The sequence below is a fragment of the Nocardioides sp. SYSU D00065 genome, from assembly GCF_017916425.1.
In the GTDB taxonomy this organism is placed as follows: Bacteria; Actinomycetota; Actinomycetes; order Propionibacteriales; family Nocardioidaceae; genus Nocardioides.
Genome location: NZ_JAFMSX010000002.1, coordinates 56,413 through 168,648 on the forward strand (window position 1 = coordinate 56,413; position 112,236 = coordinate 168,648).

Sequence of the window (112,236 nt, forward strand, 5' to 3'; positions counted from 1 at the left end):
GGGCTACACCGGCACGACCCCGGCGGTGGAGTACCGGATCACCGACGACAACGGCGCCACCGACACCGCTGAGCTCACGGTGACCGTGCGACCTGGTCCGCAGGCCCAGCCCGACGCCGAGACCACGCCGCACGACACCAACGTCGCGGTGCCGCCGCTCGCCAACGACGTCCCCGGCCCGCGGGTCGACGGGACCCCCGGCAGCTGGGACGTCCCGACGGTCGTCTTCACCTCGCCGAACGCCACCAACGGCGGACGCACGCTGGTCGTGCCCGGCGAGGGCGTCTACACGATCGACCCGGCGACCGGCGCGATCACCTTCGACCCCGAGCCGGGGTTCACGGGACGCGCCACCCCCGTGGAGTACGCGGTGACCGACAGCAACGGCAACACGGTCCGCTCGACGGTCACGATCACCGTGGACCCCCCGGTGGACGAGGACCCCGCGTTCGACCTCGTGCTGAACAAGCGTGCGGTCGGCGGGACCCAGGTCAAGGTGGGCGACACCGTGCGCTACAAGCTCACGGTCCGCAACAAGGGCACGGAGGCCGCTCCTGGGCCGATCACGCTGACCGACCCGCTGCCGCGAGGACTCGAGCTGGTCTCGGCCACGGGCAAGGGCTGGACGTGCAAGGTCCGCAAGGGCTCGGACACCGTCAAGTGTGTGCTCCGCAAGGGTCTGGGCGCGCACCGCAAGGCGTCGCCGGTGATCGTGGTCGCCGAGGCGACCAGGACCGCCGTCGGCCGGGTCGTGAACGTCGCCGACGTCCGCGTCGCCGGGGAGTCCGTCCGGTCGAACAACAAGGGCAAGGCGGCCATCACCGTGGTCCCCGCCCAGCTGCCCGCGACCGGGTTCCGCCTGCGGTCCCCGGGGATGTGATGCAGTGACACTCGCAGGACGGCTCCACGGGTCCCTCCGTTCCGTCCTCGTCCACGGGGTCGTGCTGGGCGTCGCGCTTGCGGCGTCCGGTGCGGCCCCGTGGGTCGCGCCGGCGCACGCGTCGGCTCGCGAGGACGGCTCGGCCTGCGCACACGTCGACCACGAGTTCCGGCCGACGACGCTCGCCGTCGACGGCCTGGTCGAGCCGACCCGGGTCCTGGCCCTCGGGCAGGACCGGCACGGGGTTCCGAAGCCGCCGCCGCTCACCGAGCGCGGCAAGTGGCAGTTCGCGTGGGACAAGGCGGTCGGGGTGAGTCCAGGCGGCAGCAGTGGGGTCGTGCGACTGACCGCCCACACCTACCCGCGTGCCGGGTCGCGTCCGCCGGCACTGGGCAACCTGCTGCTCGATCGGCTGCGCGTCGGCGCCGTGCTCGAGGTCTCGGGCGCGTCGGGCGAGCGGCTGTGCTACCGGGTCACCCGCCGCCAGCAGGTCCGGGCCAGCGGGTCGCTCTCGGGCTACTACGACACCACCGGGCCGTCGCGCCTGGCGATCCTGGTGTGCTCGGGCGTGCGCCGTGGCCCGGGAGACTGGAGCCACCGCACGATCTGGTACGCCGAGCCGGCGCGGCCCGGCTCCGAGGGCGCGTGACGTCGCGGCGCGGTTCTGCGAAGGTGGTCCCCGACCTCCCCTCGCACGGCCGGTCCGGCACCGTCTCCGCGCGTCACGGCGGCCCCCTCCGGGGCTGAGTCCACCGACCGGAAGAAGCACATGCGCCACCGAAGGCACGCTCGCACCACGCTCCTGCGAACCGCAGCGGCACTCCTGCTGTCGAGCCTCGTGACCGTGCCGTCGGGCGCCTCCAACGGCGCCGCGGCGCCCGCGGCACCACGGGCCGCCGCGGCCCCCGTTCCCGCGTCGGCACCCGTTCCCGCGTCGGCCCCCGTTCCCGCGTCGGCGTCCGCAGCCGCGGACGCGGAGGGCTGCGGGTACGCCACGACCGGGCGCTTCGCCGACTCCATCTGCTGGCTCGACATGGCCGGCTACGACGACCGGGCGGCGCGCACGCCCGAGGGCCACCCGATGACGGCGTCCCTCCCGGGCGGCTACACGATCAGCTACACCATCAGGACCCAGCGGGTGTCCGGCCGGGCCGACGCGGCGATCGAGGCGCGGGCCACGCCCATCGAGACGAGGTTCGCCTTCGCGACCGAGGGCTACGCCGGTATCCCGGGGCGTCCTTCGCTGTACAGCTTCAGCGGGGCCAACGTGGGCCTCGACGTCACCCTCGACGACATCACGGTCCGCGACGCGTCCGGGGCGCGGCTGTCCTCCTACGCCTTCGTCGCCACCGACACCGAGGACAACGTCGCCGCTGCCGGGGAGTCCCTCCGGTGGACCTCGGACAAGTCGCTCGAGCTGCTCGACGTGCTGTACGACCGCGGCTCGAAGGGCTGCAAGCCGGCCGCGATGACCGGTCTCGGCACCACCTCGGTGTCCTGCACAGGCGCCGGCGGCGCGAGCACGCTGGCGGAGAAGTCGACGTCCGTGCTGGTCTCGGCCGACGCTCCGAGCACGTTCTCGCTGCGATGGCTCACCAACGCCCGATCCGGCATCGCCTTCGGCGTCCAGACCTCCTCGGTCGAGGTGGTCAAGGTGGTGGACGGGCGCGTGCGCGCCGACGACTCCTTCGACGTGTCGGTCGCGTCGCCCTCCGGCGCGGTCATGGGCAGCGCGAGCACGGGGACGTCTGACCGGGCGAGCACCGGTCCCGTCGTCGTGGCCGGTGGGGGCGAGGGCGCGTCCGTCACCCTGACCGATGCGGTCACCCCCGGGTCGGGAGCCGCGCTCGACGACTACACGCACACCTGGGCATGCACGCGCAACGGGCTGGCGGACCCCGACCTGCCCTCCGGCGAGGCCACCTCCGTCGTGGTCGACACCGAGGCGACCGACCAGGTGGTGTGCACGGTCACCAACCGCTCGCGCTACACCGACCGCGGCGACGCGCCCGCGTCCTACGGAGCCGGAGCCGACGGCGCGGTGCACCGGCTGACGCTGCACGACCCCGCTGCTCGGACGTCGGCGCTCATGCTCGGCTCCCGCGTCGACCACGACGCCGAGGAGCTCGCCGGGCCCGACGCGGACGGCGACGACCTCGACGGCACGGACGACGAGGACGCCCTCGACGCCATGTCCCTGCAGCCGGGGGCGACGGGTGCGCAGGTCGACGTCCCGCTGCGCAACGACACCGGTCAGCCGGCCACGCTCCATGGGTGGATCGACGCCGACGCCGACGGCGTCTTCCAGGCGGACGAGGTCGCCAGCGCCGCCGTGCCGGACGGCGCGACCAGCGCCCGGCTGACCTGGACCGGACTGGCGCCGCTCGCCGACGGCGCGGCCCCGGTCGTCCGGCTCCGCCTCACGTCCGCGACGCTCGTGGACGACCCGGCGACGGCGGTCGACGAGCGCTCGCGCGGCGCGGCGCCGGACGGGGAGGTCGAGGACCACCGGGTCACCGCCGGCGTCCGGCCACCCACCTCGTGCACCGACCCGTTCGTCGAGTCCTTCGGCACCGGCACCGGCTACGGACCGCCGCTGCCGGCCGGGCAGACGACGTACCTCCACCGGACCGCCGGGACCGTCACCGACGGGGAGTACGCCCTGCTCTCCCGCCTGGGCACCGCCCAGGGGAACTGGTGGCACACCCTGGAGAACCACACTCCCGGGGACGCCGACGGCCGGATGATGGTCGTCAACGCGGCATTCGAGCCCGGACGCTTCTTCAGCAAGACCTTCGTCGGGCTGACCCCCGGCACCCGCTACGACTTCTCGGCCTGGATCGTCAACGCGCTGAACCGCACCGTGGGCATCCAGCCCAACGTCACCTTCCGCGTCGTGGACCCGCGCACCGGCGCCACGCTCGCGGAGACCTCGACCGGCGCCTTGCCCTCCACGACGACGCCGGTGTGGCGCCGGTTCGCGCTGGGCTTCACCGCCACCCAGGCGACCGCCCGTCTGGAGCTGGTCAACAACGCGCGCGGTGGCAGCGGCAACGACCTCGCCCTCGACGACATCGCGCTGGAAGCCGTGTGCGAGTACGGCGACGCCCCGGACAGCTACGGCACGCGGCGAGCCTCCGACGGTCCGGTGCACGCCCGCGGCGGACCGCGCCTGGGCGACGCGGTGGACTACGAGGGCGACGGACAGCCGAGCGGCTCGGCCGACGGCGACGACGTGGCCGGCACCGACGACGAGGACGCACTGGCCGCGCCGATCGTCGCGCGGGCCGGACAGCCGACCCGGGTGGAGGTCTCCGCCACCAACGACACGGCCGTGCCCGTGACGCTGGCGGGCTGGCTCGACGCCGACCGCGACGGCACCTTCTCGCCGGACGAGCGCGCCACGGTCGAGGTGCCCGCCTCGTCGGGGACGGCGACGTACGCGCTGACGTTCCCGGCTCCCACCGCTGCCGGCGGCACGTACGCACGGCTGCGCATCTTCCCCGAGGTCGTGGCCGACCCCCTGCCCACCGGGCCGGCCGCCGGCGGAGAGGTGGAGGACCACCCCGTCGAGGTGCGCACGCCGCGACTCACCGTGGACAAGACGTCGACGGCGACCGCGCGGACCCGCCCGGGCGACACGGTGACCTACACGGTGACGCTGCGCAACACCGGCACCGGCGACCACAGCGCCGCCGACCCGGCCCGGCTCGTCGACGACCTCACGGCGGTGTTGGACGACGGCGAGCTCGTCGGCGAGGCGACCGTGGAGGTGGGCGGCCGACCGGGACCGCCGGCGGTCCGGGACGGGTCCCGACTGGTCTGGTCGGGCCCGCTGGCGGCCGGCGAGTCGGCGGTCGTCACCTACGCGGTGCGGCTCGCGGGGGGCGGTGACGGCGTCGTCACGAACACCGCGTTCGTCCCGGGCGGACCCGGTCCGGCGCCCACCCCGGCGTGTGACGCCGGCGGCGCGGTGCCGTGCGACTCGGTGTCCTTCGAGCTTCCCCGGCTGGAGGTGGGCAAGGCCGCCGACCGCACCAGCCTGCCCAGGGTCGGCGACCCCGTGACGTACACGATCACCGTCCGCAACCCCGGCCCGGGGGACTGGACGGACGCCGTCCCGGCCACGGTCTCCGACGACCTGTCCGACGTGCTCGACGACGCCCGCCTCGTCCCCGGAACGCTGAGCGCGACCCGCGGCGAGGCCGACGTCGACGGCGCCGTCCTACGCTGGAGCGGCGCGCTGCCCGCCGGCGCGAGCGCGACCATCCACTACACGGTCCGCTACACCGGGGAGGGCGACCACGACGTCGACAACCGCGCCTGCGTGCCAGCCGCGAGCGCGGCGCCCGGGAGTGCTGCCTGCGCCGCCGTCGCCGTGCCCGGGTCGGGCCTGCGCCAGGCCAAGAGCGTCGACCCCGCGTCCGGTACGCCGGTCACGGCAGGGCAGGTGCTCACCTACACGCTCGCCTTCACCAACGTCGGCGGGGCGCCGGCAGCGGTCGACACGAGCGACGACCTCGTCGACGTCCTGGACGACGCCGTGCTCGAGGGCACGCCGAGCGCCGACCCGGGACTCACCGCCGAGGTCGTCGGTGACCGGATCGCGGTCGCCGGCGCGGTGCCGGTGGGGGAGACGCTGCGGGTGGTCTACCGGGTGCGCGTGCGCCCCCACGAGCGACAGGGCGACCACGTGCTCACCAACGTGCTGGCCTGCCCGTCCGGCAACCCCGGGGACTGCGAGCCGGCCACGACGGTGAACCCGGTGCGCCACCTCAGCGTCGCCAAGGCGGTGGCCACCGACGCGACGCCGGACACCGGCGACCGGGTCGACTACACCGTCACGATCACCAACGACGGTGGTGCCGACGCCGGCCCGGACGCCCCGGCGGTGGCGGTCGACGACCTCTCCGCCGTGCTGGACGACGCCGTGCTCGTCGGTGCGCCCAGCGCCACCTCGGGCGAGGCCGTCCTCAGCGGTGACCGGCTGACGTGGACCGGCGCCCTCACCGCCGGGAGCAGCGCGACGGTGACCTACAGCGTGCGGATCACCAACCGCGGCGACCACCGGCTCGTCAACGCCGTCGCGGTCCCCGGTTGCGCGGACCCGGCCTGCTCGGCCAGCGTCGTCACCGCACTGCCCCACGTGGTCCCCCGCAAGGTCGTCGACCCGCCGAACGGGACGTCCGTACAGCCGGGGGACACCCTCACCTACGTGCTGTCCTGGACCAACGACGGCGCGGCCGGCGGACGGATCGACGCCGTCGACGACCTGTCGGACGTGCTCGACGACGCGGACCTGTCCCGGCCGCCGTCCAGCGCACAGCCCGGCATCTCGGCCGTGCTCACCGGCGACCGGCTCCGGGTCACGGGGACCGTTGGACCCGGAGAGCGGGTCAGCGTCAGCTACCAGGTCAGGGTGCACGGGCGCGACGGCGGCGACCGCGAGCTCGCCAACGTGCTGCGCCCGGACGTCCCCCAGGTGACCTGCGGCGGTGAAGGCGCTTGCGCGCCCGTCGACCCGCCGACCACCTCCAACCGCGTCGCCGAGCTCGTGGACTGGAAGAGCGCGGACCCGGCGTCGGGGTCCTCGGTCCAGCCCGGTCGGCTGGTGACCTACACGCTGCACTTCCACAGCGGCGGTGTTGTCCCCGTCTCCGTCGATCGCATCGACGACCTCTCCGGCGTGCTGGACGACGCGAGACTCGTCGGCCGACCGCGCACGAGCAGCGACGACCTGGTCGTCACCGGACCGGACGACGGCCGGTTGCGGGTCGTCGGCACCCTCGCGCCAGGGGCGCGCGAACGCGTCCGCTACACCGTCCGGGTGCTCGACCGGGACCAGGCGACCGGTGACGGCGACCTGACGAACCACCTGCTCGACCCGGGCGACACGGTTCCCGCGCACTGCCGGCCGAGCTCCTCCACCCGTCCCGACTGCACCAGCAACCCGCGCTCTCGCGTCAGCGTGGTGAAGACGGCCGACCCCGCCGACGGCACCGCGGTCGCGCCGGGTGACGTCCTCACCTACACCGTCACCCTGCGCAACGAGGCACGCGAGGGGTCCGCCGGCGCGGAGCGCGTCGAGCTGGTCGACCGGCTCGCCGACGTCCTCGACGACGCCGAGCTCGTCTCGGGTCCCCGGTCCGACAACGACTCGGTCCGGGCCGACCGCGCTGGAGCCACGATCCGGGTCACCGGCCGTCTCGAGCCGGGCGAGGTCGCCCGCATCACCTACGCGGTGCGGGTGACGGGTGGCGGCGACGACCGCATCGGCAACGCGGTCGCCGTGGCCGGGGTCGAGGCGATCGACTGCAGCGCCGACTCGCCCCAGTGCACGCGGCACCCCGTCGCCGGATCAGGCGGGCCCGGGGGCGACCCGGACGGTCCGGACGCGACCGGCGTGCTTCCCGACACCGGCAGCCCGCTCGCTTCGTGGATGCCGGGGCTGGCAGGCGGCCTGCTGCTGCTGGGCGCGGTCCTGGTGGGTCTGGCCAGGAGGCGTCGCACCGCCTGAGGACCGCGACCCGCACGCCGCACGTCGGACCGACGACCAACGCGCCCGTGGCGGTGGCGCCGCTCGACGCTCACCCGGTCGCGGCGATCGCCTCCCACACCAGCTCCGCGCGGTCGTGTCCACCGAGCTGCCTGGTCACGTACGCGGCGCCGTACCCGGCGGCCGGCTCGCCCCAGGCCGAGCACCCGCCGGCCCCGCCCATGCCGAGCTCGACGCGACCGTCCTCGTCGCTGACCTGGAAGCCCAGGGTCCAGGTGACGGACCGGTCCAGCACGAGGTCGTGGCCGGAGGCCGCGGGCTCGACATAGGCCCGCCACAGGTCGCGGCCCAACCGGCTCGCGACGAAGCCGTCGGGCCGGACCACGTCGTCGTAGAAGAACGCCAGGGCACGCGCCGTGGCGTGGAGCGCGACGGCGGGGAACGACGTGCGCCGGAAGCGGTCGGAGTTCAGCACCGCCGGGTCCAGCAGCCCGTCGGGCCGGCCGAGCGCCGGGCCCCAGCGAGGATCGCTCAAGTATCCCGAGCTCCAGGTCCCGGGCGGCTCGACCATCGTCGCGACCCGGGGCAGGTCGTCGTCCTCGACCCGCAGGTGGAGGTCCCAGCCGCCGGCTCGAGCCAGCCGGGCGAAGCGGTCGGCCAGCGGCTCGCCGGTGGCCCTGCGGAGGACCTCGTCGAGCAGGTGGCCGTAGGTGAGGGCGTGCTCGGCCACGCCGCCGCCGGGCGGGTGCGCCGGCACGGCCGCGGCCAGCAGCTCCACCAGCGCCTCGCGGTCGTCGTACGCGACGTCGAGCGCCGCCTCCGGGAACGCCGGAAGTCCGGCCTGGTGCGAGAGCAGGTGCCGCATCGTCGTGTCCTGCTTGCCCGCCTGGGCGTAGGCGGGCCACAGCGAGGCGACCCTCTGGTCGAGGCCGAGGTGACCCTCGGCCACCGCGTCCAGGAACGCCAGGGCGGCGAACGGCTTGGCGACGGAGTACGTCATGGCCAAGGTGTCGGACGTCCAGGGCCGGGCGCCGTCCTGCGTGCCTGCGGCGTGGTCGACCTCCAGGACGCCGTTGCGGACGACCGCGACAGCCGCCCCCGCCTCCCGGCCGGCGGCCACGAGGCGGTCCAGCACCTCGGCGGGATGCGATGTCACGCTGCCCACCCTAGGTGGGACCTCGACCGCCGTGGGGGACCGGCGTGGCGTACCGGCGGTCGCCAAGGCGTGGCACGCGACGATCCTCGACATCCCCGAGGACTGACGACGCTCCGGCGGTCCTCACGTCTGCGAGCGATACCACCGGTGGATGTCCTGTTGCGTCTCGGTATCGACGTCGTGGCCCCCGCCTTCCTATGCTGCGATGGTGCAGCACGTGCTGGTGGTCGAGGACGACGAGGACCTCGCAGTCCCGTTGGCCCACCTCTTCGAGGCGGCGGGGTTCGAGGCCTCCGTCGTCGCGCGCGGTGAGGACGCCATCACCCACGTCGGGGACGTCGACACCGACATGGTCATCCTCGACCTCGTGCTGCCGGACATGGACGGCGTCGAGGTCTGCGGCACCCTGCGCGAGAGCGGGTTCAGCGGCGGCCTGATCATGGTGACCGCCCGCGGCGACGAGCTCGACGTCGTGGCCGGGCTCGATGCCGGCGCCGACGACTACCTCGCCAAGCCCGTCTCGGTCGCCGAGCTGCAGTCCCGGGTCCGCTCGGTGCTGCGCCGGATCCACCGCTCGTACGACCGCCCGCCGGGGAGCACGCCCGGCACGCCGTCGCTCGAGATCACCGAGCACCAGATCACCTACGGCGGGCGCGAGGTCGTGACCAGCGGCCGCGAGTACGACGTCCTGGCCCTGCTGGTCGCCCACCGCGGTCAGGTCGTGACCCGCGAACGGTTCATGGACGAGGTGTGGGGCAGCGACTGGTCGGGGTCACCGATGGTGCTGCCCAGCGCCATCGCGCGCATCCGCGAGCGGCTCGCGACGGCCGGCGCGCCGGAGCGCATCGAGAACGTCCGGGGGATCGGCTTCCGGCTCGCGTCTCGCTGATCCGCGCCCGCCCCGGACGTCATACGGACGGGGCAGGCGTCGGCCCCCTCCGTATGACGTCCGGGGGACGTCCTCCGTCAGCGCGCGGGGGCGGGGAGCCTGCGCTGCAGCCACGTCGTGCTGATGTCGCGGTCCCACTTGCGCGCGTAGTCGACGAACGTGCCCACCACCTCGAAGCCGTGCTTGCGGTGGAAGGCGAGGGAGGCGTCGTTGGGCAGCGCGACGCCGGCGAGCCAGGTGCGCGTGCCGTGCGCGGCGGAGCGCGCGAGGAGCTCGCGGTAGAGGGCGGAGCCCACGCCGGCAGCCGTACGGCCGGGGGCGAGGTAGACCGACATCTCGACGGTGCCGTCGAAGGCCGGCTTGGGTCGGTAGCGCAGGGTCGCGGCGTACCCCAGCACCTCGCCGTCCCGTACGGCGACCACCAGCTGGTGGGCCGTGGCCTCGTCGAACTGCGTCAACCAGTCGTCGAGGTCGGCCCGGCTCGGCGGCACCGTGTCGAAGGCCGAGTGCGTGTGCAGCACGTAGTGCGTGCGGATGCGCACCAGGGCTGCGACGTCCTCGTGGCTGGCGTGGCGCACCACGAGGCCCGTCACCGAGCCCGGGCGGCCCGGGGCGTCGCCACCCCGGGCCGCTGCGTGCTCACCCGAGGGCAACGGCCATCTCGTTGGGCACGTGGTCGAGCTCGACCGACGCCGTCACCTCGCCGGTCGTCAGGTCGACGGCGTGGACCTGCTGCGAGGCCGGCTCGACGACGTAGGCCGTGCCGTCGTGCACGGTCAGGGCGGGGTGGGGGTTCTGCCACTCCTCGGGCCCCTCCCACGGGTCGACGACGGGGAAGTCGTCGGTGACCTCACCAGTGGCGGGGTCGAGCACGTGGATCGCCCCGTCCGTCCCCAGGACGTACGCCAGGTCCTCGGGGCCGCGGACCACCCCGCGCCAGGTGTACTCGACACCCTCGGGCAGGGTCACCGGCTCCAGCGTGCCGGCCTCGGTGTCGATGAGGGCGACGGTGTCGAGGAGGTAGCCCTCGGAGTCCGGGTCGGAGTTGTAGTCGCCGACGACGATCGGGCTCGTCTCCGAGACGTAGGCGTTGCCCATCCGGCCGAACTCGTCGGGCGCCTGGAGCTTCTCGAAGGCGCCGTCGCGGTAGAGCAGGGCGCCGTCCTCGCAGCCGAAAACGACGACCTCGCCCGCCGCGGTCCCCTCGCCGTGGATCCCGGGGCACTGGTCGTTGCTCGCGACCTCGGTCCAGTCGTCGCCGTCCGGCTCCAGCGCGACCGCGCCGGACCGGGACTCCTCGTCGCCCTCGGTGGTGACGAGGGTGCCGTCCTCGAGCACGATGGAGACGCCGTGGTGCGGCTCCGGTGCCGTGTACGTCGTGCCTTCGGGCAGCTCGCCGTCGGCCGCGGCCAGGGCGTCGGTCTCGAAGACCGTCGTCTTGCCGGTGCCGTCGTCGAAGAGGACCGTGTTGCCGCCGTGGCGCACCACGTGCCCAGCGGCCTCGGCCTCGAAGACCGAGTCGGTCAGCTCCGGGGCCTCGGTGTCGAGCACCTGGAAGCCCTTGCTGGTCGTCACGAGGACGTGTCGGCCGTCCCCAGCCGCGTTGAGCCGGGTGAACTCCTCGGACTCGAACTCGTCGACGACCTCGAGGGACTCGCCGTCGAGGACCGCGACGCCCCCTTCGTACGACACCGCGAGGCGGGTGCCGATCGAGGTCTGCGCGGCGGTCGAGGTCGCGGGCGGGTCCGCCGGCTCGTCCTCGGAGCCGCAGGCGGTGAGGGCGAGCGCCAGGACGGCGAGCGACGCGGTGCCGCGCAGCCCTCGGGTGTGTCGGTGTGCCATGGTGTTCCTCTCGGTGACGGGCCTCATGCGGAGAGCCCTGATGTGATGCGCTCGGTGTTGGCGCGCTGCATGTCGAGGTACGTCTCCGCGCCCTCGCCGGGGCCGGTGAGGGACTCGGTGAAGAGCTCCACCACCTGCACGTCGACGCCCGCCTCGTCGGCGAGCACCTGCACGAGGCGGTCCGGCTGGGAGGACTCCGCGAAGATCGTCGGCACGCCGGCGTCCTCGATGGCGCCGGCGAGGTCGTCGAGGTCGGCGGCGCTGGGGGAGGCGAGCGTCGTCCCGCCCGGCACCACGGCCCCGACGACGCGGAAGTCGAAGCGGTCGGCCAGGTAGCCGAACACGTGGTGGTTCGTCACCAGGCTGCGCCGCTCGTCGGGGATGCCGGCGAACGCCCGCGCCATCTCCGCGTCCAGCTCCTCCAGCTCCGAGCGGTAGTCGGCGGTGCGCTGCTCGAGCTCGTCGGCGTCGAGGCCCTCGACGTCGCCGAGCGCGGCCGCGAGGCCGTCGACGACGTCCAGCATCCGCGCCGGGTCGGTCCAGAAGTGCGGGTCGGGCGCGCCGCCCTCGACGCCCTCCTCGGCGGAGTACTCGAGGACGTCGACGTGGTCGCCGGCCACGAACATCTTCCTGCCGTCGTCCGCTGCTGCGTCGAGGTGGCGCTGGAGACCCTCCTCGAGCCCCAGGCCGTTGGAGACGACCAGGTCGGCGCTGCGGAGCAGCGCTGCCTCCTGCGCGGAGATCTCGAAGGAGTGGGGGTCCGCGTTCGGACGCATCAGCACGGTGACGTCGGCCTGCTCGCCGACCACGGCCCGGACGACGTCCCCGAGGATGTTGGTGGTGACCACGACGTCCGGCCGCCCGTCGTCGCTGCCCGCCGAGCAGCCCGCGGAGCCGGCCGTGGCGAGGGCGACGACCGCTGCGGCGAGGGTCCGGCGTACGCGCCTCATCGGCCCGTCTCCGCGAAGAAGGCGGGTGCCGGGGTCGTGCGGAGGGTACGCGCCACGCGGGCCGAGTCGGCGTAGTCGACCTCCAGCACCACGCCCTCGGCAGGCGCGTTGACGTAGGCGCGCTCCTGGTCGACGACGAGGTCCACCCCGGCGAGGGACCCGGAGTCGCGCACGGTGCGGGCGAGCACCGGGGCGCTGGCGCCGAGCTGCTCGCCGGAGTCCGCGGCGTACACCCGCACCCGACCGCGCCGGTCGAGCGCGACGACGTGGCCCTCGTCGTCGTCGGAGGCGGAGACCCGCAGCAGCGGCACGCCCGCGTCGTGCAGCTGCCAGGTGCGCTCGCGCGTGTCGAGCAGCCAGTACGAGGTGGGCCCGGCGAGGGCAGCGACGGTGGGGCGCGCCTTGCGCGCACTGAACGCGGTGGCCGGTGGGGCGTCGGTCCCGCGGGGGTAGGGGATGCGCTCGACCTCGACCCGGTCGTCCTGCTCGGTCCACAGCAGGGCGCCGTCCGCGCACCCGACGACCAGGCCCACGGCGGTGGTGATGGTGCCGGCGGCATCGGCGCACCGCTCACGGCTGCCCTCCACCGGCTCGCCGGACCCGTCCACGCGCTCGACCGCCCGCACGACGCCGCGCTCGTCGGGCACCGTCACGACGGCTCCGCCCGCGAAGGGCGCGACCAGGCCGCGGTGAGGCGGCGACTGGAGACGGAACGACTCGCGCAGCTCGCCGTCGGCCAGCGCCTCGTTGTCGAGCAGCACCATCTCCCCGGACCCCGCGAAGTACACGCCGGTGCCCCCGGCGGTCGACAACGGTCCGGTCGAGACCGTGGCTCGTCCCCGGCCCGGCACCGTGCCCGGCGAGCGCGGCTCGGCGCGGTAGTAGTGGAAGTGGTCGCCGTGGTCCCACGTCCACGCGCCGCTGTCGAGGACGGCGAGCCCGTCGTCGACCGTGGCGAGGACGTATCGGCCGTCCGTGGTCAGGGCGGAGGGCGGCGCGATGCGGTCGAGCGGACGGGACTCCTCGCTCAGCAGGTCGAGGAGGCCCGTCTCGCCGTCGGCGCCGACCGTGACCAGGTGCAGCTGCGGCTCGGCGACCTCCCGTGCGCCCTCGACGGCGCCGTGGTCGTCGTCAGCGCTGGCGGCGGGGACGTCGGCGCTGTCCTCGTCCGAGGACGTCGGGCCGCGGTCCGCGGCGCACGCGGAGGCGAGGAGGAGGACGGGCACCGCGAGAGCGGCGCGGAGGTGCACGGACATGGCTTCCTGTCAGGTCGAAGTCGGGGGTCGGGGGGCGATCAGCGGGCGTCGGAGGTCGCGCGGGCGCGTACGGCGGTGCGGGGCGCGGGGGCGTCGTACGCGAGGTGCGGGTCGCGGGCGCGCACCAGGTGGTCGTGCGCGAGGCGCGTCGCGGCGGAGAGCGCCGCGACCATGACCGCGCTGTAGGCGATGGACGAGCCGGCGGCCGTGCCCGCGTGCCACGAGACGAGGAGTCCGGCCACCACGGCGAGCACGCCGAGCGCGGCCGCGAGGGCCATCGTGCTGGGGATCCGGCGGGTCCACTGTCCGGCGGCGACCGCCGGTGCCAGCAGCAGTCCCATCACCAGCAGCGAGCCCACCGCCTGGTAGGAGGCGACGACGGCGAGCGTGACGAGGCCGACGAGCACGACCTGCGCGAGGGCCGGGCGCAGCCCGAGGGTCTGCGCCACCCGGCGGTCGAACGCCGCTGCGACGAAGGCACGGTGGAAGGACGCCGCGAGTGCGAGGGTCACCACCAGCGCGACGGCGAGCATCACGATGTCCGGGGTGCGGATCGCCAGCACGTCGCCGAAGAGCATGACCGTCGCGTCGGTGGCGAAGCTGCCGGAGTGCGACACGATGATGACGCCGAGCGACAGCATGGCGACGAAGAGCAGCCCGATCGCCGTGTCGTAGGACAGCCGGCCGCGGCGGTGCAGCGCGCCGATGGTCGCGCTCATCAGCACGGCACTGGCCGCACCGCCGAGCATCACCGGCAGACCCAGCAGCGTGGCGATCGCGACCCCGGGCAGCATCCCGTGCCCGATCGCCTCGCCGAGGAAGGCCATGCCGCGGATGACCACCCAGGTGCCCACCACGCCGCAGATCACCGCGACCAGGGCGCCGCCCAGCAGCGCACGCTGCACGAAGTCGACGCCGAAGGGCTCGGTCAGCACGCTCATGGCGACCGACCCTAGATGATGATGAGAACGGTTACCAACTTGCTATCTTGTGGCCATGACCACCCCGGAGCACCCCGTGTCCGCCCGCGCCCTCTGCTTCGCCCACGACGGGCGCGACGTGCTCCACGACGTCTCCGCGGAGCTGCCGCGAGGCACCGTCACGGCGATCGTGGGACCCAACGGCGCCGGCAAGTCGACGCTGCTCGAGCTGCTCGCGGGGGTACGCCGCCCGCGCGCCGGTACCGTTCATCGTCGCGGCACCACGGCCCTCGTCGTCCAGCGTCCGCAGGTGTCGGACAACCTGCCCGTGACGGTGGCCGACGTCGTGGCGATGGGGACCTGGAGTCGCCGGCGCCCGCGCGCTGACGTACGCCGCGCGGTGGCGGAGGCGATCGACCGCGTCGGACTCAGTGGGCTCGCCCACCGCCGGCTCACCGAGCTCTCGGGTGGTCAGCGCCAGCGCGCGCTGCTGGGCCAGGGGATCGTGCAGGGCTGCGACGTGCTCCTGCTCGACGAGGCGGCGGCCGGGCTCGACGCCGAGAGCCGGGAGGCGGTGCGTCGCATCCTCGCGGCCGAGGCGGGCCAGCGGGGCGCTGCCGTGGCGTGCGTGACGCACGACGAGCAGAGCATCGCCGCCGCGGACCGGGTCATCCGGCTCGAGGAGGGGCGCCTGGTGGGCTGAGCCCGCGGGCCCCCGACCGCCTTGGGTAGCATCGCCCGGCGTCGGCCGAGCCGACGTGTACGACCCCAGGTGGCCCCGATCCGGTGAGGTGGTGCGAGGCATGGGCGGCGCCCACGGCCGGCGGCGCGCGGAGCCGGTGACGCGCGCGGCACGTCGTGCCGCGCTGGCGGTGATCGTCCCGTTCGGGCTGGTCACCCTGGTGGCGATGCTCTGGCTGTGGCCCCAGGACACCCCGTCCGTGGAGGGGGTGTCGGCTCAGCAGGTCGAGGGCACCATCGACTCGATCCAGCGCGAGCAGTGCGCCGAGGAGCTGTCCGACGACGTGAACGGGTGCGGCACCGCCCAGGTGCGGCTCACGGCCGGAGCTGACGACGGCGAGACGGTCGAGGTCGCCCTGCCCAACGGCACCGGGGCCCCCGAGGTCGCGGAGGGCGACCACGTCGTGCTGATCAGCAGCAGCACCCCGGACGGGCAGGTCCACTCGATCGTCGACCACCAACGCGCGGCCGGGCTGTGGCTGCTCGCGGTGGCGTTCGTCCTGGCGCTGGTGGCCTTCGGGCGGTGGCGCGGGGTCACCGCACTTGCCGGGCTCGGCCTGACGTTCCTCGTGCTGGTGGCGTTCGTCGTGCCGGCCATCCTCGACGGCCGGCCGCCACTGCTGGTCGCGGTGGTCGGTTCCGCGGCCATCATGCTGTCCGTCCTCTACCTGACCCACGGTCTGGCCATGTCCACCACGGTGGCGGTGCTCGGCACGCTCGTCAGCCTGGCCCTGACCGGCGTGCTGTCGGCCGTCGCGGTCGCCGGCCTGCACCTGACCGGGGTCACCGACGACCTGTCGGCGGCCGTCGGCACCACCCAGCAGGTCAACACCCAGGGCCTGCTCCTCGCCGGGATCGTCATCGGCTCCCTCGGCGTGCTCGACGACGTCACGGTGACGCAGGCCGTCACGGTGACGGAGGTGGCGCACGCGAACCCCCGCTACGGGGCGCTGCAGCTCTACCGGGCCGCGAGCCGCGTCGGCCGCTCCCACATCGCCTCGGTGGTCAACACGATCATCCTGGCCTACGCCGGCTCGTCGCTTCCGCTGCTGATCCTCATCGTGGCGAGCAGCGACCCGCTCGGAGGCGTGCTCACCGACCAGGTCATCGCCCAGGAGCTCGTGCGCAGCGCGGTGGCCACCCTCGGCCTGGTCGCCGCCGTTCCGGTGACCACCGGCCTCGCGGCGCTGGCCGCCGCTCGGGAGCGGTCGACCGGCTCCGCGTGAGCCCCCCGCCCGGTCCGCCCCCGCCCGGTCCGGTGCCACCCGGTGCGGTGCTGCCTCAGCGGTACTGGTTCTTCGGCGCCTCGACGAGCTCGAGCTGCTCGACCGCCAGCTCCGGCGGCGTCCGGCCGTCGGCGCCGGTGCCGGCGACGTAGGTGCCCACGACCTCGACCCACTGGTCGACGGGCGGCGCCTCGACGCCGCTGGCCGTCACCCGCATGACCGTGGCGTCGGCGGCGCAGCAGTTCATGCCGAACTGCGTGACGTACCACCCGTCGCCGGGGCCCTTGCTCACGAAACCGGTCAGCTCGATCCGCCGTCCCTCGAGGGTGTCGCCGCCGTAGAAGGCGCGCATCACCAGATCGTCCATCAGCAGCGGCACGGGGTCGCCCTCGGGCAGGTCGGGCAGCACGACCTCGGAGCTGGGCTCCGTCGGCAGCGCCGCGGTCTGGGCGCGCTCGGCGAAGTGCGCGCCGAGCGCCGGGGGCGCGATCAGGAAGAAGACGAGCGAGGGGACGAAGAGCAGCCACGCCGCCCGGGGCACGTGCGAGCCCTCGGAGTGGTCGTCGGCCGGCGCGTCGTCCTGGCTCCACAGGTCCACCAGGGCCAGGACGACCAGGAGGACGCCGCAGGCGATGAGCGGCCAGCGCATCCAGGAGTTCACGTAGCGCAGGTAGGTGTCGCCGACGGCCATCCGCACGAGCACGGCGCCGGTGACGGTCAGCAGCAGGGTCTGCGTTCCACGGGTCACAGCAGCCACCATCCCATGCCGCAGGCGGAGAGTACGGCGACGACGAGCACCAGCGGGACGAAGCGGACCGCGAAGGCGCCGCCGAACTGGCCGGACTCCATCGACGCCAGCTTCACGTCCATGGCCGGCCCGACCACCATGAAGACCAGCTTGGCCGTGTCGGAGAAGGCGCTCAGGCTCGCCGCCACGAAGGCGTCGGCCTCCGAGCAGAGGGCGACGACGAAGGCGAACAGCGCCATCGACACCACGGCCAGAAGCGCGTTGCCGGCGACGCTGTCGATGATCTCGCGCGGCACGAAGGTGTTGATCGCGGCGGCGATCATCGCGCCCAGCACGAGGAACCCGGCGGCATGGATGAAGTCGTGGCGGACGCTGCCGAGGAAGGCCCGCGCCGCGCCCTCACCGTGGTCGTGCGAGCGCTGCCGGTGGAGCAGGGGGACCCGGCCGGCGAAGCGGAGCCACAGCCAGCCGACGGCGACGGCGGTGACCAGGGAGGCCAGGAAGCGGGCGAGCACCACCTCGGGACGCCCGGGGAACGCGACCGCTGTCGAGACCAGCACGACCGGGTTCACGGCCGGCGCGGCCAGCAGGAAGGTCAGGGCCACGGACGGCGCCACGCCGCGGCGCATCAGGCTGCTGGCCACGGGCACCGAGGCGCACTCGCACCCCGGCAGGGCCACCCCCGCCAAACCCGCCACGGGCACGCCCAGGGTGGGGTTGGCGGGCACCAGGCGCCGCAGGGCCCGTTCGGAGAGCAGGGTGGCGATGACCGCTGCCAGGAGCACGCCGCCCACCAGGAACGGGACGGACTGCACGACGATGGCCACGAAGATCGTGCTCCACGTCGCGACGGCCGGGTGGTCCAGACGTGGCACCAGCCACTGCTGCGACAGCAGCAGCGCTGCCAGGACCGCGAGCACGACGTAGATCTGCAGACCGGCCCGGCCGGAGGCGCGCGCGTCCTCGGGGGCGGGGCGGGTCTCCGGACGGGTGCGCGCGGTCATGACGGGCCCCGGGACGTGTCGCTCACGGACGCGACGATAATCGATCTCGTTCTCGTCGGCGAGGATCGTTCACAGCGAGCCCGTCGCCGGCCGTCGCTCGAACGCTGACGAGGAGGGGGTGTCAGGCCTGCTGGCAGACGGGACAGAGGCCGAAAAGCTCGAGGCTGTGGCTGACGTCGGTGAAGCCGTGCTCGCGCGACACCGACTGCGTCCAGCGCTCCACCGCGGGGCCGGCGATCTCGACCGTGCGTCCGCACTGGCGGCAGACCAGGTGGTGGTGGTGCTCGGTGCTGCACCGGCGGTAGATCGCCTCGCCGGAGTGGTTGAGGACGTCGACGTCGCCGGCCTCCGCCATCGAGCTGAGAGTGCGGTAGACCGTCGCGATGCCCATGGCCTCGCCGCGCTCGCGCAGGATCTCGTGGATCTCCTGCGCGCTGTGGAAGTCGTCGCTCTCGTTGAGGAGCGCGGCCAGGGCGCGGCGCTGCCGGGTCGACCGCTGCGGAGCGGCGGACCGCTGCTCTGTCGCGCTCACGACAACCACTCCCTCGCGCTCGGCCGGTGACGTCACCCAGCGGCTGCGGGGACCCACCGAGCCTAGCCGAGAGGGGGCAACGCCCGGAGCACGCGGGCGCCCGGGACGGGCGCGCCGTCCGTTCGTCCGCAGGACATCTCGCGCACAGCACCGCGGCGCTGCGCCGGACCATCCGGCGCGGTAGACAAGGACGGTGACGCCGCCCCCAGCCCGCCGCGCCCCCTGGATCCTGCCGGCCGTCCTCGCCACGGCGCTGCTGGTGCTGAGCATCGCCGTGGCCGTGGAGTGGTCGCCACTGATGCGACTCGACCGCTGGGTCGCCGGCCGCGCCTTCGAGGCGACCAGTGGCCACGACGGACGCATCGCGGTGTGGACCGCGATCACGGACGGGGCCGCGCCCCATCCCGTGCGGCTGGCGCTGCTCGTCGCCGCGGTGCTCGCGCTCGTACGCCGGCGGGTCGACCTCGCCGTGTGGCTGGCGGCGCTGTCGTTCGTGGAGGGCGTCGTCGCGCCGGCGTCCAAGCACGTCCTCGACCGGCCCCGGCCGTCGTGGGCCGAGCCCGTCGTCGAGCTGTCCTCGCTGTCCTATCCCTCCGGCCACGCGACGGCCGCGGCAACAGCGGCGGTTGCCCTGGTGCTCGTCGTGCGTCACCGCGCGGCCGCCTGCGCAGCGCTGGTGCTCGCCGTGTCGGTGGCCGCGAGCCGGGTCTTCCTGGGCGTGCACTACCTCAGCGACGTGGTCGCCGGGTCGCTCCTCGGCTCCCTGCTCGCCGTGTCGACGTACGCCGTGCTCCCGCTCCTGCGCCGGGTGCTGCCGACCGACCCGAGGTCCGACGTCGTCGGCACCGCAGACCGGTCGAACGGCACCTGAGTGGGAGGTCGCGGCGCTGCGGGAGTTCCTAGCGTGCCGGGATGGACACCACCCGCCGCTCCGCCCGCCTCGTCGCCGCCCTGCTCGTGCTGACGCTCACCCTGCTCGCCTGCCGGGCGGCCGAGCGGGACCCCGCGACCCCTCGTCCTGCCGCGAGCCCTGGGACGGGCCCTCCGGCCGACCCCGGGATCGACCCGTCCGTGGCCGGTCTCGACCCCGAGCTGCGCGCCGCGGTCAGGGCGGCCACGCGCGACGCCGAGCGGGACGGGGTCCGGCTGGTCGTCACCAGCGGCTGGCGCAGCCGGGCGCACCAGGAGCGGCTCTTCGCCGAGGCGGTGGAGTCCTACGGCAGCGAGGAGGAGGCGCGGCGCTGGGTGGCGCTGCCGGACGAGTCGGCCCACGTCACGGGGGACGCGGTCGACATCGGCCCGACGGACGGCGCGTACTGGCTCGGCCAGCACGGAGCGGCGTACGGGCTGTGCCAGACCTACGCCAACGAGCCGTGGCACTTCGAGCTGCTCACCGCACCCGGCGGCACGTGTCCCGAGATGCTGCCGGACGGGTCCAGCGCGCGCTGACCCCCGGCCGGCCGCACCGGCGCTCGGCAGGCGCCCACTTCGCCCGAGATGTCACGATGAAGGGCATGCAGCCCACCCAGCGTCGTTCCTCCTGGCAGCAGGCTGCGGTGGTGACCGGCGCGTTCGTGCTCCTGCTGTGGGCCCTGGAGATCTTCGACGCCGCGTCCGGCCATCCGCTCGACGCGTACGGCGTCCGGCCCCGCTCGGAGGACGGACTCGTCGGCATCGCGCTCGCGCCGCTGCTGCACTTCGGCTTCGACCACCTCGTCGGCAACACCGTCCCGGTGCTCGTCCTCGGCTTCCTCGCGCTCGCCACCGGGATCGCGCGCGGCGTCGCGGCGACCGCGATCATCTGGGTGGTCGGCGGTCTCGGCGTGTGGCTCTTCGCCCAGCCCGGCAGCAACCACGCGGGTGCCTCGGTGCTGATCTTCGGGTGGATCGTCTACCTCGTCGTCCGCGGCTTCCTCAACCGCAGCTCGACCGAGATCCTCATCGGCGTCGCCGTCTTCCTGCTCTACAGCGGGGCGCTGCTGGGCGTGCTGCCCGGCCAGCCCAAGGTGTCGTGGCAGGGCCACCTGTTCGGCGCGATCGGCGGCTTCGTCGCGGCTCGACTGCTCACCACGCGCCGCGCCGAGGCCAGCGTCACGTACTGAGCGGAGACGGGACCGGCGGGCGACACCGCCGGCCCGGCTACTCGGGCAGCGAGCCCGAGCGCTTCACCAGTGGCCGGGTCGCCGGCCCTTCCAGCACCTCACCGTCCGGACTGAACCGCGAGCCGTGGAGCGGGCAGTCCCACGTCTGCTCCGCGTCGTTCCACTTCAGCAGCCCGCCGAGGTGCGTGCAGACGCCGATGATCCCGCACGTGTTGGCCTGGGCCGGCCCCGCGGTGCCGGGCAGTCGCTCGCGCAGGGTGCGCGCCGCACCCGCCACCTGGGCCGCACCGACGCCGAGGTTGATGCGAGCCACCTCCGCCGCCGCAGAGGGGGAGGTGCTGCGATCGCTGAGCACCTGGGCCCAGGGCGGAGGCTCGCCCAGGATGGTCGCGGAGATGGTGCGCGCAGCCGCCACGGCGTTGGTCATGCCCCACTTCTCGTAGCCGCTGGCGACGTGGATGCGACCACCGCTGCGCGGCATGGGGCCGACGAAGGGGACCCCATCGGGGCTGCTGTAGTCCTGCGCGGACCAGTGGTGGGTCTCGGCGGTGCTCGGATACCACGTCGCGGCCCACGAGCGCAGCGCCTCGAGGTGCGCGACGTGGCGCTCGGTGCGCCCGACGACGTGACCGGCTCCGCCGACCAGCAGCCTGCCGCCCGGGGCGTCGCGCACCGAGCGGGCGTCCGGCCCGGCCGAGAGGTACATGCCGCCCACCGGGTCGGCGCCGTCGAGGGCCAGGACGTAGGAGCGCTGCGGCTCCAGCTTGGCGAAGTAGAGACCGCGATCGAGGATCGGCATGCCGGTGGCCAGGACCAGGTGGTCGGCCTCGAGCGTCTCGCCACCGTCCAGCCGGACCGCCGGTGGCACGTCCGTGGACGCCGAGCGCATGCGGTGGCCCTGGTGCAGCGTCCCGCCGTGGTGGCGCAGCTGTGCCGCCAGCGCCCCGAGCACCTCCATGGCGTCGAGCTGCGCCTGGTCGGCGAGCACGGTCGCCCCGACATGGGGGAACGGCACGTCGAGCTGGTCGCGCCACTGCACCGGCAGTCCGCGTGCGGCGGCCTCCAGGTGCTCCTGCTGCACCGCGTCCAGCTCGTCGTCGTGGGCGGCGTACGTCACCGCCGCGCGCCGCTGGTAGCCCACGCCGTGGGCGTCGCAGAAGCGCAGCAGCCACTCCCGGCCCTCGAGGTTGGCGTCCACGTAGGCAGCGGCGACCGCCTCGGACCGGTGGCGACGGATCCGCGACAGCCGGGTCCCCTGCAGGAGCGAGACCTTGCCGGTCGTCCGTCCGGTCGTGACGGCCCCGGCCGCGCGAGCCTCGACGCACGCGACCCGCAACCCGGCCCGGGCGAGCAACAGGCTGGTGGTGAGCCCTGTGAGGCCGGCGCCGACGACGAGGACGTCGAGGTGCTTCCGCGGGTCGGGCAGGGGGTCGTCCGCCAGCCGCGGCGCGCCGTCCAGCCAGAGCGAGATCACGCGCACCCCTCGCGCCGGGCCGACGCCACGGTGCCCGACCCGGCCTCGCGGTCGAGCGCCGACTCGTCGGATGGGCTCATCTGCTGTCCTCGGGTGGCAGGGGCGGCGGTGCGCGACGTCCGTACCCGCCCCCGCCCGTTTCAGTAGCCGTCAGGAACCGCAGTAATTCGTTTGGAACCGGGCGTATGCACGACGCGACAGGGGGTACTTGACGGTCGGCAAGGTCTGTCGGACCCACGCCACCACCCACGAGGCCCGCCGAGGACCTTCTCCCGTACGCCGTGTGAGGGGTCCCCGACGGGCCTTGTGCATGACCGTACCTCGCGGGAACGTGCCTGCGCCGTCGGGGCCGACGCCTCAGTCCGTGCGCAGCGGACCGTCCGCGAGCCGCTGGAGCAGCTCGCGCGGACCGTCGTAGACCCAGGACGCGCCCGCCGAGCGCAGCTGTTCGGCGGTCACGCCGCCGCTGCGCAGGCCGATGCTCGGCACGCCGGCAGCCGCGGCGGATCGGGCGTCCCACACGGCATCGCCGACGGCGATCGCGGGACCACCGCCGCCCTTGCCCACAGCCGTCTCGATCAGGTCGGGAGCCGGCTTGGTCGGCACCTCGTCCGAGCCCGTGACCATCGCCTCGAGGTGTTGTCGCACGTCGAGCAGCTCGAGCATCTCCTCGACGAGCTCGGTCTCCGACGACGAGGCGAGCACGACTCGGTGGCCGTGTCGCGCCAGCGCGTCGACGAGCTCCGAGGCGCCGTCGAGGGGGCACACCGTGCGCAGCGTCGCCTGGAAGTACTTGTCGTGCAGCGCCCGGACGTCGCCGCCCACGGCCGCCTCGGCCGGATCGCCGGCCACGTGCGCCACGAGCCGGTCGCTGCCCATCCCGATCGCCTCGTGGACCCGGACGGCACTGGTGTGCAGGCCGACGTCGTGGAAGGCCGCCTGCCACGCGACGACGTGCTGGTAGACGGAGTCCACCAGGGTGCCGTCGAGGTCCAGGACGACGACGGGGGGCGGTGACTGCTCGGAGGACACGCAGGTTCGTACCCTCACCCGCCCGGGTGCATGCGCGCAGCGACCGCCCGGTCGGGTGTGGTGGGGGGCTGGGGGCAGGAGCACCATCGAGGCTGCGAGGAACGGCCGCGGACATCGAGAGGATCGCATGGAGCTGCTGCCGCAGAGCCGAGAGGCCCTGGACGAGTACGTCACGCCGACCGTGGACGACGTCGAGGGGCTGCTGCGCGTGATCGAGGGGTGGGCCGTGCGCGCCGTCCCCGACTGCGTGGCGCTCAGCGTGACGCTGCTCGACGAGGACCTGACCTTCACGCTCGTCGAGCCGTCGAGCCGCGAGCAGCACGAGCAGCGGGGATCGGGCCGCGCCGGCGACCCCGGCAGGCGCGCCGAGGCGCTCGACGAGGACCGGTGGGCGGAGATGGCCCGCGAGGGCGCCTTCGGGGGGATCGCCAGCACCGTCTCGCTGCCGGTGGTCGAGGAGGGCCGCGCGGTCCTGACGATCGACCTCTACGCCTCGACCGCCCACGCCTTCCACGACCGCCTCGACGGCCTGGTCGAGGCGCTGGGAGCGTGGCAGGCCGGGGCGGTCACCAACGCCGACCTCGGCTTCGAGACCCGCCGCCGGGCCGAGGCCGCGCCCCAGCGACTGCGCGAGCAGCGGCTCCAGGACGTCGCCGTCGGCCTGGTCGCTGCACGCGTCGGGCTCACCACCGACGACGCCCTCCTGCGGCTGCGCGAGGCGGCCGAATGCGCCGGCATCAGCGAGGCACAGGCCGCCCACGCGGCGCAGGTGCTGCTCGGCTGAGTCCCGCGAGTGCGCTGCGGACGTCCCGTATGCGCCCCGCCCTTCGGGGTACTTGCGGGCATGGACCGACCCACCGCCGCCCCCGGCCACCGCCACGTCAAGGTCGCGTTGATGGAGGAGAGCGAGCTTGTCGTGCACGGCCTGCGAGCAATGCTCGAGCCGCACGCGGCACTGGTCTCCGTCGTGCCCCACCGCCCCGACGGCCCCGCGCCCCTGTGCGACCTGACCCTCTACGAGCCGCACCGCCGCACGGCCGGCGTACGCCCGGCGCCGCAGCGCTTCCCGACGCGCATGGTCGCCTTCGGCTGGGACTGCAGCCCGGAGGCGGTCTCGACCGAGATGTCGCGTGGCGCTGCCGGCTTCGTCAGCAAGTGGCTGCCGAGCCGTCGTCTGGTCTGGAACCTGCTGCAGATCGCCGACGGCCGGGTCGTGGTCGACGCCTGGACCGGCCAGGCCGACGCGCAGCCGGCACCGGCGGAGAAGTGGCCGCTGACCCAGCGCGAGACCGAGGTGCTCTCGATGATCGCCGCCGGTCGGGCCAACCGCGAGATCGCCGAGGAGACCAACCTCAGCATCAACTCGGTGAAGTCCTACATCCGCGGCGCCTACGCCAAGATCGAGGTCACCTCCCGCTCGCAGGCGGTCCTGTGGGCCATCCAGCACGGGCTGCTGGTCTCCGGCGACGCCGACGTGTCGGGGCCGCGGGTGAGCACGGCCCCCTCCGGCCCGCGTACGGCGCCGTCCGGCCTCCGCACGACCCCGGCCGGCGTGCGCACGCCCCCGGGCGGCGTGCGTACGGCGCCGTCCGGCCTGCGCGCGACGGGCTCGATCCCCGCTCCCCGCGCGGCGACGCCCGCCGGCCGGCCGTGACCCGCTTCGGCTACTTCCTCTCCTGCGAGGAGTACTCGCCGGAGCAGCTGCTGGACCAGGCTCGTCTCGCGGAGCGTGCCGGCTTCGACAGCCTGTGGATCAGCGACCACTTCCATCCCTGGAACAACGCGCAGGGCCAGTCGCCGTTCGTGTGGTCGATGATCGGCGCCGTCGCGCAGGTCTGCGACCTGCCGGTGACGACGGCGGTCACCTGTCCGACCGTGCGGGTCCACCCGGCGATCGTCGCCCAGGCGGCCGCCACCTCCGCGGTGCTGCTCGGCGAGGGCCGCTTCACCCTCGGCGTCGGCACCGGCGAGGCGCTCAACGAGCACGTCCTCGGTGACGCGTGGCCGCGCACCGACGTCCGGCTCGAGATGCTCGAGGAGGCCGTCGACGTCATCCGGCAGCTGTGGACCGGCGAGGTCGTCTCGCACGAGGGTCGTCACTACGTCGTCGACACCGCGCGGATCTACACGCTGCCCGACGAGCCGCCGCCCATCTACATGAGCGCGTTCGGCCCGAAGGCGCTCGACGTCGCCTGCCGGATCGCCGACGGCTTCGTCACCACCCAGCCCGACGCTGACGGCGTGCGGACCTTCCGCGCCGCCAAGGGTGCCGACGCCCCGACCCAGGCCGGGTTCAAGGTGGCGTGGGGACCGACGCGCGAGGAGGCGATCGACCGGGCCTTCGAGCTGTGGCCCAACGCCGGTGTCCCGGGCGAGCTCGCCCAGGTGCTGCCCAGCCCCCAGCACTTCGAGCAGGTCAGCGAGCTGGTGACGCGCGAGAAGTTCGCCGAGAACGGCGCGTTCGGTCCCGACGTCGCCGAGCACGTCGAGGCCTACGCGCCCTTCGTGGACGCCGGCTTCAGCGAGGTCTACGTCGCCAACATGGGTCCCCACTACGCCGACATGCTCGCCGCCTACGGCTCCGACGTGCTGCCCGAGCTGCGCCGGCGCGGCTGAGCCCTCACTCGTTGGGCTCGACGCCCTCGCTCACGGCGGGCGTCGCCTCGTGCCCCTCGCGACCGTGGGTACGGCGCAGCTCCTTCATCTCCGCCTCGAAGACGTGGCGCCGGCCCTCGAGGAGCTCGTCGAGGGCCCGCTGGTGCAGACCCTTGGCGCGGGCGTAGAAGCCGTCGTCGTAGGCCTCGACCATCTGGAACGACCACATGCCCGGCAGCGGGTTGCCGCCCAGCACGTCGCGGTCCAGGGCGTCGGCGATCTCGCCGTGCCCCGCCTCGCGCATCAGCTGCGTGGCCTCCTCCATCGTCCGCTCCGCACTGCCCATCAGCCGGTGGAAGGCGTACATGTGGCCACGGGCGTCCTCGATGTGGTCGAGCGCGGCGGACAGCTTGCCCACCGCCTCGACGGTCTCGTCGCTGACTCCTTCGGGCCGCCGGTGCTCGGCGTCGCGCTGGTCGGTCATGGCAGGAGGCTCACAGGTCCGGGAGCGGCGCGCCACATGCAAAAGGGCGGTGTGCGCGTTCGGCGCTGCTAGCCCTCCACGCCGGTGGAGTCGTGAGGCTCGCCCACAGGCTTGCTCTGCGGGGAGCCGCGCTGGCGCAGGTAGATGGCCAGGACGGCCAGCGTGCCCACGGCGAGGAACTCGCTCTGCCAGTTCTGCAGCGTCCTGGCCCAGAAGTCCGCGGCGCGAAGGTACTCCGACCACGCGAGCGGGTCGCGCAGCTGCTGGAGCCGTTCCTCGTTGAACGCGGCCCACCCGGCGACGGACTGGACGAACCACGACATCAAGAAGATGGCCCCCATGACCGCCGCGAGGGAGGAGGAGTAGAGGCGCGTGCGCCAGCCGCCCACCTTGGCCCAGGCGGGGGAGCCCGGCTCGGCGAAACGGCCGATCTTCTGGTCCTCGTCGGACTCCCGGCCGGCCTTGTCGAGCTCCTTGGACTCCGGCGAGCCCTTCTGCAGAAGCCACACCGTCGCCATCAGGTAGACCCAGAACTGCAGGAACTCGCTCTGCCAGTTCTCGGCGACGTCGACGGCGAAGTCGGACGAGGAGACATAGCCGGCCCACGGCACCGCGTCGAGGTGCTCGGCCACCTGTCGGTCGTTGAACTGGAGCCAACCGGCGACGGACTGGCCGGCCAGGCTGAGCAGGAACAGCGCGCCGAAGAAGAGGCTGAGCGCGTTGTGCCGGACGAAGCCGCGCCTCACGAGTGCCTCAGCGCCAGCGCGAGCAGGACGGCGAGGCCCAGGCAGACCACGGCCAGGTAGGCGACGAACATCGTGCGCATCACGGCATCGCGATGCTGCAGTCGTAGGGCCGGTCGGCGACGGGCGTGCAGGCGGCCGCGACGACCAGCCAGCGCCCGTCGAAGCGCGAGAGGAACACCCGGTCGCGTCCGACGACCGCCTGCGCCATCGAGTCGAAGACCTCGACCCTGCCTTCCTCCGCGCCCTCCTCCGGGTCCCCACCCTGGCCCAGGTCCTCCTCGAGGATCGCGCGCTCGCACGGCCGACCGCTGGTCTGCTCCAGCTCGGAGCGGGTCGCGGGCGCGAGCAGGGCGCAGGCGGCCGTCCCGTCGGAGTCGCGGGCGGCGGCCAGCAGCTGACGGGCAGCCGACAGCGCGGCGTCGTCCTGGGCGCCGGCGCAGCCCGCGAGCACGAGGGCGCAGCCGGCGCCGGCCAGCGCAGCCCACCGGGCGCGTCGAGTCATGCCCGAGTCCTACCACGGCTCCGACGCGTCCTCTGTGGTCCGCGCGGGGTGTGTCGGCGGCGTCGCGCGCCGGTCAGCCGGCGTCGGCGCCTCGCAGCGTGCGGACGAGCTCGTCCAGCGCGAGTGCTGTCGCCTCGGCGACCACCTCGGGGGGCTCGCCGGGCAGGAGCGCCTCCACCGACCGGGTCCCCTCGCGGGTGGCCACCGCCAGGTGCACCGTCCCGGCGGGACGGTCCTCCTGGGGCCCGGGCCCGCCGACGCCGGTGATGCCGAGCGCCACGTCGGCCTCGAGCAGCCGGCGTACCCCCTCGGCCATCTCCCGGGCGCACGAGTCGGTGACGACTGGGCCGGGCGTCACGCCCAGCACCCGGAACTTCACGTCCTCGTCGTAGGCCACCACCCCGCCGCGGTACCACTCCGAGGCGGCCTCACCGCGTCCCAGCATCGACGAGATGCGTCCCGCGGTGAGGGACTCCGCGACCGCGATCCGGGCGCCCTGCTCCTGAGCCAGGTGCGCGACCAGCTCGGCGCGGTCCTCCTCCGTGCTCGGGTCCGTCGACGGTGTCGTGTGAGTCATGCGGCAACCTCCTCGTGGACGCCCACGTTACCCAGGGCGGTCCTCCCCATACGGCCGTCGGCCGCACGCATGCTCAGGGGCGCGCGAGGGCACTGGCGGGCCATGACGACCCTTGGCACGGACCGAGCCGGCCTGGCCGTGGTGACTGGAGCATCCACGGGCATCGGCCGCGCCTTCGCGCACCTGCTGGCGGACGAGGGCTACGACCTCGTGCTCGCCGCCGACGAGCCGGCGATCCACACGGTGGCCCAGGAGCTGCAGGCCGCCGGGCGCAGCGTCGTCGCGCTCGAGGTCGACCTCGCCACCCGCGAGGGTGTCGAGCAGCTCCACGAGGCGGTGGCGGTCCACCCCTCGCCGGTGCGCGTCGGCATCCTCAACGCCGGCATCGGCGTGCACGGACGCCTCGACGAGGCCCCCCTCGACGACCAGCTCCGGCTCGTCGACCTCAACGTCCGCTCCACGGTCCACCTGTGCGTGCTGCTGGCCCGCGACATGGTCGCCCAGCAGGAGGGACGGCTGCTGCTGGTGTCCTCCATCGCGGCGGCCGGGCCCGGCCCCGGCCACGCGGCGTACGCCGCCTCCAAGGCATTCGTGCACTCCTATGCCGAGGCCGCCCGCCACGAGCTGGCCGACACCGGCGTCACGGTGACCTCGCTCATGCCGGGTCCGACCGACACCGACTTCTTCGACCGGGCCGACATGGAGGACACCCGCATCGGCCAGGGCCCCAAGGACTCGCCCGAGGAGGTGGCCCGCGACGGCTGGGAGGCGCTGGTAGCCGGGCGCGACCACGTCGTGGCAGGCTCGAGGCTCAACAACGTGGCCGCAGCGGGCGCACACCTGACGCCCGACCCGATCGCCGCGAAGCTCGCGGCGCGACAGACCGAGGAGGTCACCGGAACATGAAGGCCGTCACCTGGCAGGGAAAGCAGGACATGCAGGTCGTCGAGGTCCCCGACCCCGTCATCGAGGAGCGCACCGACGTCGTTGTCGAGATCACCTCGACCGGGCTCTGTGGCTCCGACCTGCACCTCTACGACCCGCTGTCGCCCTTCATGTCGCCCGGGGACATCGTCGGCCACGAGCCCATGGGCATCGTCCGCGAGGTCGGTTCGGCCGTGACGACGCTGCAGGCCGGCGACCGGGTCGTGGTGCCGTTCAACATCAGTTGCGGCACGTGCTGGATGTGCACCCGCGGGCTCTACAGCCAGTGCGAGACCACCCAGAACCGCGACACCGGCACCGGCGCGAGCCTGTTCGGCTACAGCAAGCTCTACGGCCGGGTCCCGGGCGGACAGGCCGAGCTGCTCCGCGTGCCGTTCGGCGACACCCTGCCCATCAAGGTGCCGGACGGCCCGCCGGACGACCGGTTCCTCTACCTCTCCGACGTGCTGCCCACCGCGTGGCAGGCGGTGGAGTACGCCGACGTCGAGGACGGCGGCACGCTCCTGGTCGTCGGCGCGGGGCCGATCGGCGACATGGCCGCCCGCATCGGACTGCACCGTGGGCTGCGCGTCATCGTCGTCGACTCCGTGCGCGAGCGGCTCGCCCGCGTCCACGCGCGCGGCGCCGAGACGATCGACCACACCGAGGTCGACGGCGTCGGCGACACCGTGCGCGAGCTGACCGACGGGCGCGGCGCGGACGCGGTGATCGACGCCGTGGGCATGGAGGCACACGGCTCGCCGGTCGCCGAGACCGCCCAGAAGGCACTCGGCCTGCTGCCCAAGAAGGTGCAGGAGAAGGTGATGCTCAACGTGGGCTCGGACCGCCTGGCCGCGTTGCTGAGCGCCATCGACGCCGTCCGCCGGGGCGGCACCATCAGCATCTCGGGCGTCTACGGCGCGCCGACCGACCCGCTGCCGATGTTCGAGCTGTTCGACAAGCAGGTGCAGCTGCGGATGGGCCAGGCCAACGTCCACCGCTGGAGCGACGACATCCTCGCGCTGCTGCAGCAGGAGGAGGACGTCCTCGGCGTCGAGTCGTTCGCCACCCACCACCTGCCGCTCGAGGACGCGCCCGAGGCCTACCGTCAGTTCCGCGACAAGGAGGACGGCATGGTCAAGGTGGTGTTCACTCCGTGAGGCTGCCCAAGCCGCGCGGCGTGCTGAGCGAGTGGGTGGTGTCCCGGCTCGCCGACGCGCGCCCGAGCGCCGCCGCCGCCCCCGCTGCCGACGCGTGGGACGACGAGTCGTTGGCGCTGTGGACGCTGCACGAGCTGTCGTACCGCGGATTCGAGGACGCCGACGAGCGCGCCGAGTGGGACCCCGAAGTCCTGCACGTCCGGCACCGGCTCGAGACCGCCCTGGAGGAGCGGCTGCGCTCGCGCTGGGAGCAGGCGGGGCCGGTGTCGGTCGGGGTGCCGTCGGAGGTCCCGTCCGCGCTCGAGGCGCTGGTCGCCGAGGACGACGGGCCCTCGCTCGCCGACCACGTACGCCGTCGCGCCGACCGCGACCAGGTGCTGGAGCTGCTGCGCCAGCGCTCGGTCTACCACCTCAAGGAGTCCGACCCGGTCGCCTGGGTCGTCCCGCGGCTCCCGGTGCGGGCCAAGGCCGCGCTGATGGAGCTGCAGTACGACGAGTACGGTGACGGCGACCCCAACCGGCTGCACTCCCACCTCTTCGCGCGCGGCCTGGACGCGATCGGCTTGCGGTCGGAGTACGGCGCCTACGTCGACGACGCACTGCCCGAGACCCTCGAGATGAACAACGCCGTGTCGCTGTTCGGGCTGCACCGGCGGCTGCGCGGTGCGGCGATGGGACACCTGGCCGCGTTCGAGATGACCAGCTCCCTGCCCTCGCGCAAGATGGTGCAGGGCCTGGAGCGCCTCGACCTCGGCGGTCCGATGGCGGCCTACTACGACGAGCACGTCGAGGCGGACGCGATCCACGAGCACCTCGCGGCTCGCGACATCTGCGGCACCCTGGCCGAGGACGAGCCGGAGCAGGCGGACGAGATCCTGTTCGGCGCCTTCACCTGCCTCGACCTCGAGACGCGCTTCGCCACCGTCCTGCTCGCCAGCTGGGAGGCGTAGGCGTGCCGGAGCGTGACTACGACCACCCCGACGTGGTGATCTGCCCCGACGGACCCCTGCTCCTGCGCAACGCCACGTCGGTGCAGGACGCAGACGGTGTGGTGCATGACGTACGCCGTCCGGTCGTCGCGCTGTGCCGGTGCGAGAAGTCGAGCCGCCTGCCCTGGTGCGACGGGACGCACAAGGTCATCCCGCGCGGCTGACGCGCCGGGGCTGTCTGGGCTGGCGCGGGCTCGGGTCCGGGCGGTGGCTGAGCCACATCGGGCGGGCGGTGGATGTGGCTGGCGCACCGCTGGCGGGGGCGTACGGCGGTGCGCTCCCTGGGCGGTGGCTGAGCCACATGGTGCGGGCGGTGGATGTGGCTGGCGCACCGCTGGGGGTCGTACGGCGGTGCGCTCCCTGGGCGGTGGCTGAGCCACATGGTGCGGGCGGTGGATGTGGCTGGCGCACCGCTGGCGGGGGTCGTACGGCGGTGCGCTCCCGGGGCGGTGGCTGAGCCACATGGTGCGGGCGGTGGATGTGGCTGGCGCACCGCTGGCGGGGGTCGTACGGGGGTGCGCTCCCGGGGCGGTGGCTGAGCCACATCGCGCGGGCGGCGGATGTGGCTGACTCACCGCTCCCCGACCCGCCGAGCCGTCCGCCGGACCGCGGACCCGTCAGCCGTACGCCGCCCCCGCCGCACGACGACACGGCGAGACGCAGGAAGGACCCCGTCAGCCCACCCGGTCGATCCGGGCCAGCACGCCGCGCGCCTCCTGGCGCACCTCGATCATGGCGAGCCGACCGTCCGCGAAGCACGGCTCGGCCCGGAGCACGTCGGTCTGCTCGCGGGTGCCGACCTGCAGCACCGCCGAGCCGCCGGGCGACAGATGGTCGGCGATGACGGCCAGACAGGCTCGCGCCACGTCGAGCCCGTCGTCCCCGCCGTCGATGGCGGTGAGCGGGTCCTCGGGATAGCGGCCGGTCTCCTCTCGGGGCACCCACGGCGGGTCGGCGATGACGACCGGGAACTGCTCGTCGGGGCGCAGGGCCTCCTCCAACCGGGACTCGCGGACCTCGACCCGCTCGGCCATCCCGGCCGCTTGAGCGTTGGCGCGGGCGTAGTCGCACGCGACGGCGCTGGCGTCGACGCACACGAGCCGGCGCTCGGAGGCCGCCACCGCGAGCAGGCCGATGTGGCCCGCGCCGGCGCACAGCTCGAGGACCGGCCCGTCCGCCGCGGTGGCGATCAGGTCGGCAGCCCACCGCGACTGGGCCGCGGTCCACTCCCGCGGTCGCAGGACCCGGTCGTCGAAGGCGATGGTCAGGGAACCGAAGTCGATGCGTTCGGTCACGGTCACGGGGCGGCTCCTCGTCGCAGGCCGGTCAGACCGGTCAGGCGGGACGGGCGCAGCCGGGCGGTGCGATCCTGCCAGATCGCCGCGCGCGCGGCGTTGGCGCCTGCAGCCCCGTGCACGCCGCCCCCCGGGTGCGCCGATGCCGAGGCGAGGAACAGCCCCGGGACCCCGGTGGCGGCCCGCCCTCGCATGGCCGGCACCGGGCGGAAGACGAGCTCCTGGTGCAGCTGGGAGGTACCCCCGTTGACCGCGCCGCCGATCAGGTTGGCGTTGCGCTCCTCGAGCTCGTGCGGACCCAGCACCCGCCGGGCCTGCACGAGGTCGCCGAAGCCGGGCGCCACCGCCTCGATCCTGGCCTGCATCCGGTCGGCGAACCGCTCGCTCTCGTCGTGGTCCCACCGGCCGGTGATGCCGTCGGGTCCCGCGTCGCGACGGGTCATGCCCGGCTGGGGCACGTGCGTGTAGGCCCAGAAGGACTCGGTGCCCGCGGGGGAGCGGGTCGGGTCGCTGGCGGTCATCTGGCCGGTCAGGAGGAACGGCCGGTCCGGCACCACGCCCGACGACACCTGAGCCAGCGTCTGGGTCATCTCCTCCACCGACGCGGCGACGTGCACGGTGCCGGGCACCTTGGCGGGGCGGTTGGTCCACGGGATGGGGCCAGACAGCGCCCAGTCCACCTTGACGGTCCCCGGGTCGAGCTCGAAGTCGCGCATCCCGCGCACGAGGCGCGGCGGCAGCTCCTCCTCCGGCACCAGCCCGCCGAAGAGGTGCGTGGCGGAGACGTCGGCCAGCACCGCGCGGGCGGCGTACGCGTCGCCGTCGCGGGTGCGTACGCCGCGCACGCGCCCGTCGCGCACGTCGATGGCCGTGACCTCCGCGTTCGTCTCCAGCCGGCCACCCAGGCTGGTGAAGCGGCGGACCAGGGCGTCGGTGAGGGACTGGGCGCCTCCGCGCGGGACCGGGAAGCCGACGCTCTGGCCGAGCATGGTCATCAGCACGCCGAAGACACCGGAGCCCGGCGAGGCGAGCGGGAAGTCGGCGTGCCCGGCGTTGCCCGCCAGGAGCAGCGCGGCGGCCGGCCCCTCGAAGAGCTCACGACCGAGCGAGGCCACGGGTGTGGCCAGCCGCCGGACGGTGTCGAGGCCCCCCGCTCGGGCCAGCGCGGGCAGCAGGCGGGCACCGGCGCGCACCGGGGGGAAGGGTGAGATGAGCGCGTCGACCATGGCGGGGCCGATGCGGTCCCAGGTGCGGCACAGCTCGAGCCAGACGTCGCCGTCGCCGGGCTGGAGCGCATCGAGTCCCGCGGCGGTGTCGTGTCGGTCGCGGTGCAGCAGCGCCCACTGACCGTCGCCGAACGGGTGCCCGAGCACTGCGGGGGCGTGCTCCCAGGCCAGTCCGTGCTCCTCCAGGCGCAGCGACGCGATCGTCCGGGAGGCGAGCGCCAGGGGGTAGAACGCGCTGAAGGTGTCGTGCACGAAGTCGGGGTGCACCTCGCGGTCGCTGCGGACCGCCCCGCCCGGCGTGGGCTGGGCCTCGAGCAGGAGCACGTCCCACCCGGCGTCGGCGAGGAGGTTGGCGCCGACCAGGCCGTTGGGGCCTGCGCCCACGACCACTGCGTCGTAGGTTCCTCCGGCCCGGGCGGTCACTTCGTCCGGCCCTCCACCACGAAGGCCAGGCGCCGCAGCGTTTCCACGTTGCGGGCGTGCAGCTGCACGTCTCGCAGCGGCTTGGGCACCAGCGTGCCCGGCCCGGCCGTGGCGTCCTCGGTGATGGTCACGACGGTCGAGTCGCCCTCGGGCCGCAGGGAGATGTCGACGTGCGCCTGCCCGGCCGGCCAGCCGCGGGCCAGCAGCAGCAGGCGGCGCCGCTCCTCCATCTCAAGCACCTCGGTGGTGTCGTCGATGAGCAGCGGCCAGGTGCCGACGCTGTGGTGGAGCATGGACCCGACGGCCGGCCACGCCTCGTCGACGTCGCGCATCCGTGACGCGCCGACGACGAAGAGCGGGTAGAGCCAGCCGTCGGACAGGACCTCCCACACCCGCTCGGGGCTGGCGGCGATCGTTCGACTCGTCGTGCTCATGCTGTCTCCTTCGGTGTCGTGTCGGGCGGGACGCACCGGACCCAGTCGTCCCCCTGTGCGTCCTGCCGGCGGCGGACCAGGCCCCGTGCCTCGAACGCCTCCAGCCATCCGCTCATGGGCCAGTGCCCCCATCGGTCGCGGAACAGTCGGCCGTTGCGCAGGATGTCGTCGAGGTGCTCGACCGGCGGGCTGCTGACGGCGTGGTGCTGGTGGTAGGCGCGGGCGCCACCGACCCAGCCCAGCCCGACCCCCGCGGCGAGCGCCGTGCGGGCGAGGTCGGTGTCCTCGCCGCCGTAGCCGACGTAGTCCTCGCAGAAGCCGCCGATGCGCCCCCAGGCGTCCCGGTCCACGGCGAAGGACAGGGACCAGAACAGGTCGGGGTCGGCGTCGAGCACCAGCTCGCCCGGGGCTGGGCACGGACGTGCCGGGTGCGGGTCGTCCCAGTCCGCCAGGGCCCACGGGTCCTCGGGGTAGCCGCTCGGCGGCGGCGGGGGCAGGTAGGTGACCGGTCCCGACCAGATCCGCTCGGGACGTGCGGCCACGACCTCGGCGTACGACGACACCAGCTCGGCGCCGGCGAGGCAGTCGACGTCGAGCAGCACGACGACGTCGGCGCCGTCGTCGATGGCCGTGCGGACGCCGAGGTTGCGGGCGGCGGCGAGCGGCAGCGCCCCGCCGGGTGCTCGCTCCACGGACACGACGGTGCGCTCGAGGGCGCCGACCCGCTGCTCGCGGATCTCGGCGTCGTCCATGGCGACCACGAGGTAGCGGTCGGGGAGCGCGGTCCCGCGTGCGAGGGAGCGGTGCTGCGCCGCAAGGTGGTCGTGGCGGCCGTGGGCGATGCTGACGACGGCGACGTGGGTCATCTTGCACCGCCCCGCGTGCGTCTGCGGGTCTCCAGGACGACGTCGGCGAACCGGTCGGCGGCGCGGCCGTCGCACCACGCGGTCCATCCGTCGGGGTCGAGGGAGGAGGCGCGCTCCAGGACCTGCGACCACTCCTGCCCGGGCCACGTCCGGCAGACCACGGCGGGCCAGCCGGTGGCGAGCTCCTCGGCGGTGGTGAGCTGCTCGAGGTGCGGACGGTCCTGGGGCAGGACGACGGCCGGGCGCCGGGCGGCCGCGGTCTCGGCGAGGGCGTTCTGGCCGGCGTGGGTGACGACGACATCGGCGTCGGCCAGGACCGACGACGGGTCCTCGACCCACGTGCTGCGGTCGGCGCCGAGGATGCGCCAGCGCCAGTCCGGTGTGGCCGCGCGGGCGGCGGCCACGTCGGCGGCCGAGATGTCGTGTCCGCCCGAGCCGAGCATGAGCACGACCGTACGCCGCTCGCCGCCGGCCCGCTCGGCACGCAACTGCAGCACGGGGTGGCGCGAGAGCGCACCGACCGGGACGAGCCGGCTGCGGATCTCGTCAGGAAGCCCCGGCGTCATGCCGGTCGCCGCCTCGGGCCAGAACCCCACCAGCGCCTCCGCGACCCCGAGGCCCAACCGGTGGACGGCGTCGTCGCGCCGGCCCGGCAGCACGACCGCCACGGCCGGGATCCCGTGGAGGCGGGTGAGCAGCAGCACCTCGACCGACACGTCGACCACGACCAGGTCGGGCCGCGCCGCGTCGATCCAGGCGGAGATCGCGGCCGCCCGGGCGCGTGTCCCGTCGTGCAGGAGGGGGGCCCAGTGCAGGTGACCGCGGGCCGTCACCTCGCGCGGCGACCCGTCGTCGTCGCGCGGCAGTCGGACCCAGTCCCCGGCCCACCCCGCGGGCCGGGGCAGGGACGACAGCCCGGTGACCGAGACGCCCTCGCTCGCCAGGCGCTCGGCGAGCACGTGGGCGCGGTGTCGGTGCCCGCTGCCGACGTGGTGGACGTAGTAGCCGACCACGCCGGTCATGCCGCGCCCGTCATGCCACGCCCGTCATGCCACGCCCGTCATGCCGCGTCGTCCCGCCGGCCGATCTCGTCGTAGAGGCGGAGGTAGCCCTCGACCATGGCGTCGGCGCTGCACGTCGCCTCGGCGTGGGCCCGCACCTCGCCGCGGTCGAAGGTTGCTGCGGTGAGGACGGCGGCCGCCAGCGCCTCGACGTCACCGGGAGGCGTCAGCACGCCGGCCTGCGGCGCCACCACCTGGCTCAGCCCGCCGCGCGCGAAGGTCGCGACCGGCGTGCCGCTGGCCATCGCCTCGGCGGCGACCAGGCCGTAGGGCTCGTCCCACATGGGCGTCACCACCGCCACGGACGCCGCGCGCAGCAGCGCCGACAGCTCCGACCCGGCCAGGTGTCCGACGTAGCGCGCTCCGTCGCCGAGGCGCGGGACGACCTCGCGGGCGTGGTACGACGGGTCCTGGACCGGTCCGGCCAGCACGAGGGGTACGCCCGCGGCACGACAGGCGTCGATGGCCAGGTGCGGTGCCTTCTCCTCCACGATGCGTCCCGACCAGACCGCCGGGCCGCCGCCGTCGCCGACGGGCCACTGGCGCAGGTCCAGCCCGTTGAGGACGACGTCGCTGTCGACGACGTGGCGCCAGGCGCGCGAGGTCCACTCGCTGACCGAGACGAAGCGCGGCGGCTCGGGGCAGAGCGCGAGCGCCGACTCGAGCATCGGCAGCGGCGGCGTGTGCAGCGTGGTCAGCATCGGCACCTCGACGGCGGGCGCCATCGCGACCGGGAGGTGGTGCAGGCTGTTGTTGTGGACGACGTCGTAGTCCTCGGGTCCACTCCGCGCCAGCGACAGCATCAGGTCGAGGTAGGCGTGGTGCTCGGCCAGCCACCCGGGGCCGGGGGCGAAGCGGTCCTCCATCGCGGCCGGACTGGGGTCGAGGCTGGCGAGCGGCAGGAGCCGCACCGGCAGGGACGTGTCCGACCCGGGCCCGGCGAACAGGGTCACCTCGTGCCCGCGCTCGGCCAGTCCACGCGCCATCGTCCCCGTCATCGACTCCAGGCCGCCGGCGAAGGGCTCACGGATGGGGAAGCGGCTCGAGGCGATGAGGCAGACCCTCACCGCCCGCCTCCGAGGAGGGAGGCGTAGAGGCGGGCGTGCGCGGCCGCGACGGCGGCGCGCTGGCGCCGTCGGTCCTCCACGCTCGGGCCGGGCGCGACCTGGCCGGCGTGGGCCGCGCGGACGGCCGCCGCGAGGCTGTCGGCGTCGAAGCCCTGCTCGTCGTGGCGGTAGCCAAGGACCGGCGCCTGGTCGGCGAAGTAGCCGCACGAGGGGGCGATGACCGCCGTACCCAGGTCTCGGCAGGCCTCGAGCCAGCCGCTGTGCGTGCCGAAGCGGTACGGCAGCACCGACACGTCGAGCGAGGACAGGTAGGCCCAGAGGCCGTCGTCGTCGAGGTAGTCGTGGATCCGGAGGTCGACCTCGCCCCGCCTCGCGTGCTCGCGCAGCGCCTCGGCGAGCGCGGCGTCGTACCTCGCGCCGTCGGGGAGGAGCACGTCGCGGTGGCCGTTGACCTGGAGCACCGCTCCGGGCAGCTCGCGGACAGTGTCGACCAGGATGGGAAGCAGCGGGTGGGGGTGCATGCCGGCGCGCAGGCTCTTGACGTGCATGCCGACGCGGAACTCGCGCGCTCGCGATCCGCGGCGTCGTACGTCGCGCATGGAGGACACACGGCGCATCAGGTCCAACGGCACGACGTGCGGGTGCGGCAGCACGAGCGCCTCGCGACCCCACCGCTCGCGGATCTCCGCGGCGGCGCCGCGGGTCAGCGTGATGAGCGCATCGGCGGCGGGCACGAGGACGTCGAGCTGGCGGTCGTGGGCCTCGCGGTCGGGGTGGTGCGGGTTGCGCAGGTCGTGGACGGTGAAGACCAGCGGCGTGCCCTTGCGGCGCAGCGCCTCGACGAGGGCCTCGAGGTCGGCGACGCTGCGGGAGTCGAACCCGAAGTGCACGTGGAAGACGTCGAAGTCGTTCGCCGCCACCCAGTCCGGGTCCAGCATCACCGGCGGCCACCACCGCTGGGTGGCCGCCGCGCCGCCGCCGGGGTCGGGGTCGGGCAGGCGGTGCGGGCCAGCGCCGGTCTCCGGGGACAGGTGGCGCACGTAGACGTGGTTCGCGGGGACGGAGGCGATGACGGGTCCCGCGCTGCGCCGACGGGGCAGTGGCAGGGCAGGGGGCACACTGGTGATCGCGTCGGAGGTCACGGCCCGTAGTACCCCGGATCCGCCCGCGCATGCGCGCCGAGGCCGGATCGACCGCGTGGTGGTGTCGCGTTGAACCTCGGGAGGTCGGTTGGATAACTTTTGTCCCGGCTCCAGAACACGGGTCTCAGTGCGTTGTCCCCGAGGATGTGCATGTCGTCGCACGACTCCCTGGCCGTGTTCGCGGCCCTGTCCGCCCAGCTGCAGCGCCAACCGGACGAGACCCTGGCCACGCGCTCGATCGTCACGAGAGTGCACGACCTGGTTCCCGAGGCGGACTGGGTGAGCCTCACCGTGCGCACCTCGCGAGGCCACCGGACCCTGGCGAGCAGCGATCCGGTGGCCGAGGAGGCCGACGCCCTCCAGCACGTCCTGGGTGAGGGGCCGTGCCTGAGCGTCGCCGACGCCGGCTGGCTGCGCAGCGGCGACATTCGCGCCGACTCCCGCTGGCCGGTCTGGCGCGGCCCGGCCGACGAGCTCGGGCTCCGGTCGTTGCTCGCGGTGGCCGTCGCCGAGAACGACGAGCCGCTGGGGGCGCTCACCCTCTACAGCGGCACGTCGGGCGGCTTCGCGGAGCGCGACGTCGTCGACGTGGTCGTGGCGTACGCCGTGCTCGCCGGCGCGGCCCTGTCGTCGGTGCGCCGGGCGAGCACCCTGCAGGCCGCGGTGAGCTCGCGGCACGTGATCGGCATGGCACAGGGCATCGCGATGGAGCGCTACGGGATCGACCGGCACCAGAGCTTCGAGCTGCTGCGCCGGCTCTCCTCGACCACGAACGTCAAGCTGCGCGACGTGGCCGCGGAGATCGTGGAGACGCGTTCCATCCCTCACGAGCGCTCCGGGCAGGACAGCGACGACTGACGTCGTCAGGCAGTCAGGTGCCCGTCGTCCAGGACGCCCTGGGCGACCTCGCCGATCTTCGTCCGGCGGCTGCGAGCCGCCGCCCGCAGGGCGTTGAAGGCGGCCACGGCGTCGGTGGAGTCCCGGGACATCAAGAACCCCACGGCACGCTCGATGACGACGCGGTAGTCCAGCGCGTACTGGAGCTGGCGCGCGAGCTCGCCGGCCGTGTGGGCCTGCAGTGCAGCGGCCATGGTCGTGGCGATGACCTCCGCGTAGCGGGCCAGGGCCGCGCACTCGCTGTCGTCCCAGTCGTGGCGGTGGTCGCGATAGACGTCCAGGGTGCCGACCGGGATGCCGCCGAGCCGGACCGGCACGCCCAGCACGGCGCGTACGGGCTGCGCGGCGACGGCGCGAGCCAGCTCCGGCCAGCGCTCGGCGTCGGCGCGCAGGTCGCTGGTCGTGACCACCCGTGAGTCGACGAACGCCTCGGTGCAGGGCCCCTGGCCGGTCGCCGCCTCCGCCGTCTCCAGTGCCCGGCCGACGTCGTCACTGGCCACGACGTAGCGCAGCATGTCCTGGTCCTCGGCGACGAGCAGGCCTGCGCCGCTGACCCCGAAGAGGTCGACGCAGGCGGTCACGACCTGCCGGAGGGCCTCGACGACGGTGGAGTGGTTGCCGGAGGCTGCGAGCCGGCGCAGGCTCTCGGCGAGGGCGGCGTCGTCGATGCTCATGGAGCGGCATCCTCCTCCGTCTCCGGCCGCGTCGGCCACCCGGATGCGGGCAGGTGCTCGCGGAGGACGTCGAGGAGGCCGAGCTCGGCAGCGTCGGCGGACCCGTCATGGGTGGCGACGAGCACGCGAGCGACCGTGCGCACCTTGGTGTTGCTGTTGTGGGAGACGCGCAGGAGCAGCCGCCAGGCCTGGTCGGTGCTGCAGCCGAACCGCGCCGAGATCAGGCCGATGGCGATCCCGATGTCGCGTTGCGACGGCAGCGCCTCCTGCAGCTGCGCGATCTGGTCACGCAGTGACTCGGCGCTCGACGCGGAGCCGCGTGAAGACATGGGTGTCCCAGACATCCGTCACCTCTCAATGACGCGAGTCCGCGGACACAGGGCGGCTTGCGGTGGATGGCACAGGACTCTACAGACCTTGCCCGGATCCACCCGTGGGGGTGGATCGTGCCGATGTGGGCTATCGTCGACTCGGCTCCAGCCAACGGGTCACCGTACTCACCTCCGGCAGGTGCGCTGTGCCGCAAACCCGTGCTCGGCGCGGTTCGCCCGACGCCTTCGACTTCGAGGGGGTCGGCGATGCTGCGCGTGACTGGCTCGACGCCGCCTACGGGACCCCGCTGCGCCTGAGCGGGAGGATGGGCACGGTGCGGCACAGCCGTGCCGACCACGGCGACGTCGCCATCGACCACCTCAGGTTCGACGCCCCGGTCGGCTTCGACTCCGACGCCATGCCGTTCCTCGTGGTCGTCGACGTCCTCAGCGGCTCCATCGAGTACGAGCGCGCCGGGGTGACCGACCGCGGGCACGACGGCGCCACGGTCCTTGCCGCCGGGTGGGACATGCCCTTCGCCGGCCGAGGCGACGGCTACGCGGTGCGCAACACCAGCATCACGGCGCAGGTGGTGATGGCGGCCGTCGCGGACGTCGCCCCCGACCACCCGTGGGAGCACATCTCCTTCGACTCCTACGTTCCCCGCTCGCCGGCCGCGGGAGCGCGGTGGCGGGCCACCGTCGACCAGCTGGGCGCGAGCTTCCCGGGCGCCGAGGCGCCGCTCGCCCGCTCGGCGGCCTCGCGCCTGCTCGGGCACACGCTGCTGGACACGTTCCCCAACAACGTCCTGCGCGACCAGCGCCCCGCCGAGTGGCGCCGCGACTCCCGCGACGCCAGTCCGTCCACCGTGCGACGGGCGCAGCGCATCATCGAGGCACGCGCCCACGAGGACCTGACGCTGGCCGCGCTCGCGCGCGAGTGCCGGGTCAGCCCGCGAGCACTGCAGTACGCCTTCCGGCGGCACCTGGCCTGCACCCCCATGGCGTACCTGCGACGCGTGCGCCTCGACCTCGTCCGGCAGGCGCTGCGCGACGGCTCGTCGCCGTCCGTCAGCGACGCTGCGGCGCGCTTCGGCTTCTTCAACCCAGGCCGCCTGGCGGCCGAGTACCGGCGTGTCTTCGACGAGAACCCTGGACAAACTTTGTCTCGTGTCACCTCCTGAGGGAGGTGCCGCTTCGCTTTGCGGCTGTTGACTCCTGCCGAGTTCGTGGCACATTGGGAAAGTCGACTTGCTGGAGACCACGGCGAGCGCCACCCCCCACTCGGAAGGAAGCGATCACGTGGTCACCGTGTCGATCGTCCCCGACCAACCCGTCCTCACCCACGCTGTGCCCCCTGCCGACGGCAAGGAGCGCTCCCGTCGCACCGGCGCGATCGTCGCCGACCTGCGCGACGCCGAACCCGGCACCCTGAGGCGCCGAGCCCTCACCGACCGGCTCATCGAGACCAACGCCGGGGTCGCCCGGTCGATGGCGGCCCGCTACCGCAACCGAGGCATCGACCTCGCCGACCTCGAGCAGGTCGCGCTCCTCGGTCTCACGAAGGCCGCCCAACGCTTCGACCCCGACGCAGGTCATGACTTCCTGTCCTTCGCCGTGCCGACCGTGCGCGGGGAGCTGCGCCGCCACTTCCGCGACTCCGGCTGGATGATCCGACCCCCTCGGCGCGTGCAGGACCTCCAGGCCCGCATCGCCAACGCCCAGGAGGAGCTCGAGTCGCAGCTCGGCCGCTCGCCGCGCCCGACCGAGGTCGCCGCCCACCTCGGGGAGGAGCTGGACGACGTCGTCGAGGCTCTGGCGGCCGACGGGTGCTTCACGCCCACCTCGCTCGACGCGAACATCGGCGACGGCACGTCGTCGCTGGGCGACCTGATCGGCTACGACGACCGGTCGATGCGGGCTGCCGAGGCTCGGATCGTCCTCGAGCCCGTCATCCGGATGCTGTCCGAACGGGACCGGCGCATCGTGCAGCTGCGCTTCTACGAGGAGCGCACGCAGCAGGAGATCGCCGAGGACGTCGGGCTCACCCAGGCGCAGGTGTCCCGGGTGCTGAGCCGCATCCTCGACGAGCTGCGCACCCTCCTCGCGGGAGCCGTCACGGCGGCCTGAGCCGCGTCGGGCATGCTGAACGCATGCGTTTCACCGAGCACGAGCTGACCCTCGCCGTGACCGCCGCCGCCAAGGTGGTGGCGGCCGGCAGGGTCGGCCGCCGCGCGAAGGGCGAGGCGGCGTGGGAGGCGATGAGCAAGATCGAGCGCTACCACCTGCTCGAGGCGGTCGGCGGCCAGGTGCTGCCCGTGCTCCTGGCGCTGCCCGACGTCGAGGTGCCGGCCGGCACGCGGCCGACGTTCAGCGACCAGCAGATCGCCACGGCCGTGGAGGAGACCCTGGGCGAGAGCGGGGTGGGCCGGTTGCGGCAGAAGGTCGCCGTGGCCGCCCGCGTCACCCTCGTGCGTACGGCACTGGCGCAGCTGCCCGTGCGCCAGGACCCCGACGCCCTGCAGGTGCCGGACTCGCTCTGATCCGCGCTCCGGGCAGATCCTGAGGATGGCGCTCAGGTTCGGTGCGTACCGTCGATGAGGATGACCACGACACGTACCCACCGCACCCGCACCGCTCTCGTCCTCGCGACCGCCGCCCTGCTCACCCTCTCGGCCTGCGGAGGCGGCGGCGACTCCGGCAGCGCCGACGACGCGCCCGCGAAGAGCGAGTCGTCGCAGGCCGACGCCGCCGGCTCTGACCTCACCGGCATCCCGGACGTCGTCGCCGAGGTCAACGGCGAGGCGGTGACCAAGGACGAGTTCGCCCCGCTCTACGAGGCGCAGCTCGAGCAGGCCGCCTCGCAGGCCGAGATGGGCGGCGCCGAGCCCGACGAGGAGGCGCTGCAGAAGCAGACCGTCGACAACCTCGTCGACACCGAGCTGCTCACCCAGGAGGCGGACTCGCGCGGCATCGAGGTCAGCGACGAGGACGTCGACGCCGAGCTCGACGCGCTGGCCCAGCAGAACGGGATGGAGTCTGCGGACGCCTTCCTCGAGGCGATCGCCCAGCAGGGCGTCACCGAGGAGCAGGCGCGCTCGCAGGTCCAGACCCAGGTGATGGTCGAGGAGCTCGTCGCCGACGAAAACGGACCGTTCGAGCCGACCGAGAAGGACCTGCGCAAGATCTACGCGCAGGCCAAGCAGCAGCAGGCGACGCAGGGCGGCCAGGAGCTGCCCGCCTTCGAGGACGTTCGTGACCAGATCGAGGAGCAGGCGCGGGCGCAGGAGGTCGGCCAGGCCGCCGGGACGCTCCTGACGGGGCTGCGCAAGGACGCGGACATCACCATCCATCTCTGAGCCGGCCTTTTCCTGGTTCGGCCTGGGGGCGCTCGCCTGTCCATCAAGGGATGTCGGTGAACAGGCACTTCCCCGGGCGAACTCGGCGAGGGAAGTGCCCATTCAGCGACGTACCGTGATGAAGCTGAGGCGCGTGGGGCCTGCTCGACGGGCCCCGGCTGTCCATCAAGGGATGTCGGCGAACAGGCACTTCCTCAGGCGAACTCCGCGAGGGAAGTGCCCATCCAGCGACGTACCGTGATGAAGCCGGGGCGCGTGGGACCAAGGGCGCCGGGCCAGGCTCAGACGTTGCGCCGGTACTGCCCGCCCACCTCGAAGAACGCCTCGGTCACCTGCTGCAGCGAGCAGACGCGGGCGGCGTCCATGAGCACCGCGAAGACGTTCTCGCCCAGGACGGCTGCGTCCTTGAGCCGGGCCAGCGCCTCCTGCGCCTCGGCGGCGTGCGCCGCCTGGAACGACCGGACCCGCTCGAGCTGCGACGACTTCTCCTCCTCGGTCGCCCGCGCCAGCTCGATCTCCTGCGGCTGCGCGTCGGCGGCCGACTCCTTGACGAACGTGTTCACGCCGATGATCGGCAGCGAGCCGTCGTGCTTGCGGTGCTCGTAGAGCATCGACTCGTCCTGGATCCGGCCCCGCTGGTAGCCGGTCTCCATCGCCCCCAGCACGCCGCCGCGCTCGTTGATCCGGTCGAACTCCTCCAGCACGGCCGCCTCCACCAGGTCGGTGAGGTCGTCGACGATGTACGAGCCCTGGAGCGGGTTCTCGTTCATCGCCAGGCCCCACTCGCGGTTGATGATGAGCTGGATGGCCAGCGCGCGGCGCACGGAGTCCTCGGTCGGGGTCGTGACCGCCTCGTCGTAGGCGTTGGTGTGCAGGCTGTTGGCGTTGTCGTAGATCGCGATGAGCGCCTGCAGCGTGGTGCGGATGTCGTTGAAGTCCATCTCCTGCGCGTGCAGCGACCGACCGCTGGTCTGGACGTGGTACTTCAGCTTCTGCGAGCGCTCCGAGGCGCCGTACTTCTCCCGCATCGTCACCGCCCAGATGCGGCGCGCGACCCGGCCGAGCACGGTGTACTCGGGGTCCATGCCGTTGGAGAAGAAGAACGACAGGTTGGGCGCGAAGTCGTCGATCGCCATGCCGCGCGCGAGGTACGCCTCGACGTAGGTGAAGCCGTTGGCGAGCGTGAACGCGAGCTGGCTGATGGGGTTCGCCCCGGCCTCGGCGATGTGGTAGCCGGAGATGGACACCGAGTAGAAGTTGCGCACGCCGTGGGCGATGAACCACTCCTGGATGTCGGCCATCATCCGCAGGCTGAACTCGGTGGAGAACAGGCACGTGTTCTGGCCCTGGTCCTCCTTGAGGATGTCGGCCTGCACGGTGCCGCGGACGTTGGCGAGGGCGTACGCCGCCAGCTGGGCGCGCTCGTCGTCGTCGGGCTCGCGGCCCTCCCGCTCGCGGAAGGCGTCGACCTGCTGGTCGATGGCGGTGTTGAGGAAGAACGCCAGCACGGTGGGCGCCGGCCCGTTGATCGTCATGCTGACCGAGGTCGTGGGCGCGACCAGGTCGAAGCCGTCGTACAGCGCCTTCATGTCGTCGAGCGTCGCGACGGAGACGCCCGAGGTGCCGACCTTGCCGTAGACGTCGGGCCGTGGGTCGGGGTCGCGGCCGTAGAGGGTGACGGAGTCGAACGCGGTGGAGAGGCGGGTCGCGGGCTGGCCCGCGGAGAGGATCTTGAACCGGCGGTTGGTGCGCGCCGGGTCGCCCTCGCCGGCGAACATCCGCGCGGGGTCCTCGTTGTCGCGCTTGAACGGGAAGACGCCGGCGGTGAAGGGGAAGTAGCCGGGCAGGTTCTCGTTGCGCCAGAAGCGGACGAGCTCGCCGTGGTCAGTGAAGCGCGGCAGGGCCACGCGCGGGATCTTGTTGCCGCTCAGGGACTCGCGGGTGAGGCGGGTGGTGATCTCCTTGTCGCGCACCTTCACCACCTGCTCGTCGCCGGAGTAGGACTCCACCACCGCGGGCCAGCTCGCGATCTGGTCGGCGACCTCCTGCGGCACGTCCTTGCGGGCCGACTCCAGGAGCGCCCGGAGGCCGGCGTCGTCCTCGAGCTCGGCGGCGACGGCCTCGATGCGCTGCAGCCGGCGGGCGGCCTCGACGAGCCGCTCGGTCTGCTCGTGGTAGCCGCGCACGGTCTCGGTGATCTCGGAGAGGTAGCGCACGCGCTCGGCGGGAACGACCTGCCGGATGCCGGAGGAGTGGCGTACGTCGACCACGGGCAGCGTGCCCTGGCTCACCGGCAGGCCGGCGGCGGCGAGCTCCCCGCGTAGGTGCTGGTAGAGCGCGGTGACGCCGTCGTCGTTGAACGTCGCCGCGCTGGTGCCGAACACCGGCATGTCGTGCGGCTGCTTGCCGAACGCCTCCCGGTTGCGCACCAGCTGGCGCCCGACGTCGCGCAGCGCGTCCTTGGCGCCGCGCCGCTCGAACTTGTTGATCGCCACCGTGTCGGCGAAGTCGAGCATGTCGATCTTCTCCAGCTGCGAGGCGGCGCCGAACTCCGGCGTCATGACGTAGAGCGAGTGGTCGACGAGGGGCACGATGCCGGCGTCGCCCTGGCCGATGCCGGGGGTCTCGACGATCACCAGGTCGTTGCCGGCGGCCTTGAGGACGTCGATGACGTCGGCGAGGTGGTCGGGCACCTCGTGCGCGCCCCGGGTGGCCAGGGAGCGGAAGAAGACCCGGTCGCCGTCGAGGGAGTTGGCGCGGATCCGGTCGCCGAGCAGCGCGCCGCCGCCCTTGCGCCGGGTGGGGTCGACGGCGACCACCGCGATGCGCAGCTTGTCCTGCTGGTCGGTGCGGAAGCGGCGTACGACCTCGTCGGTGAGCGAGGACTTGCCCGAGCCACCGGTGCCGGTGATGCCCAGCACGGGCACGACACGGCGTCCGGCGGCGGCCCGCACCTCGGCGAGCAGCGCCTCGTCGAGCCGGCCGCCCTCGGCTCCGGTGATGGCGCGGGCGACCGCGAACCGGTCGCCGGAGAGCACCTGCTCGGCCGTGACCTGCCGGTCGGCCCACAGGTCGACGTCGCAGTCGGCGACGACGGAGTTGATCATCCCGACCAGGCCCATCCGCTGGCCGTCCTCGGGGGAGAAGATGGTGACCCCCGACTCGCGCAGGCGGGCGATCTCGGAGGGCACGATCACGCCGCCGCCGCCGCCAACGACCCGCACGTGAGCGGCCCCGGCCGCCCGCAGCGACTCGACGAGGTACTCGAAGTACTCCACGTGCCCGCCCTGGTAGGACGAGACGGCGACGCCCTGGACGTCCTCCTCCAGCGCGGCGTCGACGACCTCCTGCACCGAGCGGTTGTGCCCGAGGTGGATCACCTCGCACCCCTGGCTCATCAGGATGCGCCGCATGATGTTGATCGAGGCGTCGTGGCCGTCGAACAGGCTCGAGGCGGTGACGAGCCGCACCGGGTTCGACGGGACGTGCAGAGCGGGACGGGCGAGGTCGGCCATGTGGCGATAGTAGGACTTCCTACTAACTTCCCGCGACTATCGGGCCCGACCCTGGCTATCTAGGGACGAAATGGGGGTGTGGCCGGCTCGGGACCTACCAGAACGTCCCTAGATAGCCGCCGCGGCGGCGTGGGGCGGGACGGGCGGCGCGGGGCGGGGCGGGGCGGCGCGGGGCGGGCGCGGGCGGCAGCGAAGGCGGGCGCTCAGAGCCGGTCGCCGAGGCCGGTGCGCAGCGCGGTCAGCAGGTCGGTCAGCCCGCGCACCTCGCCACCGGGCAGCCCGGGCACCGCGAACACCTCGTCGTTGAGCGCGGCGGTCGCCTCCTCCACCGCGTCGCGCCCGGCATCGGTGAGGACCGCGCGCACCACCCGCTTGTCCTCGTCGCTGCGTACGCGCTCGACGTACCCCTGGGCGACGAGCCGGTCGACGGCACTGGTGACGCTGGTCGGGTGCACCTGCAGCAGTGAGCCCAGTCGTGACATCGGCATCGCCGACCTGCGGGCGAACGACAACAGCCGCAGCACCTCGTAGCGGGCGAACGTCAGCCCGCGCGGGCGGAGCACGGCGTCGATCCGCTCCATCAGCAGCTGCTGCGCGCGCACGACGGAGGTCACCATCGCCATGCCGTCGGCGGCCTGCGCCCAGCCGTGCGCCACCCACTGGCGGTGTGCTTCACGGATCGGGTCGCGCGTCATGGCTGGAGGTTAGCCAGCCAGCGCCGAGAGCATCGCGTGCGCCTCGACCATGGCCGGCCCGTACCAGGTCAGCAGCCGTCCCGACACGAGCCGGGTGGGCGTGGTGGCGAACGCCTCGGGGCCGTCGTCGGCGGTGAAGACGTAGGGCTCGTCCGGAAGCAGCACGAGGTCCGCGCCCGCGCCGTCGATCTCCTCGACGGGCACGGCCGGGTAGCGGCCCTCGCGGCCGCCGAGGACGTTGACGAGGCCGGCGCGGGCGAGGAGGTCGTGGGTGTAGGTCTGCGCCCCGACGACCATCCACGGGTCCCGCCAGATCGGCACGGCCACGGCCAGCCGCCGCGGGGCGGGCGGTGACCACAGGACGCGTGCCTCGACCAGCCACCCCGGGTCGATGATGCCGAGGCCCTCCGCGAAGAGGCGCGACATCGAGTCGAGCGACTGCGGCACCGTCTCGATCCGGGTCACCCAGACGCTCACGCCGGCCTCGCGCAGGCGGCGTACGTCGAGCTCGCGGTTCTCCTCCTGGTTGGCCACGACGAGGTCGGGGCGCAGCCGTCGGATCGCGGCGAGGTCGGGGTTCTTGGTGCCCCGGACCCGGCTCACGTCGAGGTCCCGCGGGTGGGTGCACCAGTCGGTCGCCCCGACGAGCCGGTCCGGGACCGAGGCGGCCAGCGCCTCGGTCAGCGACGGGACCAGCGAGACCACGCGCCGAGCCGCCCCGGCGAGGGGGACGTCGGCTCCGAGGTCGTCACGCACCACGGCGCGAGCCTAGGGGTCGCGGGCGCCGGCCCGGATCTTCGGGGTGAGGGGCGGTTGGTGCGTCCGGGCCGGCGTGGTGGAGTTCTCCCCATGGGTAAGCACGCCGCCCTCCCGGGCCTGCCGATCGATGGCGCGGAGCGTCCCCCGGCACAGGGGTGGACCTTCCCCGTGCACAGTCCCGCCACCGGGGAGCTGCTCTGGGACGTGCCCGACGCCGGCACCGACGACGTGGAGGTGGCGGTCGAGGCGGCGTGGCGAGCGGTGCACGCGACCGGCTGGAGCACCGACCCCGGGCTGCGCCTCGACGGCGTGCGCCGCTTCCAGGAGGCGCTGGCGGACGCCGCCGACGAGCTGACCACGCTCCTCGCCGCCGAGACCGGCGTGCCGGTCGCCCTCCGCGACGCACACGTCGACGCGCCGATCGCCGAGCTGCGCGGCAGCCACGAGGACGGACAGCCGGGCGTGACCGTCCTCGTCACCCCCGCGACGGCGCCGCTGTCGGTCGCCCTGCCCGAGATCGGCCGCGTGCTGAGCGCCGGCGGGGCGGTCGTGCTCAAGCCGGCGCCCGAGACGGCGAGCGCCGCCCTCGCGGTGGGCCGCCTCGCCTTGGACTTCCTGCCCCGCGGCGTGCTCAACGTCGTCACCACCCGGGACGTGGACGTCGCCATCGCCCTCACCCTCGACCGCCGCGTCGACGAGGTGTCCTTCACCGGCTCCGCGGTCGCCGGGGAGCGCGTCCGTGTGGCCGCGGCGGGCGCCGGCAAGCGCGTACGCCTCGACGTCGGCGCCCCGGTGCAGCTGCACGCCACCGACGACGACCGGCTCGAGGCGGTCGTCGCCGAGGCCGCCGCCGCCGTCGCGGCGAACGCCGGCCAGGGGTGCCGGCTGCCGAGCAGCGTGGTCGTGCCGATCGACCGCTACCCCGACGCGCTCCGTGCCGCGATGGCCGCGATGGAGGACGTCGTCGTCGGTGACCCGCTCGACGCCCCGACGTGGTGCGGGCCCCTGCGCTCGCGTGTCGCCCGTGACCGCGTGCTGCGCTACCTCTCGCTGGCGCGGGCCGAGGGCGGTGACGTCGTCCTGGGCGGGCACGTGCTCGACCGGGACGGCTGGTGGCTGGCGCCGACGGTCATCGGCGGGCTGGACCGCGAGTCGCGGGTGGTGCGCGAGGAGGTGCTCGGCCCCGTCCTCACGGTCGTGGCCGAGTCATCGGGACATGCCTGATGCCGTCCTCGTCGAACTCCGGCCCGGCCACCTCGAAGCCCCACCCCGCGTAGAACCCGGCGAGCGGCGCCTGCGCGTCGAGCCGCACCTCGCGGCTGCCGCACAGGGTCAGCGCCTCGTCCATCATCAGTCCCGCGAGCCCGCGCCCGCGCGCCGACGGGGCGACCACCACCCGGCCGATGCGCGACCACTCGCCGTCGTCGAGCACGCGCAGGGTGCCGACCACCTGCTCGTCCTCGAGCAGCACGACGTGGCGGGTCGCCTCCTCCAGGTCGCGCCCGTCCAGGTCCGGGTAGGGGCAGTCCTGCTCGACGACGAACACCTCCTGACGCAGCCGCCACACGTCGTACGCCGTCCGCGGGGCGAGGTCGTCGAAGCCGGCGATCAACACCTTCACCGGACGAACTCCACGACGCGGGCGAAGGCGCGCGCGGCCTCCGGCGTGGCGGGCAGCAGCCCGTAGACGTGGATGAGGTCCGCCTCCTCGACCGCGGTGAGGTCCCAGCCGGCGTCCGCCGCGCGTCGGGCCAGCAACCGGCAGCCGGGATGCAGCAGGTCGCGGGTGCCGTAGAGCATGAGGGCGCGCGGCAGGCCGGCGAGGTCCGCCAGGGCAGGTGAGACCTCGGGGCGCGACAGGTCCTCCGGCGTGCCTGCCCACCAGCCGGCGTACGCCTCCAGCTTGCCGATGAAAAGCCACGGGTCGATCGCGTCGGCCGCGCGCGTCTCCGGCGTGGAGGTCGTGAGGTCCACCCACGGCGCGTGCAGGACGAGGTGCGAGGCGGCCGGCAGCCCCCGGTCGCGCATCGACAGCGCCGTCGCGAGCGCCAGCCCCCCTCCCGCGGAGTCCCCGGCGAGCACCGCTCCTCCGTCCGCACCGGCACAGTGCGCCGCGTCCGCGACGATCGCGTCGTGGGAGTCGGCCCAGGTGTGCTCCGGCGCGAGCGGGTAGTCGGGGAGCACGACCCGCGCACCCAGGGCGTCGGCCAGGCGGGTGGCGTAGCGGACGTGGAAGGTGTCGATCGGTGCCATGAACGCGCCGCCGTGGACGTAGTACAGGGTGCGGTGCACCCGCCGACTCCTCGGCGTGAGGACGTAGGAGGGGAACCCGATGTCGGTCACCGACACCTCCCACCGCCTCGCGAACCCCGGGGTCGCGCGCGTGGGCAGGGTGCGGTCGAGGGTGCGGTGCCACGCCTCGACCCGGGCTCGCTCCGCCGGTTCCGAGTCGAGCTCGCGCGCCCGGCGCAGCCGGGGGATCGCCAGGGCGAGGAGCTCGTGACGCAGGCTGGGCATGCGCGGCAGCCTACGGGCGTGCGAGTAGGGTGGGCGCCGAAGACAGGGGAGCACGTGCAGGCGTGCTGAGAGTGCGGACCAGCCGCAGACCCTACGAACCTGATCCGGTTAGCACCGGCGATAGGGAGTCCACATGATGCATGCACCCGTCCGCGCTGCCCTGGCGGCGAGCACCGCCGTCCTCGTGCTGAGCGGCTGCAGCCTCGCCGGTGGCGGTGAGCCCTCGGAGCCGGCCACCTCGGCGGGCGAGGGCGAGGGCGAGGGCGGAGGCACGGTCGTCCTGGCCACCCATGAGTCCTTCCACCTGCCCAAGAAGCTGGTGCGGGCCTTCGAGGAGGACTCCGGCTACACCCTCGAGGTGCGCGCGGCCGGCGACGCCGGGACGCTCGCGACGAAGCTCAGCCTCACCGCCGACAACCCGATCGCGGACGCCGCGTTCGGCATCGACAACACCTTCGCCTCGCGGCCGCTGGGCGAGGGCGTCTTCGCGCCGTTCGCGCCGACGACCGCCCCGCCGGAGGAGTACGCCCTCGCCGACGGCGGCGACCGGCTCGTCCCCGTCGACACCGCCAGCGTCTGCGTCAACGTCGACACGGCGTGGTTCGAGCAGGAGGGCCTGGAGCCGCCGCGCACGCTCGACGACCTCACCGACCCGGCGTACGCCGACCTGCTGGTGGTGCCGGGGGCGTCGACGAGCAGCCCGGGCATGGCGTTCTTCCTCGCCACCGTCGCCGAGCACGGCGACGACTGGCCGGACTACTGGACCGACCTGCTCGCCAACGGCGCCAAGGTCGTCGACGGCTGGGAGGACGCCTACTACGGCGACTTCACCGCCGCCTCGGACAACGGCACCCGGCCGGTCGTCGTCTCCTACGACTCCTCGCCGGCGTTCACCGTGAGCGGCGACCGGTCCACCACGGCGGCGCTGCTCGACACCTGCTTCCGCCAGGTCGAGTACGTCGGCGTGCTCGAGGGCGCCGACAACCCCGCGGGCGCCGAGGCGCTCGTCGACTGGCTGCTGTCCGAGGAGGTGCAGAGCGCGCTGCCGGAGTCGATGTACGTCTATCCCGTCATGCCCGGCGCCACCGTCCCCACCGACTGGGCCGACTTCGCCCCGCAGCCCACCGACCCCTACGAGGTCGCGCCCGAGGAGATCGCCGCGAACCGCGAGCAGTGGCTGACCGAGTGGACCGACGTCGTGTCGCGATGAGGCGCGTCGCCGGCCTCCTGGCGCTGGCCGCCGGTCCGGTGCTGGTGCTGGGGGTCCTGTTCGTCCTGCCGGTGACCGGCATGGTCGCCCAGGGGTTCGTCGTGGACGGGCGGTTCGCCCCGGGCGCGGTCCTCGACGTCCTGGCCCGCCCCCGGGTGCACCGGGTCGCGTGGTTCACCGTGTGGACCTCGGCCACCGCGACGCTGCTGGCCCTCGGCCTCGGCCTGCCGGCGGCGTACGCGCTGCACCGGCTCGCGCTGCCGGGTCGCGCAGCGGTGCGCGCAGCCCTGCTGGTGCCGTTCGTGCTCCCCACGGTGGTGGTGGGTGTCGCGTTCCGCCAGCTGCTCGGAGAGGGCGGGCCGCTCGGGTTCCTCGGGCTCGACCAGACGCCGGCGGCCATCGTGTGCGGACTCGTGTTCTTCAACGTCGCGGTCGTCGTCCGCACGGTCGGGGTCGCCTGGGAGGCGCTCGACCCGCGTCCGGGCCAGGCCGCGGCTGCCCTCGGCGCGTCGCCGTGGCAGGTGCTGCGCACCGTGACCCTGCCCTCGCTGCGTCCGGCGATCGTCGGCGCCGCCAGCGTCGTCTTCCTGTTCTGCGCCACCGCGTTCGGGATCGTGCATACCCTGGGCGGCGTACGCCACGCGACCGTCGAGACCGAGATCTACCTGCTCACCACGACGGTCTTCGACCTCCAGGCGGCAGCCGCGCTGTCGGTGCTGCAGATCGTGGTCGTGGTGGTGCTGCTGGCGCTCGCCGCGCGGCTGCGCGCGACGCCGGACCCGACCGCCCAGCGCGCCGTGACGCCGGCGCGCGCGCCCCGCCGCGCGGACGTCCCGGTGGTCGTCGCGACGGCGCTCGTGCTCGCCGCGATGGCGCTCCCGATCCTCACCCTCGTGCTCGGCTCCCTCAGCGTGGGCGAGGGGTGGGGCCTGGACAACTACCGCGCGCTCGGCACGGCCGGTGACGACCGGGCCCTGCTCGTGCCGGTCACCACGGCGCTGGTGACCAGCCTGCGCACCGCCGTCGACGCCACGTGGATGGCGCTGCTCGTCGGCGTCCTCGTCTCCGTGGTCGTCACCCGCCGCTCGCACTCGGTCGGTGAGCGGCGGGTCCGCTCCGCGCTCGACGGCTTCTTCATGCTGCCGCTGGGCGTCAGCGCCGTCACCCTGGGGTTCGGGTTCCTCATCACCCTCGACCAGCCGCCGCTCGACCTGCGCGACTCGCCCCTGCTCGTGCCGATGGCGCAGGCACTGGTGGCGCTCCCGCTGGTGGTGCGGACGCTGACCCCGGTGCTGGGCGGCATCGACGACCGCCAGCGCCAGGCGGCCGCCTCGCTCGGGGCGTCGGCCTGGCGGACCCTCCTCACGGTCGACCTCCCCGTGGTGTGGAAGCCGATGCTCGCGGCCGGCGGGTTCGCGTTCGCCGCCTCGCTCGGCGAGTTCGGCGCGACGTCGTTCCTGGCCCGCGACGAGAGCCCGACGCTGCCGGTCGTCATCTTCCGGCTCATCGGCCACCCGGGGGAGATGAACTACGGCATGGCGCTGGCCGCCTCCGTCGTCCTCGCCAGCGCCACCGCCGTGGTCATGCTCGCGGTGGAGCGGCTGCGCGTGCCCGGTGTGGGAGCGTTCTGACGATGCTGGGGCTGCGCGACGTCACGGTCCGCTACGGGGACACCCCGGCGGTCGACCAGGTCTCACTCGACCTCGCGCCCGGCCACGTGCTCGCCGTGCTCGGGCCCTCTGGGTGCGGGAAGTCGACGCTGCTGCGAGCCGTCGCGGGGCTCGAGCCGCTCTCCGGCGGCTCGATCTCGTGGGCCGGCGCCGACCTGGCCGGCGTACCGACGCACAAGCGCGGCTTCGCGCTGATGTTCCAGGACGGCCAGCTCTTCGCCCACCTCACGGTCGCGCGCAACGTCGCCTACGCCCTCCGGCTGCGGCGTACGCCCTCGGCGCGGGTGGCCGCCCGGGTGCGGGAGCTGCTCGCGCTGGTCGGGCTCTCCGGCTACGGCGACCGGCTGCCCGGCACCCTGTCCGGGGGCGAGCGCCAGCGGGTCGCGCTGGCCCGGGCGCTGGCCGTCGAGCCGCGGCTGATCCTGCTCGACGAGCCGCTGTCCGCGCTCGACGCCACGCTGCGCGAGCGACTGGCCGGCGACCTGCGAGAGATCCTGCAGAAGGCCGGGACCACCGCGCTGCTGGTCACCCACGACCACGAGGAGGCGTTCGCGCTCGCGGACCGGCTGGCGGTGATGCGCTCGGGCCGCCTGGTGCAGGACGGGGCGATCGACGAGGTCTGGCGGCGCCCGGTCGACGAGGAGACCGCCCTCTTCCTCGGCTATGCGCGCGTGCTCCGCGAGGACGCGGCCCGCCGGGTGCTGGCCGCCGCCGGGCTGCCGGGCGCGCCGGCCGTCGCGCTGCGGCGCTCCGCCCTGGTGGTCGACGCGAGCGGCACGCTCCGCGCCGCGGTCGAGTCCGCACGCGTGACGCCCGAGCAGGTGCGGCTGCTGGTCCGGGCGGACGGGATCGGCGTGCTCGACGCGGTGGCGCCACTGGGCACCAGGGTCTCGCCGGGCGACGAGGTCACGGTCCGCACGGACGCCACCAGGCTCTCCGTCCTGCCGGTCGCGGCCCACCCTTGACGTCTCCCTACACTGACCCCCGTGTACAGACCGGCCTATGCCCTGCTCGTGGGAGTCGCCGCCACCATGGGCGCGCTGGCTGTCACTGCCGCCCTGTGGCTGGACCGGCCGCTCGTGGACCCGGAGGGTTTCCTCGGCCCCTCGTGGGCCCGCCTGCCGCTGCTCGTCTTCGGCGCGTTCCTCCTCGACCTGCTTCCGCGGACGCTGTGGTACTCGCGGATGAAGCCCGGGCTGATGCCCGACATCGTCCGCGAGCGGATCCGCACCCACTGGGACCGCGAGCGGATCGTCCTGGTCGTGCTCGGGCTGGTCTGCTTCTACATCACCTACGTCTGCTACCGGAACCTCAAGTCCTTCCTGCCCTTCATCATGGGCGAGGACAAGTACGACCGTGAGCTGCACCTGATCGACCGCGCGATGATGTTCGGCCACGAGCCGGCGACCATCCTGCACACGGTCTTCGGCACCGGCATCTCCGCGCACTTCCTGTCGACCATCTACCTGTGGTTCCTGCCGCTGGTGCCGCTGGCGCTCGCCGCGTGGCTGGTGTGGTCGCGCAACATCACCTTCGGCTACTGGTTCGCCACCTCGCAGTGCCTCGCCTGGTCCATCGGGACCGCGTCCTACTACGCGCTGCCGACCCTGGGCCCCGGCTTCCAGTACAGCTACCTCTACACCGACCTTCCCGCCACCGGCTCGAGCGCGCTGATGGAGTCGCTGTCCTACGGACGCATGGGAGTGCTGCGCGACGGGACGGAGGGGGCGGTGCAGTCCGTGGCCGGCTTCGCCTCGCTCCACGTCGCGATCACCCTGCTCGTCGCGCTGATGGTGCAGTACACGCTGCGCAACCGCGTGCTGCACATCGTGTTCTGGGCCAACTTCGCGATCACGGTCGTCGCCACCCTCTACTTCGGCTGGCACTACATCGCCGACGACCTGGCGGGGGTCGTCATCGCCCTCTTCGCGTTCTGGCTCGGCGGGCTCGCCAGCGGACAGAAGTTCGACCGGCGCGGGCTGGCCTCCCACCCCACCTCCACGACGCGCCAGGTGCCCGTCGACGCCGACTGAGCGGCGTACCTCCTGCCCGCCCGCGCCTCGCCGCCCCCGGGTGGGAGCGGGCGCCCAGGTTGCGATCCCCGGCGAGCCGGGGAAACTCGAGGTTCCGGTGCGAAACTTCGCGTGTGAGGCTCGAGTTTGAGCGGCTAGCCGGGGAACGCAACACGGCCGCGCTCGAATTACATCGGTGTAGTTCGTCAAGGCGACACGCCGGGCGCCCGTGAAAAAGTTGGGGAAAGTGTTCCGCGTGTGACGAAAGTTGATTAGCGTGCCTCGGGTTGCCCGTGTGATGGGGAAGTCACGCGGGATCCGAGACCCCTGGGAGCCCCCGTGCCCTTCACGCCACCACCGGACCACGAGCCCGCGCCGCGTCGTACGACGTCGCGCTGGGCGAGCGCGGTCGTCCTGGTCGCCGGCCTGGCGGTCGTCGGCGGGCACGGCATCGCGTTCGCGGACGACGCCGACGGGCGTCGCGACGGCGTACCCAGCGAGTCCGACGTCGCCGCGGCCGAGCAGCGGGCGGCCGACAAGGGCCGCGACGTCGCGGCGGTGCAGGCCGAACTCATCCGCGCCGACCTGGCCCTCGAGGCCGCGGGGCAGAGCGCCGCGCAGGCCGCCGAGGCCTGGAACGGCGCCCGATGGCGCGCCCAGGAGGCCCGCAAGGAGGCCAGGCGGGCCGAGGCCGCCGCGCGGAACGCACGCGAGGACGTCGAGGCGCAGCGCGAGCTGTACGCCGACGCCGTCGTGACGTCCTACGAGGAGGCCTCGCAGGTGCAGGGCCTCTCCGCGGTCGTCGAGGCCGACGGCCTCGAGTCGCTCATCGACCGCAGCGTCACGATGGGCAACACCTCCGAGGCGCTGGACGAGCAGTACGACGCCTTCGTCGCGTCGTCCGCCGTCGCCGACGTCACGGCCGCCACGGCCTCGAGCGCCTCCGAGCGAGCCGTCGCCGCGGAGCGCGAGGCCCGGCAGGCGCACGCCGCCGCCGCGGCCGCGGAAGCTGACGCGAGCGCGCAGGCCGCGGCCGTCGCGGCGACCAAGTCCGAGCTCCTCGCCGAGCTCGCCGAGCTGCAGGGCATCAGCGTGCGGCTGGCCGAGCGGCGTCAGCAGGCGCTGGAGGAGGCCGCGGCCGAGGCCGCAGCCGCGGCGGCACGAGCAGAGGCGCAGGCCGAGGCGCAGGCGGAGGCCGAGGCGGCACAGGAGCAGGAGCAGCCGACCCCGCTCCCCACGCCCAGCGCGACCCCCACGCCGACCCCCACCGTCACGCCCACGCCCAGCGCGACCCCCACGCCGACCCCCACCGTCACGCCCACGCCGAGCGCGACCCCCACCCCGACGCCCACCCCGACCCCGACCCCGACCTCGACCCCGGCGCCCCAGGGCGCCGGAGCGCAGGCGGCGATCGCGTTCGCGCAGTCGCAGATCGGCAAGCCCTACCGCTACGGCGCCGCCGGCCCGGACTCGTGGGACTGCTCCGGCCTGACGTCCGCGGCTTGGGCGCGCGGTGGCAAGAGGCTGCCGCACTACTCGGTCGCCCAGTACACCCAGTCCACGAGGATCTCCCCCGCCCAGCTCGTACCCGGCGACCTGGTGTTCTGGGGCTCCTCGAGCAGTCCCAGCTCGATCTACCACGTCGCGATCTACGTCGGCGACGGCCAGATCGTGCACGCACCCCGCACCGGTCGCGACGTCACCCAGGAGTCGATGTACTCCTGGCGAGCCCCGGACTTCTTCGCCCGGCCCTGACCGGTCGGCTCACCGCACCTTGCGGGCGAACCGCGCTGCCAGCTCCCCGGGGTCCAGGTCGCCGTCGAGCACCTGCCGCGTGGGCCAGGCCGAGGTGTCGATGCCCGACAGCTCCTCGAACAGTGCCAGGTCCCGGGCGTAGACCTCCGCCAGCCCGGCCACGTCGTCAGCGGTCGGCGCGGTCCCCGGAACCTGCTCGGCGCCGGCGTGCCAGTTCTTCAGCGGCGGTACGCGCTCGAAGCGAGGGAGGTCGAGGAAGTCGGTCGTGCGGTGGACGGTCCGCTCGAAGTCGCCGAGCATCTCGCGCAGCTCGAGCAGCAGCCACTGGCGCCGCTCGAACAGCTCGAAGCCGCGCTGGAGCTGCTCGCCGTAGAACCCGCGGGCGATCCCGGTCATGTGGCGCCACCGCATCGGGCGTACGCCGTCGGGCACCTCGTCGGGCAGTGAGGTGTGCGGCCACTCGGTCAGGAAGTCGGGCCAGTCGGGCCAGGCCAGGTTGCGCGAGCGCAGCATCACCCAGTGCGAGAACAACCGCTCGAGCGGGTCGCGGAACACCGCGATGAGCGGCATCTCGGGCAGGTAGGCCCGCATCCGCTCCAGCGCGTGCGGCCAGTAGAGGTAGGTGGGGCTGGCGTCGCCGAGCATCAGGTGCACCGGGCTGCGGCGCGGTGCGGTGTAGTCGCGGGCGTGGTCGGGCGCGGACCAGTCGACGCTCTCGTCGTCGAAGTAGTGCCGCTCCTTGTCCGGCGGCTGGCAGACCAGCCGGTGCTGGTTCAGCGTCACCGCCAGCGTCGACGTACCGCCCTTCTGCACGCCGACGATCGCGTAGTTGTAGGCCATCTCCCCCCAGGGGGTGGCGTCCGACACGTTCATCGCGGCGAACCTACCGCTCTGGCTAGGTTGGGGCCATGACCACCGAGCAGGTCCCCTCCCGCGTCGAGCAGGTGCCCACCGTCGAGCCGGAGGCGCCCGCGGTGCAGCGGGTCGAGGACGCCGGGGTCCACGCCACGGACAGGGGCTACCGGCAGCCGGCGGTCGACGTCGCGGCGCTGCGCAGGCTCCTCGACGGCCGCTACCACGAGGTCCGCGACCTGGTGCGCGCCAACCTCGCCGAGCACGCGCAGGTCCTGCTCGACGAGGAGCAGCTGAGCACCGCCGACTTCCGCGAGCGGGTCAAGGACGTCGTGCTGAAGATGGCGAGCACCGGCCAGACCGGCATGGGGTTCCCCCAGGAGTACGGCGGTGGCGGCGACATCGGTGCGTCCGTCGCGGCCTTCGAGACCCTCGCCTACGGCGACCTGTCGGTGCTGGTCAAGGTGGGGGTGCAGTTCGGCCTCTTCGGCGGCGCGATCCTCCAGCTCGGCACCAAGACGCACCACGACGCCTACCTCGCGGACCTCGTCAGCGGCCGGACGATGGGCTGCTTCGCGATGACCGAGAGCGGTCACGGCTCCAACGTGCAGGCGCTCGGCACCGTGGCGACGTACGACGTCGAGGCCCAGGAGTTCGTGATCACGACCCCCGACGACGCCAGCCGCAAGGACTACATCGGCAACGCCGCCGCCCACGCCGAGCTCGCGGTCGTCTTCGCGCAGCTCGAGGTCGCCGGCGAGCGTCACGGCGTGCACGCCTTCGTCGTCCCGGTGCGCGAGGGCGGCCACGTCCGCGACGGCGTGCGCATCGAGGACTGCGGTCCCAAGATGGGCCTCAACGGCGTCGACAACGGCCGGATCTGGTTCGACGGCGTGCGGGTGCCGCGCACCGCGCTGCTCAACCAGTTCGCCGAGGTCACCCCGGAGGGCCGCTACCTCTCGCCGATCGACAACCCCAACAAGCGCTTCTTCACCATGCTGGGCACTCTGGTGCAGGGGCGCGTGTGCGTCGGGGGCGCGGGCATCAACGCCGCCAAGGTCGCGCTCACCATCGCCACCCGCTACGCCGATCGCCGCCGGCAGTTCGAGGCGTCGTCGAGCGAGGAGGAGCAGGTGCTCCTGGACTACGGCATGCACCAGCGCCGGCTGCTGCCCCTGCTGGCCCGGACGTACGCCCTGCACTTCGCGCAGGAGGTCGTCGCCGGCCAGCTCCACGACGTCTTCTCCGGGCCCGGCCCCACCGAGCCGGGCAGCGACGAGCACGCCCGGCGCACGCTGGAGTCGCGTGCCGCGGCCACCAAGGCGCTCGGCACCTGGCACGCCACCCGCACGATCCAGGAGTGCCGCGAGGCGTGCGGCGGTGCCGGCTACCTCAGCGAGAACCGCTTCGCCGCGCTCAAGGCCGACACCGACGTGTTCACGACCTTCGAGGGCGACAACCACGTGCTGCTCCAGCTGGTCGCCAAGGGCCTGCTCACCGACTACGCCGGCGAGTTCGAGGACATGGACCAGCTCGGGATGGCCCGCTTCGTGGCGGGCCTCGCGGTGGAGACCGTCGTCGAGCGCACGGCCGTGCACAAGCTCGTGCAGTCGGTGCGCGACCTGCTGCCCGGTGGCGACACGTGGGACCAGGAGGCGGGCCTGCTCGACCCCAACTACCAGCTCGCCATGCTGCGCTTCCGCGAGGAGCACATGATCGGCGGCGTCGCACGCCGCCTCAAGCGGGGCGTCGACCAGGGGCTCGACGCGGGCGCGGTCTTCTCCCGCGTGCAGGACCACGTCATCGCCGCCGCACGGGCGCACGCCGAGCGCCTGGTGCTGGAGGCGTTCGTCGCCCGGACCGCCGCGCTGCCCGACGGTGACCTCAAGGTCGCGCTCAACCTGCTCTGCGACCTTCACGCGCTGAGCACCATCGAGTCCGACCGCGCCTGGTTCATGGAGCACGGGCGCCTGTCCAGCGCCCGCTCCAAGGCGATCAGTCGCGAGATCAACGACCTGTGCCGCAAGGTCCGGCCGCTCGCCGTCGACCTCGTCGACGCGTTCGCCGTGCCGGATGAGATGCTGCGCAGCCGCGAGCTGCTGACCTGGGGTGACTAGATGACCTTCGGGGGACGGTCCACGAGGTGGGAGCCGGCGGGCGCCGCCCGCGGGCTCGCGCTCGTCGCACCCGGCCGTGCCTACTCGCCCGACGCCCCGCTGCTCGACTTCGCCCGCATCGCGCTGCAGCAGCACGGCTTCACGGTCCAGCAGCTCTGGTGGGACTCGACCACCCGCGGCGAGGAGGATCCCGAGGCGTGGGTACGCCGACAGGTGGCCGCAGCGCTCGCCGGAGAGGACGCCGCCCGCGTGCTCGTGGTCGGCAAGTCGCTGGGCACCCACGCCGCGTCGTACGCCGCCGAGCACGGGCTCGACGCGATCTGGCTGACCCCGCTCCTGGTCGAGCCCCGGCTCGCCGAGGCGGTGGCCGCCAATCCCGGCCGGCAGCTGCTCGTCGGGGGCCTGGCCGACCAGCTGTGGAACGCCGGCGTCGCCCGCGAGCTGGCGGCCACGGGCTGCGACGTGCTGGAGGTGCCCGACGCCGACCACGGCATGGCCACCTCCGACGCGGTGCGCACCGCCGAGATCCACCTGGAGGTGGCCCGGGCCGTCGACGCCTTCCTGCGTGCGGCGTGACGTCCAGCCGCATCTGACCCGGGCGCCCAGGGCCCCAGGAGCCGTCGTCGCGGCCGCCGTGTCACACACGGGGTCCCGGCGGTGTCTCCATGTCATCGACGCCCGCACTCTCGCATCAGGAGATGACATGCCCAGCCAGTTCCGCATCCCGAAGGCACACCTCGACGGCGCCTACGGTGCCGTCATGACCCGCCTCGCGCAGCGCATGTGGGGCCAGGTGCCCGACAACGCTCACGTCCTGTGGCACAACAAGCCGGTCCTCCGGTCGGTCTTCGCCTTCGAGCAGAGGGTGGGGCGCTGGAAGGCGCTGGACCCGCACCTCAAGGCGTACGCCGAGATGGCGAGCGCGGGCGTCATCGGGTGCTCGTGGTGCCTCGACTTCGGCTACTTCCTCGCCCACACCAAGGGGCTCGACGAGGCGAAGGTCCGCGAAGTGCCGCGCTGGCGCGAGTCGGAGGTCTTCACCGACCTCGAGCGCGAGGTGATGGCGTACGCCGAGGCGATGACCGTGACCCCGCCCGCCGTGACCGACGAGATGGTTGCCAGCCTGGACCGTCAGCTCGGTCACGCCGCCGTCGTCGAGCTGACCATGATGATCGCGGTGGAGAACGAGCGCTCCCGGTTCAACGCCGCGATGGGGCTGGCCTCGCAGGGCTTCAGCGACGTCTGCGAGCTGCCGCTCGCCGCCCCGGCGGGAGCGGCGGGAGCGGCGACGACGTGAGTGCGGACCTGGCCACGTCGGCGTTCGTCGCGCACCGCAACCTGCTCTTCACGGTCGCCTACGAGATGCTCGGCTCCGCCGCTGACGCCGAGGACGTGCTGCAGGAGGTCTGGCTGCGGTGGGCCGACGGCGACCGCTCCGACGTCGTGGACTCCCGCGCCTACCTCGTCCGGATGGTCACCCGGCTCTCGCTCAACCGCCTGCGCACGCTGTCGCGCCGGCGCGAGGACTACGTCGGCACGTGGCTGCCGGAGCCGTTGCTGACCGCTCCCGACGTGGCGGACGACGTCGAGCTGGCCGACAGCGTCTCCACGGCCATGCTGCTGGTGCTCGAGACGCTGCCGCCGACCGAGCGCGCGGTGTTCGTCCTGCGCGAGGTCTTCGACGTGCCGTACGCCGAGGTCGCCGCGGCCGTCGAGAAGTCCGAGCCGGCGGTGCGGCAGATCGCCGCCCGCGCCAGAGCGCACGTGGCCGAGCGCCGCCCGCGAGCGTCGGTCACGGCGGCGGAGCGGGACGCGGTGATCGAGCGGTTCCGGGTCGCGACCGAGACCGGCGACCTCCAGGGACTCATGGACGTCCTCGCGCCCGACGTGGTGCTGATGACCGACGGAGGCGGCAAGGTGAAGGCGGCGCTCAACCCGATCTCCGGGCGGGACAAGGTGTTCCGCTTCCTCACCGCCGTCGCTCCCGACGCGCTCGAGCTGGTGCCGGTCTGGCTCAACGGGTCGCCGGCGATCCAGTTCGTCGTCGCCGGTCAGCGTGACGGCGTCGGGACGATGCTCGTGGAGCACGGTGTCGTGACCCGGCTGTTCCTGGTGCGCAACCCCGACAAGCTCCGGGCGGTGAGCGAGGAGGTGGACCTCTCGCGGCGGTGACCCGAGCGGGCCCCGGACGTTCGCGCTGAGCGGAACCACGGCCGGAATCGTCCCCGTCCCGCCGGACGTTCCACCGGCATGACGCAGAACCTCTCCCTCCCCGTGGTGTTCCTTCACGACACGGTCGTGCTTCCCGGCATGGTCGTGCCCATCGAGCTCGACGACTCCGCGCGCGCCGCCATCGACGCCGCGCGCCTGGCCCAGGCCGAGACGGACTCCGAGCCGACCCGGGTGCTGGTCGCTCCGCGGCTCGAGGACCGCTACGCCACCCACGGCGTGGTCGCCGTCGTGGACAGGGTCGGCCGCTTCGCCGGCGGCAGGCCCGCCGCGGTGCTGCGCGCCGAGCGCCGGGTCGCCATCGGCGCCGGCGTCACCGGACCGGGCGCCGCCCTTTGGGTCGAGGCCGAGCCCGTCGCGACGACCCCGGTCACCGACGAGCTCCGCGAGCTCGCCGAGGAGTACCGCGCGCTCGTCGTGGCGATCCTCGAGCGGCGCGAGGCGTGGCAGGTGATCGACAACGTGCGCCGCATCAGCGATCCCGATGCTCTCGCCGACACCTCCGGCTACGCCCCGTACCTCTCCGACGACCAGAAGCGCCAGGTGCTCGAGACCCCCGACGTGGGTGACCGGCTCCGCGCGCTGGTCGAGTGGACCCGCGCGTACGACGCGGAGGACGACGTCAACGACAAGATCAGCCAGGACGTCCGCGAGGGGCTCGAGCAGAGCCAGCGGGAGTTCCTGCTGCGCCAGCAGCTCGCGGCGATCCGCAAGGAGTTCGGCGAGGGGGAGCCGGACGGCTCCGACGACTACCGCGCTCAAGTCGAGGCCGCCGACCTGCCCGAGCACGTCCGCGACGCCGCGCTGCGGGAGGTGGACAAGCTCGAGCGCGCGAGCGAGCAGAACCCCGAGGCCGGGTGGATCCGCACCTGGCTCGACACCGTCCTCGAGCTGCCGTGGACGGTGCGCACCGACGACTCGCACGACGTCGTCGCCGCCCGCGCGGTGCTCGATGCCGACCACCACGGCCTCGACGAGGTCAAGGAGCGCATCACCGAGTACCTCGCGGTGCGCGCCCGCCGGGCCGAGCGCGGCCTCGAGGTGGTCGGCGGTCGCGGGTCCGGCGCGGTGATCCTCCTCGCCGGTCCTCCCGGCGTCGGCAAGACCTCGCTGGGCGAGTCGGTGGCCCGCGCCCTGGGCCGGAAGTTCGTCCGGGTCGCCCTCGGTGGCGTCCGCGACGAGGCGGAGATCCGGGGGCACCGGCGCACGTACGTCGGCGCCCTCCCGGGCCGCATCGTGCGCGCGATGAAGGAGGCGGGCTCGATGAACCCGGTCGTCCTCCTCGACGAGGTCGACAAGGTCGGCGCGGACCACCGCGGGGACCCGGCCGCGGCCCTGCTCGAGGTCCTCGACCCGGCGCAGAACCACACCTTCCGCGACCACTACCTCGAGCTCGACCTCGACCTCTCCGACGTGCTGTTCGTGGCCACCGCCAACGTCGTGGAGCAGATCCCCTCGGCGCTGCTGGACCGGATGGAGCTCGTCACCCTCGACGGCTACACCGAGGACGACAAGGTCGCCATCGCGCGCGACTTCCTCATCCCCCGCCAGCTAAAGCGGGCCGCGCTCACGTCCGAGGAGGTCACGGTGTCGGACGACGCCCTGGGCGAGCTCGCCGCGAACTACACCCGCGAGGCCGGCGTACGCCAGCTCGAGCGGTTGCTGGCCAAGGCGTTCCGCAAGGCGGCGACGCGGCTCGCCACGGGCGAGGTGGACCGGGTCGACATCGACCGGGACGCTCTCGCCGGCCTGGTCGGCCGCCCGCGCTTCATGCCGGACAGCCACGAGCGCACCGACGTGCCCGGCGTCGCCACCGGCCTGGCCGTGACCGGCCTCGGCGGCGACGTGCTCTACGTCGAGACGTCGGTCGCCGAGGGCCAGGCGGGCCTGACCATCACCGGGCAGCTCGGCGACGTGATGAAGGAGTCGGCCTCGATCGCGCTGTCGTGGGTCCGGGCCCACGCCTCGGAGCTCGGCCTCGAGCCGGCCTCGCTGGAGCGGTCGATCCACGTGCACTTCCCCGCGGGCGCGATCCCGAAGGACGGTCCGTCCGCGGGTGTGACGATGGTGACCGCGCTGGTCTCGCTGCTCACCGGCCGGCCCGTGCGCTCGGACGTCGGCATGACCGGCGAGGTCACGCTGTCGGGTCGCGTGCTGCCGATCGGCGGCGTAAAGCAGAAGCTGCTGGCTGCACAGCGGGCGGGGCTGAGGACGGTCTACATCCCCGAGCGCAACCGCGCCGACCTCGACGACGTACCGGCCGAGCTGCTCAGCGCTCTCGACGTGCGCCCGGTCGGACGGGTGACCGAGATCCTCGCCGAGGCGCTCGAGCCGATCGCAGGAGCGGGGTCCGCGGCGACGCACGGCGGCAGCGAGGCCGCCTGACCGGCTGGGGTCAGGCGTCCTCGCCGAGGCTGTCGTCGGCGAGGTTGTCGAGGTCGTTGCCGTGGCCCTCGGTCCTGAACCGCTCGAAGGAGGCCTCGACCTCGGCCTCGGCCTCGGTGCGCCCGACCCAGTCGGCGCCCTCGACGGACTTGCCCGGCTCGAGGTCCTTGTAGACCTCGAAGAAGTGCTGGATCTCCAGGCGGTCGTACTTGGAGACGTGGTTGATGTCGCGCAGGTGCTCCAGGCGCGGGTCGTGGCTCGGGACGCACAGGACCTTGTCGTCGCCGCCAGCCTCGTCGGTCATGCGGAACATGCCGATCGCGCGGCACTCGATGATGCAGCCCGGGAACGTCGGCTGCTGCAGGATCACCAGCGCGTCCAGCGGGTCGCCGTCCTGGCCGAGGGTGTTCTCGATGAAGCCGTAGTCGGCCGGGTAGGCCGTGGAGGTGAAGAGCATCCGGTCGAGGCGGATCCGCCCGGTCTCGTGGTCCACCTCGTACTTGTTGCGCTCACCCTTGGGGATCTCCACGACCACGTCGAAACTCAGCACGTCTTCCTCCACACTCTCCGGCACGCCATCGGGCCTCTGCGGCGCGTCCGGCCGAGCCGACGCGCACCTGTAGGGGCAGTCTCGCGCACAATGGTCCCGATGCGCGAAGCGAGAACCCCCCGGGACCCGAGACGTGAGGTACGCCACGCGTCCCGGTGGTCGGCGCGCACCTGGCTGCCCACGCTGCTGGTGCTGGCTCTGCTCGCCGCCGGGGTCGGTGCCTACCGGTTCGAGTGGGGCCAGCGCTACCTCCCGTGGCTGGCTGCCGACCCGGCGACCGAGCCGGAGGCGGTGCTGCCGCCGGCGGGGCTCGAGCTGCCCGACTGGACGCCCCCGGCGCTCGACGCGGTCGCCGTCGACACCTCCGCGGACGTGGCACCGGACCGGGTCGGCGCCGCCGTCGCGAGAGCGCTGGCGGACCGCGACCTGGGACGCCACGTCGTCGGCGCGGTGACGTCGCTGACACCGGGGTCGCCGACCTGGACCTCCGGCGGGGGCCGGTACCTGCCGGCCTCGACCACCAAGCTGCTCACCGTCGGTGCGGCGCTGGCGACGCTGGGCCCCGACCGCACGTTCACCACGAGGGTCGTGCGCGGGCAGTCGCCGCGCGAGGTCGTGCTGGTCGGCGGGGGAGACCCGCTGCTGGCCAGCAAGCCGACAGCGGTCGCCGAGGCCGCGTCGAGCTACCCGGCGCGCGCCGACGTCACCTCGCTCGCCCTCGACGCCGCCGACTCGCTCGCCGGTACGGGCCGGGTCCGGGTCCGCTTCGACGACAGCCTCTTCTCCGGCCCGAGCGACAACCCCGCCTGGCGCCGCGACTACGTCCCCGACGACATCGTCAGCCCCATCACCGCGCTCATGGTCGACAGCGGGGTCGAGCCCGACGGGTTCTCACGCTCCGACGACCCGTCCCTGGCCGCCGCCCGCGCCTTCGCCGACGCCCTCCGCGCCGCCGGCGTGCGGGTGGTCGGCGAGCCGCAGCGGGTCGTCGTACGCCCCGACGCGGAGGAGCTGGCCTCGGTCGAGAGCGCGCCGCTGGCCCAGATCGCCGAGCGCATCCTCGACGTCAGCGACAACGAGGGCTCGGAGGTGGTGGCCCACCACGTCGGCCTGGCCACGTCGGGCACCGGTTCGTTCGAGGCGGGCGCCGCCGGGGTGCTGGCGACCCTGGCCGGCCTGGGCGTCGATGTCACGGGCGACGAGGTGTACGACGGCTCCGGCCTCTCGCGGCGCAACCGAGTGTCCCCCGCGACGGTCCTCGCCGTGCTGCAGCACGCGGCCGGTCCCGAGGGGGAGGCGATGCGCAGCGTCGTCACCGGGCTGCCGGTCGCCGGCTTCACCGGCTCGCTGACCTACCGCTTCGCCGAAGGCCCGGCGCTCGCCCGCGGGCTGGTGCGGGCCAAGACGGGCACGCTCACCGGGGTCCACGCCCTCGCCGGGATCGCGATCGGCCGCGACGGGGCACCCATGGCGTTCGTGCTCGCCGCGGACAAGGTGGCGGCCGAGGACAGGTACGACGCCCAGGACGCCATCGACCGGGCCGCCGCCGCGCTCGCGGCCTGCCGCTGCTCGTCCGGCTGAGCGACCCCGCACGCGCCGTGGCGGTTGCTCGTGCCCCGCTAGTGTCGTGACATGAACCTCGTCGACTGGGATCTCGCCGTCAACGTCGGGTCCCGGGTGGCAGGGCCCGGACCGGACGTGTCACCTGACGAGGCGGCCGCCGTCGTGCTGGAGCTGCGAGAGGGTGCGGCCCGCTCGACGCCCCTGGTGCGCGAGTTCACCGGGCTGCACACCGAGGGCGGCACCGCCCCCGTGCTGGTCGTCGACCGCCGTGGGTGGGTGCGCGCCAACGCCGACGGGTTCGCCACGATCCTCGGGCCCATCGTCGACAAGCTGGCCGAGAGGAAGGGCCAGCCGTCCGCCTTCGCCGAGGCCGTCGGGTCCCGGGTCACCGGAGCCGAGGTCGGGCTGCTGCTCGGGTTCCTCGGCTCCAAGGTGCTCGGCCAGTTCGACCCGTTCTACTCCCCGCACGGCCGGCTGCTGCTCGTGGCTCCCAACATCGTCCACGTCGAGCGAGAGATCCACGCCGACCCCGCCGACTTCCGGCTGTGGGTGTGCCTGCACGAGGAGACCCACCGCGTCCAGTTCACCGCCAACCCGTGGCTGGGCGACCACCTGCTCGCCCAGATGCATGCCGTCGCCGACAGCATCGAGCCGAGCGCGCTGCTCGACGGCCTGCGCCGCGGTGCCGAGGCGATCCGGGGTGGCAACGGCAGCGTCCTCGACCTCGTCTCCTCACCGGAGCAGAAGGAGATCCTCGACCGGGTCACCGGCGTGATGTCGTTGCTCGAGGGCCACGCCGACGTGGTGATGGACGGTGTCGGGCCCACGGTGATCCCCTCCGTCGAGCAGATCCGTCGCAAGTTCAACCAGCGCCGGCAGGGCCTCGGCTCCCTCGACAAGCTGCTGCGTCGGCTGCTCGGCCTCGACGCCAAGATGGCGCAGTACCGCGACGGTGCCGCCTTCGTCCGCCACGTCGTCGACAAGGTCGGCATGGACGACTTCAACGCCGTCTGGAGCGGCCCGGAGACGCTGCCGTCCAAGGCCGAGATCGGCGACCCCGACGCGTGGGTCGCCCGGGTGCTGTGACGCTGCACCCCTCGCTCGCCGCCGTCCGGCTCCCGGTCCGGCGGTCGCTGTCCGAGCTGGCGCCCGGCGACGTCGTCGCGGTGGCGTGCAGCGGCGGCGCGGACTCCCTGGCGCTGGCGTCGGCCGCGGTCTTCGAGGGTCACAAGCTCGGCCTTCGGATCGTGGGCGTGACCGTCGACCACAGTCTCCAGCCCGGTTCGCACGAGCAGGCCGACCGGGTCGTGGCGCAGCTCGCGCGGCTCGGGGTCGACGAGACGCTGACGGCCCGCGTGGAGGTCGACGTCGCCTCCGGGCTGGGCCCGGAGGCGGCGGCCCGCGAGGCGAGGTACGCCGTCCTCGAGCAGGTCGCCGCCCACCTCCGCGCACGGGCGGTGCTGCTCGGCCACACGCTCGACGACCAGGCCGAGACGGTGCTCCTCGGCCTCGCGAGAGGCTCCGGCGCCCGGTCGCTGCAGGGCATGCGGCCGGCCTTCGACGTGTTCGTGCGCCCGCTGCTGGGCGTACGCCGTGCCGACACGGTCACCGCGTGCCAGGTCGAGGGCCTCGACGTCTGGGACGACCCCCACAACCACGACCCGGGCTACGCGCGCGTGCGGGTGCGCCGGCGGGTGCTGCCGGTGCTCGAGGACGAGCTCGGTCCGGGCATCGCCGAGACGCTCGCGCGCACCGCTGACCAGCTGCGTGACGACACCGCACTGCTCGACCGGCTCGCCGACGAGGCGCTCGCCCGCGCGGAGCGCGGCGCCGGCCTCGACGTCGCCGCCCTGGCTCTCGAGCCCCGGGCCCTGCGCCACCGGGTCCTGCACCGGGTCGCGCTCGCGGCCGGCGTACCGGCCTCGGAGCTGACCCGCGACCACGTGGTGGCCGTCGACGCGCTGGTCACCAGCTGGCGGGGGCAGAAGTGGATCGACCTGCCCGGGCACCGGCGCGCCCTGCGCCGTGACGGGGTGCTGGTCCTCGAGCCCGCCTGATCCGCCCGCCACGGCGAGGCGGTGCCGGCGCAGGCGGCTCGAAGGGGCCATGTTTGGGTACGGCGTGGTCGGGCGCGTCCACGCGTCGAGCGGGACAGGAGTGGGCATGGGCACAGTGCTGGTCGTCGACGACGACGACGACATCCGTGACCTGATCGTGGTCGCGCTGAGCAGGCACGGTTTCGAGGTGCGCAGCTTCGCGGACCCGCTCTCGGCCCTGGCGTTCGCCACGACCACGCGCTGCGACGCGGCGGTGCTGGACTGGAGCATGCCGACGATGGACGGCGGAGAGCTGTGCACGCGGTTGCGGGAGCTGTCGGACCTGCGCGAGGCCCCGATCGTCATCCTCACCGCGCACGCAGACTCCGCGACTCGTGACCAGGCCTTCGCCGCCGGCGCCACGCGCTACATCACCAAGCCGTTCTCGCTCAAGCACCTCGCAGCGGTCATGGAGGAGCTCCTCGCACCCTCGCGCTGAAGCGCCGCGCCGGGTCGGCCGTGAACGATGCGCGGAAGTGCCGGACCCGGACCTGCCATGGGACATAGGGTCCCGACCGTGGGGAAGCGGGCACGTGTGGAGCTGTGCGTGGGCGCGCTCGTCGCAGCGGCGGTGGGCGCCTACTCCTACGGCGTCGACGACGTGGTCGACCGGTTCCTCTACGTCGGCGTCCTGGTCGCGGCCAGCCTGGCCGCATGGGTGGGCGCTCAGCGTGCCCGCGCCGGGCACCGGCTCGTCCGCAGGCTGATCGCCGCCGGGCTGACCCTGACCGCTCTCGGCGACGCCGTCTGGGAGGTGCTCGACTGGCGCGGTGCCGCGACCGACGTGTCGGTCGCCGACCCGCTGTGGTTCGCCAGCTATGCGGTCCTCTGCGTCGCCGTGTGGACCGTGCTGAGCGGCGGCGACACCGCACGTGACCGCTGCTCGGTGGTGATCGACGCCGTCACCGTCGTGACGGTGAGCATCCTGCTCTTCTGGAGCATCTCCATCGAGGCGATCGTGACCGACGAGGGCCTGGACCCCCACGTCCGGCTCGTGTGGGCGGCCTACCCCGTGGCGGACGCGGTCCTGCTCGCCCTGGTCGTCCGGGTGCTGATGAGCAGGGGAGCGCGCGCCGCGATCGACGCCGAGTTCGCCGTCGGCGTCTGTCTCTGGCTCGCCGCCGACATCGGCTACCTGCGCTTCGGCGAGGGCGGCACCGCGGGAGTGCTGATGGAGGCGGCGTGGATGGTCGCCCCCGTCCTGCTGGCCCGGACGGCGTGGCGCAGCAGCCCGGCCCCGTCGGGCGAACCCGTCGCCGCCGGTCCCAACGGCTGGGTGGGACAGGTGCTGGTCGCCATCGTCCCGCTGGTCGTGCCGCCGGCCCTCGTGGTCCTGGCCCACGTGCGCGACGAGCCGGCCCAGCCCGTGCTGCTCGTCGTGGGCACCGCGACGCTGACGCTGCTCGCTCTCGTGCGCACCGCCAGGCTGATGCGGTCCGAGGAGCAGGCGCACCGTGAGCTCGAGGTGGCGCGGGACGCGGCGCTGGCGGCCTCGCGTGCCAAGTCGATGTTCCTGGCCACCATGAGCCACGAGATCCGCACTCCGTTGACGATGGTGCTGGGCACCGCCGAGCTCCTCCAGGACACCCAGCTGGACGACGTCCAGCGCGAGCTGGTCGCCCGGATGCGCCGCTCGGGCGACCTGCTCAGCGGACTGGTCGACGACATCTTGGACTTCTCGCGGATCGAGGCCGGGCAGGTCGAGCTCGCACAGTCCCGGTTCCACCTGGCGTCCGTCGTGGAGGACCTGGCTCAGGCCTACGCGCCGCGCGCTGCGCGCGCCGGCATCCGGTTCGAGCACCGGGTCGCTCCCGGCGTACCCGACGAGGTGGTGGGCGACCGCGACCGGCTCCTGCAGGTGCTGAGCAACCTGCTCGACAACGCCGTGAAGTTCACCCCCGAGGGCTCCGTCCGGCTCGAGGTCCGCCCCGGACCGAGCGCGGGCGGTGCCGGCACGGGCGCGAACAGCGAGGTGGAGCTCGTCGTGTCGGACACCGGCATCGGCATCCGGGAGGAGGACCTCGACGCCGTCTTCGACTCGTTCCGCCAGGTCGACGGGTCCACCACGCGCCGCTACGGCGGCAGCGGGCTGGGACTGGCCATCTCCCGGCAGCTCGTGACGTCCATGGGCGGCGAGCTCACGGTGACGAGCGAACCCGGAGCGGGCAGCACGTTCGTCGCCCGCATCCCGCTCGGCCGCGTGGACGGACCGACCCGCCGATCGAGCCAGCCGCGGCTCGCGACGACCGGCGCCGACGGCGCCCCTGGTACGCCCTAGGCTGCAGCCATGGACTCGTCCCACGTCGAGCACGACCTCGTCAACGTCCTCTTCACCGAGGCGCAGATCCAGCAGCGACTGGCCGAGATGGCGGTCCAGATCACCGAGGACTACGCGGGTCGCGACCTGCTGGTCGTGGGCGTGCTGCGCGGCGCGGTCATGGTGATGGCCGACCTGGCGCGCGCCATGCCGGGCCACCTCGAGATGGACTGGATGGCGGTGACCTCCTACGGCTCGGGCACCAAGTCGAGTGGGGTGGTGCGCATCCTCAAGGACCTCGACACCGACATCAGCGGCCGCGACGTGCTCATCGTCGACGAGATCATCGACACCGGCCTCACCCTCAGCTGGCTGGTCAACAACCTGTCCAGCCGCAACCCCGCGAGCGTCGAGATCGCCACGCTGCTGCGCAAGCCGGAGGCGCTGTCCATGCCGGTGGAGCCCAAGTACGTCGGCTGGGACATCCCCAACGAGTTCGTCGTCGGCTACGGCCTCGACTACCGCGAGCGCTACCGCAACCTGCGCGACATCGGCACCCTCGCGCCGCACGTCTACTCCTGATCGGGACCGATCAGGTCCGGCGCGGGGACGGCGCGGGTCGGCCCCGCTTCACCCCGCCTGAAAGAATGAGTGCCCGAGCGGCGTGTAGCGTCGCGGTCTCAACTCCCAACCGGTGAAAGTTGCCTGTGAAGCGCATATTCAAGGGTCCCTGGCTCTGGATCGTCCTGTCCGCCTTCGCGGTGCTTCTCGCGATCCAGTACCTCGCGCCCAGTGACGGCTACGACGAGGTGAAGACCTCGACCCTGTCGCGCTACATCGACGAGGGCCAGGTCGAGGAGATCACCTTCATCGACGGCGACCAGGAGATCCAGGCGACGCTCGACGACGGCGTCCGCGACGAGGGCGACAAGGTCGTGGCCTACTACATCCAGGGCCAGCAGGAGACGCTCCTCGCCGCCGTGGACCGGGAGTTCGAGGCCGGCACGATCGACAGCTACAACCAGGAGAACCCGCAGCCGAGCTTCCTCGGCTCGCTGCTGGCCACCCTCCTGCCCTTCGCGCTGATCATCTTGCTGTTCATCTTCTTGATGAACCAGGCCCAGGGCGGTGGCGGACGCGGCGTCATGCAGTTCGCCAAGTCCAAGGCCAAGCTCATCACCAAGGACATGCCGAAGACCACCTTCAGCGACGTCGCCGGCTGCGAGGAGGCGATCGAGGAGCTCGGCGAGATCAAGGAGTTCCTCACCGACCCGGCCAAGTTCCAGGCCGTCGGGGCCAAGATCCCGAAGGGCGTCCTGCTCTACGGGCCGCCCGGCACCGGCAAGACCCTGCTCGCCCGGGCGGTCGCCGGCGAGGCCGGTACGCCCTTCTACTCCATCTCCGGCTCCGACTTCGTGGAGATGTTCGTCGGCGTCGGTGCCTCCCGCGTGCGCGACCTGTTCGAGCAGGCCAAGGAGAACGCCCCCGCCATCGTGTTCATCGACGAGATCGACGCCGTCGGCCGCCACCGCGGCGCCGGCATGGGCGGCGGTCACGACGAGCGCGAGCAGACTCTCAACCAGCTGCTCGTCGAGATGGACGGCTTCGACGTGCGCGGCGGCGTCATCCTCATCGCCGCCACCAACCGTCCCGACGTGCTCGACCCCGCGCTGCTGCGCCCGGGCCGCTTCGACCGGCAGATCCAGGTCGACGCCCCCGACCTCAACGGTCGCCACCAGATCCTCAAGGTGCACTCGCGCGGCAAGCCGATCGCGCAGGACATCGACCTGCTGAGCATCGCGCGCCGCACGCCCGGCTTCACCGGTGCCGACCTGGCCAACGTGCTCAACGAGGCCGCTCTGCTCACCGCACGCAGCAACGCCAAGCTCATCGACAACGAGGCTCTCGACGAGGCGATCGACCGCGTCATCGCGGGCCCCCAGCGCCGTACGCGCCTGATGAGCGAGCGCGAGAAGCTCGTCACCGCCTACCACGAGGGCGGACACGCACTGGTGGCCGCCGCGCTGCCCGGCACCGACCCGGTGCACAAGGTGACGATCCTGCCGCGCGGCCGGGCGCTGGGCTACACGATGGTCCTGCCCGACCGCGACAAGTACTCCCAGACGCGCAGCGAGATGCTCGACTCGCTGGCCTACATGCTCGGCGGCATGGCCGCGGAGGCGCTGATCTTCCACGACGTCACCTCCGGCGCCGGCAACGACATCGAGAAGGCCACCAACCTGGCCCGGGCGATGGTGACCCAGTACGGCATGACCGAGCGCCTCGGCGCGGTCAGGCTCGGTGACAGCAACTCCGAGCCGTTCCTGGGCCGCGACATGGGCCACACCCGCAACTACTCCGAGGAGACCGCCGCCGCGGTCGACGAGGAGATCAAGAAGTTGCTGGGCCAGGCGCACCAGGAGGCCTTCGAGATCCTCGAGACCAACCGCGACGTCCTGGACGCCCTCGTGCTGGCGCTGCTCGACAAGGAGACCCTCGACAAGGGGGAGATCGCGCAGATCTTCGAGCCGCTCAACCGCCGGTCCGCGCGTCCCGCCTGGACCGGTTCTCCGCAGCGGTTGCCCTCGGCGATCCCGCCCGTCGACATCCCGCAGGAGATCCGCGACCGGGTCCACGCCGGCGCGAGCGCCGACGAGCCGGAGTCCGGCGCCATCCTGACGCCGCCCGGCGCGAGCGGTGACGTGCACGGGGGGCCTGGCGTCGCCTCCCCGACGCCGACCCCGCCCACCCCGGACGCACCGTGACCGACCCGATCTCGGTTCCGGAGCGGGCGCCCGAGGACGTACCCGACTTCGACCACGCCCGCGCCGAGGCCGCGGTGCGAGAGCTGCTGGCCGCCATGGGGGAGGACCCCGCGCGCGAGGGGCTGCGGGAGACGCCGGCGCGGGTGGCCCGGGCGTACGCCGAGCTGACCCAGGGGCTGCGCCAGACCGCTCGCGACGTCCTGACCACCACCTTCGACCTCGGCCACGAGGAGATGGTGCTGGTCAAGGACATCGAGCTGTGGTCGATGTGCGAGCACCACCTGGTGCCCTTCACCGGCGTCGCCCACGTCGGCTACATCCCGGCCGAGTCCGGCAAGATCACCGGACTGTCCAAGCTCGCCCGCCTCGTCGACGTCTACGCGAAGCGTCCGCAGGTGCAGGAGCGGCTGACCACCCAGGTGGCCGACTCGCTGATGGAGATCCTCGAGGCGCGCGGAGTGATCGTGGTCATCGAGGCCGAGCACCTCTGCATGACCATGCGCGGCGTCAAGAAGGCCGGTGCCCGCACGATCACCTCGGCGGTCCGCGGTGCGTTCCTCACCCAGCAGGCCACGCGTGCCGAGGCGATGACGCTGATCCACTCGGGCCGCAGGTGAGCGTGGGCGTCGCCCCCCGCCTCGTCGACGTCCCCCGGGTGATGGGGATCGTCAACGTCACGCCCGACTCCTTCTCCGACGGCGGCCGCTGGGACACCACGGAGACCGCCGTCGCCCACGGCCGGCTGCTGCTCGAGCACGGCGCCGACCTGCTGGACATCGGTGGGGAGTCCACCCGTCCCGGCGCCACGCGACCGCTGGTCGCCGAGGAGCTGGACCGCGTCGTGCCGGTCATCGGCGAGCTCGCCGGCGACGGTGCCATCGTGTCGGTCGACACGATGCGCGCCGAGGTCGCCGAGGCCGCGCTGGCTGCCGGTGCCGCGGTCGTCAACGACGTCTCCGGGGGCCTCGCCGACCCGCGCATCCTCCACGTGGTCGCGGACAGCGACGCCACGTACGTCGCGATGCACTGGCGCGCCCACGCCGACCGGATGCGCGACTTCGCCGACTACTCGCCGGACGGCGTGGTGCAGACCGTACGTCGTGAGCTGGGTGAGCGCCTCGCGGCGATCGAGGCCGCCGGGGTGCCGCGCGAGCGGGTCGTGCTCGATCCGGGGCTCGGCTTCGCCAAGGAGGGTCGGCACAACTGGGAGCTGCTCGCCTCGCTCGACGTGCTGCGCGAGCTGGGCTGCCCGTTGCTGGTCGGGGCGAGTCGCAAGTCCTTCCTCGGCCGGCTGCTCGCCGACGCCGCGGGCCCCCGCCCGGTCGAGGAGCGCGAGCACGCCCACGCGGCCCTCGTCGCGCTGCTGGCCCGGAGCGGGGTCGACTACGTGCGCGTGCACGACGTACGAGCCACGCGCGACGCCCTCGCCGTGGTTGCTGCGATGGAGGGGACGAGATGACGGGCAACGAGACGACGGGCAACGAGATGACGGTCGGCGCGACGAGCGACGAGCTGTCGGTGACCGGGGTGGAGTGCTTCGCCCACCACGGCGTCTTCGACTTCGAGCGGAGGCAGGGGCAGACCTTCGTCGTCGACCTGGTCCTCGGCCTCGACACCCGGCCCGCGGCCGCCTCCGACGACCTCGCCGAGACCGTGAACTACGGCACGCTGGTGGCCGACGTGAAGGCCGCCGTGGAGCGTGATCCCGTCGACCTGATAGAAACCGTCGCGCAACGCATCGCCGATGTGTGCCTGTTGGACGGTCGTGTTCAATGGGCGCGAGTCACGCTGCACAAACCTGATGCGCCCATCGACGCGACGTACTCGGACGTCGCGCTGACGATCACCAGAACGCGAGGCAACGCACATGACTGAGACCCCGAACCCCAACATCGTGGACGCCGACTCCCTCACCGGGGAGATGCACCCGATCCGCCGGGTCGTCGTCGCCTTGGGCTCGAACCTCGGTGAGCGGCTCTCCTCGCTGCAGGGCGCTGTCGACGCGCTGGCCGACACCCCCGACTTCTACGTCACCGGCGTCTCGCCCGTCTACGAGACCGAGCCGGTGGACTCGCCCGACGGCGCCGGCCCCTACCTCAACGCGGTGCTCCTGGCCGACACCACGCTGCCCGCAGCCCGCCTGATGGAGCGCGCGCTGGCCATCGAGGACGCCTACGAGCGCGAGCGCGGCGGCGACCGCAACGCGCCCCGCACGCTCGACATCGACCTCATCGTCGTGGGCGACCGCCGCTCCAACGAGGACTTCCTGCGGCTCCCGCACCCGCGGGCCCACGAGCGTGCCTTCGTGCTGCAGCCGTGGCACGACCTGGAGCCGGACGCGGTGTTCCCGGACCGTGGCCCCATCGCCGACCTGCTCCTGGCTGCGGACTCGACGGGAGTGAAGCGGCGCGACGACCTCTCGCTCGAGGTCGAGTGAGCCTCACCGGCCCGGAGGACGAGCCGCCGGAGCCGCGCGGCACGCTCCGCCCGACCTCTGCGCGCGCCCTGACGGTGTGCGCGGTGGTGGGTCTCGTGCTCGGGTGGGGGGTGCACCCGCTGCTCAGCCGCCTGGGCGGCCGGCCGCCGCTGGTGTCGTGGGCGCAGGCCCTCGCGCTGGTGCTGGTCGCGGTCATCATGGCCTTCCTCGCCTGGCACACGTGGCAGACGGTGCAGGTGCGCGGTGAACGGCTCGAGGTCCACCAGGCGGTGAACCGCCTGGTGCTGGCGCGCGCGTGCGCGATCGGCGGCGCCCTGGTCGCAGCGGGCTACGCCGGCTACGCGATCAGCTGGCTCGGCGACGAGTCACAGTTCGCGGACCGCTGGATCCTGCGCTCGGTGGTCGCGGCGCTCGGCGCCACTGCCGTGATGCTGGCCTCGCTCGCGCTGGAGCGTGCGTGTCGCACCGACGGCGGTCGGCCGCAGGCCTAGTCTGACCCCCATGCCCTCCCAGCAGTCACAGCAGTCACAGGCGTCCCGCACGCCGGCGCGTCGCCGCCAGCGCAGCACGCGCCTGGTCGTCGCCGTCGCGCTCCTCGTCGTCGGCGCCGCGCTCGTGGCGGGCGCCCTCGTCTCGTCGTCGTCCGCGCTGACCGCGGTCGCCGCTGTCGTCGCCGTGCTGGCCGGTGCTGCCGCGACCCGCATCACCCACTCCGAGCTGGTCCAGGCTCGCCGCGAGGCCGCCCGGGACCGTGCCGTGCAGGCGCAGGAGTACCGCGCCCTTACCGAGCGTCGTACCGCCGAGTCGGCCGCCTTCGCCGCCGACATGAAGCGCAAGATCGCCGACCGCGAGGAGGCCATCGACGTGCTGGAGCGGGCGTTGTCCACCGCGCAGCGGGCGGCCGCCGACCAGTCGCTCAAGCGCGGCCAGGAGGCCCGCCGCGCCGACGCCGCCGAGCGCGGCCGTGACGCGGCCGAGCGCGGCCGCGACGAGGCCGAGAGCCGCGCCGCGGAGGCCATCGTCCGCGTCGCCGAGCTCGAGGCGGAGATCGACGTCGTCCGCGCCGAGCTCGACGCGCTGCGCGCCTCCGCGGCCCGCGGCGCCCACCGCAGCGCCTGACCTTCGGACGTACGCCGGTCGCCCGCCGCTCGCTCGAGCGGTGGCTGAGCCACATGTGAGCGGTTGAGGATGTGGCTCACGCACCGCCCGTGGAGGCCCCCGGGCCGTACGCCGCCCGAGCGGTGGCTGAGCCACGTGCGAGCGGCCGGGGATGTGGCTCACGCACCGCCCGCGGAGACGACCGGGCCGTACGCCGCCCAGCGGTGGCTGAGCCACATGTGCGCGGTTGGGGATGTGGCTCACGCACCGCCCACGGCCGCGGCCGCCGCCGTACGCCGCCCCAGCGGTGGCTGAGCCACATGTGCGCGGTTGGGGATGTGGCTCACGCACCGCCCACAGCCGCGGCCGGGCCGTACGCCGCCCCAGCGGTGGCCGAGCCACATGCCAGCGGTCAGGATTGTGGCTCACGCACCGCCCCCACGGCAGACGCAGCGCGGTGCGGAAGAATGACCTCTCGTGATCCCCGAGGACAACCGGTTCGAGAGCGACCCCGCCGAGGCGCTGCCTGAGGAGCCGGGACTGCCGGCGGGCTGGGTCGCCGACACTCCCGACGGGACCGACGCGGCCACCGTCGAACGCCTCACCGAGCTGCTGCGCGACCACGAGCGCGCCGGTCGCGGGTGGGCCGGCGCCAGCGAGGACGACGTCCTGGTCGAGGTGTCCGAGCACGGCCTGGCGATGCGCGAGAACCTCGTGGTGCGTGACCCCGACGGGCGGATCCGGGCCTGGGGCAGCGTGCACGACCGTGCCGAGGGGCGGATGCTGCTCGTCCACGTGGTCGACCGCGAGATCGACCAGCAGGTCGCCGACCGGTGCAGCGACGTCCTGTTCGCCTGGTCCGAGGCCCAGGCCAAGGCGGTCGGCGCGGCACGCGGACTCACGGTGCAGCAAGTCGACACCGGCGCGTTCGCCGACGACGAGCGACAGCACGCCTGGCTGGCCGCGGCCGGCTTCGAGCGGGTGCGCCGCTGGTGGCAGATGAGCCGTCCGGTGCAGGCCGAGGAGGCCGACCTGGTCCCCGACCCGGCGCGCTGGGAGCGCAAGGGAGTGGTGTTCCGGTTGGTCCGGCGGCAGGAGGGTCCGGGATCGGACGGCCTGCCCGACGAGGCGGACCTGCGCGCGGTCCACGACGTGCTCGAGGGCGCGTTCACCGACCACTTCAACTCCGCGGAGGAGACCTTCGACGAGTTCATCCACCGGCTGCGCGAGGACCCGGGGCACCGCTGGGACCACTGGTGGCTGGCCGAGGTCACCGGCGAGGACGGCCGGGTCGAGGCCGCGGGGGCGCTCGTCGGCACGGTGAGCGAGTCCGCCACCGGTCCGGACGGGTCCTACGTCTCCTACCTGGGCGTCCTGGAGTCGGCCCGCGGCCGCGGGGTGGCGACCGGGCTGCTGCGCACGATCATCGCCGACGCCGCCTCCCGCGGGCGTGACCGCGTCGGGCTCGAGGTCGACGCCGACTCACCCACCGGGGCGGAAGGTCTCTACACCGCGATGGGGTGGAGCACGAAGTACGTGACGGAGTCCTGGCACCGCGACGTACCCGTCACCTGACCGGGGCTCAGCGCAGCGACTCGCGCAGCGCGCGGTGCACCCCGGCGGGCGTCAGCACGCCGAGGAACGTCGGTCCGCGCCGGACGCCGACCACGGCCTTGTCGTGGCGCAGCATGAGGGCCAGCGCGTCCTCCAGCGAGGAGTCGATGTCGATCGCCGCGCCGAGGTCGCCGGCGGCGACGCCGTCGAGCGGCTCGAGGTGCTCCTCGCGCAGCCGGGTCACGGTCAGCGCCCGCAGGCCGCCGGCGCCGACGAAGGCCGCGACCCGCTCGTCGGCCGGGTGCGCCAGCAGCTCGGCGGGGGTGGCGTACTGCACGAGGTGACCGCCCACGGCCATGACGGCGACGCGGTCGCCCATCCGGATGGCCTCGTCGATGTCGTGCGTCACGAGGACCACGGTCTTGCCGAGCTCGGCCTGCAGGCGGCGGAACTCGGCCTGCAGCCGGTGCCGCACGACCGGGTCGACGGCGCCGAAGGGCTCGTCCATGAGCAGCACCGGCGGGTTGGCGGCGAGCGCCCGGGCGACCCCGACGCGCTGACGCTGGCCGCCCGAGAGCTCGTGAGGGTAGCGCCGGGCGTACGTCTCGGGATCGAGGCCGACGGTGGCGAGCAGCTCGTGCGCGCGCTCCCGGGCGGTCGCGCGCGACTCGCCGTAGAGCAGCGGCACGGTCATCACGTTCTGCTCGATGCGCTGGTGGGGGAAGAGCCCGATCTGCTGGATGACGTAGCCGATCCCGCGGCGCAGCTCGACCGGGTCCACGCCCGTGACGTCGGTGCCGTCCAGCCAGATCCGACCGGTGGTCGGCTCGATCAGCCGGTTGATCATCTTGAGGGTGGTCGACTTGCCGCAGCCCGACGGCCCGACGAGGCAGACCATCTCTCCTCGCCCGACCTCGAGGTCCAGCTCGTGGACGGCGACCGTGCCGTCCGGGTACGTCTTGCCCACTTCCTCGAGCCGGATCATCGCCTCCGGCTGCGCGGTCGCAGGTGCTGCCGACGGCTGCGGGGAGGCGGTAGCGTCCATGTCCGTGACCCTACTGGTGGAGGCGGCCGAGCCGAGCTGCTACAACCGCGCGGTCAACGAGTGGTGGTGCACCGCCTACCTCGCCGACTACCGTCAGGAGCTGGTCGACGCGACTACGCAGCACGTCGTCCTCACGGTGAGCGCGGTGCTGCTGGGCATCGTCCTCGCCTTCCCGCTGGCGCTTCTCGCGCGCCGGTTCGGCCGCCTCGAGACGGCGATCACGGGCGTGTCGACCGCGCTCTACACCGTGCCGTCGCTGGCCCTGTTCCCGCTGCTGGTGCCCTTCACCGGGATCACCCCGATCACCGTGGTCATCGGCCTGGCGCTCTACGCGCTGACGATCCTCGTGCGCAGCATCCTCGACGGGCTCGCCTCGGTCCCCGACGACGTACGCGAGTCGGCCCGCGGCCTGGGCTACGGCCCCGCGAGCCAGCTGCTGCGCATCGAGCTGCCGCTGGCGCTGCCGGTGATGATGGCCGGCCTGCGGGTCGCCACCGTGTCGACGGTCGCGCTCACGACGGTCGGTGCCCTCGTCGCCCACGGCGGTCTGGGCAACCTCATCGCCGACGGCGTCTTCACCGACTTCCGGGCCGAGCTGCTGGCGGCCTGCCTGCTGTGTGTCGCCATCGCGGTGCTGCTGGACGTGCTGATCGTCGGCGTCCAGCGGCTGGTGACCCCGTGGACCCGCACCCGGGCGGCGTCGTGAACGTCTTCGCCGACGTGTGGAACCACCTCGCCACCGCGGATAGCTGGACCGGCAGGGGCGGCATCCTCGACTACCTCGTCCAGCAGCTGCTGCTCACCGGCACGGCGCTGAGCCTCGCGGTGCTCCTCGGCCTCCCGGCCGCCCTGTGGCTGGGGCACCTCGGCCGCGGCGGCTTCCTCGCGGTCAACATCTCCAACGTGGGGCGGGCCGTGCCGACCTTCGCGCTTTTGGCCCTGCTGGTGGCCGCCGACTGGCCCGGCATCGCGACCTTCGGGCCGTTCGGCCGAGCCGGCATCGCCACCCTCATCGCGCTGACCCTGTTCGCCCTGCCACCCATCATCACCACCACCTACGTCGCCGTCCGCGAGGTCGCCGACGACGTCAAGGAGGCGGCCCGGGGGATGGGCATGACCGGATGGCAGCAGTTCCGCCGCGTCGAGCTGCCGCTGGCCACGCACCTCGTCGCCGGCGGCGTACGGCTGGCGCTCGTGCAGGTCTGGGCCACCGCCACCATCGCGGCGCTCGTCGCGGGCCCGGGACTCGGGCGGATCATCACCGATGGCTTCGTTAACAGCGACTACGGGAAGGGAATCGCCGGCGCCGTCGTTGTCGCCGTCGTGGCCCTGGCGCTGGAGGTGCTGGCGGCGCTCGCGCAGCGTGCGGTCGACCCCATCCCCCGGACGGCTCGGCGACGAACGGACGTACCCCCCACGACTCTGCCCACGACCACGTGAGCAGCGACCGGACACGCGTGGCCTCGCCACGGGACACAGAAGGTGACACGACATGCAGGTACGACGACTCGCTGCCAGTGCGCTGGCGATCAGCACGATCCTCCTCGGAGCGGCGTGCGCCGGCGACGACCTCGCCAGTGACGGCGACTCCGCCTCGGGCGGGAGCGGTGACAAGGGCACGGTGAAGATCTCGGGCCAGGACTTCGGCGAGGTGCAGATCGTGGCCTCAATGTACGAGCAGCTGCTCGACGCCGAGGGGTACGACGCCTCGGTGCAGCTGGTCGGCACCCGCGACGTCTACATGGAGGACGGGCAGTTCCCCGAGTCCGTGCAGCTGGTGCCGGAGTACGTCGGCGGCATCGTCGACTTCCTCAACGTCACCGCCAACGGCCCCGAGGCCGAGCCGCTGACCACGCCCGACGCCGAGGAGTCCATCGAGGCGGCGTCCTCGCTCCTGGAGGAGCGCGGCATCACCCTGCTCGACCCGTCGGCGGCTGTCGACACCAACGGCTTCTTCGTGACCGAGGAGTTCTCCGAGGCCGAGGGCGTCACGAAGCTCTCCGACCTCGAGGGCATGTCCGTCGTCGTGGCGGGCGCCCCGGACTGCGCCGACCGCACCGACTGCGGCAAGGGCCTGACCGAGGACTACGGCATCGACGTCACCGAGTTCCTGCCCCTGGGCTTCGCCTCGGCCGACGTCTTCAAGTCGGTCGCCGACGGCGAGTCGCAGCTCGGCCTGACCTCCACCACCGACGGCACGCTGGAGTCGCAGGGCATGGTGCTGCTCGAGGACGACAAGCAGATCCAGCCGGCGCAGAACCTCGTTCCCGCGGTGTCCACCGAGTGGCTGGCCGACAACCAGGACGTCGAGGGCATCCTCAACGACCTCATGGCCGCGCTGACCACGGAGAAGCTCACCGAGCTCAACGGCCAGGTCTCCGTCGACCGCGCCAAGCCGGAGGACGTGGCCACGGAGTTCCTGGAGTCCGAGGGCCTGCTCTGACCCTGGCTGAGGCCCGCTGATGCTTCATCACGGTATGTAGCCGGATGGGCACTTCCCGCGGTGAGCTCGCCCCGGGAAGTGCCCATTGGCCGACGTACCGTGGTGGCCGAGGGACCAGTGGTGCACGAGGGATGACTGGCGACCGGGCGATGACTGGCGACTGGGCGACGACTGGCGACCGGGCGACGACGAGCGACGGACGCCCGAGACCTCAGACCTCGTACGCCCGCAGCGCCAGCGCCTCGGGCGGCACGGTCGACTCGTCGAGCACCGTGTGCGGCACGGACAGCCGCCACGCACCGGTCGCGACGTCCTGCACCTGCGGCGCCGGGCCGTCGAGGGTGGCCGCCCACTCCATGAGCGCGACGACGTCGGCGCGCCGGTCCTCGGCCACCAGCCAGCCCGCGAGCCGGTGGACCGGCGGCAGCCCGCTGTGCACGAGGGTGCGGCGGCCCCACAGCTCGAGCACGCCGGCGCGCAAGAGACGCCACCACTCGTCCGAGGCTCCCGGGACGAGCAGGAAGTAGCCCCACAGGTCCCCGGCCAGCACCCGGTCGAGGAAGATCTCCTCCACCTCGGCGGAGCCGTGCGCCCGCACCGAGGCGAGCGCCATCCGCTTGGTCTCCCACCGGTCGGCGAGGTCTCGCACCGATGAGGCGCGGCTCTGGGTGATCGACCCGTCCCGGATCCGCCAGTGGTAGACCACCTCGTCGAGCACGTCGAAGGACCCGTCGAGGAACGCCCGCGTCGTCGTCGGCTGGTCCTCGTAGCGCACGCCCTCCGGCCAGGACAGCCCGGCGCGGTCCCAGAACGAGCGTCGCCACACCTTGTTCCACGCGAAGACGTCGCCCAGGACCTCGGGCCGGTCCTCGATGCGAGCGCGGCGCAGCGGCCGGTGCAGCCGCCGCATCCACGGCGGCTCGACCAGCCGCTCGCCCTCCCAGCGCACGACCGAGCCGGTCGCGAAGTCGGAGCCGGAGGCCTCCAGCGACCCGACCAGGTCGGCGTACGCCGTGGTGGGCAGGACGTCGTCGGAGTCGAGGAACGCCAGGTAGTCGCCGCGGACGTGCTGCACGCCGAGGTTGCGAGCGGCTCCGAGCCCGCCGTTGACCGAGTGGACCACGCGAATCCGGTTGTCGCGGCGGGCCCACTCGTCGGCGAGCTCGCCGGTGCGGTCGGTCGACCCGTCGTCGACGATGACCGCCTCCCAGCGCCGGTGCGTCTGGGCGAGCAGGGAGCGGACGCAGTCGCCGAGGTAGTCCTCGACCCCCCACGCCGGGATCACCACGCCGAGGAGGGGAGCCCTGGAGAAGAGCCGCTTCATGGGCGACGACCCTAGGACACCGGTCGCCGCGACCGCCGCCGGTAGGCTGCCCGCCGTGACCGAGCAGCCCAGAGCGATCGACGAGATGAACCCCGACGGAGTGCCGCGCAAGGTCCTCTTCGTCGCCGGCGCCGGGCGCAGCGGCACCAGCACCCTGGCGGGCATCGTCTCCCGGCTCGGCATGCACGTCCCGCTGCCGGAGGTGCCGCCCGACGACTCCAACCCCCGAGGGTTCAGCGAGCCGCAGTGGGCCGTCGACGTCCACGACGAGTGGCTCGCCGAGGCGCTGGTCCAGGTCAGCGACAGCCGCCCGAACGCGTGGTTCGACACCGGCCGCATCTGCAGCCGCGAGCCCGCCCGCATCCGGGTGAGCGAGTGGCTCGAGCCGCACTTCGCCGAACACCCCGAGCTGGTCGTCAAGGACCCGCGGCTCAGCTGGTTCCTCGGCCTGTGGCGGGTCGCCGCGATCCGCACGGGTGCGACGCCGGTCTTCGCGACGATGCTCCGCCCTCCGGCCGAGGTCGTCGGCTCCAAGCAGAAGTACTACGCCAACAAGCTCGGCTCGTCCCACCTCGCCGCCAGCTGGGTCAACATGCTGCTGCACACCGAGCGCGCGACCCGTCCGGCCGAGGGTGACGGCGGGCGCGTGTTCGTCCGCTACGAGGACCTGCTCACCGACTGGGTGCGCACCACGACGGCGCTCGGGCACGCGCTTGGCCTCCAGACGATCATCCACACCCGCAGCGACCAGATCCGCGAGGTGCACCGCTTCATCGACCCCGGCCTGCGCCGGGTGAGCGCCAGCCTCGCCGACCTCGAGCTGCCGCGGCGGCTGCACGACCTCACCGGGCAGACGTGGGAGGAGCTCAACAAGCTCGCCGACGAGGGCGGTGACACCCCTGCGGCCCACGCCACCTTCGACCAGCTGCGCGAGGAGTACGTCGACCTCTACGAGGAGGCCGAGGCGATCAGCCGCTCCTCGGCGGTCCATGCCCGCCTCCAGGGCCGCCGCCAGGCGCTGGCCGAGGCGCGCCCGGCGGCGGCGCCGCGCTCGCTGGCCGACCGGGTGCCCCACGACGTACGCGCCGCGATCCCGCCGTCGGTGCGGCGCGGGGTCCGCAAGGCGCTGGGCCGCGAGCGGGACCCGCAGTGAGCGTCCCCATCGGCGCGGGCCACGGCCTCACCAACCTCGAGGGCCACGAGGACTTCGACATCGTCTGGCCGTGGAACCGGCCGGGCGGACTGCGCCGGGGCGCCACCGCGGTGCTGCGGGTGAAGAACGAGGCGCCGGGGCTGCGCTTCGTGCTGCCTCCGCTGCTGCGCGCGTGCGACCACGTGCTGCTGGTCGACAACGGCTCCGACGACGGGACGGGCGAGGAGGCGCTCCGGGTGGCCGCCGAGCACGGCCTGGCCGACCGGTTCACCCTCGAGGTCTACCCCTTCCAAGTCGCGCGGGCCGGAGCCGAGCACCTGGCGGTCAACGAGCGCTCGGTGCACTCCCTCGCCTACTTCTACAACTGGTGCTTCTCCCACGTCCGCACCCGCTACTCGTGGAAGTGGGACGGCGACATGGTCCTCACCACCGAGGGCGAGGTGTCGATGCGCGACCTGTCGTGGCAGGTCGGCACGGCGGAGGCGGTCATCCGCTTCCCCCGCCACGGGCTCTACATCGAGTCCGAGCGGCGCGCGTTCTTGGACCTGGGGCTGCGCAACATCGAGGAGTGGGGCTTCCCGATGAGCCCGGACTACGTCTACACCAAGGCGCCGGAGTGGGAGATCCGCACGACGCCCGACCGGATCGAGCAGTTCGCGCTGCCGCAGGGGCTGTGCGTGGAGCTGAAGTGGCTCGACGGAGACGAGTTCGCGCACTGGACCGACCCCACGTCGTTCGCGACCTCGATCCGCAACCGCCGCAAGCGGCGCGAGTGGCTGGTCTGGAACGCGCTGCACGCAGGCGAGGTGCCCGAGGGCGTCGTCGAGATCGTCGCCCCCGACGGCGTGCACGTGGTCGACCACGTCACCCACACCTGGCTGCCGCGCGCCCCGCGGCCGTTCGTGGTCGACGACCCCGACCACGCCAAGCTCCACCTGCGTGCCTGACCGCGTCCGGAGTCCCCCTCGGCGCTGGACGGCCCGCCACGTCGTGACCGGGTTCACAGGCGGATCCGGCATAGGCGTCGGGGCCCCGGCGGTTGCACCGACTACGGTCGTCCAGACCTTAGTCGACTCTGCCTACTGAGATTGTCACGTTCAGGCGGGATGCGACGACCGTCCATCGGCGCCGTTCGGCGCCGCGCCCCGCACGCGAAAGGCCCCACCATGTCCGAGCAGCCGCAGATCGCGCCGCCCTCCTCGCGGCGTACACCCCTCCTCGTCGCGATCGCCGTCCTGGTGATCGCCGCCGTCGTCGCCGGCATCGTGTGGTCGCGCAGCGGCGACGACGCCGCCGCCGGTGGCGCCGAGCGCGAGAAGGTCGTCCTCGGCACGGTCGGGGCGAGCGACCCCTACTGGCAGGTGCTCGTCGACGCGGCCGCCGAGCGCGGCATCGACCTCGAGGTCAAGGACTTCGCCGACTACACCCAGCCCAACCCGGCCCTCAGCGAGGGCGAGCTGGACGTCAACCAGTTCCAGCACTTGGTCTACCTCGCCGAGTACAACGTCGCCAACGACGACGACCTGGTCCCGCTGGGGTCGACCGCGATCTACCCCCTGGGCCTCTACTCCTCGAAGGTCGACTCCGTCGAGGACATCCAGGACGGCGACACCGTCGTCGTGCCGGACGACGACAGCAACCAGGCTCGCGCGCTGCTGATCCTGCAGTCGGCCGGCCTGATCACGCTCGAGGACGGCGGCAGCATCTACTCGACCCTGGCCGACATCGACGAGAGCGCCTCGCGCGTCGAGGTCAAGGCGATCAAGGCCGACCTGACGCCCACCTCGCTGCCGGACGTCGCTGCGGCGATCGTCAACAACGACTTCGTGGAGAAGGCCGGCCTGGAGTTCGAGGACGCCCTCGCGACCGATGACGCCGACGACCCCAACGCGCTGCCGTACGTCAACGTGTTCGCGGTCCGCGCCGAGGACCGGGACGACCCGACGCTGCTCGAGCTCGTCGAGGTCTACCAGGAGACCCAGGCCGTCCTCGACGGGGTGCAGGACGTCTCGGGCGGCACGGCCGAGCTCGTGAAGATCCCGCAGGAGGACCTGCAGGAGGCGCTCGACAAGGTCGTGGCCGACACCGAGGCGCGCCAGTAGTCCACCGCAGCAGCCACGCGTACGAGCAACGACAGGAGCCGACGATGGCGCTCGTCGAGATGACCGACGTCCACAAGACCTTCCCCGGTCCTCGCGGCCAGACGGGCGTGGAGGCGATCCGCGGCGTCGACCTCACCGTCGAGGCCGGCGAGATCGTCGGCATCGTCGGCTACTCCGGAGCCGGCAAGTCGACCCTCGTGCGCCTGATCAACGCCCTCGAGACGACCACGTCCGGCAGCGTGCGGATCGACGGACGCGAGATCACCCGCCTCAAGGAGCGCGAGCTGCGACAGGTGCGGCTGGGGATCGGCATGATCTTCCAGCAGTTCAACCTGTTCGGCTCACGCACCGTGTGGGGCAACATCGCCTACCCGCTCGAGGTGGCCGGGGTCGCCAAGCCGGAGCGGGACAGGCGGATCTCCGACCTGCTCCACTTCGTGGGGCTCGCCGACAAGGCCCACAGCCACATCGAGGAGCTGTCCGGCGGGCAGAAGCAGCGCGTCGGCATCGCCCGCGCGCTCGCGACCAACCCGAGCCTGCTGCTGGCCGACGAGGCGACGAGCGCGCTGGACCCGGAGACCACCCAGGAGGTGCTGGCGCTGCTGCGCCGGGTCAACCGCGAGCTCGGGATCACGATTCTCGTCATCACCCACGAGATGGACGTCGTGCGCAGCCTGGCCCACCGCGTGGTGGTGATGGAGGCCGGCCGGATCGTGGAGGAGGGTCCGGTCCTGCAGGTCCTGTCCGACCCGCAGCAGCCGGTGACCCGGCGCTTCGTCGCCACCATCGTCGACGACGAGCCCGACGCCGAGGCCCTGGCCGCGCTGCACGCACGCCACACCGGTCGCTTCGTCAAGCTGGCCTTCCGCGGCGACGAGGTGCGCCAGAGCGACGTCTTCGCCGAGCTCCTGGGCCACGGCGTGCGCTTCGAGCTCGTCTACGGAGGCATCGAGGAGGTGCAGGGCGAGACGTTCGGCAACCTCACCTTGGCCCTCGACGGCGAGCCCCGCGCGGTGGACTCCGCCGTGGCGGCCGTCGGCGCCCTCGTCCCGACCACGGAGCTGCCGCGATGAACGACTCCAACCTCACCGAGCTGTGGCCCCTCGTGTGGCAGGCGACGTACGAGACCCTCTACATCGTCGCCTTCACCCTCGGCCTCGGCGGCCTCTTCGGGCTGCTGCTCGGCCTGGCGCTGTACGTCACCCGGCGCGGCGGTCTCTACGCCAGCCGGACCACGTACCTCGTGCTCAACGTCGTGGTGAACTTCTTCCGGCCGATCCCCTTCGTCATCTTCATCGCCGCCGTGCAGCCGCTGGCTCGCGTCGTGGTGGGGACCGGGATCGGCAATCCGGCGATCATCTTCGCCCTGACCCTCGCCGCCACCTTCGGCATCAGCCGCATCGTCGAGCAGAACCTCGTCACGGTCGATCCCGGTGTCATCGAGGCGGCGCGCTCGGTCGGCGCCAGCCGGGCCCGGATCATCCGCACCGTCGTGCTGCCGGAGGCGCTCGGACCCCTCGTGCTGGGCTACACCTTCGTGTTCGTGGCCATCGTCGACATGACCGCCGTCGCTGGCGTCGTCGGCGGCGGCGGGCTCGGCAACTTCGCCCTGCAGTACGGGTTCCGCCAGTTCGACGCGGTGGTCACGTGGACCGCGGTCCTCATCATCGTCGCGCTGGTGCAGGTGGTGCAGCTGCTCGGGAACACGGTCGCCCGGCGGGTGCTGCGCCGCTAGGTGTGCAGCTGAGCGCGCACGCCCGGAGGTTGCCGGGCGCGTGGCGTGCGTCACGCCCACCGTCGTTCCGCCGCGGAATCGGCGGGCGTAGGCTCGCGTTGAGCACGGTAGATCGCAGTAGATCGGTACCCGCGAGGGACTGAAACGAAGAGGTCGACATGACGAAGCTGTCCATCGGCGTGGTCGGAGCCGGCCGCGTGGGCGCGGTCCTGGCTGCTGCGCTGCGTGCCGCCGGGCACGAGGTCGTGGCCGCCGCCGGCGAGTCCGACGCGTCCCGCTCGCGCATCGAGGCGCTGCTGCCCGGCGTGCGCGTCGCCAAGCCCACCGACGTGGCCCGCGCCTGCGACCTGCTGCTGCTGACGGTGCCCGACGACATGCTCGACAACGTCGTCACCATGCTGTCCGCGAGCGGCGCGATCCACGAGGGCCAGGTCGTGGTGCACACCAGCGGGCGCCACGGGCTCGCCGTCCTGGCCCCGGCCCGTGCCGCCGGCGCGCACACCGTCGCAGTGCACCCGGCGATGACCTTCACGGGCACCGCGGTCGACCTGCCGCGGCTGTCCGGCTGCGTCTTCGGCGTCACCACCGACGACGTCGACCGTGCGCTCACCGAGCAGCTGGTCGCCGACCTGGGCGGTCGCGCGATGTGGGTGCCGGAGGAGCGCCGCACGCTGTACCACGCCGGCCTGGCGCACGGCGCCAACCACCTCGTCACCCTCGTGGCCGAGGCGATGGAGATCCTGTCGGCCGCGGGCGCCGAGGACCCCGCCGCGACCTTGCGCCCGCTGCTGACCGCCGCCCTGGACAACTCGCTGCAGCATGGCGACGCGGCCCTGACCGGTCCCATCGTGCGTGGGGACGTCGAGACGGTGCGCGCCCACGTCGCCGGCCTGGTGGCCGACGCGCCGCAGACGCTGCCGTCGTACGTCGCGATGGCGCACGCCACGCTCGACCGGGCCGTCACCGACGGTCGGCTGCTGCCGATCCGGGCCTCGAAGATGCTGCAGGTGCTCGCCGCCGCCGAGGCGTCGGTCGGGGCCGGTCCGGTGCCCGGACCTCCCTCCGCCCGGACGGGCGACGCGCCCCGATGACCTCCAGCCCCGTCCTCGCGTCGACCCGCGAGGAGCTGTCCGGCCTGCTCGCCGACGCGCGCCGCTCAGGTGAGCGCATCGCGCTCGTGCCGACGATGGGCGCCCTGCACGAGGGCCACGCCAGCCTGATGCGCACTGCCCGCGCGAACACCGACGGCCCGCTCGTGGTCAGCATCTTCGTCAACCCGATGCAGTTCGCGCCCGGCGAGGACCTCGACCGCTACCCGCGCACCCTCGACGCCGACCTCCAGGTGTGCGCGGCGGAGGGCGTGGACGTCGTCTTCGCCCCGGCCGTCGAGGAGATGTACCCCGGCGGCTTCCGCCACGACTCGGTCCACGACGGCGTCACCGTCGCCCCCGGTGCCCTCGCCACGATCCTCGAGGGCGCCTCGCGGCCCGGCCACTTCGACGGGGTGCTCACCGTGGTCGCCAAGCTGTTCGGCCTGGTCCGCCCCGACGTCGCGGTGTTCGGCGAGAAGGACTACCAACAGCTCACGCTGATCCGCCGGATGGTCCGCGACCTCTGTCTCGGCGTAGACGTCGTCGGCGCCGAGACCGTCCGCGAGGCTGACGGCCTGGCACTGTCCAGCCGCAACCGCTACCTCGACGCCGGCGAGCGGCAGGCTGCGGTGACGCTGAGCCGGGCGCTGCGCGCGGCGCAGGAGCGCGCACCGTACGGCGTGCCCGCCGCGCGGTGGGCCGCGATGTCGGTCCTCAAGGCCGAGCCGGGCATCGAGCTCGACTACCTCGCGCTCACCTCGCCCGACCTCGGCGACGCACCGGAGACCGGCGAGGGCCGGATCCTGGTGGCCGCCCGGGTCGGCGCCACACGCCTGATCGACAACATGCCGATCACCTTCGACCGGGTCCCACCGGCCGAGCAGGCGGGGACCGCTCCAGCGGCCTCGACCACCCCCTGAAAGGAGCAGCCCGTGCTGCGCACCATGATGAAGTCCAAGATCCACCGCGCCACGGTGACCCAGGCCGACCTGCACTACGTCGGCTCCGTCACCGTCGACGAGGACCTGCTCGACGCCGCGGACCTGCTGGCCGGCGAGCTCGTCCACATCGTCGACGTCACCAACGGCGCCCGCCTCGAGACGTACACCATCGCCGGCGAGCGAGGCTCCGGCGTCATCGGCATCAACGGCGCGGCGGCCCGGCTGGTGCACCCCGGCGACACGGTCATCCTCATCGGCTACGGCCAGATGGACACCGCCGAGGCCAGGGAGCTCAAGCCGCACGTCGTCTTCGTCGACGCCGACAACAAGGTGATGGGCACCGGTTTCGACCCGGCGGAGACGTTCGGCGACGAGGCGCTGACGCGTGGCGACGTCGTGACTCGCTAGCCTGCGCGGATGACTGCACGCCGGCCGGTCCCGGGACGCCTCCGCGCGCCGGCCCCCGGTTGGACGATCCGCGCCGACGTCGTGGTGGTGGGCTCCGGCATCGCCGGGCTCACCGCCGCGCTCCGCATCCATGCCGCCGATCCGTCCCTGCGCCTCATCGTGGTCACCAAGGACGTCCTGGCGGCAGGCTCCACGCAGTGGGCTCAGGGCGGCATCGCCGCGGCGCTGGGCCCCGGGGACACACCCGAGCAGCACCAGCGCGACACCCTGGTCGCGGGGGCGGGCGCCTGCGACGTCGACGCCGTGCGGGTCCTCGTGACCGAGGGTCCCGCCGCGGTGCACGAGCTGATCGCGCTCGGCACCGAGTTCGACCTGCACCCCGACGGCGAGCTCTCGCTGACCCGCGAGGGCGGGCACCACCGCGACCGGATCGCGCACGCCGGCGGTGACGCCACGGGTGCGGAGATCCAGCGCGCGCTCATCGCAGCCGTCGAGCGCGCACCCGAGATCGAGGTCGTCGAGCACGCGCTCGCCGTCGACCTGCTGCGCGCCGCCGACGGAGGCGTCGCCGGACTCACCCTCCACGTGCTGGGCGAGGGTCGGCGCGACGGCGTCGGTGCGGTGCACTGCCGCGCGGTCGTGCTGGCCTCGGGCGGGCTCGGCCAGGTGTTCAGCCAGTCGACCAACCCGAGCGTGTCCACGGGTGACGGGATGGCGCTGGCGCTGCGCGCGGGTGCCCGGCTGCGCGACCTCGAGTTCGTCCAGTTCCACCCGACGGTGATGTGGCTGGGACCGGACTCGCAGGGGCAGCAGCCGCTCATCTCCGAGGCCGTGCGCGGCGAGGGTGCCTTCCTCGTCGACCACGACGGACGCCGCTTCATGCGCGGCGAGCACGAGCTGGCCGACCTCGCTCCGCGCGACGTGGTCGCCAAGGCCATCACCCGCCGGATGACCGAGACCGGTCAGCCGCACGTGTGGCTCGACGCGCGCCACCTCGGCGAGGCGTTCTGGCGCAGGCGGTTCCCCACCATCCTGGGCGTGTGCCGCCGGCACGGCGTGGACCCGGCGACCGAGCTGATCCCGGTCGCGCCCGCCCAGCACTACGTCTCCGGCGGCGTCGCCACCGACCTGTGGGGCCGTACGACCGTGCCCGGTCTCTACGCGACGGGTGAGGTGGCGTGCTCGGGCGTGCACGGCGCCAACCGCCTGGCGTCGAACTCGCTGCTCGAGGGGCTCGTGTTCTCGCGGCGGATCGCCGACGTGCTGCCCGGCGAGCTGCGCGACTGGAGCGACCCTGTGGCGGACCCCCGCCCCGCCGCCCTGGTGGGCGGCGGGGATCGCCGCGCGATCCAGGAGGTGATGACCCGTCGTGCGGGCGTGCTGCGCGAGGCCGACGGCCTCGCGGAGGCGCTGGACCTCCTGGGCGCCCTCGACCGCGCGGACGCCGAGGTGGGGCCGGCCGCCTGGGAGACGAGCAACGTGCTGACCGTCAGCACCGCGCTCGCCGAGGCGGCGGCGATGCGCACGGAGACCCGCGGGTCGCACTGGCGCGAGGACTTCCCCGACCGCGACGAGTCGCGCGCCGGGCACGTCGACACCTGGCTCGACGTCGACGGCGCCGTCCGCGCCGAGTGGACGTACGCCCCCTCCACCGACCCTTCCACCACGGAGGTGCCCGCATGACGAGTCTGCGCGACGTCCCACCCGACGTCCTCGACGACCTGACCGCGGCCGGACTCGACCCCGAGCACGTCTGGGACGTCGTCAGCCGCGCGCTGTCGGAGGACCTGACCCCGGCGTGGGCGGACGACCCGACCAGCTCCGCCACCATCCCCGTCGACGCGCGGGGCGAGGCGGTCGTCGCCGCGCGCGAACCGGGCGTGGTCGCCGGCCTCGCCGTTGCCGCGGTGGCGTTCTCCATGGTCGGCGCCGACGCCACGATCACCGACCGCGTCCCCGACGGCACGCGCGTGGAGCAGGGCGACGTCGTCATGCGCGTCGCCGGCCGCACCCGCCAGCTGCTCGTCGCCGAGCGCACCGCGCTCAACCTCGCCTGCCACCTCTCCGGCGTCGCCACCGCCACCGCGCAGTGGGTCGAGGCGCTCGCCGGCTCGCCGACCCGGGTGCTCGACACCCGCAAGACGCTGCCGGGCCTGCGCGCGCTGCAGAAGTACGCCGTGCGCTGCGGCGGCGGGGTCAACCACCGCTTCGGGCTCACCGACATGGCGATGGTCAAGGACAACCACGTCGTCGCGGCCGGCGGGGTGCTGCCGGCGCTGGCCGCCATCCGGTCCGCCCACCCGGGACTGCCGGTCGAGGTGGAGGTCACCACCCTCGACCAGCTCGACGAGCTGCTGGCGCTGCCCGCGCCTCCGGAGCGGATCCTGCTCGACAACATGAGCGACGAGCTGATGACCGAGGCGGTGCGGCGTACGGCCGGGCGGGTGCCCCTCGAGGCGAGCGGCGGCATCACCCTCGAGCGCGCGGCGCGGATCGGTGCGACGGGGGTCGACTTCGTGTCGGTCGGGGCGCTCACCCACTCGGTGCGGGTGTTCGACCTCGGGATGGACCTGCTCGGATGAGCCTGCTGGCGGTCGACATCCGCAACACCCACACCTTCCTCGGCCTGCTCGACGGGGAGGACGTCACCGGTCACTGGCGGCTGGCCACCGACGAGCGGCGCACGGCCGACGAGTGGTCGCTGCTCCTGCGCGGACTCCTGGCCGACCGCGTCGACGACGTCGAGGGGGTCGCAGTCTGCTCGACGGTGCCGGCCGTCCTGCACGAGTGGCGCGAGATGCTCGAGCGTCACCTCGCGCACGTGCCCGCGATCGTGGTCGAGCCGGGTGTGCGCACCGGGATCGCGGTGCTGACGGACAACCCGCGCGAGGTCGGCGCGGACCGGATCGTCAACGCCCTCGCCGCGGCCGCGCTGCACGGCGGTCCGGCCATCGTCGTCGACTTCGGCACCGCGACGACGTTCGACGTGGTCAACGCCAGGGGCCAGTACGTCGGCGGCGCGATCGTGCCGGGGGTCGAGATCTCCCTCGACGCGCTCGGGCGCCGCGGTGCGCAGCTGCGCAAGGTCGAGCTCGCCCGCCCGCGGTCGGTGATCGCCAAGAACACCGTCGAGGCGCTGCAGAGCGGGATGCTTTTCGGCGTCGCCGCGCAGGTGGAGGGCCTGGTGGCCAGGATGATCGAGGAGCTCGACGTCCCTGCCGAGGACGTGGCGGTGATCTCGACCGGCCACCTCGCGCCGCTCCTGCTCGACGACTGCGGCTGTTTCACCGTGCATTCTCCGTGGCTGACCCTGCACGGTTTGCGATTGGTCTTCGAACGCAATTCGTGACGCCTTTTGGCCGTCAAATTGCATTCCTGCAACAATGCATTCCAGCTCTTTCCCCCGAATGCAGAGAATGCGAAGGAATTACCATGGCGCAGAAGGTCAACATCGTCCTCGTCGACGACCTCGACGGCACCGAGGCCACCGAGACCGTCACGTTCGGCCTCGACGGGACGACCTACGAGATCGACCTCAACGACGCCAACGCGGCCGCGCTGCGTGAGGCGCTCAGCGGCTACGTCGGCCACGCGCGCAAGGTCGCCGGCGGCTCGCGTCGCGGCGCTCGCCGTTCGTCGGGTTCCACGAGCGGCTCCTCGTCGTCGAACACCAAGGACGTGCGCGAGTGGGCCAAGGAGCAGGGCATGGAGGTCTCCGAGCGCGGCCGGATCTCCGCCGAGGTGCAGCAGGCCTACGACGCCGCCCACTGACCCGGCCAGCGTGGCGTGAGGGACCTGCCCCTCACGCGACGTCGGCGTGGATCGCCCGGCGCACCTGCGAGGTGAGGTCGGCGTACTCCGGCAGCGAGCGGATCTCCTCGACGGGCACCCGCTCGCCCGCTCGGCCGAAGCGTGCCGGTGCGTCGAAGACGATGCGGCCCGGCCGCGGGCTCATCACCAGGACCCGCGAGCCGAGGTAGACCGCCTCGTCCACGCTGTGGGTGATGAACAGCACGGTCTTCCCGGTCTCGCGCCAGATCTGCAGCAGCTCGCCCTGGAGCCGCTCGCGGGTCAGGGCGTCCAGGGCGCCGAACGGCTCGTCCATCAGCACGATGTCGGGGTCGCCGGCCAGCACGCGGGCGATCTGGCAGCGCTGCTGCATGCCGCCGGACAGCTCGTAGGGGCGGTGCTCGCCGAAGGCTGCCAGGCCCACCATGTCGAGGTAGCGGTCGACCCGGGCCCGCCGCTCGGCCGCCGGGACCCCCTGGAAGCGCGGGCCCACCTCGACGTTGCGCCGCACGCTCATCCAGGGGAAGAGGGTGGGCTGTTGGAAGACCACGCCGCGCTCGTGCCCCGGACCACGGACGGGCTCCCCGGAGACCGTGACGGTTCCTTCGCTCGGCACGGTGAAGCCGGCCAGGATCCGTAGCAGCGTCGTCTTGCCGCACCCGGACGGCCCCGCGAGGGTGACGAACTCGCCGGGAGCGATGTCGAGGGTGGTGGGGGCGAGCGCCGGCAGCGACTCGCCTCCGACGTCGAAGCTCTTGGAGACCCCGGCGAGGGCGATGCCCCGGTCGTGTCCGCCGACGGCGCTCACCGGCCCACCGACGCGGCCGGCCCGGCGTCGACGTGCCCGGCGTAGTCCTGGGCCGTGCCCACCGCGTCGATGCCGCCCTGCTCGAGCAGGAAGGAGGCCGTGGTGCGGAGGTCCTCGGCGAGCTTGCCACCGAGGTAGTCCGGCCCGGCCTGGGTGGCGGCGTCGAGGAAGGTGAGTCCCTCGAACTGCGGGAGGACGTCCTCGGGGTCGATGCCCAGCACGACCGCGACCGACTCGGCGGCGGTCTGCGGGTCGTCCTGGATCATCGTCACGGCATGGTCCTGCACCTTGGCCCACTGCTCCATGAACTCGGTGTTCTGGGCGGCGAACTCGGCGTCGACCGTGCCCACGTCGAACGTCGGTCGCCCGGCCTCGGCCGTGTCGGCGCTGGAGAGGATGCGCGTGCCGCCGTCCTCGATGAGCTGGCTCTGGGTCGGGTCCCAGACCCAGGCGGCGTCGATCTGGTCGCCCTGCCAGGCGCCGGCCATCTTCTCGGGGTCGAGGTTGATGACCTTGACGTCCTTGTCGGGGTCGAGTCCGGCGTCGAGGAGCGCCTGCAGGAGCGAGTAGTGCGCGGTGCTGCTGAACGGCACTGCGATGGTTCCGCCGCGCAGGCCCTCGAGGTCGGTGACGGCCGGGTCCTTGGCGACGAGCGACTCCGCGTCGCCGATGACGTCGTGGATCCACACCACGTCGAGGTCGACGTCGGCGTTGGTCGGGGCGGAGGAGGCGATGGTGGCCGGGGACGAGCCCATCAGGCCGAGGTCGACCTCGCCGGCGCCGTAGTACGCCACCACGTCGCCGCCGGACGCGGCCTGGACCCAGCTGATGTCGGCGTTGGGCATGCACGCCTCGAGCAGGCCGAGGTCCTTGACGACGACGTCGGCGTTGGGGATGGGCTGCCAGGCGATCCGGGCGGTGGTGTCGATGGACTCCTCCGGCGTCCACGGGCACGCCGAGCCCTCGGCCGGGGCAGTCGTGGCGGTGCGGCCGGACTCGACACAGCCGGACACCCCCAGGGCGAGGCATGCTGCGGTCGCGGCGGCGGCGAGGGTGCGGTGGTGCATCTGATCTCCTGGTTCGGTGGCGGGGGCGTTACGAGGTGGGGGGCGCGCGAGGGGTTGCGGTCGGGATGCGGCTCAGGCCTTGCCGCGCCACGGGACGAGAGCCCGTTCGAGCGACTTGAGGCCGAGGTCGAGGACGATGGCGGCGAGGCCGATGACGAAGATGCAGGCGACGACCAGGTCGCTGCGCAGCTGCTCGCCGGCGAGGTAGGCGAGCCCGCCGATGCCCGGGATGCCGTTGGCGATCTCCGCGGCCACCACCGTCGTCCAGGCGAAGCCGGTGGCCACCCGGATGCCGGTGAGGACGTCGGGCAGCGTCGAGGGCAGGACCACCGCCCACACGGTCTGCACGCGGCGCGCGCCGAGGCTGAGGGCGGCGTTGACCTGGTCCTCCCGCACGCCGCGGACGCTGGCCATCGTCGCCATCGTGATCGGCGGGAAGGCGGCCAGGAACAACAGCCACACCTTGGAGGTGTCGCCGATGCCGAACCACACGATCAGCAGGCCGATGTAGGCCAGTGGGGGGAGCGAGCGCAGGAAGTTGAGGTACGGCTCGAGCAGCGTGCCGAGGAACGTCGTGCCCATGACCAACCCGAGGGGGACACCCACGGCGATGCCGCCCCCCACCCCCGCGGCGATGCGCTGCAGGCTCGCCAGCAGGTGCTCCCACAGGTAGTAGTTCTGCTCGCCGCGCACGACCCGGCTCGAGCCGGCGCTGACCGGGTGGTCGGAGTTGGCGCGCACGAACGCGTCCCAGACGGCTCCGGGCGACGGCAGGAACAGGGGACGTACGAGACCGGTGCGGGTGACCAGCCACCAGGTGGCGAGGAGCAGCGCGAACGTCGCGGCGTGCAGCGCGAGACGGCGTACGCGGGTGCGGCGCGCGGCCCGGCGACGGGTGTCGGCGGCCGTGAGGTCCGGCGCGGGGGCGCGCTGGACGGTCGAGGTGATGCTCAACGGAGGTCCTTCAGGTGGCAGGAGCACGAGCCCGAGGACAATAACAATAGTTACTTACTTGACTTTGTGGCGACCCGCCCAATGGGTGGACCGACGTTCGCTGTCAGCGGACGCCCTCGTCATCGAGAGGGGAACACGTAGGCTGATGGCGGGCGTTGAGCCCAGTGTCCGCAGTCCCGCCCCGGTGGGAGGCCGGCGGATCACGCAGACGTAGAGGAGCGCACATGTTCGAGCGGTTCACCGACCGAGCCCGGAGAGTTGTCGTGCTGGCCCAGGAAGAGGCCCGCATGCTCTCCCACAACTACATCGGGACCGAGCACATCCTGCTCGGCCTCATCCACGAGGGCGAAGGCGTCGCCGCGAAGGCGCTGGAGTCCCTCGACATCTCCCTGGAGGCCGTGCGCGCCCAGGTCGAGGAGATCATCGGCCAGGGCCAGCAGGCGCCGTCGGGCCACATCCCCTTCACGCCCCGCGCCAAGAAGGTGCTCGAGCTCTCGCTGCGCGAGGCGCTCCAGCTCGGCCACTCCTACATCGGCACCGAGCACATCCTGCTCGGCCTGATCCGCGAGGGCGAGGGCGTCGCCGCCCAGGTGCTGCAGAAGCTCGGCGCCGACCTCAACCGGGTCCGCCAGCAGGTCATCCAGCTGCTCAGCGGGTTCCAGGGCAAGGAGTCGGCGACCGCCGGCGCCCAGACCGCCGGCTCCAGCGGCGAGGCTCCCTCGAGCTCGCTGGTCCTCGACCAGTTCGGGCAGAACCTCACCCAGGCCGCCCGCGAGGGCAAGCTCGACCCGGTCATCGGGCGCGAGCAGGAGATCGAGCGCGTGATGCAGATCCTGTCGCGCCGCACGAAGAACAACCCCGTGCTGATCGGCGAGCCGGGCGTCGGCAAGACCACGATCGTGGCCGGCCTGGCGCAGGACATCGTCAAGGGCAACGTGCCCGAGACGCTCAAGGACAAGCAGATCTACACCCTCGACCTCGGTGCGCTGGTCGCCGGCTCGCGCTACCGCGGTGACTTCGAGGAGCGCCTCAAGAAGGTGCTCAAGGAGATCCGCACCCGCGGGGACATCGTGCTGTTCATCGACGAGATCCACACCCTCGTCGGTGCCGGTGCAGCCGAGGGCGCCATCGACGCCGCCAGCATCCTCAAGCCGATGCTCGCCCGCGGCGAGCTGCAGACCATCGGTGCCACCACGCTCGACGAGTACCGCAAGTACCTCGAGAAGGACGCGGCCCTCGAGCGCCGCTTCCAGCCGATCCAGGTGCAGGAGCCCTCGATCGCGCACACCATCGAGATGCTCAAAGGCCTGCGCGACCGCTACGAGGCGCACCACCGGGTGACCATCACCGACGAGGCGCTCGTCTCGGCCGCGACCCTGGCCGACCGCTACATCTCCGACCGGTTCCTGCCGGACAAGGCCATCGACCTCATCGACGAGGCCGGTTCGCGACTGCGCATCCGCCGGATGACCGCGCCGCCGGACCTGCGCGAGTACGACGAGAAGATCGCCGACGTGCGCCACCGCAAGGAGGCGGCGATCGACGGGCAGGACTTCGAGGCCGCGGCCCGCCTGCGCGACGAGGAGAAGCAGCTCGCCGCCCGCCGTGCCGAGCGCGAGAAGCAGTGGCGCGCCGGTGACCTCGACGAGATCGCCGAGGTCGACGAGGAGCTGATCGCCGAGGTCCTGGCCGTGGCCACGGGCATCCCGATCGTCAAGCTCTCCGAGGAGGAGTCCACCCGGCTGCTCAAGATGGAGGACGAGCTGCACAAGCGCGTCATCGGCCAGGAGGAGGCCGTCAAGGCGCTCAGCCGGGCCATCCGTCGTACGCGTGCCGGCCTCAAGGACCCCAAGCGCCCCGGTGGCTCGTTCATCTTCGCCGGGCCCTCGGGCGTCGGCAAGACGTGGCTGTCCAAGACGCTCGCCGAGTTCCTCTTCGGTGACGAGGACGCGCTCATCCAGCTCGACATGAGCGAGTTCTCCGAGAAGCACACGGTCTCGCGCCTGTTCGGCTCGCCGCCCGGATACGTCGGCTACGAGGAGGGCGGCCAGCTCACCGAGAAGGTGCGCCGCAAGCCGTTCTCGGTCGTGCTGTTCGACGAGGTCGAGAAGGCCCACCCCGACATCTTCAACAGCCTGTTGCAGATCCTCGAGGAGGGACGCCTGACCGATTCGCAGGGTCGGGTGGTCGACTTCAAGAACACCGTCATCATCATGACCACCAACCTCGGCACGCGCGACATCTCCAAGAGCGTCAACCTCGGCTTCGGTCAGACCGGCGACGCCGCCGGCTCCTACGACCGGATGAAGAGCAAGGTCTCGGAGGAGCTCAAGCAGCACTTCCGCCCCGAGTTCCTCAACCGTGTCGACGAGATCGTCGTCTTCCCGCCGCTCTCGCGCGAGCAGATCATCGCGATGGTCGACAACATGGTCGACGCGGTGGAGCTGCGGCTCAAGGACCGCGACATGTCCCTCGAGCTCACCCAGTCGGCCAAGGACCTCCTGGCCGAGCGCGGCTTCGACCCGGTGCTCGGTGCCCGGCCGCTGCGTCGCACGGTGCAGCGCGAGATCGAGGACGTGCTGGCCGAGAAGATGCTGTTCGGCGAGGTGGGCCCCGGCCAGATCGTGCTGGTCGACGTCGAGGGCGAGGGCCCCGGCGCGAGGTTCACCTTCCGTGGCCAGAAGAACTCCACGGTGCCCGACATGCCTCCGCTGGAGACGGTCGACGCCGAGGGCGTTCCGCTCGAGGGCCCGGACGACACGGCCGGTCCCACGGACGTGCCGAAGGCCAACGAGGCCTGATCCAGGCCTGAGTTCACGAGGCGAGCCCGCCTCACCTGGTCACCCCGGGAGCGCCCAGCGCCCCGGGGTGACCTGCGTCAGGAGGCCGTCGGCCACCAGCCCGGCCAGGCACCTCTCCCGCTGCTCGGCGCCCGGCCACGCCGCCTCGATGCGGTCGCGGCCGACGGACCCCTGGGTCTCCCGGGCCAGCGCCATGATCCGGCCGCGGCACTGGCGGTCGGTCCCGGCCCACGCCTGCCCGCGCCGCGGCGGTCCGTCGTACGCCGGGAAGCCGGCGAGGCGCCATGCGCACAGGTCGGCGACGGGGCAGGCGTCGCAGGCGGGCTGGCGCGCCGTGCAGACGAGCGCGCCCAGCTCCATCGTCGCGACCGCCCAGGTCGCGGCGGTGGCGGGATCGTCGGGCAGCAGGCTCGTCGCCACGTCCCGCTCGGCACGCGTGACGGCGGGCGGGGGCAGCTCCCGCCCGGACACGGCCCGCGCCAGGACGCGCCGTACGTTGGTGTCGAGGACGACGTGGCGCCGGCCGAACGCGAAGCTGGCGATCGCGGCAGCGGTGTAGTCGCCGACTCCCGGCAGGGCGAGCAGGTCGTCGTAGGCCGCCGGCACCTCGCCGCCGTGACGCTCCACGATGACGGTGGCCGCGGCGTGCAGGCGCAGTGCCCGGCGCGGGTAGCCGAGCCGGCCCCACATGCGTACGGCTTCGCCGGTGGGTGCGGACGCGAGGGCGGTGGGCGTCGGCCAACGCTCGAGCCAGGCGGCGTGCACAGGCAGCACGCGGACGACAGGCGTCTGCTGCAGCATGAGCTCGCTGACCATGACCGACCACGGCGTGGCCTCCGGGCGCCGCCAGGGCAGGTCCCGGGCGTGCTCGTCGTACCAGTCGAGCACGCGCTCGTGCAGCACGGTGGGGTCGGGGGCGTCCATCGCGGGCGATCGTAGGTGAGCCGGTGCGCCTCCCCCGAGACCGGTCCGCCGCTGCCTACCCTGACCCCATGCCGACGACCGTACGACCTCGTGGGCCGCTCCCGGCCCGGGTCTACTGGACCCGTCGCCTCGTCGTGCTCGGCGTCCCCCTGCTGCTCGTGGTCGTGCTCGCTCGGGTCCTCGGCGGGACCTCCGAGGGCCGGGAGGCAGCCGGCGACCGGGCCACGCAGGCCGGCGCCACCGTCACGACGACGGCCCCCTCCGCCGGGCCGACCGCCGAGGTGCCCGCCGGCAAGGGTGGCCAGCAGCAGGAGGTCGCTCCCCCCGAGCCCGTCCTGGCCGAGCCGTCGGGTCCCTGCGCGGACTCCGACATCGTCGCGACCCCGGCGATCACCTCGGTCCCCGGCGGCGCCGACATCCCGATCACCATCAACCTGCGCACCGCCGTCACCGAGGCCTGCACGTGGCAGGCGTCGCCCGAGTCCATGACGGTCACCATCACGTCCGGCAGCGACTTCATCTGGAGCACGCGCGAGTGCCCGGCCGCGATCCCGGTCCAGGACCTCGTGGTGCGACAAGGCGTCGACACGCCTGTCGTGGTCACCTGGTCGGGGCGGCGCTCCGACGAGACCTGCTCCCGCTTCGCCGCCTGGGCCATGCCCGGCTTCTACCACGTCCAGGCGGCCGCGCTCGGTGGCGAGCCGACGGACGTGCAGTTCGAGCTGGTCGCGCCGCAGCCGGGCGTCGTCACCAAGACCGCCGACCCGCAGCCGCAGGGCGGGGCGTCCGACGGGGCGTCGGGCGGGAAGTCCCGCGGCACGAACGGCGACACCGCGCACGTACCCGGCGAGGACGGCAACGGCAACAGCGCGGGGTGATTCCGCGCGCGCCCTCGTGGGGGCGGTGAGTGAGCGACATTCCCCGGGCTCGGGATGTCGTTGGCGCACCGCTGAGGGGTGTTCGTACGGCCGTGTCCGGGTGTGGCGGTGGCTGAGCCACATGTCCGGGGCTCGGGATGTGGCTGGCGCACCGCTGAGGGGTGTTCGTACGGCGGTGGCCGGGCGTGGCGGTGGCTCAGCCACATTCACGCGGCTCGGGATGTGGCTGGCGCACCGCTGGGCGGAAGTACGCGCCGTGGCCGGTGTGGCGGTGGCTGAGCCACATGTCCGGGGCTCGGGATGTGGCTGGCGCACCGCTGGGGGTGTTCGTACGACAGCGGCCGGTGTGGCGGTGGCTCAGCCACATCCACCAGGCTCGCCATGTGGCTCACGCACCGCTCGGGGGACGCGCGGCCGGCCCGAGAAGGTCAGATGTAGCGCTCGGTGATGCTGGACTCGGCGAGGCGGGACAGGCCCTCGCGGACGCTGCGGGCGCGGAGCTCGCCGACGCCGTCCACGGCCTGAAGGTCCTCGATGCCGGCCGAGAGGAGCTGCTGCAGGCCACCGAAGTGGTCGACGAGGCGGTCGACGACCGCCGCCGGCAGGCGAGGGACCTTGGCGAGGAGCCGGTAGCCCCGGGGCGCGACGGCCGCGTCGAGGTGCTCGGCGCCGCCGAGACCGATGGCGCGGGCGACCGCAGCCGGGTCGACCAGCTCGGTCGGCAGCAACCCCTCGAGCTCGGCCAAGTGGGACTCCGGGCTGGCCTGGCGGCGCTTGCCGCCCGGCAGGTAGTCGCGCACGACGAGCTCGCGCTCGGCGTCCACGCCCGTGACGAGCTCCTCGAGCTGGAGGGAGAGCAGGCGGCCGTCGGTGCCCAGCTCCAGGACGTAGTCCTCGATCTCCCGGGCGATGCGGATGACCATCTCCAGGCGCTGGGCGACCACGGCGACGTCGCGCACGGTGACCAGGTCCTCGATCTCCAGGGCTGACAGCGTCGCGGACACCTCGTCGAGGCGGAGCTTGTAGCGCTCCAGCGTCGCCAGCGCCTGGTTGGCACGCGACAGGATCTTGCCGGAGTCCTCGAGCACGTGCCGGATGTCGCCGACGTACGCCGCGATGATCTGCATCGACTGCGACACCGAGATGACCGGGTGCCCGGTCTGCTTGGCGACGCGCTCGGCGGTGCGGTGGCGCGTGCCGGTCTCCTCCGACGGGATCGTGTGGTCGGGCATCAGGTGGACCGCGGCGCGGTGCACGCGGGTGATGTCCTTGTCGAGGATGATCGCGCCGTCCATCTTCGCCAGCTCACGCAGACCGGTGGCGCTGAACGGCACGTCCAGCGTGAAGCCGCCGGTGGAGATCGAGTCGACGGTCCTGTCCTGGCCCAGCACGATCAGGGCCCCGGTGCGACCGCGCAGGATCCGCTCCAGGCCGTCGCGCAGCGGCGTGCCGGGCGCGATGGAGGCGAGAGTGGCGCGCAGCCTCAGCTGCTCGTCGATGCGGTCTGCCACCCGGTCCTCCACGTGCTCCTCGGCGGCCGCCCGTGCGCCGTCGGGTGAAGTGTAGGGGCGTCAGGGCCCGATCCACCGATCCATTGTCGTTGCGGACGCCGGCAGGTCAGAGCGGAGGCGTGAGCTCGAGGGTGAGCAGCGCCCCGACGATGTCGTCGACCTCGATCACGCGGAGCCCGTCGACCATCCGCCGGGTGGGAATGCCGCGCTCGCCGGCGAGGCTGCGTCCGCGGGGCACGACGGCCACCTTGAAGCCCAGCCGGGCCGCCTCGGCGATGCGCTGGGGCAGGTCGCGCACGCGTCGCAGCTCGCCCGCCAGCCCGATCTCGCCGATGGCCACCGCGCCGCGCGGCGGCGGCACGCCGAGGTGGGAGCTGGCGACGGCGACGGCGACGGCGAGGTCCGCGGCGGGATCGTGCAACCGGGCGCCGCCGACGGTGGCGACGAAGGTGTCGCTGCCCGCGATGCGCAGGCGGGCGTGGCGCTGCAGGACCGCGAGGACGATGTCGACGCGCGAGGACTCCACGCCGGAGACGGTGCGGCGCGGGCGCTCGAGGGGCGAGGGCGACAGCAGCGCCTGCACCTCCGCCAGCAGCGGCCGGCGTCCCTCCATCGTGACCGCGACGCAGGTGCCGGAGACGTCCTGGGTGTGGTGCTCGACGAACAGACCCGTCGGGTCGGTGACGGCCGAGATCCCCTCGGAGGACAGGTCGAAGCACCCGACCTCGTCGACCGGGCCGTAGCGGTTCTTCATCGCCCGGACCATCCGGAAGCGCGAGTTGCGCTCGCCCTCGAAGTGCAGGACCACGTCGACGAGGTGCTCCAGCACGCGCGGTCCCGCGATGGAGCCGTCCTTGGTCACGTGGCCCACCAGCACGGTCGTGATGTTGCGCGTCTTGGCGACGCGGATGAGTGCGGCGGCGACCTCCTTGACCTGCGTGACGCCGCCGGGGACCCCGTCGATGCCGGAGGCGCCGATCGTCTGGATCGAGTCGACCACCAGGAGCGTGGGCCGCACCTCCTCGATGTGCGTGAGCACGGCGCCCAGGTCGGTCTCCGCGGCCAGGAACAGCTCGTCGTGGACCCCGCCGGTGCGGTCGGCGCGCAGCCGCACCTGGGCCGCCGACTCCTCGCCGGTGACGTAGAGCGTGCGCTGGTGCACGCGCGCGGTCTGCGCGGCCACCTCGAGCAGCAGCGTGCTCTTGCCGACCCCGGGCTCACCGGCCAGCAGGATCGCCGCGCCGGGGACCAGCCCGCCCCCGAGCACGCGGTCGAGCTCCGGCACACCGCTCGAGCGCGCGACGGACTCGGTGATCGCGACCTGACCGATCGGGACGGCCGGCGTCGACACCGGACCGGCCGCCGCGCGCAGGGCGGGCGCGCCGGCCTCCGCCACTGATCCCCAGGCCTGGCACTCGCCGCAGCGACCGACCCACTTGCCCGTCTCCCATCCGCACTCGGAGCAGCGGTAGGAGGGGCGGGTCTTGGCGGGACGGGCGGGGGCGGGCATGCTCGCCACGCTAGGCGAGGGCACCGACAGCGCCCGTGGCGGCACGCCCACGGCGCCGTGCGGAGCGGGACGGGCTCCGGTAGAGGCAGGTGCGTACGGACCGTTGTCCACAGAACGTCCTCGCATCCTGTGGAGATCGGTCGCAGCCTGTGGACAGCGACCGGGCGTTGGGGACGGCGGTCCGGCAGGGCAGCGCGCCGGACCTCGTCCGGCGGGCAGGCATCCTCGCCGACGGGCAAGGCTTATGCTGCGGCAACGCGATCGCCTCACCGGAGACGACGGTCGCGGCGAGGCGGAGGGAACGCATGGGGCGCAGCGACCACCGGGCGGGCAGCCAGCTGCCCGTCACGCCGCCGACCCTGGCCGACGTCGCGGAGCGCGCCGGGGTCTCGCGACAGACCGTCTCCAACGCCGTGAACAACCCCGACCTGCTGCGTCCCGACACCCTCGAGCGGGTCCGGCAGACGATCGCGGAGCTCGGCTACTCGCCCAACCGGGCGGCGCGCAACCTGCGCACCCGTACGTCGTCGCTCATCGGCCTGCGTTTCACGCCCATGCAGGAGGGCACGGCCAACGCGGCGATGGACCGCTTCGTGCACTCGCTGGTCGAGGCCAGCGAGGAGGCCGGCTACCACGTCCTGCTCTTCCCCGGCGACGACGAGGACCCGATCGGGGGCTACGACAACCTGCTCCGCTCCACCGCGGTGGACGCGTTCGTCGTCACCGACACCTACCTCGGCAATCCGCAGGCGGCGTGGCTGAGCCAGCAGCGGGCCCCGTTCGTCGCGTTCGGCCGGCCGTGGGACGACGAGCAGGCGCGTCACGTGTGGGTCGACGTGGACGGCGCGGCCGGCATCCGGCTCGCCACCCAGCACCTCATCGACCGCGGCCACACCCGCATCGCCTGGATCGGCTGGCGCAAGGACTCCCCGATCGGGGAGGACCGCCGCTCGGGCTGGGTCTCGACGATGCACGAGAACGGCCTGTCCACGACCGGCCTGGCGTCGCGGGTCGAGGACGTCGTCCACAGCGGCGCCGAGGCTGCGGCCGTGCTCCTCGACGAGTCGCGCCCGACCGCGTTCGTCTGCGCGTCCGACACGCTGGCGATGGGCGTGCTGCACACGCTCTGGATCCGCCAGCTCGCCCCGGGCCGGGACATCGCGGTGGTCGGCTTCGACGACTCCCAGGTGGCCCAGGTCTACCCGGTGGGGCTCACGTCCGTACGCCAGCCGCTCGAGGACGTGGCGGTCGAGATCGTCCGCAGCCTGCGGGCGCTGCTGTCGCACCAGCCGGTCGAGTCGCGAGGCGTGCTCCTCGAGCCGACGCTGGCGATCCGCGAGTCCAGCCAGCCGGAGCCCCTGCCGAAGCCGTGAGCGCCGGCCCTCCGGGACGCCCGGCGGCTGGAGCGGCTAGAAGTGGCGCCACCAGAGGTTGACGGCGTAGTCGACCGACGTCCCGGTGTGCGAGTCCAGTGCCTGCTCGGCCGCCGCGGGCGGCAGCTCGATGCGGACGACGGCCTCGAGGTCCGTGCGGGACGCGAACGACCAGCCCATGTCGATGCGTCGGCGCTGCCAGCCGTGCATCGACCAGAAGCGCTCGACGGCGTCCGGGTCCACCTCGGGGAACCCGCGCCGGAACCACTCGCCGAACGTCGAGCGGGTGGGGTCGTTGTCGATCACGAACGCGGTGCCACCGCGGCGCACGACCCGGTCCAGCTCACGCAGGCCCGGCTCGCAACCCGGCCCGAAGAAGTACGCCCAGCGCGCGTGCGCGACGTCGACCGACGCGTCCGGGACGGGCAGCTCCTCGGCCGCCCCGTCGAGAACGGTGACGTTGGCGAGCACGCGCGTACGACGGCGCGCGAGGGCCGCGAGGGGCGGGTGCGGCTCCACGCCGACCACCCGCTGCGCGGAGCCGGCCCACAGCGGCAGGTGGAAGCCGCTGCCGCAGCCGATGTCGAGCATCATGCGCCCGGCCCAGTCGCCGATCTCGCGCATGGCGGCGGTGATGCGGCCGTGCGGGTCGGCAGCGCGGTTCTCGAGCTCGTAGAGCTCGGGGGTGTTCCAGATGTTGGGGGAGGGCCGGGGCTTCAGATCCGGACCAGGCCCTGCGGGGTCTGGATCTGCACCGCCACGATGCCGGGGGTGCCGTTGGGGGCGACCCACTCGACCTTGACGTCCTCCAGCGGTGCCTCCACGGTCTCGCCGAGCCACTCGCTGACCCGCTGGGGGTCACCGGCGATCTCCAGGCAGGCCAGCGAGAACTCGCCGGTGGCGCCGCTGCTGGGGTGCAGGTCGGCCGGCGAGTGCCACTCGATGAAGAACGGCAGCTGCGGGTCGGAGATCAAGCCGTTGACGCCGATCTGGCGCCACAGCAGCTCGGTGCCGTCGGGGCGGTGCCGGTTGCCCTTGACCGCTTCGCGGCCCAGGCGGGACTCGATGAGGGCGATGTCGTCGACGGCGACGACCCAGCCCATCCAGCCCCCGCCCAGTGCGGAGCGGGCGCGGACGGCCTGGCCGAAGGGGGCTTTGTCGCTGGCGGGGTGGTCGAGCACCTCGACCACCTCCACGTAGGTGCCGCCGGCCAGCGGGAGGATCATGTTGCGGGTTCCGAAGCGAGGGTGCACGCCTCCGTCGACGAACTCCGTGCCGAGCAGCCCCCCGATGCGCTGGGCGGTGCTGGCGAGTCCATCAGGTCCGGCGGCGAAGCTGACGTGGTCCAGGCGCATGTCCAGATTCTGGTCCGACCGCTCCGCGTCCGCCACACCGGGGTGGTGGTTTCTTGACGTCAAGACGTGCCGGCGAGCCTCAGCATAAGGTCGCGCACGTCCGTGGCGGCCACCGAGCCGGTGACAGCGCCCGGCGTGCTGCACACGAGCATCGGGCCGAGCGTGGGGTCCTTCGGCAGCCGGCCGTGGGTGCCGCGCACCGGCGACGGGTCGAGCGGCACCACCTTCATCGCGTAGCGCAGCCCTGCCATCTTCTTGGCGAGGGTGAGTCCGGCCTTGAGCTTCACCGCCTTGTCCTCGGGGTCGAAGAACAGCTCGGCGGGGTCGTAGCCGGGCTTGCGGTGGATCTCCACGCCGCGGGCGAAGTCGGGCGCCCGCGCGTCGTCGAGCCAGTAGTAGTAGGTGAACCACGCGGTCTCGTCCGCGACGAGCACCAGGTCGCCGGAGCGCTCGTGGTCGAGGCCGTACGCCGCCTGCGCGCTGCGGTCGAGCACCTGGTCGACGCCGGGCAGGTCGGCACACAGCGCGCGCACCGTCTCGAGGTCGGCCGGGTCGTCGACGTAGACGTGGGCGACCTGGTGGTCGGCGACGGCGAAGGCCCGCGAGGTCCAGGGGTCGAGGTACTCCATGCCGTCCTGGGTGTAGACCTCGAGCAGCCCGCTGCGGCGCAGCATCCGGTTGACGTCCACGGGCTGGTCGGCGTCGGTGATGCCGTACTCCGAGAGCACCAGCGTGGTGGCGCCGGCCCGCTCGGCGTCGTCGAGGAGCGGCGCGAGCGCGGCGTCGACGTCGCGGGCGGCCTTGACCGCCTCGGGCGAGTCGGGACCGAAGCGCTGGAGGTCGTAGTCGAGGTGCGGGACGTAGCAGAGGGTGAGGTCGCTGCGCGGCAGGAGCCGCCGGGTGGCGGCGATGATCCACTCGCTCGAGGCGATCGCCGCGGTGGGGCCCCAGTAGGTGAACAGCGGGAACTCGCCGAGGGCGCCGACGAGCTCGTCGTGCAGCTCGGGCGGGCGGGTGTAGCAGTCGGGTGCCTTCTTGCCGTCCGCGTAGTAGATCGGCCGCGGCGTGACGGTGTAGTCGGTGGTGGCGCCCATGGCGTACCACCAGCAGACGTTGGCGACGGTGTAGTCGGGGCGCTCGCGTCGGATCGTCTCCCAGACCTTCTCGCCCTCGACCAGCTTGTTGTGCTGGCGCCACAGGAACACCTCGCCGAGCTCGCGGAAGTACCACCCGTTGCCCACCGCGCCGTGCCCCGACGGCGGCAGGCCGGTGAGGAAGGTCGACTGCACCGAGCACGTCACGGCGGGCAGGATCGGCTCGAGGGTGGCCTGGGACCCCTGCTCGGCGAGGCGGCGCAGCCGCGGCATGTGCTGGAGCAGGTCGGGGGTGAGGCCGACGAGGTCGACGACGAGAAGCTTGGGGTGGGCCACGGTGGCGTCCTGTCCTGTCCTGGGTGCGGGGGAACGATGGAGTGTTCAGTCGAGCGGGGTGAGACCGAGGCCGACCAGCTCGTCGCGCACCCACGCCAGCTCGGCGGCGAGCCCGGCGGCGAGGGCGTCGTCGTCGGCGGGGGCGCCGTCGGGCAGGACGGACCAGGTGTAGGTCTCGACCTCGAGGTGGTCGGCGCGGGCGGTGTCGCCGCCGAGGAGGGCGGCCAGCGAGGCACGCAGGTCCTCGCGGCTGTTGCGCAGCGGAGGAGCGGGATCGGCGTGGACCGGCACGTGGAAGTGCACCCGCCACGGTGAGCGGTCGTCGAGCGGCCGGCGGCCCTCGAGCGCCTCGGGGAGGTCGTCGCGCGACGCGAGCCGCTGGCCGACGCGCTGGCGCACCTGGTGCAGGAAGCGGTCCTCGGAGTACGACGTCAGCGCGGCGCGGGCGTCCGGGTCGGCCGGATCGTCCACGACGAGGGCCGCGGCCGGCTGCACCTTGACGACGTCGAGGCCGGCGGCGTCGAGGCGGGCGATCGCGTCGGTCGCGTCCTCGAACCCCACGGCGAGGTGGCAGAGGTCCAGGCAGACGCCGAGCCGCTGCCGGTCGGCCGCGTCCAGGCGGTCGACCGCCTCGGCGATCGACTCGATCACGCAGCCCGGCTCGGGCTCGAAGGCCACCCGTACGGTGCGCCCGGTCTTCGCCTCGACCTCGGCCAGCCCCTCGGCCAAGGCCTTGAGGTGCAGCTCCGCCTGGGACTGGCGGTCGGCGAGCCAGGGCGCGCGCCAGGCGAGCGGGAGCGTCGAGATGCTGCCGCGGGCGGCGTCCTCGGGCAGCAGGGCGGCGAGCACGTGGGCCACGTCGAGGGTGTAGTCGAGCCGGGCACGCTCGGCCCACGTCGGGTGGTAGACCTTCTTCTTGACCACGTCGCCCTGGAAGGCGGCGTAGGGGAAGGCGTTGAGGGTGACGATCTCCACGCCGTGCGCGTCGATCGCCTCGCGCAGCCGGGCGACGGCGTCGAGGTCGGACGCGAGACGTCGCGCGGCTGCGGCCGGGAGCCACATCCCCAGCCCGACGCGGTCGGTCCCGAGGTGCTGGCGCAGCCGGTCGCCGTACGTGCTCACCTGGGCGATCAGCCCGTCGACGTCCTCGGCCGGCAGGACGTTGGTGCCGTAGCCGAGGTGGACGACGGTGCCGTCGCGATGCCGCAGCCTCATCGTCAGTCCCGCGAGCCGCGCAGGATCGAGTTGCCCTCGAAGGTCGCCGAGGCGTCGGCGGAGGCGCTCGCTGCGTCGGTGGCATCGGGGTCGACCAGCAGCCGCCCGCTCTGGCCGAAGAACTCGATCGGGTTGCGCCACAGCACCCGGTCGACGTCGTCCTCGGTGAAGCCGGCCGCGAGCATCGCCGCCCCGGTCTTCGCGGTCTTCAGCGGGTCGCTGCGGCCCCAGTCGGCGGCGGAGTTGATCAGCACGCGGTCCAGTCCGCGGCGCTGGAGGATGGCGACCATGCGGTGCTCGTCCATCTTGGTGTCCGGGTAGATCGAGAAGCCCATCCAGCAGCCGGCCTCGTCGACCTGGTCG

At 73.2% G+C, this 112,236-nt stretch carries 108 protein-coding genes and 1 riboswitch (1 of these 109 only partly in view); of the genes, 64 read left to right on the plus strand and 44 right to left on the minus strand.

What is annotated here, in order from left to right; genetic code table 11:
• From J3P41_RS08330 to J3P41_RS08340, 3 genes are all read left to right on the plus strand, one after another.
• On the plus strand, positions 1-880 hold an 880-nt coding region (locus tag J3P41_RS08330; RefSeq protein WP_210649866.1), incomplete at its 5' end, for an Ig-like domain-containing protein.
• Between the two features lie 4 nt (positions 881-884).
• Entirely contained in the window at positions 885-1,529 is a 645-nt protein-coding gene (locus tag J3P41_RS08335; RefSeq protein WP_210649867.1) for a class F sortase, read from the plus strand.
• Between the two features lie 120 nt (positions 1,530-1,649).
• Complete coding sequence (locus J3P41_RS08340; protein ID WP_210649868.1) at positions 1,650-7,397, plus strand: CshA/CshB family fibrillar adhesin-related protein; 5,748 nt, start codon at positions 1,650-1,652, stop codon at positions 7,395-7,397.
• A 70-nt stretch (positions 7,398-7,467) separates the two neighbouring features.
• On the opposite strand, the gene J3P41_RS08345 is transcribed toward J3P41_RS08340, so the two are convergent.
• Positions 7,468-8,532: a serine hydrolase domain-containing protein gene (locus J3P41_RS08345; RefSeq protein WP_210649869.1), complete on the minus strand. Its 1,065-nt coding sequence runs from the start codon at positions 8,530-8,532 to the stop codon at positions 7,468-7,470.
• 208 nt (positions 8,533-8,740) lie between these two features.
• On the opposite strand from J3P41_RS08345, the gene J3P41_RS08350 reads away from it, so the two are divergent.
• Positions 8,741-9,421 carry a response regulator transcription factor gene (locus J3P41_RS08350; RefSeq protein WP_210649870.1) on the plus strand — a complete coding sequence of 227 codons (681 nt, stop codon included), beginning with the start codon at positions 8,741-8,743 and terminating at the stop codon, positions 9,419-9,421.
• Between the two features lie 77 nt (positions 9,422-9,498).
• Here J3P41_RS08350 and J3P41_RS08355 read toward each other — a convergent pair whose 3' ends face one another.
• Genes J3P41_RS08355 through aztB form a run of 5 tightly spaced genes read right to left on the minus strand, consistent with a single transcriptional unit; the run spans position 9,499 to position 14,410 of the window.
• Positions 9,499-10,074, minus strand: a complete 576-nt coding sequence (locus J3P41_RS08355; RefSeq protein ID WP_210649871.1) for a GNAT family N-acetyltransferase — start codon at positions 10,072-10,074, stop codon at positions 9,499-9,501.
• The gene (gene aztD, locus J3P41_RS08360) at positions 10,061-11,263 is read right to left on the minus strand and encodes a zinc metallochaperone AztD (protein ID WP_210649872.1); all 1,203 of its coding nucleotides are present in this window, start codon (positions 11,261-11,263) and stop codon (positions 10,061-10,063) included. Before aztD ends, J3P41_RS08355 begins: the two co-directional genes overlap by 14 nt.
• A 23-nt stretch (positions 11,264-11,286) precedes the next feature.
• Positions 11,287-12,213, minus strand: coding sequence for a zinc ABC transporter substrate-binding protein AztC (aztC, locus tag J3P41_RS08365; protein WP_210649873.1), 927 nt, complete (start codon positions 12,211-12,213; stop codon positions 11,287-11,289).
• A complete protein-coding gene (locus J3P41_RS08370) occupies positions 12,210-13,469 on the minus strand; it encodes an ABC transporter (protein WP_210649874.1) in 1,260 nt (419 codons plus the stop codon). Before J3P41_RS08370 ends, aztC begins: the two co-directional genes overlap by 4 nt.
• 38 nt (positions 13,470-13,507) lie before the next feature.
• Positions 13,508-14,410, minus strand: a complete 903-nt coding sequence (gene aztB, locus J3P41_RS08375) for a zinc ABC transporter permease AztB (protein WP_210649875.1) — start codon at positions 14,408-14,410, stop codon at positions 13,508-13,510.
• A gap of 55 nt (positions 14,411-14,465) precedes the next feature.
• Here aztB and aztA point away from each other — a divergent pair, with 55 nt between their 5' ends.
• The gene (gene aztA / locus J3P41_RS08380) at positions 14,466-15,092 is read left to right on the plus strand and encodes a zinc ABC transporter ATP-binding protein AztA (RefSeq protein ID WP_210649876.1); all 627 of its coding nucleotides are present in this window, start codon (positions 14,466-14,468) and stop codon (positions 15,090-15,092) included.
• Between the two features lie 100 nt (positions 15,093-15,192).
• Entirely contained in the window at positions 15,193-16,356 is a 1,164-nt protein-coding gene (locus J3P41_RS08385; protein ID WP_210649877.1) for a YibE/F family protein, read from the plus strand.
• A 55-nt stretch (positions 16,357-16,411) separates the two neighbouring features.
• Here the strand turns inward: J3P41_RS08385 and J3P41_RS08390 are convergent, their stop codons facing one another.
• The 3 genes from J3P41_RS08390 to J3P41_RS18640 form a co-directional block, all read right to left on the minus strand.
• Positions 16,412-17,104, minus strand: a complete 693-nt coding sequence (locus tag J3P41_RS08390) for a TIGR03943 family protein (RefSeq protein ID WP_210649878.1) — start codon at positions 17,102-17,104, stop codon at positions 16,412-16,414.
• Positions 17,101-18,108, minus strand: coding sequence for a permease (locus tag J3P41_RS08395; RefSeq protein ID WP_210649879.1), 1,008 nt, complete (start codon positions 18,106-18,108; stop codon positions 17,101-17,103). Before J3P41_RS08395 ends, J3P41_RS08390 begins: the two co-directional genes overlap by 4 nt.
• Before the next feature lie 121 nt (positions 18,109-18,229).
• Complete coding sequence (locus tag J3P41_RS18640; protein ID WP_307861895.1) at positions 18,230-18,640, minus strand: Fur family transcriptional regulator; 411 nt, start codon at positions 18,638-18,640, stop codon at positions 18,230-18,232.
• A 193-nt stretch (positions 18,641-18,833) separates the two neighbouring features.
• Here J3P41_RS18640 and J3P41_RS08405 point away from each other — a divergent pair, with 193 nt between their 5' ends.
• From J3P41_RS08405 to J3P41_RS08415, 3 genes are all read left to right on the plus strand, one after another.
• The gene (locus J3P41_RS08405) at positions 18,834-19,511 is read left to right on the plus strand and encodes a phosphatase PAP2 family protein (protein WP_307861896.1); all 678 of its coding nucleotides are present in this window, start codon (positions 18,834-18,836) and stop codon (positions 19,509-19,511) included.
• A gap of 41 nt (positions 19,512-19,552) precedes the next feature.
• Positions 19,553-20,089 (plus strand): M15 family metallopeptidase, encoded by a 537-nt coding sequence (locus J3P41_RS08410; protein ID WP_210649882.1) that lies wholly within the window; start codon positions 19,553-19,555, stop codon positions 20,087-20,089.
• Between the two features lie 65 nt (positions 20,090-20,154).
• Complete coding sequence (locus tag J3P41_RS08415) at positions 20,155-20,742, plus strand: rhomboid family intramembrane serine protease (RefSeq protein WP_210649883.1); 588 nt, start codon at positions 20,155-20,157, stop codon at positions 20,740-20,742.
• A gap of 37 nt (positions 20,743-20,779) precedes the next feature.
• On the opposite strand, the gene J3P41_RS08420 is transcribed toward J3P41_RS08415, so the two are convergent.
• Positions 20,780-22,216 carry an FAD-dependent oxidoreductase gene (locus tag J3P41_RS08420; RefSeq protein WP_210649884.1) on the minus strand — a complete coding sequence of 479 codons (1,437 nt, stop codon included), beginning with the start codon at positions 22,214-22,216 and terminating at the stop codon, positions 20,780-20,782.
• 357 nt (positions 22,217-22,573) lie between these two features.
• Positions 22,574-23,248, minus strand: a complete 675-nt coding sequence (locus J3P41_RS08425; RefSeq protein WP_210649885.1) for an HAD family hydrolase — start codon at positions 23,246-23,248, stop codon at positions 22,574-22,576.
• A gap of 127 nt (positions 23,249-23,375) precedes the next feature.
• Here J3P41_RS08425 and J3P41_RS08430 point away from each other — a divergent pair, with 127 nt between their 5' ends.
• Genes J3P41_RS08430 through J3P41_RS08440 form a run of 3 tightly spaced genes read left to right on the plus strand, consistent with a single transcriptional unit; the run spans position 23,376 to position 25,864 of the window.
• Entirely contained in the window at positions 23,376-24,032 is a 657-nt protein-coding gene (locus J3P41_RS08430) for a hypothetical protein (RefSeq protein WP_210649886.1), read from the plus strand.
• 60 nt (positions 24,033-24,092) lie between these two features.
• The gene (locus J3P41_RS08435; protein ID WP_210649887.1) at positions 24,093-24,902 is read left to right on the plus strand and encodes a response regulator transcription factor; all 810 of its coding nucleotides are present in this window, start codon (positions 24,093-24,095) and stop codon (positions 24,900-24,902) included.
• Entirely contained in the window at positions 24,899-25,864 is a 966-nt protein-coding gene (locus tag J3P41_RS08440; RefSeq protein WP_210649888.1) for a TIGR03557 family F420-dependent LLM class oxidoreductase, read from the plus strand. Before J3P41_RS08435 ends, J3P41_RS08440 begins: the two co-directional genes overlap by 4 nt.
• A gap of 4 nt (positions 25,865-25,868) precedes the next feature.
• On the opposite strand, the gene J3P41_RS08445 is transcribed toward J3P41_RS08440, so the two are convergent.
• The 4 genes from J3P41_RS08445 to J3P41_RS08460 form a co-directional block, all read right to left on the minus strand.
• Positions 25,869-26,327 (minus strand): hypothetical protein, encoded by a 459-nt coding sequence (locus tag J3P41_RS08445; RefSeq protein WP_210649889.1) that lies wholly within the window; start codon positions 26,325-26,327, stop codon positions 25,869-25,871.
• A 68-nt stretch (positions 26,328-26,395) separates the two neighbouring features.
• Entirely contained in the window at positions 26,396-27,073 is a 678-nt protein-coding gene (locus J3P41_RS08450; RefSeq protein ID WP_210649890.1) for a DUF6766 family protein, read from the minus strand.
• 79 nt (positions 27,074-27,152) lie between these two features.
• A complete protein-coding gene (locus tag J3P41_RS08455) occupies positions 27,153-27,575 on the minus strand; it encodes a hypothetical protein (protein WP_246861916.1) in 423 nt (140 codons plus the stop codon).
• Positions 27,576-27,648: 73 nt separating this feature from the next.
• Positions 27,649-28,152 carry a CinA family protein gene (locus tag J3P41_RS08460; protein WP_210649891.1) on the minus strand — a complete coding sequence of 168 codons (504 nt, stop codon included), beginning with the start codon at positions 28,150-28,152 and terminating at the stop codon, positions 27,649-27,651.
• 102 nt (positions 28,153-28,254) lie between these two features.
• On the opposite strand from J3P41_RS08460, the gene J3P41_RS08465 reads away from it, so the two are divergent.
• From J3P41_RS08465 to J3P41_RS08480, 4 genes are read left to right on the plus strand one after another with little or no spacing between them, the layout of a single operon-like run.
• Positions 28,255-29,058: an SDR family oxidoreductase gene (locus tag J3P41_RS08465; RefSeq protein WP_210649892.1), complete on the plus strand. Its 804-nt coding sequence runs from the start codon at positions 28,255-28,257 to the stop codon at positions 29,056-29,058.
• Positions 29,055-30,236, plus strand: coding sequence for a zinc-dependent alcohol dehydrogenase (locus J3P41_RS08470; protein ID WP_210649893.1), 1,182 nt, complete (start codon positions 29,055-29,057; stop codon positions 30,234-30,236). The genes J3P41_RS08465 and J3P41_RS08470 overlap by 4 nt, the downstream gene beginning before the upstream one ends.
• Complete coding sequence (locus J3P41_RS08475) at positions 30,233-31,186, plus strand: iron-containing redox enzyme family protein (protein WP_210649894.1); 954 nt, start codon at positions 30,233-30,235, stop codon at positions 31,184-31,186. The genes J3P41_RS08470 and J3P41_RS08475 overlap by 4 nt, the downstream gene beginning before the upstream one ends.
• Positions 31,187-31,188: 2 nt before the next feature.
• Positions 31,189-31,389: a CDGSH iron-sulfur domain-containing protein gene (locus tag J3P41_RS08480; protein ID WP_210649895.1), complete on the plus strand. Its 201-nt coding sequence runs from the start codon at positions 31,189-31,191 to the stop codon at positions 31,387-31,389.
• A 510-nt stretch (positions 31,390-31,899) separates the two neighbouring features.
• On the opposite strand, the gene J3P41_RS08485 is transcribed toward J3P41_RS08480, so the two are convergent.
• The 7 genes from J3P41_RS08485 to J3P41_RS08515 are packed head-to-tail and all read right to left on the minus strand — an operon-like array spanning position 31,900 to position 38,739.
• Complete coding sequence (locus tag J3P41_RS08485) at positions 31,900-32,526, minus strand: class I SAM-dependent methyltransferase (RefSeq protein WP_307861897.1); 627 nt, start codon at positions 32,524-32,526, stop codon at positions 31,900-31,902.
• On the minus strand, positions 32,523-34,169 hold the full coding sequence (locus tag J3P41_RS08490) for an NAD(P)/FAD-dependent oxidoreductase (RefSeq protein ID WP_210649896.1): 1,647 nt from the start codon (positions 34,167-34,169) through the stop codon (positions 32,523-32,525). The genes J3P41_RS08485 and J3P41_RS08490 overlap by 4 nt, the downstream gene beginning before the upstream one ends.
• On the minus strand, positions 34,166-34,603 hold the full coding sequence (locus tag J3P41_RS08495; RefSeq protein ID WP_210649897.1) for an SRPBCC family protein: 438 nt from the start codon (positions 34,601-34,603) through the stop codon (positions 34,166-34,168). Before J3P41_RS08495 ends, J3P41_RS08490 begins: the two co-directional genes overlap by 4 nt.
• Positions 34,600-35,469, minus strand: a complete 870-nt coding sequence (locus J3P41_RS08500) for a glycosyltransferase family 2 protein (protein WP_210649898.1) — start codon at positions 35,467-35,469, stop codon at positions 34,600-34,602. The genes J3P41_RS08495 and J3P41_RS08500 overlap by 4 nt, the downstream gene beginning before the upstream one ends.
• Entirely contained in the window at positions 35,466-36,491 is a 1,026-nt protein-coding gene (locus J3P41_RS08505; RefSeq protein WP_210649899.1) for a glycosyltransferase, read from the minus strand. The genes J3P41_RS08500 and J3P41_RS08505 overlap by 4 nt, the downstream gene beginning before the upstream one ends.
• Before the next feature lie 38 nt (positions 36,492-36,529).
• A complete protein-coding gene (locus J3P41_RS08510; protein ID WP_210649900.1) occupies positions 36,530-37,597 on the minus strand; it encodes a glycosyltransferase in 1,068 nt (355 codons plus the stop codon).
• Positions 37,594-38,739 carry a glycosyltransferase gene (locus J3P41_RS08515; protein ID WP_307861898.1) on the minus strand — a complete coding sequence of 382 codons (1,146 nt, stop codon included), beginning with the start codon at positions 38,737-38,739 and terminating at the stop codon, positions 37,594-37,596. Before J3P41_RS08515 ends, J3P41_RS08510 begins: the two co-directional genes overlap by 4 nt.
• A gap of 150 nt (positions 38,740-38,889) precedes the next feature.
• On the opposite strand from J3P41_RS08515, the gene J3P41_RS08520 reads away from it, so the two are divergent.
• Positions 38,890-39,597: a GAF and ANTAR domain-containing protein gene (locus J3P41_RS08520; RefSeq protein WP_210649901.1), complete on the plus strand. Its 708-nt coding sequence runs from the start codon at positions 38,890-38,892 to the stop codon at positions 39,595-39,597.
• A 5-nt stretch (positions 39,598-39,602) separates the two neighbouring features.
• Here the strand turns inward: J3P41_RS08520 and J3P41_RS08525 are convergent, their stop codons facing one another.
• Positions 39,603-40,310 (minus strand): GAF domain-containing protein, encoded by a 708-nt coding sequence (locus J3P41_RS08525; RefSeq protein ID WP_210649902.1) that lies wholly within the window; start codon positions 40,308-40,310, stop codon positions 39,603-39,605.
• Complete coding sequence (locus J3P41_RS08530; RefSeq protein WP_210649903.1) at positions 40,307-40,639, minus strand: ANTAR domain-containing protein; 333 nt, start codon at positions 40,637-40,639, stop codon at positions 40,307-40,309. The genes J3P41_RS08525 and J3P41_RS08530 overlap by 4 nt, the downstream gene beginning before the upstream one ends.
• 188 nt (positions 40,640-40,827) lie before the next feature.
• On the opposite strand from J3P41_RS08530, the gene J3P41_RS19260 reads away from it, so the two are divergent.
• From J3P41_RS19260 to J3P41_RS08550, 4 genes are all read left to right on the plus strand, one after another.
• A complete protein-coding gene (locus tag J3P41_RS19260; RefSeq protein ID WP_210649904.1) occupies positions 40,828-41,805 on the plus strand; it encodes an AraC family transcriptional regulator in 978 nt (325 codons plus the stop codon).
• A 118-nt stretch (positions 41,806-41,923) separates the two neighbouring features.
• The gene (locus tag J3P41_RS08540; protein WP_210649905.1) at positions 41,924-42,751 is read left to right on the plus strand and encodes a sigma-70 family RNA polymerase sigma factor; all 828 of its coding nucleotides are present in this window, start codon (positions 41,924-41,926) and stop codon (positions 42,749-42,751) included.
• A 23-nt stretch (positions 42,752-42,774) separates the two neighbouring features.
• Positions 42,775-43,164, plus strand: coding sequence for a hypothetical protein (locus tag J3P41_RS08545; protein ID WP_210649906.1), 390 nt, complete (start codon positions 42,775-42,777; stop codon positions 43,162-43,164).
• Positions 43,165-43,224: 60 nt separating this feature from the next.
• The gene (locus J3P41_RS08550; RefSeq protein WP_210649907.1) at positions 43,225-43,980 is read left to right on the plus strand and encodes a SurA N-terminal domain-containing protein; all 756 of its coding nucleotides are present in this window, start codon (positions 43,225-43,227) and stop codon (positions 43,978-43,980) included.
• 281 nt (positions 43,981-44,261) lie between these two features.
• On the opposite strand, the gene icmF is transcribed toward J3P41_RS08550, so the two are convergent.
• The 3 genes from icmF to J3P41_RS08565 form a co-directional block, all read right to left on the minus strand.
• Complete coding sequence (gene icmF, locus J3P41_RS08555) at positions 44,262-47,495, minus strand: fused isobutyryl-CoA mutase/GTPase IcmF (RefSeq protein WP_210649908.1); 3,234 nt, start codon at positions 47,493-47,495, stop codon at positions 44,262-44,264.
• 203 nt (positions 47,496-47,698) lie between these two features.
• The gene (locus tag J3P41_RS08560; protein ID WP_210649909.1) at positions 47,699-48,190 is read right to left on the minus strand and encodes a MarR family winged helix-turn-helix transcriptional regulator; all 492 of its coding nucleotides are present in this window, start codon (positions 48,188-48,190) and stop codon (positions 47,699-47,701) included.
• A 9-nt stretch (positions 48,191-48,199) separates the two neighbouring features.
• Positions 48,200-48,946 carry a helical backbone metal receptor gene (locus tag J3P41_RS08565; RefSeq protein ID WP_210650802.1) on the minus strand — a complete coding sequence of 249 codons (747 nt, stop codon included), beginning with the start codon at positions 48,944-48,946 and terminating at the stop codon, positions 48,200-48,202.
• Between the two features lie 93 nt (positions 48,947-49,039).
• Here J3P41_RS08565 and J3P41_RS08570 point away from each other — a divergent pair, with 93 nt between their 5' ends.
• On the plus strand, positions 49,040-50,173 hold the full coding sequence (locus tag J3P41_RS08570; RefSeq protein WP_210649910.1) for an aldehyde dehydrogenase family protein: 1,134 nt from the start codon (positions 49,040-49,042) through the stop codon (positions 50,171-50,173).
• On the opposite strand, the gene J3P41_RS08575 is transcribed toward J3P41_RS08570, so the two are convergent.
• Complete coding sequence (locus J3P41_RS08575) at positions 50,139-50,570, minus strand: GNAT family N-acetyltransferase (protein WP_210649911.1); 432 nt, start codon at positions 50,568-50,570, stop codon at positions 50,139-50,141. The two genes, J3P41_RS08570 and J3P41_RS08575, sit on opposite strands and share 35 nt — an antisense overlap.
• Positions 50,567-51,466, minus strand: coding sequence for an alpha/beta hydrolase fold domain-containing protein (locus J3P41_RS08580; protein WP_210649912.1), 900 nt, complete (start codon positions 51,464-51,466; stop codon positions 50,567-50,569). Before J3P41_RS08580 ends, J3P41_RS08575 begins: the two co-directional genes overlap by 4 nt.
• Positions 51,467-51,500: 34 nt before the next feature.
• Positions 51,501-51,610, plus strand: a riboswitch (TPP riboswitch).
• Between J3P41_RS08580 and J3P41_RS08585 the strand changes: the two genes are divergently transcribed.
• The 5 genes from J3P41_RS08585 to J3P41_RS08605 all read left to right on the plus strand — a co-directional run bounded on the left by J3P41_RS08585 (position 51,600) and on the right by J3P41_RS08605 (position 58,113).
• Positions 51,600-52,676 (plus strand): thiamine ABC transporter substrate binding subunit, encoded by a 1,077-nt coding sequence (locus J3P41_RS08585; protein WP_210649913.1) that lies wholly within the window; start codon positions 51,600-51,602, stop codon positions 52,674-52,676. It overlaps the preceding riboswitch by 11 nt.
• The gene (locus J3P41_RS08590; protein ID WP_210649914.1) at positions 52,673-54,307 is read left to right on the plus strand and encodes an iron ABC transporter permease; all 1,635 of its coding nucleotides are present in this window, start codon (positions 52,673-52,675) and stop codon (positions 54,305-54,307) included. Before J3P41_RS08585 ends, J3P41_RS08590 begins: the two co-directional genes overlap by 4 nt.
• 2 nt (positions 54,308-54,309) lie before the next feature.
• Positions 54,310-55,311, plus strand: coding sequence for an ABC transporter ATP-binding protein (locus tag J3P41_RS08595; RefSeq protein ID WP_210649915.1), 1,002 nt, complete (start codon positions 54,310-54,312; stop codon positions 55,309-55,311).
• Between the two features lie 21 nt (positions 55,312-55,332).
• Positions 55,333-56,379 carry a phosphatase PAP2 family protein gene (locus J3P41_RS08600; RefSeq protein ID WP_307861899.1) on the plus strand — a complete coding sequence of 349 codons (1,047 nt, stop codon included), beginning with the start codon at positions 55,333-55,335 and terminating at the stop codon, positions 56,377-56,379.
• 318 nt (positions 56,380-56,697) lie between these two features.
• The gene (locus J3P41_RS08605) at positions 56,698-58,113 is read left to right on the plus strand and encodes a C40 family peptidase (RefSeq protein WP_307861900.1); all 1,416 of its coding nucleotides are present in this window, start codon (positions 56,698-56,700) and stop codon (positions 58,111-58,113) included.
• Between the two features lie 9 nt (positions 58,114-58,122).
• Here the strand turns inward: J3P41_RS08605 and J3P41_RS08610 are convergent, their stop codons facing one another.
• Positions 58,123-58,986, minus strand: a complete 864-nt coding sequence (locus J3P41_RS08610; protein WP_210649916.1) for a sulfotransferase domain-containing protein — start codon at positions 58,984-58,986, stop codon at positions 58,123-58,125.
• A 35-nt stretch (positions 58,987-59,021) separates the two neighbouring features.
• Between J3P41_RS08610 and J3P41_RS08615 the strand changes: the two genes are divergently transcribed.
• The 5 genes from J3P41_RS08615 (at position 59,022) to lon (ending at position 65,696) form a co-directional block, all read left to right on the plus strand.
• Complete coding sequence (locus tag J3P41_RS08615; RefSeq protein WP_210649917.1) at positions 59,022-61,082, plus strand: acyl-CoA dehydrogenase; 2,061 nt, start codon at positions 59,022-59,024, stop codon at positions 61,080-61,082.
• Positions 61,083-61,658: a hypothetical protein gene (locus J3P41_RS08620; RefSeq protein WP_210649918.1), complete on the plus strand. Its 576-nt coding sequence runs from the start codon at positions 61,083-61,085 to the stop codon at positions 61,656-61,658.
• Between the two features lie 127 nt (positions 61,659-61,785).
• Entirely contained in the window at positions 61,786-62,379 is a 594-nt protein-coding gene (locus J3P41_RS08625) for a carboxymuconolactone decarboxylase family protein (RefSeq protein ID WP_210649919.1), read from the plus strand.
• Entirely contained in the window at positions 62,376-63,254 is an 879-nt protein-coding gene (locus J3P41_RS08630) for an RNA polymerase sigma-70 factor (RefSeq protein ID WP_210649920.1), read from the plus strand. Before J3P41_RS08625 ends, J3P41_RS08630 begins: the two co-directional genes overlap by 4 nt.
• Positions 63,255-63,332: 78 nt before the next feature.
• Positions 63,333-65,696 carry an endopeptidase La gene (lon, locus tag J3P41_RS08635; protein WP_210649921.1) on the plus strand — a complete coding sequence of 788 codons (2,364 nt, stop codon included), beginning with the start codon at positions 63,333-63,335 and terminating at the stop codon, positions 65,694-65,696.
• A 10-nt stretch (positions 65,697-65,706) separates the two neighbouring features.
• Here lon and J3P41_RS08640 read toward each other — a convergent pair whose 3' ends face one another.
• Positions 65,707-66,243, minus strand: a complete 537-nt coding sequence (locus tag J3P41_RS08640) for an inorganic diphosphatase (protein WP_210650805.1) — start codon at positions 66,241-66,243, stop codon at positions 65,707-65,709.
• Positions 66,244-66,345: 102 nt separating this feature from the next.
• On the opposite strand from J3P41_RS08640, the gene dacB reads away from it, so the two are divergent.
• The 14 genes from dacB (at position 66,346) to J3P41_RS08710 (ending at position 80,037) form a co-directional block, all read left to right on the plus strand.
• Complete coding sequence (gene dacB / locus J3P41_RS08645) at positions 66,346-67,827, plus strand: D-alanyl-D-alanine carboxypeptidase/D-alanyl-D-alanine-endopeptidase (protein ID WP_210649922.1); 1,482 nt, start codon at positions 66,346-66,348, stop codon at positions 67,825-67,827.
• Between the two features lie 51 nt (positions 67,828-67,878).
• Positions 67,879-68,895: a zinc-dependent metalloprotease gene (locus tag J3P41_RS08650; protein ID WP_210649923.1), complete on the plus strand. Its 1,017-nt coding sequence runs from the start codon at positions 67,879-67,881 to the stop codon at positions 68,893-68,895.
• Positions 68,892-69,866 carry a tRNA lysidine(34) synthetase TilS gene (tilS, locus tag J3P41_RS08655; protein ID WP_210649924.1) on the plus strand — a complete coding sequence of 325 codons (975 nt, stop codon included), beginning with the start codon at positions 68,892-68,894 and terminating at the stop codon, positions 69,864-69,866. The genes J3P41_RS08650 and tilS overlap by 4 nt, the downstream gene beginning before the upstream one ends.
• Positions 69,867-69,972: 106 nt before the next feature.
• Complete coding sequence (locus J3P41_RS08660) at positions 69,973-70,344, plus strand: PleD family two-component system response regulator (protein WP_210649925.1); 372 nt, start codon at positions 69,973-69,975, stop codon at positions 70,342-70,344.
• A gap of 78 nt (positions 70,345-70,422) precedes the next feature.
• Positions 70,423-72,183 (plus strand): HAMP domain-containing sensor histidine kinase, encoded by a 1,761-nt coding sequence (locus J3P41_RS19265; RefSeq protein ID WP_210649926.1) that lies wholly within the window; start codon positions 70,423-70,425, stop codon positions 72,181-72,183.
• Positions 72,184-72,192: 9 nt separating this feature from the next.
• Positions 72,193-72,744, plus strand: coding sequence for a hypoxanthine phosphoribosyltransferase (gene hpt, locus J3P41_RS08670; protein WP_210649927.1), 552 nt, complete (start codon positions 72,193-72,195; stop codon positions 72,742-72,744).
• A gap of 125 nt (positions 72,745-72,869) precedes the next feature.
• Entirely contained in the window at positions 72,870-74,927 is a 2,058-nt protein-coding gene (ftsH, locus tag J3P41_RS08675; RefSeq protein ID WP_374192872.1) for an ATP-dependent zinc metalloprotease FtsH, read from the plus strand.
• Complete coding sequence (folE, locus tag J3P41_RS08680) at positions 74,924-75,544, plus strand: GTP cyclohydrolase I FolE (protein WP_210649929.1); 621 nt, start codon at positions 74,924-74,926, stop codon at positions 75,542-75,544. The genes ftsH and folE overlap by 4 nt, the downstream gene beginning before the upstream one ends.
• A gap of 41 nt (positions 75,545-75,585) precedes the next feature.
• Entirely contained in the window at positions 75,586-76,386 is an 801-nt protein-coding gene (gene folP / locus J3P41_RS08685) for a dihydropteroate synthase (protein ID WP_210650806.1), read from the plus strand.
• 26 nt (positions 76,387-76,412) lie between these two features.
• Entirely contained in the window at positions 76,413-76,802 is a 390-nt protein-coding gene (gene folB / locus J3P41_RS08690) for a dihydroneopterin aldolase (RefSeq protein WP_210649930.1), read from the plus strand.
• Complete coding sequence (folK, locus tag J3P41_RS08695) at positions 76,795-77,364, plus strand: 2-amino-4-hydroxy-6-hydroxymethyldihydropteridine diphosphokinase (protein WP_210649931.1); 570 nt, start codon at positions 76,795-76,797, stop codon at positions 77,362-77,364. The genes folB and folK overlap by 8 nt, the downstream gene beginning before the upstream one ends.
• A complete protein-coding gene (locus J3P41_RS08700; protein ID WP_210649932.1) occupies positions 77,361-77,855 on the plus strand; it encodes a DUF3180 domain-containing protein in 495 nt (164 codons plus the stop codon). Before folK ends, J3P41_RS08700 begins: the two co-directional genes overlap by 4 nt.
• Positions 77,856-77,865: 10 nt before the next feature.
• A complete protein-coding gene (locus tag J3P41_RS08705) occupies positions 77,866-78,483 on the plus strand; it encodes a hypothetical protein (RefSeq protein WP_210649933.1) in 618 nt (205 codons plus the stop codon).
• 456 nt (positions 78,484-78,939) lie between these two features.
• Positions 78,940-80,037, plus strand: coding sequence for a GNAT family N-acetyltransferase (locus J3P41_RS08710; RefSeq protein WP_210649934.1), 1,098 nt, complete (start codon positions 78,940-78,942; stop codon positions 80,035-80,037).
• A gap of 7 nt (positions 80,038-80,044) precedes the next feature.
• Here J3P41_RS08710 and J3P41_RS08715 read toward each other — a convergent pair whose 3' ends face one another.
• Complete coding sequence (locus tag J3P41_RS08715) at positions 80,045-81,061, minus strand: ABC transporter ATP-binding protein (RefSeq protein ID WP_374192873.1); 1,017 nt, start codon at positions 81,059-81,061, stop codon at positions 80,045-80,047.
• Positions 81,062-81,065: 4 nt separating this feature from the next.
• On the opposite strand from J3P41_RS08715, the gene J3P41_RS08720 reads away from it, so the two are divergent.
• Genes J3P41_RS08720 through J3P41_RS08730 form a run of 3 tightly spaced genes read left to right on the plus strand, consistent with a single transcriptional unit; the run spans position 81,066 to position 83,504 of the window.
• Positions 81,066-81,767 carry an ABC transporter permease gene (locus tag J3P41_RS08720; RefSeq protein WP_210649935.1) on the plus strand — a complete coding sequence of 234 codons (702 nt, stop codon included), beginning with the start codon at positions 81,066-81,068 and terminating at the stop codon, positions 81,765-81,767.
• A complete protein-coding gene (locus tag J3P41_RS08725) occupies positions 81,740-82,501 on the plus strand; it encodes an ABC transporter permease subunit (RefSeq protein WP_307861901.1) in 762 nt (253 codons plus the stop codon). The genes J3P41_RS08720 and J3P41_RS08725 overlap by 28 nt, the downstream gene beginning before the upstream one ends.
• 52 nt (positions 82,502-82,553) lie before the next feature.
• A complete protein-coding gene (locus tag J3P41_RS08730; RefSeq protein WP_210649936.1) occupies positions 82,554-83,504 on the plus strand; it encodes an ABC transporter substrate-binding protein in 951 nt (316 codons plus the stop codon).
• Between the two features lie 211 nt (positions 83,505-83,715).
• Here the strand turns inward: J3P41_RS08730 and J3P41_RS08735 are convergent, their stop codons facing one another.
• Positions 83,716-84,828, minus strand: a complete 1,113-nt coding sequence (locus tag J3P41_RS08735; protein ID WP_246861917.1) for a glycosyltransferase family 2 protein — start codon at positions 84,826-84,828, stop codon at positions 83,716-83,718.
• A gap of 55 nt (positions 84,829-84,883) precedes the next feature.
• Here J3P41_RS08735 and J3P41_RS08740 point away from each other — a divergent pair, with 55 nt between their 5' ends.
• The 12 genes from J3P41_RS08740 to J3P41_RS08795 all read left to right on the plus strand — a co-directional run bounded on the left by J3P41_RS08740 (position 84,884) and on the right by J3P41_RS08795 (position 96,029).
• Complete coding sequence (locus J3P41_RS08740) at positions 84,884-85,981, plus strand: sulfotransferase family protein (protein ID WP_307861902.1); 1,098 nt, start codon at positions 84,884-84,886, stop codon at positions 85,979-85,981.
• Positions 85,978-86,928, plus strand: coding sequence for a hypothetical protein (locus J3P41_RS08745; protein WP_210649939.1), 951 nt, complete (start codon positions 85,978-85,980; stop codon positions 86,926-86,928). Before J3P41_RS08740 ends, J3P41_RS08745 begins: the two co-directional genes overlap by 4 nt.
• Before the next feature lie 219 nt (positions 86,929-87,147).
• Positions 87,148-88,083: a MetQ/NlpA family ABC transporter substrate-binding protein gene (locus J3P41_RS08750; RefSeq protein WP_210649940.1), complete on the plus strand. Its 936-nt coding sequence runs from the start codon at positions 87,148-87,150 to the stop codon at positions 88,081-88,083.
• Positions 88,084-88,127: 44 nt separating this feature from the next.
• Positions 88,128-89,156 carry a methionine ABC transporter ATP-binding protein gene (locus tag J3P41_RS08755; protein WP_210649941.1) on the plus strand — a complete coding sequence of 343 codons (1,029 nt, stop codon included), beginning with the start codon at positions 88,128-88,130 and terminating at the stop codon, positions 89,154-89,156.
• Positions 89,153-89,818: a methionine ABC transporter permease gene (locus J3P41_RS08760; protein ID WP_210649942.1), complete on the plus strand. Its 666-nt coding sequence runs from the start codon at positions 89,153-89,155 to the stop codon at positions 89,816-89,818. Before J3P41_RS08755 ends, J3P41_RS08760 begins: the two co-directional genes overlap by 4 nt.
• A 158-nt stretch (positions 89,819-89,976) precedes the next feature.
• The gene (locus J3P41_RS08765) at positions 89,977-90,909 is read left to right on the plus strand and encodes a Rossmann-like and DUF2520 domain-containing protein (protein ID WP_210649943.1); all 933 of its coding nucleotides are present in this window, start codon (positions 89,977-89,979) and stop codon (positions 90,907-90,909) included.
• Positions 90,906-91,829: a pantoate--beta-alanine ligase gene (panC, locus tag J3P41_RS08770; RefSeq protein WP_210649944.1), complete on the plus strand. Its 924-nt coding sequence runs from the start codon at positions 90,906-90,908 to the stop codon at positions 91,827-91,829. Before J3P41_RS08765 ends, panC begins: the two co-directional genes overlap by 4 nt.
• Before the next feature lie 24 nt (positions 91,830-91,853).
• Entirely contained in the window at positions 91,854-92,258 is a 405-nt protein-coding gene (gene panD, locus J3P41_RS08775; protein ID WP_246861999.1) for an aspartate 1-decarboxylase, read from the plus strand.
• Between the two features lie 9 nt (positions 92,259-92,267).
• Positions 92,268-93,941 carry an L-aspartate oxidase gene (locus tag J3P41_RS08780; protein WP_210649946.1) on the plus strand — a complete coding sequence of 558 codons (1,674 nt, stop codon included), beginning with the start codon at positions 92,268-92,270 and terminating at the stop codon, positions 93,939-93,941.
• The gene (gene nadC / locus J3P41_RS08785) at positions 93,938-94,840 is read left to right on the plus strand and encodes a carboxylating nicotinate-nucleotide diphosphorylase (RefSeq protein ID WP_210649947.1); all 903 of its coding nucleotides are present in this window, start codon (positions 93,938-93,940) and stop codon (positions 94,838-94,840) included. The genes J3P41_RS08780 and nadC overlap by 4 nt, the downstream gene beginning before the upstream one ends.
• A complete protein-coding gene (locus J3P41_RS08790) occupies positions 94,837-95,607 on the plus strand; it encodes a type III pantothenate kinase (RefSeq protein ID WP_210649948.1) in 771 nt (256 codons plus the stop codon). The genes nadC and J3P41_RS08790 overlap by 4 nt, the downstream gene beginning before the upstream one ends.
• Before the next feature lie 83 nt (positions 95,608-95,690).
• Positions 95,691-96,029: an Lsr2 family protein gene (locus tag J3P41_RS08795; protein ID WP_210649949.1), complete on the plus strand. Its 339-nt coding sequence runs from the start codon at positions 95,691-95,693 to the stop codon at positions 96,027-96,029.
• A gap of 31 nt (positions 96,030-96,060) precedes the next feature.
• On the opposite strand, the gene J3P41_RS08800 is transcribed toward J3P41_RS08795, so the two are convergent.
• From J3P41_RS08800 to J3P41_RS08810, 3 genes are all read right to left on the minus strand, one after another.
• Positions 96,061-96,855 (minus strand): ABC transporter ATP-binding protein, encoded by a 795-nt coding sequence (locus J3P41_RS08800; protein ID WP_210649950.1) that lies wholly within the window; start codon positions 96,853-96,855, stop codon positions 96,061-96,063.
• Entirely contained in the window at positions 96,852-97,922 is a 1,071-nt protein-coding gene (locus J3P41_RS08805) for an ABC transporter substrate-binding protein (protein WP_210649951.1), read from the minus strand. Before J3P41_RS08805 ends, J3P41_RS08800 begins: the two co-directional genes overlap by 4 nt.
• Before the next feature lie 72 nt (positions 97,923-97,994).
• Positions 97,995-98,876: an ABC transporter permease gene (locus tag J3P41_RS08810; protein ID WP_210649952.1), complete on the minus strand. Its 882-nt coding sequence runs from the start codon at positions 98,874-98,876 to the stop codon at positions 97,995-97,997.
• Positions 98,877-99,100: 224 nt separating this feature from the next.
• On the opposite strand from J3P41_RS08810, the gene J3P41_RS08815 reads away from it, so the two are divergent.
• Complete coding sequence (locus J3P41_RS08815; protein ID WP_210649953.1) at positions 99,101-101,677, plus strand: ATP-dependent Clp protease ATP-binding subunit; 2,577 nt, start codon at positions 99,101-99,103, stop codon at positions 101,675-101,677.
• A gap of 39 nt (positions 101,678-101,716) precedes the next feature.
• Here the strand turns inward: J3P41_RS08815 and J3P41_RS08820 are convergent, their stop codons facing one another.
• Positions 101,717-102,601, minus strand: a complete 885-nt coding sequence (locus J3P41_RS08820; protein ID WP_210649954.1) for an A/G-specific adenine glycosylase — start codon at positions 102,599-102,601, stop codon at positions 101,717-101,719.
• Positions 102,602-102,669: 68 nt separating this feature from the next.
• Here J3P41_RS08820 and J3P41_RS08825 point away from each other — a divergent pair, with 68 nt between their 5' ends.
• On the plus strand, positions 102,670-103,479 hold the full coding sequence (locus tag J3P41_RS08825; RefSeq protein WP_210649955.1) for a hypothetical protein: 810 nt from the start codon (positions 102,670-102,672) through the stop codon (positions 103,477-103,479).
• A gap of 428 nt (positions 103,480-103,907) precedes the next feature.
• Here the strand turns inward: J3P41_RS08825 and disA are convergent, their stop codons facing one another.
• Positions 103,908-104,990, minus strand: coding sequence for a DNA integrity scanning diadenylate cyclase DisA (disA, locus tag J3P41_RS08830; protein WP_307861903.1), 1,083 nt, complete (start codon positions 104,988-104,990; stop codon positions 103,908-103,910).
• Positions 104,991-105,096: 106 nt separating this feature from the next.
• Positions 105,097-106,500 carry a DNA repair protein RadA gene (gene radA / locus J3P41_RS08835; protein ID WP_210649957.1) on the minus strand — a complete coding sequence of 468 codons (1,404 nt, stop codon included), beginning with the start codon at positions 106,498-106,500 and terminating at the stop codon, positions 105,097-105,099.
• 305 nt (positions 106,501-106,805) lie between these two features.
• Here radA and J3P41_RS08840 point away from each other — a divergent pair, with 305 nt between their 5' ends.
• Positions 106,806-107,873 (plus strand): LacI family DNA-binding transcriptional regulator, encoded by a 1,068-nt coding sequence (locus tag J3P41_RS08840; protein ID WP_210649958.1) that lies wholly within the window; start codon positions 106,806-106,808, stop codon positions 107,871-107,873.
• Between the two features lie 36 nt (positions 107,874-107,909).
• Here J3P41_RS08840 and J3P41_RS08845 read toward each other — a convergent pair whose 3' ends face one another.
• The 5 genes from J3P41_RS08845 to J3P41_RS08865 all read right to left on the minus strand — a co-directional run.
• Positions 107,910-108,497 carry a class I SAM-dependent methyltransferase gene (locus J3P41_RS08845; RefSeq protein ID WP_210649959.1) on the minus strand — a complete coding sequence of 196 codons (588 nt, stop codon included), beginning with the start codon at positions 108,495-108,497 and terminating at the stop codon, positions 107,910-107,912.
• A gap of 92 nt (positions 108,498-108,589) precedes the next feature.
• A complete protein-coding gene (locus J3P41_RS08850) occupies positions 108,590-109,228 on the minus strand; it encodes a VOC family protein (RefSeq protein ID WP_210649960.1) in 639 nt (212 codons plus the stop codon).
• A 59-nt stretch (positions 109,229-109,287) separates the two neighbouring features.
• Positions 109,288-110,658 carry an alkaline phosphatase family protein gene (locus J3P41_RS08855; protein WP_210649961.1) on the minus strand — a complete coding sequence of 457 codons (1,371 nt, stop codon included), beginning with the start codon at positions 110,656-110,658 and terminating at the stop codon, positions 109,288-109,290.
• A 45-nt stretch (positions 110,659-110,703) separates the two neighbouring features.
• A complete protein-coding gene (gene eboE, locus J3P41_RS08860) occupies positions 110,704-111,873 on the minus strand; it encodes a metabolite traffic protein EboE (protein WP_210649962.1) in 1,170 nt (389 codons plus the stop codon).
• 2 nt (positions 111,874-111,875) lie between these two features.
• A protein-coding gene (locus J3P41_RS08865) for a TatD family hydrolase (RefSeq protein ID WP_210649963.1) crosses the window boundary here: on the minus strand, positions 111,876-112,236 show its 3' end. The gene runs 518 nt beyond the window's last position; 361 of the gene's 879 nt are visible here — the last part of the coding sequence; its start codon lies beyond the right edge, outside the window; it ends in the stop codon at positions 111,876-111,878.

What these genes read in the sequence shown, in the direction of transcription:
- J3P41_RS08545 (WP_210649906.1), top strand. Translation starts at nt 42,775, where the DNA reads ATGCGTTTCACCGAGCACGAGCTGACCCTCGCCGTGACCGCCGCCGCC.
- J3P41_RS08620 (WP_210649918.1), top strand. Translation starts at nt 61,083, where the DNA reads ATGACCTTCGGGGGACGGTCCACGAGGTGGGAGCCGGCGGGCGCCGCC.
- J3P41_RS08590 (WP_210649914.1), top strand. Translation starts at nt 52,673, where the DNA reads ATGAGGCGCGTCGCCGGCCTCCTGGCGCTGGCCGCCGGTCCGGTGCTG.
- aztC (WP_210649873.1), bottom strand. Translation starts at nt 12,213, where the DNA reads ATGAGGCGCGTACGCCGGACCCTCGCCGCAGCGGTCGTCGCCCTCGCC.
- J3P41_RS08505 (WP_210649899.1), bottom strand. Translation starts at nt 36,491, where the DNA reads ATGACCGGCGTGGTCGGCTACTACGTCCACCACGTCGGCAGCGGGCAC.
- J3P41_RS08650 (WP_210649923.1), top strand. Translation starts at nt 67,879, where the DNA reads ATGAACCTCGTCGACTGGGATCTCGCCGTCAACGTCGGGTCCCGGGTG.
- J3P41_RS08845 (WP_210649959.1), bottom strand. Translation starts at nt 108,497, where the DNA reads ATGCGCGAGATCGGCGACTGGGCCGGGCGCATGATGCTCGACATCGGC.
- J3P41_RS08370 (WP_210649874.1), bottom strand. Translation starts at nt 13,469, where the DNA reads ATGTCCGTGCACCTCCGCGCCGCTCTCGCGGTGCCCGTCCTCCTCCTC.
- J3P41_RS08825 (WP_210649955.1), top strand. Translation starts at nt 102,670, where the DNA reads ATGCCGACGACCGTACGACCTCGTGGGCCGCTCCCGGCCCGGGTCTAC.
- J3P41_RS08415 (WP_210649883.1), top strand. Translation starts at nt 20,155, where the DNA reads ATGCAGCCCACCCAGCGTCGTTCCTCCTGGCAGCAGGCTGCGGTGGTG.
- J3P41_RS08760 (WP_210649942.1), top strand. Translation starts at nt 89,153, where the DNA reads ATGAACGACTCCAACCTCACCGAGCTGTGGCCCCTCGTGTGGCAGGCG.
- J3P41_RS08715 (WP_374192873.1), bottom strand. Translation starts at nt 81,061, where the DNA reads ATGGACGCTACCGCCTCCCCGCAGCCGTCGGCAGCACCTGCGACCGCG.
- J3P41_RS08570 (WP_210649910.1), top strand. Translation starts at nt 49,040, where the DNA reads ATGGGTAAGCACGCCGCCCTCCCGGGCCTGCCGATCGATGGCGCGGAG.
- J3P41_RS08410 (WP_210649882.1), top strand. Translation starts at nt 19,553, where the DNA reads ATGGACACCACCCGCCGCTCCGCCCGCCTCGTCGCCGCCCTGCTCGTG.
- J3P41_RS08805 (WP_210649951.1), bottom strand. Translation starts at nt 97,922, where the DNA reads ATGCACCACCGCACCCTCGCCGCCGCCGCGACCGCAGCATGCCTCGCC.
- J3P41_RS08525 (WP_210649902.1), bottom strand. Translation starts at nt 40,310, where the DNA reads ATGAGCATCGACGACGCCGCCCTCGCCGAGAGCCTGCGCCGGCTCGCA.
- aztB (WP_210649875.1), bottom strand. Translation starts at nt 14,410, where the DNA reads ATGAGCGTGCTGACCGAGCCCTTCGGCGTCGACTTCGTGCAGCGTGCG.
- J3P41_RS08470 (WP_210649893.1), top strand. Translation starts at nt 29,055, where the DNA reads ATGAAGGCCGTCACCTGGCAGGGAAAGCAGGACATGCAGGTCGTCGAG.
- J3P41_RS08610 (WP_210649916.1), bottom strand. Translation starts at nt 58,986, where the DNA reads ATGAACGTGTCGGACGCCACCCCCTGGGGGGAGATGGCCTACAACTAC.
- J3P41_RS08790 (WP_210649948.1), top strand. Translation starts at nt 94,837, where the DNA reads ATGAGCCTGCTGGCGGTCGACATCCGCAACACCCACACCTTCCTCGGC.
- J3P41_RS08820 (WP_210649954.1), bottom strand. Translation starts at nt 102,601, where the DNA reads ATGGACGCCCCCGACCCCACCGTGCTGCACGAGCGCGTGCTCGACTGG.
- J3P41_RS08385 (WP_210649877.1), top strand. Translation starts at nt 15,193, where the DNA reads ATGGGCGGCGCCCACGGCCGGCGGCGCGCGGAGCCGGTGACGCGCGCG.
- J3P41_RS08455 (WP_246861916.1), bottom strand. Translation starts at nt 27,575, where the DNA reads ATGACTCGACGCGCCCGGTGGGCTGCGCTGGCCGGCGCCGGCTGCGCC.
- J3P41_RS08520 (WP_210649901.1), top strand. Translation starts at nt 38,890, where the DNA reads ATGTCGTCGCACGACTCCCTGGCCGTGTTCGCGGCCCTGTCCGCCCAG.
- J3P41_RS08850 (WP_210649960.1), bottom strand. Translation starts at nt 109,228, where the DNA reads ATGCGCCTGGACCACGTCAGCTTCGCCGCCGGACCTGATGGACTCGCC.
- J3P41_RS08550 (WP_210649907.1), top strand. Translation starts at nt 43,225, where the DNA reads ATGACCACGACACGTACCCACCGCACCCGCACCGCTCTCGTCCTCGCG.
- J3P41_RS08500 (WP_210649898.1), bottom strand. Translation starts at nt 35,469, where the DNA reads ATGACCCACGTCGCCGTCGTCAGCATCGCCCACGGCCGCCACGACCAC.
- J3P41_RS08465 (WP_210649892.1), top strand. Translation starts at nt 28,255, where the DNA reads ATGACGACCCTTGGCACGGACCGAGCCGGCCTGGCCGTGGTGACTGGA.
- radA (WP_210649957.1), bottom strand. Translation starts at nt 106,500, where the DNA reads ATGCCCGCCCCCGCCCGTCCCGCCAAGACCCGCCCCTCCTACCGCTGC.
- panC (WP_210649944.1), top strand. Translation starts at nt 90,906, where the DNA reads ATGACCTCCAGCCCCGTCCTCGCGTCGACCCGCGAGGAGCTGTCCGGC.
- J3P41_RS08435 (WP_210649887.1), top strand. Translation starts at nt 24,093, where the DNA reads ATGGACCGACCCACCGCCGCCCCCGGCCACCGCCACGTCAAGGTCGCG.
- eboE (WP_210649962.1), bottom strand. Translation starts at nt 111,873, where the DNA reads ATGAGGCTGCGGCATCGCGACGGCACCGTCGTCCACCTCGGCTACGGC.
- panD (WP_246861999.1), top strand. Translation starts at nt 91,854, where the DNA reads ATGATGAAGTCCAAGATCCACCGCGCCACGGTGACCCAGGCCGACCTG.
- icmF (WP_210649908.1), bottom strand. Translation starts at nt 47,495, where the DNA reads ATGGCCGACCTCGCCCGTCCCGCTCTGCACGTCCCGTCGAACCCGGTG.
- hpt (WP_210649927.1), top strand. Translation starts at nt 72,193, where the DNA reads ATGGACTCGTCCCACGTCGAGCACGACCTCGTCAACGTCCTCTTCACC.
- J3P41_RS08705 (WP_210649933.1), top strand. Translation starts at nt 77,866, where the DNA reads ATGCCCTCCCAGCAGTCACAGCAGTCACAGGCGTCCCGCACGCCGGCG.
- J3P41_RS08495 (WP_210649897.1), bottom strand. Translation starts at nt 34,603, where the DNA reads ATGAGCACGACGAGTCGAACGATCGCCGCCAGCCCCGAGCGGGTGTGG.
- J3P41_RS08735 (WP_246861917.1), bottom strand. Translation starts at nt 84,828, where the DNA reads ATGAAGCGGCTCTTCTCCAGGGCTCCCCTCCTCGGCGTGGTGATCCCG.
- J3P41_RS08580 (WP_210649912.1), bottom strand. Translation starts at nt 51,466, where the DNA reads ATGCCCAGCCTGCGTCACGAGCTCCTCGCCCTGGCGATCCCCCGGCTG.
- J3P41_RS08395 (WP_210649879.1), bottom strand. Translation starts at nt 18,108, where the DNA reads ATGACCGCGCGCACCCGTCCGGAGACCCGCCCCGCCCCCGAGGACGCG.
- lon (WP_210649921.1), top strand. Translation starts at nt 63,333, where the DNA reads ATGACGCAGAACCTCTCCCTCCCCGTGGTGTTCCTTCACGACACGGTC.
- J3P41_RS08730 (WP_210649936.1), top strand. Translation starts at nt 82,554, where the DNA reads ATGCAGGTACGACGACTCGCTGCCAGTGCGCTGGCGATCAGCACGATC.
- J3P41_RS08780 (WP_210649946.1), top strand. Translation starts at nt 92,268, where the DNA reads ATGACTGCACGCCGGCCGGTCCCGGGACGCCTCCGCGCGCCGGCCCCC.
- J3P41_RS08595 (WP_210649915.1), top strand. Translation starts at nt 54,310, where the DNA reads ATGCTGGGGCTGCGCGACGTCACGGTCCGCTACGGGGACACCCCGGCG.
- J3P41_RS08815 (WP_210649953.1), top strand. Translation starts at nt 99,101, where the DNA reads ATGTTCGAGCGGTTCACCGACCGAGCCCGGAGAGTTGTCGTGCTGGCC.
- J3P41_RS08445 (WP_210649889.1), bottom strand. Translation starts at nt 26,327, where the DNA reads ATGACCGACCAGCGCGACGCCGAGCACCGGCGGCCCGAAGGAGTCAGC.
- J3P41_RS08585 (WP_210649913.1), top strand. Translation starts at nt 51,600, where the DNA reads ATGATGCATGCACCCGTCCGCGCTGCCCTGGCGGCGAGCACCGCCGTC.
- J3P41_RS08560 (WP_210649909.1), bottom strand. Translation starts at nt 48,190, where the DNA reads ATGACGCGCGACCCGATCCGTGAAGCACACCGCCAGTGGGTGGCGCAC.
- J3P41_RS08430 (WP_210649886.1), top strand. Translation starts at nt 23,376, where the DNA reads ATGGAGCTGCTGCCGCAGAGCCGAGAGGCCCTGGACGAGTACGTCACG.
- aztA (WP_210649876.1), top strand. Translation starts at nt 14,466, where the DNA reads ATGACCACCCCGGAGCACCCCGTGTCCGCCCGCGCCCTCTGCTTCGCC.
- J3P41_RS08460 (WP_210649891.1), bottom strand. Translation starts at nt 28,152, where the DNA reads ATGACTCACACGACACCGTCGACGGACCCGAGCACGGAGGAGGACCGC.
- folB (WP_210649930.1), top strand. Translation starts at nt 76,413, where the DNA reads ATGACGGTCGGCGCGACGAGCGACGAGCTGTCGGTGACCGGGGTGGAG.
- folK (WP_210649931.1), top strand. Translation starts at nt 76,795, where the DNA reads ATGACTGAGACCCCGAACCCCAACATCGTGGACGCCGACTCCCTCACC.
- J3P41_RS08340 (WP_210649868.1), top strand. Translation starts at nt 1,650, where the DNA reads ATGCGCCACCGAAGGCACGCTCGCACCACGCTCCTGCGAACCGCAGCG.
- J3P41_RS08625 (WP_210649919.1), top strand. Translation starts at nt 61,786, where the DNA reads ATGCCCAGCCAGTTCCGCATCCCGAAGGCACACCTCGACGGCGCCTAC.
- aztD (WP_210649872.1), bottom strand. Translation starts at nt 11,263, where the DNA reads ATGGCACACCGACACACCCGAGGGCTGCGCGGCACCGCGTCGCTCGCC.
- J3P41_RS08750 (WP_210649940.1), top strand. Translation starts at nt 87,148, where the DNA reads ATGTCCGAGCAGCCGCAGATCGCGCCGCCCTCCTCGCGGCGTACACCC.
- J3P41_RS08840 (WP_210649958.1), top strand. Translation starts at nt 106,806, where the DNA reads ATGGGGCGCAGCGACCACCGGGCGGGCAGCCAGCTGCCCGTCACGCCG.
- J3P41_RS08795 (WP_210649949.1), top strand. Translation starts at nt 95,691, where the DNA reads ATGGCGCAGAAGGTCAACATCGTCCTCGTCGACGACCTCGACGGCACC.
- folP (WP_210650806.1), top strand. Translation starts at nt 75,586, where the DNA reads ATGGGGATCGTCAACGTCACGCCCGACTCCTTCTCCGACGGCGGCCGC.
- dacB (WP_210649922.1), top strand. Translation starts at nt 66,346, where the DNA reads ATGCGCGAAGCGAGAACCCCCCGGGACCCGAGACGTGAGGTACGCCAC.
- J3P41_RS08530 (WP_210649903.1), bottom strand. Translation starts at nt 40,639, where the DNA reads ATGTCTTCACGCGGCTCCGCGTCGAGCGCCGAGTCACTGCGTGACCAG.
- nadC (WP_210649947.1), top strand. Translation starts at nt 93,938, where the DNA reads ATGACGAGTCTGCGCGACGTCCCACCCGACGTCCTCGACGACCTGACC.
- J3P41_RS08615 (WP_210649917.1), top strand. Translation starts at nt 59,022, where the DNA reads ATGACCACCGAGCAGGTCCCCTCCCGCGTCGAGCAGGTGCCCACCGTC.
- J3P41_RS08660 (WP_210649925.1), top strand. Translation starts at nt 69,973, where the DNA reads ATGGGCACAGTGCTGGTCGTCGACGACGACGACGACATCCGTGACCTG.
- J3P41_RS08765 (WP_210649943.1), top strand. Translation starts at nt 89,977, where the DNA reads ATGACGAAGCTGTCCATCGGCGTGGTCGGAGCCGGCCGCGTGGGCGCG.
- J3P41_RS08755 (WP_210649941.1), top strand. Translation starts at nt 88,128, where the DNA reads ATGGCGCTCGTCGAGATGACCGACGTCCACAAGACCTTCCCCGGTCCT.